We start from the raw sequence: 113697 nt of genomic DNA on the forward strand, positions 1-113697 counted from the left end.
TGTTCCAGCACCGTGGTGGTGGCGCGCTGTCCCCACTCGGTGATCTCGGTGATGGTCCGGGCGCCGGAGACGACTGCGCAAGCGCAGATCAGCAGCAAACCGACCAGGGGATACCACCGCCCGCGACGCGAACGCGGGTCGGGAACGCGCCGGAGGTGGGCGCGCAGGCGGCCGGTGTCGTGCTGGTGGAGGGGGCCCAGTTTCGCCAGGACGGCAGGGATCGGGGAGGATGGAGCGGCAGGCACGGGACCTCGATGTGATCAGCTGGCGTAGACATCCTGATGATCACCGGTCTCGTGCCTGTGCTGTTGCCACGTCAACTCCCGCCGGGCACGGACGATCTACGCGATCCCGGAACTTGCAACCGCCCTGGCGTTGCATGCCAAGGGGAACTTTGGTCATTCGTGTCTGCGAGGTCAGCGCAATGCTAACATCGAAGAATGACACTGGAATCTGAGCTCGCAGTCTATCGGCAGAGGATTACCACCGATTCTTACCCGATGTCGATCAGCGAAATCGCCAACCTCTACAAGGATGGCGAGATTGATATCCATCCGGAGTTTCAGAGGATTTTTCGATGGTCCGATCTCCAGCGCACTCAGCTAATCGAAAGCATCCTTTTGGGGATTCCACTTCCTAGTGTATTTGTGGCCCAGAGTGAGAATGGGATCTGGGATGTGGTTGATGGCGTGCAGCGGCTCTCCACCATCTTCCAATTCATGGGAATCCTTCGAGACGAAGAAGACAATCTCGTGCCAGCGCTCGTATGCGGATCTGCTCCCTTTTTGTCCAGCCTGGAGGGGGTGACGTATGAGCCGACGGAAGGGGCTAAAGGGGCGTTGACCCGCCCGCAACAGCTTGATTTCAAGCGCTCACGCATTGACATTAAAATCATCAAGCGGGAGAGTGATAAACGCGCGAAGTACGACTTGTTTCAACGTTTGAACTCGTTGGGTAGCGTTGCGACGCCGCAGGAGCTACGCAACTGTTTGCTGGTGAGCCTGAGTAGAACCCATTTCGATTGGCTTCAGGACATCGCATCCTCTGACGCTTTCCAGCGAGTGTTGAATCTTCCCGACAGGCTGATTGACGAGCAGTACCATCTTGAATTGGCTCTCAGGTTCGTCACGCTGCGAAAGCTCCCTGAGCGTCGAATCTCATCTATTGGAAATATTGGCGACTTCCTCTCGGGAGAGATTCTTCCTTTCACTGAGAAGTCTTATTCTGAACTCCGCGGTGAACAAGAGGCATTTGAGTCTTGTTTCACCTTGCTAAACGCTGCACTGGGGTCGGATGCGATGCGTAAGTGGAACCCTGACCGTGGCCGTACCGAAGGCGCCTTCTCCTCTACGGCTTTCGAGGTTCTGGCTCTCGGGCTCGGCTACTACTTGCCGCAAGGTGATTTCACGGTTGACCAGGTACGTGATGCTCGCCAAAGTTTGTGGAGTGACGCTAAGTTCTCTCCAGGTTTCGCCACGGGTATGAGGGCTGATCAGCGAATGAAGAAGACAATTCCTTATGGGCGTCAACTCTTCTCTGTGTGAGTGGGGCGGTCGCCTTGGATTCGTCAAAATTCGTCGAAGCAATCGATCGACAGTTGGCTCACAGGAAAGTGGAGCTGTCGAACCTGCTCCTCATGGTCAGAGAGGAGAATCCCGACCCTACTCGGCTTAGCTGCTTTGCTCGGTCCGCTATCGTGCTCACCTATGCCCACTGGGAGGGATTTGTTAAGCAGGGCAGTGGCGCGTACGTCAAGTACATCAATGGCGCCAAAATAAAGGTCTCCGACTTGAAGTTCCCATTCCAGGCTGCCTATGTCTCTTCCGCCTTCAAGCGTGCTACCCAAAGCGACAAGTCCCGCTATCTTGGTGAACTCTTGGAGGAGATCGATCGACGGCGAGGAGAAATCTTCTTCGTATCTCCCGATAAATGCGTGGACACGGAGAGTAATCTCTCATCCAAGGTGTTCATGGAGATCGTTCAAGGGGTCGGCCTGGACGTACTTCCACTGTACGAAATGCGCAGCGCCTTTATTGATCAACGGCTCGTTTACGCTCGAAATCAAGTGGCTCACGGGGAACTCGTAAGTTTTGACGCCTTGGATGTCGAGGATCGGGTCAAGGGTGCTCTTAAGCTTATCGATGCCTATGCGGATCAGTTGAAGACCGCTGTGGTAGACGACGCATTCATGCAGTAGCCCTTTTACCGTTTCGGTCCCGCAAATTAGGGATCGTAGTGCGGGTCAAAGGTCGGGGGCTCCACTGCTATCTCCTCGCCCTCACGTCAGGCCAAGGGGCGGCGTGCAGTCGTTGTGCGGCGCCGTCCGGAGCGTGCGTCGGAGCGGGGCGAAGACAGGAGCGGCGGCGCGCGGGCCGGACGAGCGCCGCGCGCCGCGCTTGCGCGGCGCCTTGAAGGCGTAGAGAAAGTTGTTACTCACCCTGGTCGCTGTCGCTGTTGTGTGCCCTGTTGCGGTTGTGGGCGACGCGTTGGCGGTGGCGTTCGATCTCGTAGGCAACGGTCTCTGCTGCCTGGACGACGAGGTGCAGACGGTTGAGCACGTCCTTGCGGGCCTTGTCGATGAGGTCGCGGTGTGTGGGTGCCATGGGGTCGCTGGTGCCTGCGGGTGCCCAGTTGTTGAGGCTGCTGTGGCGGTGGACGACGTCCTGGCAGGCGCGGATGACGCTGTTCATGGCGGTGGTGATCTCGTAGCGGTACAGGATCTCGTTCTCGTCGGCCGGTTCGGTGGGCTGGTTCATGGTCGGTGTCCTTGGGGGTGTGCGGGGCCGGCGGTGAGGAGGTAGCGGGTGGTGTCGTCGAACGCGGTGAACGTGTAGCTGCCGCCCCGGGTGAGGACGGCCAACGCGTGCTCGTGCTCTGCGTGGTCGTGGAGCCAGTGCCGAACGGGCCCGGCCTCCCACGGGTCGAGCTGGTCTGCGATGTGTGCAGCACGGTGGCGTAACCAGTGCAGAGCAAGGCGGGGTGTGGTGGCCTGCCGTGCTCCCAGGGGGATGGTGCGATGTTCCGCGGGGAGGTACGCCAAGGCTTCGGCCCAGCAACTCGGCGCAAGCCGCAGCGGTGGGGCGGTCAGCATGCGGCGGCCTTGTCGTTCACCTGCTGCGGCTGGCGCTCGGCGAGGTGGGCGGTGACGGTGTGGCCGTGAGCGTGGTGGGTGACGGCCAGTTCGGTGGTGAGTAGGGCGACGATGGCCAGTCCGCGGCCGTGGGTGTCGTCGGGTGCCGGCTGGGTGAGGTGGGGGCCGCTGGGGCTGGTGCCTCGGTCGGTGACGGTGAGGGTGACGCCGTGGTCGGTGCGGTGGATGGTGACGCGGAAGTCGGGGCTGGTGGTGTGGGTGACGGCGTTGGCGCCCAGCTCGGTGACGATCAGCGCGGCGTCGTCGGCGCAGGGGCAGTCGGTGAGGATGTCGCGGGTCCAGCGGCGGGCGCGGGCCACCTCTTCGGGGATTCCTGGGCAGAGGAGTTCCCAGACCCGCACCCTGCTCGTATACTCATCCATACAAGTTCTCCCGTGCTGGTGGCCGCAGTGGACAGTGGGTTGGTGCTAGACGAGTTTCACGCCGTCGTGCGCGCGGACGGCCGGCGGCGAAGCGGCGTCCAGGGCGTCGAGTACGCGGATCGCGTACGCCTCGTTTGCCAGCTCGCCGACTTGGTCGCGGGTGACCCAGCGCAGGGCCTTGGTCTCGTCGCCGGTGGTGGGCTGGCCGTCGATGGCCTGGCAGCGGAAGACGAGGGAGACGATCAGGCCCGTCATGTTCTTGTAGACGCCGGTCAGGGTCGCCGGAAGGGCGATCTTGATCCCGGTCTCCTCCAGGACTTCGCGCTGGAGGGCGTCGGGAAGGGTCTCGCCGGGCTCGACCACGCCACCGGGCGGCTCCCAGTGCCCGTTGTCGCGTCGCTTGATCAGCAGGGCGCGACCGTGGTCGTCCACGATCACCCCGGCGACGCTCACGGAGTGCGGGCGCTCGGCTGTGGTCACGTCTGGGCTTCCTTGATCCGTTCGGCTGGCTAGGCTCTCCACCGTAGCAACCACACATAGCCTCTCGTCTAGATATCTAAAGGAGTACCCATGGCCGCTCTTCCTTCGGGCACGCTCGGCTCACTGGACCCGACCAGTGACCGGGCCGTGTTCCGGCAGATCGCCGACCAACTGCGGGAGGCCATCGACAAGGGGCGCTTCGCCGAAGGGGCGAAACTGCCCTCGGAATCGGAGTTGGTCGAGCACTTCGGCGTCTCCCGCATGACCGTGCGCAATGCGCTGTCGATGCTCCAGAGTGAGGGCCTGGTCTCCTCCGAACACGGCAAGGGCGTCTTCGTCCGGCCCCGCCCACCGGTCCGGCGGCTGGCATCGGACCGGTTCGCCCGGCGCCACCGCGAGCAGGGCAAGTCGGCCTTCACCGTGGAGGCCGAAGCCGCCGGCAGCCGCCCCGAGGTCGACAACCTGGAGGTCAAGGAAGAGCGACCGACCCCGGATATCTCCGCCCGGCTCGGCGCCCCGCGGCGCGTACTCGCCCGACGCCGCCGCTACCTGCTCGACGGACGCCCGGTCGAGTTCGCCACCTCCTACCTTCCGCTCGACCTGGCCCGTGACACCCCGATCGCCCAACCCAACCCGGGCCCCGGCGGCATCTACGCCCGACTCGAAGAACTCGGCCACAAGCTCGACCACTTCGACGAGGAGATCCGCGCCCGCATGCCCTCACCGCTGGAGATCAAGACGCTTCGTCTGGCTTCCGGCGTGCCCGTCATCCACCTCATCCGCACTGCCTTCGACACCAAGGGCCGCGCGGTCGAGGTCTGCGACACGGTGATGGCCGCAGACGCCTACGTCCTGAACTACCACCTCCCCGCCACCTGACAGACGCCGGTGGACGGGATGTTGACGGTACGTCGGGGGCGGCTGGTTCGCTCAACTCGTACACACCGACAGGCATACTCGTATAGACGAGTGGGCAAGATGTGTGGCACAGTGGTTCGCGTTCCACTCGACCTCGCTTCTCCGCTGCAACTTGTCTAGACGACTAGATGCAGAGGGGTGGGCTGATCCCTGAGGAGACACATTCCGTGCGTTCCATCCGAGTTGAGACCTCCACCGCAACGATCCTGCTGACCGAAGCCCCCGAGCCGAAGGTGCGCGACCGGCAGACCGGTGAGATCGCCAAGGACACCGTGAGCGGTGAGGCGCTGATGAAGGTCGGCGTCGTTTTCATCGACGAAGGAGAGTCCTCGCTGATTCACGTCACCGTTCCGGAAAGCGGCGTCACCGTCGGCCTGGCGCTCGGGGCGCCGGTCTCGCTGCCGGGCCTGGTCGCCCGGCCGTGGGAGTCGGTGTTCAACGGGCAGCAGCGTCACGGCATCGCCTACCGGGCTGCCGCTGTCACCGCCGGAGCCATCCCCGCCATGGCCGACGCGGGGGCCTGACGTGTCCGATTTGCTGACGCTGCTGGAACTGGGTGGCCCCCTCGTCGCACTTGGCGGCGGGGCCGCCTGGGCCCGCACCCGACACCCGGCCCTGTACTGGAACACCCTCGGCCTGCCGCTGTCGCTCCTGCGGCTGCTGACCTCCTACGGCTCGGTCATGGACTCCTGCGGCCTCACCGTCACCCCCTCCCGCCTCCGAGTCCTGGCCACCTACGCCACCACCCGCCGCGAGATACGCCCCGTTCCACCCCGCCGGGGGCTGATCCGGCCGACCGCCACCGGCATGCGGTTACGGCTCCGGCTCGCCCCGGGGCAGGAACCGGCCGACGTCGCCGCCTCCGCGGAGCGGCTGCGCCACGCCTGGGGCGTCCACGCCGTGCACGTCACGCCGGTCAAACCGGGCGTGGTGGAACTGCGCCTGGTCGGCTACGACGTACTGGCCCGGGTCCGGATGCCCAAGCCGACCGCACCCGACTCCCTGCGCGTGCCGGTCGCGCTCCGGGAAGACGCGCTGCCCTTCGTCCGCGACTACCTGACGATCCCGCACCAACTCACCCTCGGCGCAACCCTGTCGGGCAAGTCCATGTACCTGCGCAACCTCATAACCGGCCTCGCCCGGCAACCGGTCGCCCTGGCCGGTATCGACTGCAAGCGCGGGGTCGAACTCGCCCCCTTCGCACCACGCCTGTCCGCCCTGGCCACCGACCCCGACGAAGCAGCCGAACTCCTGCCCGTGCTCGTCACCGAGATGGAGAACCGCTACGACCTGATCAAGCAGCGGCAGGACATCGCGCCCAGCACTCCGGACGAAGACATCACGTCCGACATATGGGGGCTCCCGGAGAGCCAACGCCCGGTGCCGATCGTGCTGTTTGTCGACGAGGTGGCGGAACTGTTCCTCACCGCCACCAGGAAGGACGAGGAACGACGGGACGAGATGGTCACCCAACTGATCCGCCTCGCCCAGCTCGGCCGGGCCGCCGGCATCTACCTGGAGGTCTGCGGCCAGCGCTTCGGCGCGGAACTCGGCAAAGGCGCCACGATGCTGCGCGCCCAGCTCTCCGGCCGGGTCTGCCACCGGGTCAACGACGAAGCCTCGGCCAAGATGGCGCTCGGCGACATCGCCCCGGAAGCCGTCGACGCCGCCTGCTCCATCGCCCCCGAACGCCCCGGCCTCGCCGTCGCCGGTGACACCTCCGGCGGCTGGACCCGCATCCGCACCCCGTACCTCTCCCTCGCTGACGCCGCCGCCGTCTGCCAGGACACCGCCGACCTGGTGCCCCACGTCCCCGCGCTGGCCCCCTTCCGGCCCGACGTACCCGCGCACCCGGCACGACCGGCCGTGCCCCTGACCAAGCCGCACCCCGCCACCGGCTGACCCACACCCCCAACAGACCCCGGCGCTCCACGCGCCAAGTCCCTACCCCCGCCATGCCACAAACCGAAAGGAGGTCCCGCGATGCGCCGCCACCTCGCCCGGATCGACGCCGTGCTGATCCAAGCGGTGATCGCCGGTGCCCTGTCCTTCGCCCACCTGCACGACCTGGCCGAAGCCGCCGGACAACACGGCTGGAAAGCCTGGGCCTACCCCGTCTCCGTTGACCTGCTGCTCGTCGCTGCCTGGCGGCGCCTGCGCTCCGGCCACGCCACCGCCTCGGGCTGGTGCTGGTTCCTCACCGCGCTGATCGCCTCGCTCGGCGCCAACATCGCCACCGCCGGACTCCTCGACCTCGACGACGTACCCGCCTGGCTCCGCATCCTCGTCGCCGGCTGGCCCGCCATCGCCTTTCTCGGCGGAACTCTGCTCGCCCACACCCCGCCCCTCGACGAACCACCGGCTACCGACCAAGCACCGCAGACGCCCAACCACACGGCTGCCGCACCGCCACCGACTACACCCGAGGCGGCCACGCCTCCCGCCCTAGAAGCGGCCCCCGCGAACGCGAGTGCGCCCGTTCCCGCCGCCCTGGTCGAGCACGCCCGGAAGGTCGCCACCGCACACCGGGACCGGACCGGCCAGCCCATCGACACCGACACCCTGCGCGCCCGACTCGGCGTGCCGCCGGAACTCGCCCGGCAGATCGCCACCCACCTCACCTGACCCCGGCAAGGAAGGACACCGCATGTTCGCGAACCGACGCTTCCGCCGCGTGACCCGCATCGGACCCGTCCAGGTCGGTACCGCCTACGACCAGCGGGGCCGCGAGAAGCACACCGCCGCCTGCACCGCACCGCGCTGCGGCTTCTCCGCCGACTACGACTCGCGCGCCGCCGCCGAACTCGCCGCCCGCACCCACCGCTGCCCCGTTCGCTGACAGGAGATCCCGACCGTGACCGTCTCCCTGCCGCTCGTCCTCGTCCTGGGCGTCATTGCCTGGGCCGCGATCAAGTTCCTCGGCGTCCGCCTGTGGGTCGTCGCCGTCATCGCCCTCTTCGGCTTCTACCTCAACCAGACCTTCCTGGCCCCCGCCATCGACTCCGGCACCCGCACCGGCGTCGAGATCGTCAACGGCACCGACCCGGACTGAAAGGACACCCCGCCATGCTGCTCCGCCCCCAGCTCCCGCCCAACACCATGACCAATCACCTGCCCACCGGAGTTACGGGTTCAAGTCCCGCTACTCACCCGGCCGCGCTGCCGTGCTCCTGCCAGCACCCGGCAGCGCCCGTCCAGCGCTCGCTCCCCGCCCCCAGCACGCAGGCGGTCGCCGTCGTCCTCCTGGGCGGCGTCGTACTCACCGCGCTGCTCGCCGCCGTCGCCGTCACGGCGATCTCCGTGGCCGTCGCCGCCGTCGTCCTGCGCTCCCTGCTCACCTCCCAGCGGCAGCACCGCTGAGCGGCCCACCGGGGCGGCCTCGATACCGCCAAGCATCCACCGCCCCGGCAGGCCCAACCCCTCACCCGACAACCAAGCCGGACAAGGAGAAGCACCATCATCACCCGCGACCTGGCACCTCCACGCACCGAACTACGCCGACTCGCCGCCCACGGACAACTGCCTGGCCTCCTGCGGCAGCTCTCCAGCCTCGGCGGCTGCTCCCGCCCCATCCGCCTCGCCGGACACCGCACGGAACACGCCCTCGACACCACCACCGGCGAGATCGGCCCCGTCCTGCACCACCTCGAATCCACCGCCCTGCCCGCCGGGCAACTCCTCGTGCGCTGCAACAACCGCCGCACCACCCGCTGTGCCACCTGCGCCGAGACCTACCGCCGCGACACCTACCACCTGATCACCGCCGGACTGCGCGGCGGCAAGGGCACCCCCGAACACGTCGCCGCACACCCCCGCGTCTTCGCCACCTTCACCGCACCCGGCTTCGGCCCCGTCCACAACCGGCCCACCGGCCGCCCGGCCTGCCGCTGCGGCACCGCCCACCACGACGACGACCCCGCCCTCGGCACACCCCTCAACCCCGACACCTACGACTACGAAACCGCAGTCCTCTGGAACGCACACGCCGGAGCACTGTGGCGGCGCTTCACCATCTACCTGCGCCGAGAGATCGCCAAGCGCGCCGGACTCAGCCAACGCACCCTCCGCCACCACGCCCGCGTCTCCTTCGCCAAAGTCGCCGAATACCAGCGACGCGGCGCCGTCCACTTCCACGCCGTCATCCGCCTCGACGGACCCGACGGCGGCACCACACCACCCCCGCCCTGGGCCACCGCCGAACTGCTCACCGACGCCATCCGCGCCGCCGCACACACCGCCCGCGTCTCCGGCCCGACCCTCAACGGCCGCGAACACGCCTTCACCTTCGGCACCCAGCTCGACATCCGCGTCATCCGCTCCGCCGACTTCACCGGCGGCGCCGAACTCACCGACCGCGCCGTTGCCGGCTACATCGCCAAGTACGCCACCAAGGGAGCCGAAACCGCCACCGGGGCCCTGGACCACCGCATCCGGTTACTCGCCGAGATCGCCCACACCGACCTCACCGACCACGCACGCCGCATGATCCGCACCTGCTGGGAACTGGGCGCCCGGCGCGACCTCGAACACCTCCGCCTACGCGCCTGGGCCCACATGCTCGGCTTCCGCGGCCACTTCTCCACCAAGACCCGCCGCTACTCCACCACCCTCGGCACCCTCCGCCAGGCACGCGCCGAATGGCGCCGCCTCCAAGCCGCCATTGCCCGCGGCGACGATGCCCACGCCCCCGCGCCCGCCACGCTCGTGCTCGCCCACTGGGCCTACGCCGGAACCGGCCTCACCAAGGGCGAACGCTGGCTCACCGACGTCCTGCACACCGACCGCACGGAAGGAGACCCCACTCATGGCTGACCGCTACCTGACCGTGTCGCAGGTGGCCAAGATCCTCGGCACCTCGGAACGCTTCCCGCGTCGACTGATCGCTGAGCGAAGGATCGTGTTCGTCAAGGTCGGTCGGCACGTCCGCATCCCGGAGAGTGCGCTCAAAACCTTCATCGGCGCCAACACGGTGGAGCCGATCGGCCACCGAGGTGGCTCCCTGCGGAGGGCCGCCTGATGGCCAACAAGAGGGGGAGGCGACGAAGCTTTGGTTCGGTCCGTCAGCTTCCGTCCGGCCGTTGGCAGGTCCGATACCGGGACCCGGACACGGGGCAACTGCGTCCAGCGGAGAACACGTGCGCGACCAAGACTGATGCTCAAGTAGCGCTGACGCACATCGAGTCAGACGTAGCGCGGGGGCAGTGGTCGAACCCGGACGCCGGTGCGGTGGGCTTCAAGGAGTACGCCACCGAGTGGCTGCGGGACCGGAAGCTCGCCGACCGCACGCGTGAGCGGAACGAGTCGGTGATGCGGCTGCACATTCTGCCCACCTTCGGAGCCGGGAGTGTGGCCGACGTGACGACGGCCCGGGTGCGTAGCTGGCGCGGCAAGCTCCTCGCGGCAGGCGTCGGAGAGCCGACGGTGGTCAAGGCGTACCAACTGCTTCGTGCCCTGATGAACACTGCCGTGGACGACGAACTGATCCGGCGCAATCCCTGCCGGGTCAAGGGCGCTGACCGCTACGAGGTGCCCGAGCGGCCCGTCCTCACGGTGGCGGAGGTCTTCGCCCTCGCCGACTCGATCGCGTCGCGCTACCGGCTGCTCGTGCTGCTGGCGGCCTTCACCACCCTGCGGTTCGGTGAGCTGGCGGCCCTTCGACGCCGGGACGTGGACCTGGAAGGACTGGCGGTCACCGTCCGCCGCGCTCAGGCCGAGCTGCAAGACGGCCGGCTCTTCGACAAGGCACCGAAGTCTGCGGCCGGGGTGCGCTCAGTCTCCTTCCCTGCCGAACTGCTCGACGCGGTCACGCAGCACCTGGAGCACTTCGCTGCTCCTGGCCGTGAGGGGCACATTTTTGTCGGGCCGCAGGGTGGGCAGTTGCGGCGGAGCAACTTCCGGGACGACTGGGTCAAAGCCCGGAAAGCGGCAGGCGTCACGACCGAGCTGCACTTTCACGACCTGCGGCACACGGGCAACACGCTGGCCTCGACGGCCGGGGCCAGCACGCGGGAGCTGATGACGCGGATGGGGCACAGCAGCTCCCGGGCCGCGCTGATCTATCAGCACATGACCAGCGACCGGGACCGGGCCATCGCCGACCGGCTCGGGGCCATGATCCGGGGCGGTGGGGGAGGGGTCTCCGGCTCTACCGGAGGGGACGCCGAGCGGACGTAGTGGCACGGGTGTGGCACGACCCCCGACACGACGAAGGGCCAGCCCGGGAGGAAACCCCTCCTGAGCTGGCCCTTCGGTCTGTGCCCCCGGCAGGATTCGAACCTGCGACACCCGCTTTAGGAGAGCGGTGCTCTATCCCCTGAGCTACGGAGGCGGGGCTCCACCGGAGACCCGTGTGCGACCCGGCCGAGCGCGGTCGGATGCGCGAGGGACGGCTCCCGACAGCGCTGCAGCGGCGCGGCCGGGGAAGGCTGCGCCACCGCGGACAGTGTAGCGGGTGGCACTGGGGCGGCAGCCGGATGCAGGGGGCGGGGCGGCGACGGGTGGCTCGGAAGGTTTCGCTGCCGTCTCCGCCCTGCACCGCCCTGCCCCGCCCGTCACGAGCTGGGCGGGTCGCCCGAGGGCCGGTCGCCCGAGGGGGAGTGGCGCCGGCGGCTCATCCCAGCCACTCGCCTCCGCGCATGAGGGTGCGGCCGGCAAGTTCCGGGACCTCGCGCCACGCCTGGACGAGCTCCGGACGGATCGTGAAGTAGTCGTACCGGGTCTGCAGACGACGGGGGTCGAAGGCGGTCTTCTCGGCGAGGGCGTCGGCGGTTGCCTGGTCCACGTCCTCGGCCGGTCTGCCGGTGGCGCTGCCGCGTACCAGCACGACGTCACGTGTGTGTCCGAAGGAGAGCCGGACGCGGCCGTTCGCCCGGAGGTTTCGGGCCGTCGGCGCATCGTGGGGGGTGGAGACGGTGAACACCGAACCGTCCCACAGGAAGGAGAGCGGAACGAGGTGGGGGACGCCGTTCGCGTCCGCTGTGGCGACCCAGGTGTCCACCTCCGAAGCGAGGAGTCGGCGGGTGTCGCTCAGTCGTTGCGCGAGCGCGCGCGGGGCTTCCTGTGCCATTGCTGCTTCCCGTTCGTGTGCGCGGTGGCCGGTTCCGTGGCCTGTGCATAGCCGGTCGTGAGGAGTTCGTCGAGGTGAGAGTGCTCTGCGTGAACATCGGGTGTCTACCCGTCGGGCCGGTCACAGATGAGTGCGGTCCGCGGTCAGCTGCACGCGGCTGACCGCCGTGTGCAGGCAGGAGAGGAAGAAGGCCCTGCCCAGGCCGACGCCCGCGCTGCTGAGGAGCCCCGCCTCGACCCCGGCCGCCTCGTTCTGCCACCGCGCCTCGAACGGGCCGACGGAGGAGTCCGCGTACCCCAGGTGGACGGGATACCCGTCCGCTTCCAGCGTCTCGACGTGGCACGGGTGCTTCTCGCGCTGCGGTGGGAAGGCGAGTCGCCCTTCGCCGAGCCGCTGAATGATCAGCCGTAGTTCGCTGCCGCCCGCGAGGTCGGACCGGTAGCAGACCTCCCACTCTGCTCGCTGCGCGGCGTCCCGCATGACAGCCGCGCTGTCTGCGTCGAACGGGCCGATGGCCGGGGGGATGCCCTGCTGCGCGAGCGTGGCGGCGAGCGCGTCCGCGGGCAGCCAGTCGCCCCCGTGTGCGTCTCCGCCCCGGTGGAAAGCGAAGAAGCCCGTCGGAACCCTCACCATGTCGACTGGATGGCGCGCCCAGTAGCTGCGGTACGAGAAGGGAGTACGGACGACGGGCTCGACCACCGACGCGTCGGCCGGCTCCAGGGATGCGTAGAGCGCCACGAGTTCACGGTCCTCGAACGCGCCTTCCAGTACCGAGAGCTCCACCGTGGTGCCCGCCATCCTCGCGCTGGCGGCCCGGTTGCCGAGGTAGTCGGTGCCCAGCCAGACGACCCGGTCGCTGCCGATCCCGGCGTGTGCGACCTCGTTGCCCCACAGGCAGGGGTGGTCGGCTGCCGGGAACGCCCAGTCGTACAGGAACTGCTTGACGCGCAGCCGTCGCCCGGGACCGGCGATCTCGGTCCGGTAGGCAGCGGGGTTGGCCTCACTCCACGGGGCGCGGCCGGCGGTGTCACCGGTCCGCCCGGGAGGCGTCTCCTTGCGCAGGGTGCCGCGGACGAGCCCGCACCCGTCGGGCAGTTCCCCGGTGTGCCAGAGCACGAAGCCGCACCACTGCTAGGCCTCCGCCGGAGGGAGCTCGACGGGCGCGGTGTCGAGATCGGCGGCGTCCTGTGCGACCTTCCACTGCCAGTACGGTACGGACGGCATGTGCTCTCTCTCCTCTACGGGAACAACGGGCCGAGGACTGCTGGTCCGGGCGTCTCCGCCCGTCGGCTGCGGTGGCGGACGTGTGCCGCCCGCCACCGCTGGAGGGCGGGCCGGCCTGGCACGAGGTCTCCGGCCGCCCCTGAAGGGTGCCGACCGGCATCAGCGGTTCAACTCCGGCTCGCGGAAGGGCTCGCGGAAGGGCTCGCGGAAGGGCTCGCGGAAGGGCTGGCGGAAGAGCTCACGGAAGGGCTGGCGGAAGAGCTCACGGAAGGGCTGGCGGAAGAGCTCACGGTAGGTGCGCATGGACGGAGTCTGGACAGCCGGGTGGCGGGGACGCCGATGTTTCGCGCGAGGCGAAACATCGGGCTGGTGGCGGGTCGATGCGGACACACTCGCGGGCAGCCGGTTCGTCGTGCCCCCACCGGCCGAGACGACCGCGAGCCCGCTGAGCCTGGAGCGGGGGCGCTCGCGCACCCGGGGGAGCGCTCCGTCCTCTACTACCGGACGGCGCTCGGAGTGGCCCTCCTGCTGGGCCGGCGGGACGGCACCTGAGCGCGGGTGCCGCGCGGCCGTGGGGGAGACGCTCCGCCGGAGCCCACCACGGTCGCGGCCCCGGCCGGGCCGTGTCCGGCGTCCTGCCGGGCCGGCCGCCGGGCGCGACGCGGCCCGGGGACCGCCTGCGGGCGGGGAGCCCCGACGAGTGGCTGGGGCGCGCGCCGCTCGTACCGGCCGCCGCGGACCCCGGGAGCCGGGTTCGCCCGTCCTCGCCGGGGTACTTGTCGCGCATGGTCGGAGTGGGGTGCGCATGAGCACGGTGGGCGTCGAGGAGGAGTACCTGCTGCTCGACCCGGAATCGTGCGTCCCGGTGCCGCTGGCGGAGGAGGTGCGCGAGGCGGCGGGGCTGGACTCGGCCGCGGAGCGGCGCGAGGTGCAGTCCGAGCTGCTGCAGGCCCAGGTGGAGGTGGCCACCCCGGTGTGCGGGGAGCTGGAGGAGGTGGGCGGCCACCTGCTGCGGTTGCGGCACGCGGTGGGCGCCGCGGCCGAGGAGCACGGGTGCCGGCTGGGGGTGTGCGGAACGGCGCCGATGAAGGGGATGGAGCCGGTTCCGGTGACCAGGACGTCCCGGTACCTGGCCATCCGCTCGCACGCACCGCAGCTGGTCGCCGAGCAGCTCGTCAACGGTATGCACGTCCACGTGGAGGTGCCGGATCCGGAGACGGGGGTGGCCGTGCTCAACCGGATCCGGGTCTGGCTGCCGCTGCTGGTGGCGGTGTCGGCCAACTCGCCGTTGTGGGAGGGGCACGACACCGGGTTCGCGAGCTGGCGCACGGTGATCTTCACTCGCTGGCCGGTGAGCGGGCCGCCGCCTGTCTTCGTGGACCTGGCCGACTACCGGAAGCGGGTGGACGACCTGGTGGCCCGCGGCGTGCTTGGGGACACGGGGCAGGTGTACTGGCAGGCCAGGCTCTCGGAGCGGTATCCCACCGTCGAGGTGCGGTGCATGGACGTCCAGCTCCGGGCGGACGACGCGGTGATGCTGGCCGGCATCGTCCGGGCCCTGGTGCTGACGGCTGCCGACGAGGCACGGGCGGGCCGGCCCGTGCCGGTGTGCCTTCCGGAGATGCTGCAGGCCGCGAACTGGGACGCCGCGCGGTACGGGCTGGCCGGATCGTTGGTGACGCCCGGCGGCGAGAGCCTGCGGGCGGGGGAGGCCGTACGGCTGCTGATGGACCACATCGGTCCCGCGCTGGAGGCCTCCGGCGACGCCCGGGGGGTGCAGTCGCTCGTGCACCGGCTGCTGCGCCTGGGCACTCCGGCGGACAGCCAGCGCAGGGCGCTGGCCGAGGGCGGCCCCCGCGTCCTGGCGGAGCTGCTCACGGCGGAGGGCACCGCGCCGTAGCCCCGGCAGGAGGCGGTCGTCCGGCTGCCCCGGCTCCGGGCCGCCGCCCGCCGGGGCGGCGCGAGCGCGAGCGTGTCCGCGGACGGCGGCTCAGGGAGTGGTGGGGGCGGCGGGGCCCGGAGGGGCCGGGCGCTCGGGTACGAGGGGGCGGCCGTTCTCCAGTATGGCCGGGCCCCGGCCGTCGAGCTTGGCGCGGTGGGCGGCACGCAAACACCTGCTGTACGGGGGGATCATGCGCGCTGCGGCCTCCTCGACGGGGACGAACGCGTGGTCGCTCAGCTCCGTCATGTCGAGCCGGATGCGGGCGATGTCCGCGTCCGCGAGCAGGCCGCCGTCGAAGACGGTGAACTGGCAGCCGGGGAAGGGCATGTCGGCCGGCACGTCCTCGGTGTCGGGAGTGCACCAGTCGACGGCGAGCACTTGGGTGACCGGGCGGTGCAGCCCGATCTCCTCCCGAGTCTCGCGCTCGGCGGCCTGCCGCGGTGTCTCCCCGGGTTCCGCGCCGCCGCCGGGCAGCAGCCAGCGGTCGGTGTGGTAGGTGGGATCGACGATCAGCACGTGGCCCCGTGTGTCGTGGAAGAGGGTGGCGGCGCTGAGCCAGACGGCGTGCCGGGACCGCGCGTAGGCGGCGTTGGACATCAACGGGGTGCCCGACGGGGCGTGCGGACGGCGGGCGGGTGCTTCCATCAGGGTGATTCCTGCTTCCTGGTCGTGCCGTGTGCGGGTGTTCCGGTGCTGCCGGCATCCGTTCCTCGCGGTCCGGGTGTGTTCGCGTGCTGCCCGTCCCGGTGCGCGCGCTGCGCGGTCCCGGGCAGGCCTCCGGGCGGTCGTGCCGGACGGGGGCTGCGGGCGGGTGATCCGTACCCGGCGGACGTCCCGGTCATCCGCCCGGAAGCGGACCCCGAGGGGGCGGGTCGGGGCCCCGGCGGGGCGGGGTGGGCGCCGGAGCGCCGGGCCTTCGGAGCAGCGTGACGCACGCCACCCGAAGGAGTGAAATAGCGGGCATGTGTTCCCCGGTTGTCGCTCGTATGCAGCAACCGGGGAAGTCCTCTCCGGTTGACCGCGAGTCGAGGGAGAGGCCGTCATGGCCATGCGTGCGGACGCCACGCGCAACCGGGAGCGGATCGTCGACGCCGCGCGGGAGGCGTTCGTCGAGCAGGGCGGCGACGCGCCGCTGGACGAGATCGCCCGGCGCGCCGGGGTCGGCAACGCCACGCTCTACCGGCACTTCACCGATCGTGAGGCACTGGTGCGGGGTGTTGTGCTCTCGGTGACCGACCGGGTCGCGGAGCAGGCTCTGGACGCGCTGGACGAGACGTCCGACCCGTACGAGTCGCTACGGCGGTTCGTGCTCGCTGCTATGACGGAGCGGATCGGCGCCCTGTGCCCGATGCTCTTCCCCCGGTTCGCCTCCCAGGTGCCCGAACTGAACGAGGCCAGGACCCGGTTGGAGTCGCTCACCGGTGGGCTTCTCGGCCGGGCGCAGCGGGCCGGCCAGGTGCGCCCGGACGTCGCCGTGGGGGACCTGATGGTCGCCCTGGGCCAGCTGACCCGTCCGCTGCCCGGGACGGGCTGCCGCCAACTGGAACGCTTCACCGCACGCCGTGTGCAGCTCTTCCTGGACGGGATGCGTGCCCCGGCCAGGTCCGAACTGCCCGGCGTCCCGGCGACCCTGGAGGCACTGCGACCGAGCGCCTGATCTCCGCCGACCGGCCGGGTCCCGCGCCCCGGCCACCGTCCCGGCCGGCCGCTCGGCACCCTGCCCCGGACGCATCGACGCCGCTGTGTACCGCCCATCCTGCCGCGGACCGGGGGCGCCCGTCCCACCGGTGAACGCCTCGGTGCCCCCCCGCCCGTTCGCATCCGCTCTTCGTCAGCCGATCATTTGCCAAGAGGTGGCTCCACATGCCCGAAACACCCTCCCGCCCCGACGGGGCCGATCCCGCTGCCGAACGGGCAGCCACGGCCTCGGCGTCTGCCGGCGCCCCGGCCTCCGCGGCGACCGCACCGGCCACCGCCGCACCGGCGCCCGCCGATTCCGCACCGGCGCCCGCCGATTCCGCACCGGCGCCCGCCGATTCCGCGCCGGCGCTCGCCGACCCCAAGCGCTGGACGGCGCTGGTCTTCATCGCCACCGCGCAACTGATGGTCGTCCTGGACGCCACCATCGTGAACATCGCGCTGCCCTCCGCCCAGGCCGACCTGGGCATATCCGACGGCAACCGCCAGTGGGTGATCACCGCCTACGCACTGGCCTTCGGCGGGCTGCTGCTGTTCGGCGGGCGGATCGCCGACCTCTGGGGCCGGCGCCGCACCTTCCTCACCGGCCTGATCGGGTTCGCCGCCGCGTCCGCGCTCGGTGGCGCGGCCGTCAACCAGGGCATGCTGCTCGGTGCCCGCGGTCTCCAGGGCGTCTTCGGCGCGCTGCTCGCCCCGGCGGCGCTCTCGTTGCTCTCGGTGATGTTCACCGACGGTAAGGAGCGGGCCAAGGCCTTCGGGATCTACGGTGCCATCGCCGGTGGTGGCGGTGCGATCGGCCTGATCCTGGGCGGCGTGCTCACCGAGTTCCTCGACTGGCGCTGGACCTTCTACGTCAACATCCCGTTCGCACTGTTCGCCGCGGGCGGCGCCCTGCTGGCCATCCGCGAGCCCGCCGGCTCGCGCAACCGTTCCGGGCTGGACGTCCCCGGCGTGCTGCTCTCCACCCTCGGGCTGGTCTCGCTGGTCTACGGCTTCACCCGCGCCGAGGAGTACGGCTGGTCGGACGGCGGGACCGTGGGGATGTTCGTCGCCTCCGCGCTGCTGCTCGCCGCCTTCGTCCTCGTCGAGTCGCGTGCCGCCTCGCCTCTGCTGCCCCTGCGGGTGCTGCTCGACCGCAACCGGGGCGGGATCTACCTCTCGCTCGGCCTGGCGATCATCGCGATGTTCGGCCTCTTCCTCTTCCTCACCTACTACCTCCAGATCGTGCAGGGCTACTCGCCGGTCAAGACCGGTTTCGCCTTCCTGCCGATGATCGTGGGCATGATCACGGGTTCCACCCAGATCGGCGCCCGGCTGATGACGCGCGTGCGGCCGCGACTGCTGATGGGCCCCGGCTTCGCGGTGGCCGCGCTGGGCATGCTGGTCCTCACCCGGATGGAGGTCGACAGCGCGTACACGTCCGTGATCCTGCCCGGTCAGCTCCTGCTCGGACTCGGCATGGGCACGGCGTTCATGCCGGCCATGTCCCTGGCCACGCACGGTGTGCGGCCGCAGGACGCGGGTGTCGCCTCGGCGATGGTCAACACCTCCCAGCAGGTGGGCGGCGCCGTCGGTACGGCGCTGCTCAACACCATCGCCGCGAGCGCCACCGCGTCCTGGCTGACGGCCAACGCGGTGCCCGCCTCGGCATCGGAGTCCGTGCAGCGGACGGCGGTGCTGGAGTCGATGGTGCACGGCTACACGACGGCCATCTGGTGGGGGGTCGGCATCCTGCTGACGGCCGCGACCATGGCCGCCGTGCTGGTCAGCGCCCGCGTCCAGACCGACACCGTCGCGGCCGGCGAGGGCTCGGACGACACCCCGGCGCCGGAACCGGTACCGGTGATGGCGCACTGACGCAGGGAAGGGCGCGCTGGTCCCGCGCCCGCCCCGCTTCCGGACCCGGGAGCGGGCCCCGTACGACCGGGAGGCGGCCCCGCCGGCACGGACACGAGCCGGCGGGGCCGCCTCTGTGCTGGGCGGCGCGCAGCATCCGCGGCGTGAGGGTGGTGAAGGGCGGCCGAGCGGGTACGCGGTCTTCGACGGCCGTCGCCGTCCCGAGCAACCACGGGACGGCGTGGGACGTCCTCCGGGAGGGAGGGCCGCCAACGACGTCGCTCTTCCCGGGGCCGGTTCGGCCCCGGCCTCCGAAGGGCGCTCCGGGGGCGTCGGGTGCGACTCCTGACGGGTGGCGATCCGACCCGCGGACACCCGGCGCGATCCGGGCCCGACGGGTACGACCCGCCGGGCCCGGGCCCACGGGGCCGGTCGCACCGCCGTACCGACCGGGGCGGAGACACGCGGCCGGCCGGGTTCCGTCATGCGCGGCCCGACAGGGTACTGCATGATCACGGGATTCGTTGAACGAGTTGGGAATTCTGTCCGGATTCCAGTCGTTGAATCCGGTGGAAGAGGGAACCCGGGCGCCACAGAGTTTCAGGGTCCGAACCGACCAGCAACTGATCACTTGCAAGGGAGCACGCATGGCAACCCGTGCCGTCGCCCGTCGCCAGCCCGCCTCCGCAGGAGGGGCAGGGGCCGACAGGGCAAGCAGTGCGCGCGCAGGCGGCGATGTCGCCGACCGCGATCTGGTCGGCATGTACCTCGACGAGATCGCCAGGACACCGCTGCTCGACGCCGCCAAGGAAGTGGAACTCTCACTGGCTGTCGAATCCGGCGTCTACGCGCGCCGGATACTCGACGGAGAGCCCAGCCCCGCGCCCGACTCGCCCAGCGCGAGGGCGAGCCGCGAGGAGCTGGAGGCGATAGTCGACGAGGGTGAGCGAGCCAAGGACGTCTTCATCCGGTCCAATCTGCGACTGGTGGTGGCCGTCGCCCGTCGCTATCCCCGCAGTGGGCTGCCGCTGCTGGACCTCATCCAGGAAGGCAACGCCGGTCTGGTGCGCGCGGTCGAGAAGTTCGACTACGCGAAGGGCTTCAAGTTCTCCACCTACGCCACCTGGTGGATCCGGCAGGCCATCACCCGTTCGATCGCCGACCAGTCCCGCACCATCCGCCTCCCCGTCCACCTCGTCGAGGAGCTGGGGCGCATCCGCCGGGTGCAGCGCGAGTTCAACCGCGAGCACGGCCGGGACGCGGAGCCCGCCGAGCTGGCAGCCGAACTGAACTCCACCCCGGAACGGGTCACCGACGTGCTCGACTGGGCCCGCGATCCGGTCAGCCTCAACATGTCGGTGGACGACGAGGGCGAGACCCAGTTCGGCGACCTCCTGGAGGACACCTCCGCCGTTTCCCCGGAGCAGTCGGTGCTGTCGCTGCTGCGCAGCGAGGAGCTCGAGAGCCTGATCAGCAGGCTCGACCACCGCACCGCCTCGATCATCAAGGCGCGCTACGGCATCACGGACGGCCGCGAGCGCACCTTGACCGAGGTCGGCAAGCAGCACGGCCTCACCCGTGAGCGAATCCGTCAGATAGAGAAGCACGCGCTGCTGGAACTCAAGCGCATGGCGCACGACACCGGCTTCGACGCCGCTGCCTGATCCGCGGCCGACCGGTGGCAGCACCGGCCGGCAGGCCGCCGCACCACGGAACCGCCCCGGGGGCGGGGAGCGCACCGCGCGCTCCCCGCCCCCGGGGCGGTTCCGCTGCGTGCGCAGCCGCCGGCGGGTGGCGCGTGGGCAGCCGGTGACGCGCGTCCGAGGCCCCGGCGCGCCCCGGCCGCGGCCCGTCCCGTCCTCGGGCATCGCGGTCTCCGACCCCAGCGAAGGCGCCCTGAACATGATGGCTGCCGTGATGGCGGCTGGTATGGTCCCGCCTCTCGCGATGGCACTCGCCACGACGGTCCGCAGCAGGCTCTTCACCAGGAACGAGCGGGACAACGGCAAGGCGGCGTGGGTGCTGGACGCGTCCTTCATCACCGAGGGCGCAATCCCGTTCGCCGCCGCCGACCCGCCGCGGGTCATCCCCTCCGCCATGGCGGAGGGCGCGGTGACCGGTGCGCTGAGCATGGCCTTCGGCTCCACCCTGCGGGCCCCGCACGGCGGTGTCTTCGTGGTGCCGCTCATCGGCAGCCCGCTGCTGTACCTGGTCGCCATCGTGGTCGGTACGGCGGTCAGCACCGCGCTCGTCGTCCTGCTGAAGGGCACCCGCAAGGTCGGCGGCGCCGGCGGCCGGGCAGCGGTCCGCCGCCGCGGTCGCCGCCTGACCCCGAGCCGCACCAACGGCCGGGCCCACCCCGCCGCTCCCGCATCATGCCGCCTGCCGACGACGCCGCCGCCGGCAGGCGGCATGATGGCGGGCACCAAGCAGGCGCAGGCAGGGAGTAGCAGAGTGAGCGACAGAGAACAGCCCGCGGTCGACCCCGGCGTTGCCCACAACGCGCGGGTCTGGAACTACTGGCTCGGCGGCAAGGACAACTACGAGGTGGACCGCCGGGCCGGCGACCACGTCAAGGAGATGTTCCCCGGCATCGTCGACGTGGCCCGCGCCGACCGGGAGTTCCTCAACCGGGCCGTCCGCCACCTGGCCGGTGAGGCGGGCGTCCGGCAGTTCCTCGACATAGGCACCGGCCTGCCCACCCACGACAACACCCACGAGGTCGCTCAGCGCTTGGCCCCCGAGTCCCGGATCGTCTACGTGGACAACGATCCGCTCGTCCTCACCCACGCCCGTGCGCTGCTGACCAGCACACCGGAGGGCAGCACCGCCTACCTGGACGCCGACGCGCACGACCCGGAGGCGATCCTCTCCACCGCCAGGACGACGCTGGACTTCGACCGGCCGATCGCCGTCATGCTGCTGGGCATCATGAACTTCGTGCTGGACACCGAGAAGGCACGGGCGATCGTGACGGAGCTGATGGCGGCGGTGCCCTCGGGCAGCTACCTCGTGCTCACCCACCCCACCACCGAATCCGCGCTCGGTGGTGACGCGCAGCACGCGGCGATGGCCTTCTGGAACGAGAACGCGACACCGCCGATCACCGCGCGCAGCGCCGAGGAGGTCAACCGCTTCTTCGACGGGCTGGAACTGCTCGACCCGGGCCTGGTCTCCTGCGTCCGCTGGCGGTACGAGACCGCCGACGCGTCGCGGGAGCAGGAGGGTCGTCCGGGCGAAGTCGGCGCGGAGCCCGAGGTGGTGGCCCAGTACGGCGCGGTGGCGCGCAAGCCCTGAGCCCTCCGGCTGCCTCAGTACGGTCGCCGTGACCCGACGGTCGCGGCCGACCGTGGCGGGGCACGGTGAGCGACCGGTGAGCGACCCGCGAACGGCCGGAGTCATCGCCGCCCGTACAGGTCCCGGTAGGAGAGCAGGGTCCCGCCACCCGGAAGCGTCACCGTCTCCGCCGCCAGTACCGCCCTGACCACCGCCCGGGTCAGCACGTCCGCGGCTGCGGCCAGTAGGGTGTTCAGCTCGACCAGTTCCTGCTGCCCCGTCGTCCCGAAGGGGTCGACGCCACCGGCGTCGCCGCTGTTCCCGCGGTCCCCGGCCGCGCCGTCCCGGGGGCCTCCATCGCCTTCCTCCGGACGAGGGCCGGACGCTCCGGTCAGCGGGCGCGCGCCGGTTGCCATGACGAAGACGGTGTCGCCGTCATGCATCAGGTGCACGGGCCGGACGGCGCGGGCGAGTCCGTCGTGCGCGGTGCCGGCCATCTTCTGCGCCTGCGCCTTGGAGATCCGGGCATCGGTCGCGATGACCGCGAGCGTGGTGTTCAGCGGTGGGGCCGCGGCGGCCTTCCGCGCCCGGGCGAGGCGGTGCTGCGCTTCCGCGTGCCGGGCGGGCTCGGGGGCCGGCCGCGAGCCCCCGCCCCGTGCGGTGTCGAACAGCTCCCCGTAGAGCCCGCCGGTGGCCGGGTCGAGGACCGAACCCGCGGCGTTCACAGCCACCAGTGCTCCGATCGTCGTCCCGGACGGCAGACGGATGGAGGCGGAGCCGACGCCGCCCTTGAGCTCGCCGGCCACGGCGCCGGTGCCGGCGCCGACGTTTCCCTCCTCCACCGTGCGGTTGGCGGCCAGGGCCGCCTCCCTGCCCAGCGCCGCGTCCGGCCGCGCCCGCCAGTCGCCGCCCCTGCCGAGGTCGAAGAGGCAGGTGGCGGGGACCACCGGCACCACCTGGGCGGGGTCCGGTCCGACCCGGACGCCGCGTCCCTGCTCCTCCAACCAGGCGGTCACGCCGCCGGCGGCGTCCAGCCCGAAGGCACTTCCGCCGGTCAGGACCACCGCGTCGATCCGCTCCACCAGATTGCGCGGGTCGAGCGCGTCCGTCTCCCGGGTGCCGGGGCCCCCACCGCGCACGTCCACGGCGGCCACCGCGCCGCCGGGAGGCGCGAGCACCACGGTCGTGCCGGTCAGCGCCCCCGCACCCCGACGCTGCGCGTGCCCCACCGTGATGCCGGGGACCGCCGTGATCCCCGGATCGGCGGTGGTGTCCGCCTGCGCCGGGGTGTCCGCGCACACCGTGGTGTCCCGCTCCGCCGTGACGGCGTCCGTCCGCTGTTCCCGAGCGCGCTCGGGTGTCTGGTCAGCCACCGCTCATGCGTATCAGCTCTCGTCCGGGAAATCCCGCCGTACCCGATCAGGGGCGATGCCGGGTGTCGGATGGGGCGGCGTCCAGCGATCGTTGATCGGATGTTCATCGGTGATCGCCAGGCTGTGCCCATGTCCGCCGATCAACAGCGCCCCTCCGGTCCGCCGGCCGTGGTCCCCGTGGCCCCCGCGGCCGACGCGACCGGGCCTCGGCCGCAGCCCGCCGCGGAGTTCATCCACCTGGCGGACCGCGGCTTCCCGACGAAGGCGACGCTGGACCGGGCGCTCGCCGGCTGCCCCTCGGTGCGTTCCGTCCTGGTGGTCCACCGGACCGGTCGACCGGTGTCCTGGGTGCCGGGGCGGGACCACTGGTGGCACGAGGCGCTCGGGGAGGCTGTCCGGCTCGGTACGCTGGACACATGACACCTGCCGCCGACCACGCCCGCCCCGAGGAGCCCCTGCGGAACGCCGCGGCGGCCCTCGACTTCAGCGACCCCCTGAGCCGGCAGTCCTCGGACGACACCGACGCGGGCTGGGGCGAGCGGCCGGACAGCGCGGCGGCCGACCTGGCCCGTTTCCTGAACGAGAAGCCACCGCACCACCTGTGACCGGGCCGGCCGTGCCGCCGAGCCGTGCCGCCGGCTACTTCCCCGTACCCGGCTGGGCCTCGGATGAGGTCCGCTGGCCCGCCACCGCGGCGTCGCCCGGCAGTACGGAATCCGTCCGCTGGGCGATGAGCTGGTCGCGGATCTCCGTGAGCAGCTCGACCTCCGTCGGGGCGGCCGGGGCGTTGTCCACCGGCTTCGTGGCGTCCATCCGGGCCTTGTAGCGGTTTATGGGGACGACCATCAGGAAGTACACGACGGCTGCGGTGATCAGGAAGGTGATTGAGGCGCTCAGCACCGTGCCCCACTGGAGCGGGATGCCCTCCATCTCGCCGGCCTCGTTCAACTGGCAGGGTGCCTTGAGGCAGGCTTGGTAGCTCTCCAGATCCCGGGGCCCGAGGGCACCTACCACCGGGTTGATGAACCCCTCCACGACCGCGTTCACGATCTTGGTGAAGGCCGCGCCGATGACGACGGCCACCGCCAGTTCCACCACATTGCCCCGCATCAGGAATTCCTTGAACCCCGCCAGGACCCCCTGCTTGTGTTCGCTCACCGCACTGCCTCTCTGAACTGCTCGGACGGATTCGACCACCGGCACGCTGCACGAGTGGAACCCGGCCTGTCCAATCCGATGACTCCCTACGGTCGGTCGATGGCGCACCAGTACGGTTCAGCACAGCGTCACCGTCAGCCGGGCCGCGCCGGCCGCGCCCGCGATCCGCGCCGCCTCGGCGCGGGTCGTCTCGAACACCACGAGGCCGCCTTCCCCGGCAACCGCCACCTCATCCGCTTCCGGCGCCCGCCCGCCCCCGGCCGCCCGCTCCGGGACCTCCGCCACCGGGACGCAGTGGGCGACGATCCGGGCTCGCGGCGGAGGCGCTCCTTCCTGCGGGCGGCTCGTCAGCACGTCGACGCGGTCTCCCGCTGCCAGCAGCCGCGCGGTGCCGGCATCGGTGAGGCGCACCGGAGTGCGTACGAGCCTGGGGGTGGGGCCGGACGGCCCGGGGTCCCGGGCAGCGCCCTGGGCGGACGATGCGCCGCCCGCCTCCGTGCTGCCGGAGGCGGCGGGCGAGGCCGCGGGCGGTGGGCGGCCGCCGGGGGACCGGGCATCAGCACCGGCGGGGGCTGCGGGACGCGCGCCGACAGGCGCCCGCCCCTCCGCGGTCGGGGCCGTGGACGGCTCCGGGGACGGGCGGGGGGCGCCGGAGGCCGCCGCCCCGGCCAGGGACGCGGCCACGGCAAGCACGGCCAGCAGCAGGACCACCATCGGGCGTCCGAGGTGGAGCGCCGTGCGGAGGCGGTACCGGCGGGTGCGGCCGGGCCGCAGCGGAGGAAAGGCGGGTACGGAGGTCGAGGGCGGGCAGGAGGGGAGTTCCAGGGGGAGGGGCATGACGGCCGCCTTCGCGGGTGAGCGCGACGAGCGCGGTACGGGGAGGCGCCACCGGCGGGACACCGGAGGGCCTGACCGCCACCCTGTCCCGCACGGCCTGATCCCGCTTCGGGCTGTGGACAACCGTCCGGTTGTGCACAGCCCGCTCACCCGCGGCACGCCGTGCCCGCCCGCGACCCTGCTTCTACCGACCTGCGGCCCTGCTCCCTCCCACCCGCGAGGCGCGCGTGCCGGGCATCGACCGGGCGGCAGCGACCGCTCGGCATCGGCCGGTCGGCCGCGGTCAGGGCAGCCGGATACCCGTGTCCACTCCGGCCAGCGCGTCCGCACAGCCGCACTCGCGCACGGCGGGGAGGCCCGCCACCGCGTCGAAGAGGACCGTCCGCAGACGGCCGACGTTCTCGCCGAACACCTTCAAAACCTCCTCGTGGGAGACCCCCTCGCCGGACTCCGCTCCGGCGTCCAGGTCGGTGACGAGGGCCAGCGAGCTGTAGCAGAGGGCGAGTTCGCGGGCGAGTACTGCCTCGGGGTGGCCGGTCATACCGACGACCGACCAGCCCTGCGCCGCGTGCCAGCGCGATTCGGCGCGGGTCGAGAAGCGCGGGCCCTCGATGACGACCATGGTGCCGCCGTCCACGGGCTCCCACCGGTGGCCGCGGGCAGCGGTGAGCGAGGCCCGCCGCCCTGCCTCGCAGTAGGGGTCGGCGAAGCTCACGTGGGCGACGTTCGGCCGTGAGCCGTCCGGAAGTGACGCACCGTCGTAGAAGGTCTGGACGCGCTGCTTGGTGCGGTCCACGAGCTGGTCGGGCACCAGCAGGGTGCCGGGACCGTGCTCCGGCCGCAGCCCGCCCACCGCGCAGGGGGCCAGGATCTGCCGCACACCGACCGAGCGCAGCGCCCAGAGGTTGGCCCGGTAGTTGATCCGGTTCGGCGGGAGGTGGTGGGTGCGTCCGTGCCGGGGCAGGAACGCGACCCGGCGGCCGGCGAGTTCGCCCAGGAAGACGGAGTCGCTGGGCGCGCCGTACGGGGTGTCGACCGGGACCTCGACGACGTCCTCCAGGAAGGAGTAGAACCCGGATCCGCCGATGACGCCGATCTCCGCCGACCCGCTCTGTGCACCTTGTCCGCTCATGCACGCCACCCTATAAGGCGCGGCGAGGGGCTCAGGCGGCGCGGCGGGCGCTCCGGCGGCCCGGAGCCGTCCCAGTCGGTGCGCCCGCGTCCCGCGCGGGCGAGAGTGCCCGGTCGTGCACCTCGTCGGTGCACGACCGGGCACTCTCGCCCGTCGGCGTTCACGGCCCGGGGGTCGTGAACCCCCGGCGGGGGAAGGCTGCGGAACGGAGCAGGACGGGCGCCTAGGCGGCGGGCTTGCTCGCGGCGGAACCCGAGGAGCCACCGGATGAACCGGAGGAACCCGATCCGCTCTTGACCCCCGAGGAATCCGAGCCGCTCGACCCCGAGGACGCGCCGTCGCTCTTGGCGCCGGACGAGGAGCTCTCGCTCTTGCCCTCGCCCTTCTTGGCTCCCGCCGAGGCGTTCGAGGAGGACGACGAGCCGCGGCTGTCGTTCCGGTAGAAACCGGATCCCTTGAAGACGATGCCGACCGCCGAGAACACCTTTTTCAGGCGTCCTTCGCAGCTCGGGCACTCGGTGAGCGCCTCGTCGGTGAACTTCTGCACCGCTTCGAGGCCCTCGCCGCATTGGGTGCACTGATACTGATAGGTCGGCACTTGCTCCTCCTGGCACTCTTCCCTGTGGAGTGCTAACGACGCTCCATGGTGCAGTATTCCGGCCGCTTAGTCCACTGCGACCCCTCCGCGGTGACCGGCGCCACGTGCCGGACCGCCTGCCTCGCGTCCGGTGGCGGTCTCCGCGAGGACCGCGCCGCGGGGCTCGGGGCGGGGATGCCGGCCGGGTCCGGCCGCGACCGGACGGCGGGCCGTGCCGGAGTCCGGGAGGGGCGTCAGCCGTCGGCGCAGCGCGACGACGATGAGCAGTGCCGGGGCGGTGCCCAGCAGCGGGACCAGGAAGCCGGCGGCCGGCCCGAGGGCGTCCGCGAACTGGCCGGCGGACGCGGCTCCGACCGCCTGGCCGAGGGCGACGGCGCCGGTCAGCCAGGTGAACGCCTCGGTCCGCGCGGTACTGGGCACCAGCCGTTCCACCAGGGTGAACCCGGTGATCAGCGCGGGTGCGACGGCGAGTCCGACGAAGAGCCCGGCGGCGCCGACGAACGGCAGCGCGCCGGTAGAGGCGGCGAACCACAGCGGGACGGTGAGCAGAGCGAGCGCCCCGTAGGCGTACGGCAGGCGGCGATGCGGGGCGGACCGCAGGGCGAGGACGCCGCAGAGGACGCCGGCGAGCATGTTGCCGCCTGCGAAGACCCCGTAGAGCAGACCGTTGGCGCCGGGCTGCCCGAGCGACTGGGTGAGGGCGCTGAGTGAGACCTGCATGCCGCCGAAGACGGAGCCGATCCCCAGGAAGGCCGCGACCAGCACCCCCACCCCCGGCACCGAGAGCGCCGAGGCGCGCGGGGCGTCGCCGGGCCGGACCCGGTGGGCGGGCGGTGCCGTGCGGATGCGGGTCGCGAAGAGCACGCCGCCCGCCACGGTCAGGGCCGCCTCCGCCGCCAGTCCGGCCGCCGGGTGGATGCCGGTGCACAGTGCGGTGGTCAGTACGGGGCCGACGACGAAGGTGAACTCGTCGGTCACCGACTCGAAGGCGGCGGCGGTCGGCATCAGCCGGGTACCGCCGAGCCGGTGCGCCCACCGGGCACGGACCATCGGGCCGACCTGCGGCACGGTCGCGCCGGTGGGCACGGCGGTGAGCACCAGCGCCCACAGCGGAGCGCCGGACAGGGCGAGCGCGGTCAGCGCTCCGACGGCGAGCGCGTGCAGCAGTGCGCCGGGCAGCAGGACGGCGCGTTGCCCGTAGCGGTCGGTGAGCCTGCCGGCCTGCGGCGCGAGCAGCGCCATGGCGACCCCGGCCGCGGCCGAGACGGTGCCGGCGGCGGCGAACGAGTCCTCCGTGTGCTGGACGAGCAGCACGATGCCGATGGTCAGCATCGCGAAGGGCTGCCGGGCCAGGAAGCCGGGGATCAGGAACGAGAAGGCGCCAGGGGTGCGCAGCAGCTCGCGGTAGCCGGGCTTGGGCGCCACGGCCGGGCCTTTCTGCCGCCTGGTAGCACCGCACGCCCCGGGCGGGGCGTGCGGTGCCGAGAGCTGTCCTCTCGCGCAGCGCCGCGGTCGGGGGAACACGACCGGGCGGCGGGCGCCAGCTCTGCGTCAGGCAGGGGTGGAGACGGATGGTGCGGTGCGGCGAAGGCCGACGAGCCCCGGGGCGGGTGCCGTTGCCGACCGCCCGTCGTGGCGGTGGCCCGATGTCCGGCCCCTCGGGAGGCACGGTCGGCGCCTCTTCGCTTCCAGTGTACCGGCTACCCGCTTCCTGGCAATCGAAGGCCCTGTGGCGCTCCCGGCCCCGCCGCCCAAGGTCTCAACCCGGCATGCGGCCCTCTGCCGCCACCGGCAGGGGCGCGCTGCGCGACGGGTGTCAGAGGTTGCGCTCGGCCTTGCGGGGGCGGTCCTCGCCTCCGGCGAGCCAGTCGGCCAGCTTGCCGCCGCGGCCGACGGCCAGTAGCCGCCGCTCGGTGGCGTCCCGGACCGGGTCGGTGGTGACCACGAGCAGTTCGTCGCCGCGGGCCAGGACCGTGGTGGGCAGCGGGACGAAGCTCCGGCCCGCCCGGACGACGAGGGTGACCGCGGCGCCCGGCGGCAGCCGCAGCTCGTTGATCTCGACTCCGTGCATCCGGGAGGCGTCCGGGATGGAGACGGAGAGCAGGTGGCCGCGAAGCCGCTCCAGCGGAGCGGACTCGATGTCCACGTCGGTGGTGGTGTCCCCGGCGAGGCGCAGGACGCGAGCCAGCCAGGGCAGGGTGGGCCCCTGCACCACGGTGAAGACGACGACCAGCACGAAGACGATGTTGAAGATCCGGTCGCTCGCCTCCACCCCGGAGACCATCGGGATGGTGGCGAGGACGATGGGCACGGCGCCGCGCAGGCCGGCCCAGGAGAGCAGGGCCTGGTCGCGCCAGGGCTGCCGGAAGGGCAGCAGGCAGACGATCACCGACAGCGGCCGGGCGACCAGGGTCAGGGCCAGCCCGACGAGGATGGCCGGCCAGAAGTCGGCCACCAGGTCGGCGGGGGTCACCAGCAGCCCGAGCAGGACGAACAGGCCGATCTGGGAGATCCAGGCCAGGCCGTCGGCGAAACCGCGGACCGCAGGCCGGTGCGGCAGCTTCGCGTTGCCCAGGATCAGCGCGGCGACGTAGACGGCGAGGAATCCGCTGCCCTGGGCGATCGCACCGCCGGCGTACGCGAGCACGCACAGGGCGAGCACCGCGATCGGGTAGAGGCCGGAGGCGGGGAGCGCCACCTGGCGCAGACCGGTCTCGCCGATCTTGCCCACCGCGAGTCCGACGCCCAGGCCGATGGCGAGTTGCAGGGCGATCTTGGCGAGGAGCAGGTACCAGGGGGCGGGCTCCTGCTCCAGCGCGGAGAAGGCCACCACGAGGATGACCACCGGGGCGTCGTTGAAGCCCGACTCGGCCTCCAGCATGCCGCTCAGCCGTTTCGGCAGCGGCACGGTGCGCAGCACCGAGAACACGGCCGCCGCGTCGGTGGAGGAGACGACCGCGCCCAGGATGAGCGCGGGCGGCCAGTCGAGTCCCACGAGGTAGTGCGCCGCCGCCGCGGTCACGACGACGCTGACCCCCACGCCCAATGTGGACAGCACGGCGGCGGCGGGGACGGCGGGCCGGATGTCCCGCCACTTCGTGGCCAGACCGCCCTCGGCCAGGATCATCACCAGCGCCGCGTACCCCAGGACCTGGGTGAGTTCGGCGTCGTCGAAGCTCAGGCCGAGCCCGTCCTGGCCCATGATGACGCCGATGCCGAGGTAGATGAGCAGGCTCGGCAGCCCCGTCCGCGACGAGAGCCGTACGGCGCCGACCGCCACGATGAGCACCAGGCCGGAGATGAGCATGAGTTGGTTGAGGCGGTCGACAGTCAGGGGCCGTTCCTTCCACTCGCAGCAACGCTCAGGCAGGGCACCGCGGGTGCGGGGGCGCTAAGAACGCGTAAAGATTCGTTGCCTAGACTAACAATTGCCCGCCGGGGCGTGCGCGCCGAGGGGCTGACGGGCGCTCGGAGCCACGGGTGGCGTACGACGGGCAACCGGGGCGGCCTAGAGTTGCTTCCGCACGGACCCGCGGACCGAGTTGGTCCCCACCTGCCCTAGGACAGCGATGCCCGCCAAGAAACGGCCCCGACGCGCCCGCCTGCTCGTGATCACAGTCGTGCTGCTTCTCGTGGCCGGGATCGGCGGCGGCACCTACTGGACCCTCAGCACCGTTCGCGATTCGTTCCCGCAGACGACCGGCTCGGTGAAGCTCGACGGCCTGAAGGGCACGGTCAACGTCGAACGCGACGGGAACGGGATCCCGCAGATCTACGCGGGCGACGCCGAGGACCTGTTCATGGCCCAGGGGTACGTGCAGGCCCAGGACCGCTTCTGGGAGATGGACGTGCGGCGCCACACCACCTCGGGCCGGCTGTCCGAGATGTTCGGCGAGAGCCAGGTGGAGACGGACGCCTTCCTGCGCACCCTGGGCTGGCACGAGGTCGCCGAGGAGGAGTACGAGAACGAACTCTCCGAGGAGACCAGGAGCTACCTCCAGGCATACGCGGCCGGTGTGAACTCCTACCTGGAGAACCACGAGGGCTCCGGAGCCTCCGTGGAGTACGCGGCGCTCGGGCTGGTGAACGGCGACTACGAGCCGGAGCCCTGGACGCCCGTCGACTCGGTGGCCTGGCTCAAGGCGATGGCCTGGGACCTGCGGGGCAACCTGCGCGACGAGATCGACCGGTCGCTGATGTCGAGCCGGCTCACCGAGGAGCAGGTCGAGGACCTCTACCCGGGCTACCCCTACGACCGGAACCGGCCGATCGTGGACAGCGGCGCGGTGGTCCCGGGCACGGAGACCTTCGACCCGGACGCCGAACCCGTGGAGGAGGGCGAGGAGCCGGCCGGCCAGGGAGTCGAGGGCGTGCAGACCCAACTCGCCGGTCTCGCCGAGTCGCTGGACGCCCTGCCCGCTCTCCTCGGTCCCAACGGCAGCGGTATCGGCTCCAACTCCTGGGTGGTCGGCGGACAGCACACCACCAGCGGAAAGCCCCTGCTGGCCAACGACCCGCACCTGGCGCCGCAACTGCCCTCCGTCTGGTACCAGATGGGCCTGCACTGCACCCAGGTCAGCCAGAAGTGTCCCTTCGACGTCTCCGGGTTCACCTTCTCCGGGATGCCGGGCGTGGTGATCGGGCACAACCAGGACATCTCCTGGGGCCTGACCAACCTGGGCGCCGACGTGACCGACCTCTACCTGGAGAAGATCCAGGACGGGAAGTACCTCTCCGGCGGGGAGTTCGTCCCCTACGAGACCCGCAAGGAGACCATCGAGGTCGCCGGCGGCCGGAACCGCGAGTTCACCGTCCGTTCCACCGGCAACGGGCCGGTCGTCTCCGACCGCAGCACCGAACTCGGCAGAGTCGGGGACAGTGCGCCCGTGCAGGGCTCGGCACCGGATCGCGGCAACGGCTACGCGGTGTCCCTGCGCTGGACGGCCCTTCAGGCGGGCCGCACCATGGAGGCGGTCTTCGACCTGAACCAGGCGTCCGACTTCGAGGAGTTCCAGGCCGCGGCCGGCAAGTTCGAGGTGCCCTCGCAGAACCTCGTCTACGCCGACACCGAGGGCAACATCGGCTACCAGGCGCCGGGCCGCATCCCGGTCCGGGGCAAGGGCGACGGCCGCTACCCGGCCCCCGGTTGGGACCCGGAGTACCGCTGGACGGGCTGGGTCCCGGAGTCGGCGCTGCCGAACGAGTACAACCCGGAACGCGGCTACATCGTCACCGCCAACCAGGCCGTCGTCGACCAGCGGACCTACCCGTACCTGCTGACCGAGGACTGGAGCTACGGCACCCGCAGCCAGCGGATCAACGACCTGATCCAGTCGAAGATCAAGGACGGCGGGAAGATCTCGATGGACGACACGCAGACGATGCAGACCGACAGCAGCAGTGAGATCGCCAAGGTGCTGGTGCCGTACCTGCTGAAGATCGACATCGACGACCCGTACGTCCGCGAGGCGCAGCAGCTCCTGGAGGGCTGGGACTACTCGCAGTCCGCCGACTCCGCTGCGGCGGCCTACTTCAACGGTGTCTGGAGCAACCTGCTCCAACTCGCCTTCGGCAACAAGCTGCCCAAGGAACTCCGGGTCGAGGGGCAGTGCCTGCGGGTCCGGCCCGCTGACGACTCCGGTCCGCTGGAGGACCTCGACGGTACGGCCCGCACGGTCCGCGAGTGCGGCGTGCGCAGCCGCGACACGGCGCAGCCGGACGGTGGCGACCGCTGGGCCGAGGTGGTGCGCGGTCTGCTGGAGGAGCCGGAGAGCGAGTGGTGGCAGGCGCGCGGCGACCGGGAGAACCCGAACGCGGACACCCGGGACGAGTTGCTGGCCAGGGCGATGAAGGAAGCGCGCTGGGAGCTGACCACCAAGCTCGGCAAGAACATCGACACCTGGAGCTGGGGGCGGCTGCACCGGTTGATGCTGAACAACCAGACGCTCGGCGAGTCGGGCCCGGGTCTGGTGCAGCGGATGCTCAACCGTGGTCCGTGGGAGCTGGCCGGCGGCAAGGACGCGGTGAACGCCACTGGCTGGAACGCGGCCGGCGGCTACGGGGTGACCTGGGTACCGTCGATGCGGATGGTGGTCAACATGGACGACCTGGACGAGTCCCGATGGATCAACCTGACCGGCGCCTCCGGTCACGCCTTCAACGAGCACTACACCGACCAGACCGCGCTGTGGGCGAAGGGCGAGTTGCTGCCCTGGGCGTTCAGCCGGGAGGCGGTCGAGGAGAGCACCGAGCACACGATGGCCCTGACGCCCTGAGGGGGCGTGCGAACTCCGCACCCCGGGCGGGGTGGCGGGAGCCCGGCGTGCGGAACCTTCCGTACGCCGGGCTCCCCGGCGTACGGTCCGTGTACGCGGGCCGGGGGAGTGCGCACCCGGGGAGCAGCGTCGCCCCGTCGCCCGCCGGTCCGCGAGGGTCACCCCTCCGGCGTCGTGGCGCGGCCCGGGGTCGGTGGGGCCGTCGCAGCGAAGCGGGTGACGCCCTCCGGGGTGACGGCCGCGTCCACTCGCCGGTCGTGCGACTCGGCCGGCACCCGGGGCAGCATCTCCCCGCTGTGCAGCAGCACGACCAGCGCCGGCCGGGCCCCCTCCCGCGCCAGCCGGGCCAGCACCCGGTCGTAACTGCCGCCGCCGCGGCCCAGCCGCAGGCCCGTCGGATCCACCGCCAGCCCCGGCAGCAGCACCGCCTCCGCGGTGAGCACCGCCTCAGGGCCGAGCGGGCGGCCGGCCGGTTCCCGCAGCCCGCGTCCCGCCGGACGCAACCGCTCCGGACCCTCGTACTCCGCCCAGTCCAGGTCGTCGTCGGGCAGCAGCACCGGCAGCAGTACCCGGGCGCCCCGGGCCCGCAGGGCGTCCAGCAGCGCCCCGGTGCCGGGCTCCGCGCCGACCGAGACGTAGCCGGCGACCGTACGGGCCCGCGCGAGATCCGGGAGGGACAGCGCCCGCTGGGCCAGGACGGGACCCGCGGCGGCGAGCCGCTCGGCAGGCATCGCGGACCTCGCCCGCAGCAGGCTCCGGCGCAGCGCTGACTTGCTCTCGGGGCCGCTCACTGTGCGTGTCCTCTCTGCTGTGTCCGCATACCGCAACAGACCAGTAGGATCATTGTCTTCCGGGCGAAGTCAGCGGTTATGGTGCGCTCATGACTCGCTCGCACACTCGGATCCTCAAGGCTGTCATCCCCGCTGCCGGCCTGGGCACACGTTTCCTGCCCGCCACGAAGGCCACGCCGAAGGAGATGCTGCCGGTCGTCGACAAGCCCGCCATCCAGTATGTGGTGGAGGAGGCGGTGGACGCGGGCCTTTCCGACGTGCTCATGATCACCGGTCGTAACAAGCGCCCGCTGGAGGACCACTTCGACCGGAACTACGAACTGGAACAGGTGCTGCGGAGCAAGGGCGACGACACCAAGCTGCGCAAGGCGCAGGAGTCCAGCGACCTCGCCACCATGCACTACGTCCGCCAGGGGGACCCCCGTGGACTGGGTCACGCCGTGCTGTGCGCCGCCCCGCACGTCGGCGACCAGCCCTTCGCCGTCCTCCTCGGCGACGACCTGATCGACCCCCGCGACCCGCTGCTCCAGCGCATGATCGAGGTGCAGCAGGAGTTCGGCGGCAGCGTGATCGCGCTGATGGAGGTCGACCCGGACACCATCCACCTCTACGGCTGCGCCGCCGCCCGCGCCACCGGGCAGGACGACGTCGTGGAGGTCTCCGACCTGGTGGAGAAGCCGGACGCGGCGGTCGCGCCCAGCAACCTCGCCATCATCGGCCGCTACGTCCTGGACCCGTCCGTCTTCGAGGTGCTCGCGAAGACCGCGCCGGGCCGCGGCGACGAGATCCAGCTCACCGACGCGCTCCAGACCCTCGCCGCCGACCCCTCCCTCGGAGGGCCGGTGCACGGCGTCGTCTTCCGCGGCCGCCGCTACGACACCGGCGACCGCTCCGACTACCTGCGTGCCATCGTCAGGCTGGCATGCGAGCGTGAGGACCTGGGCCCGGACTTCCGGACCTGGCTGCGCGGATACGTGAACGAGGAGCTGTGAGGCGTTGAGCGAGACCTGGTCGGTCGACGAGCACCTGGCCGACATCCTGGCGGCGGTGCGCCCGCTGGAGCCGATCGAACTGCCGCTCCTGGACGCGCAGGGCTGCGTCCTCGTCGGGGACGTCACCGTGCCGGCCGCGCTCCCGCCCTTCGACAACAGCTCGATGGACGGATACGCCGTCCGGGTCGTCGACACGGCCGGCGCGGGCGAGGAGTTCCCGGCGGTGCTCACCGTCGTCGGGGACGTCGCCGCGGGCGCCGCCGGGGAGCTCGCCGTCGGACCCGGCCAGGCCGCCCGCATCATGACCGGCGCGCCGCTGCCGCCCGGCGCCGAGGCCGTCGTCCCCGTCGAGTGGACGGACAGCGGGACCGGCTCCGGCCGCGCGACGAGCATGGCCGCGCACCGCGACGACCCCTCCGGCGCGAGCGGCGAGGTCCGCGTCCACCGGCCGGTCGAGGCCGGACGGCACGTGCGCGCCCGGGGGAGCGACGTCCCCGCCGGCAGCCTGGCGCTGCGCGGCGGCACCGTCCTGGGACCGCCGCAGATCGGCCTGCTCGCCGCGATCGGCTGCGGGACGGTCCTCGTCCGGCCCCGGCCGCGGGTCGTGGTGCTCTCCACCGGCAGCGAACTCGTCGCGCCCGGCCAGCCGCTGGGCCCCGGGCAGATCCACGACTCCAACAGCTACGTCCTGACGGCCGCGGCCCGTGCGGCGGGCGCACTCGCCTACCGGGTGGGTGCGGTGGCCGACGACGCCGAGACCCTGCGCGCCACCGTGGAGGACCAGCTCATCCGCGCCGACGTGCTCGTCACCAGCGGCGGAGTCAGCGTCGGCGCCTACGACGTGGTGAAGGAGGCGCTGGGCGCCGACGCCTCGTTCCGGTCCGCCGGCGGCGGCGACACCCCGGAGGGGCCGGGGGACGTCATCCGGTCCGGCGGGGTGGACTTCCGCCGCGTCGCCATGCAGCCCGGCAAGCCGCAGGGTTTCGGCGTCATCGGGGAGGAGCGCACCCCGCTGCTCGCCCTGCCCGGCAACCCGGTCAGTTCCTACGTCTCCTTCGAGCTGTTCGTGCGCCCGGTGATCCGTACCCTCATGGGCTGCGACCCCGTCCACCGCCCGCACGTCCGCGCCCGCCTCGCGGCGGACGAGCCGCTCACCTCGCCGTCCGGGCGCCGCCAGTACCTCCGCGGCAGCTACCTCCCGCCGGCTGACGGTGAGACGACGGGCACCGTCCGGCCCGTCGGGGGCGCGGGTTCGCACCTGGTCGCGGCACTGGCACGGGCGGACGCGCTGCTCGTCGTCCCGGAGGACACCACCGAGGTCGCCCCCGGGACCGTGCTCGACGTCGTCCCGCTGGGCTGAACCCGCCGCGCGCCGGTGGCTGTCCCGCCACGGGGCCGCCACCGGCCGTCCGCCACCGTGGCCCGGTACGGTGTCGGGTCATGAACAGTCGGCACCTCACCCATATCGACGAAACCGGCGCCGCCCGGATGGTCGACGTCTCGGCCAAGAACGTCACCGCGCGCACCGCCACGGCCACCGGACGCGTGCTGGTCGCCCCGCGGGTCGTCGAACTGCTCCGCGGCGAGGCCGACGAGCAGCTCCCCAAGGGGGACGCCCTGGCCGTCGCCCGGGTCGCCGGGATCATGGGAGCGAAGAAGACCCCGGAACTCGTCCCCCTCTGTCACCCGCTGGCGCTGTCCGGCGTCGAGCTTGACCTCGCCGTCGCCGACGACGCCGTGCTGATCACCGCCACCGTCCGCACCACCGACCGGACCGGGGTGGAGATGGAGGCGCTCACCGCGGTCACCGTGGCGGCCCTGACCGTGGTCGACATGGTGAAGGCGGTGGACAAGGGCGCGGTGATCACCGACGTGCGGGTCGAGGAGAAGACCGGCGGCCGCTCCGGCGTCTGGAACCGGGCGTGACCGCCGGACCCGGACCGGGCGCGGAGGACGGCGCACACGCGGGCTCCGCGCCGAGTGCGGGGCGGGCGCTCGCGGTCACGGTCTCCAACCGCGCCGCGGCGGGCGTCTACGCCGACACCGGCGGACCGCTGCTGGTCGCGGGGCTGCGCGCGATGGGTTTCGAGACCGACGGCCCCGTCGTGGTGCCCGACGGCGAGTCGGTCGCGCAGGCGCTCCGCGAGGCGGTGGGGGCCGGTTACGACGCGGTGCTGACGACCGGTGGCACCGGTGTGTCCCCGATGGATCTGACGCCGGAGATGACCCGCCGGGTGCTGGACCTGGAGATCCCCGGCATCCCCGAGGCGATCCGGGCCGCGGGGCTGCGCAAGGTGGCCACCGCGGCGCTCTCCCGAGGGCTCGCGGGGGTCGCCGGACGTACCCTGGTGGTGAACCTGCCCGGTTCCAGCGGTGGGGTGAAGGACGGTCTGGAGGTCCTTGGCGAGCTGCTCCCGCACGCCGTCGACCAACTGCGCGGCGGCGACCACGCCCGCACGGACGTTCTCGCGCCGGACGTGTCCGCGCCGGGGGACCCCTCACCGGGTGCTCCCGCACCGGGGGACCCCGCGTCGGACACCCCCGGAAGGGACACGCACTGAACGCCGTATGGCCGGTCGAGCTGACGGACCGTGACACGACCCTCCGCCCGATAAGGCTGCGCGACCACCGGGTCTGGCGGGAGGTCAACCAGCGCAACCGGGAGTGGCTGCGCCCCTGGGAGGCCACCATCCCCCCGGCACCACCCGGCCACCTCCCGCCGCAGCGCCCCACCTACCGGCAGATGGTCCGGCACCTGCGGACCGAGGCGCAGGCCGGCCGGATGCTCCCGTTCGTCATCGTGCACCAGGGACGCCTGGTCGGTCAGCTCACCGTCGCCGGGATCACCTGGGGCTCCATGTGCTCCGCCCACCTCGGCTACTGGATCGACCGCGCGGTGGCGGGCCGGGGCGTCACCCCTACGGCGGTCGCGCTCGCCGTGGACCACTGCTTCCGGGCGGTCGGCCTCCACCGGATCGAGGTCTGCGTCCGCCCGGAGAACGGCCCGAGCCGGCGGGTGGTGGAGAAGCTCGGATTCCGCGAGGAGGGCATGCGGCCTGGCTATCTGCACATTGACGGGGCCTGGCGGGACCACCTGGTTTTCGCCCTGACCGCGGAGGAAGTACCGCAGGGCCTGCTCGCCGGATGGCGGCGGACCAGTCCGGGAACCTCCTTCGAATAGGAAATGTGTTCGAATTAGCTCTCTCCGCCGGTTCCTGGCGTTCATCGAATGAGTACATGAGCGCTTCGGTGACTCGGCAGTCACAAAAAAGTCCGGGAAATCAGTCGGATCGTGCGACACGCCGACTCAATTGGCGGATGCGTTCGCCAAAACCCCTCTACCGTGTGAGACGTGAGCAGCAGCGGCCTCATCTATGCAGTCATCGTCGGGGCCTGGGCCGCCTACCTGGTACCAATGTGGCTCCGTCGGCAGGACGAGCTGAACGACTCCCGTCCGACGGAGCGCTTCAGTACCGCCATCCGGTTGCTTTCCGGCCGGGCGGCGATGGAACGGCGCCATGCCAAGGAGCGGGAGGCGCGGGAGGGAACTCCCGGACCCACCGCCGACGATGACGCAGCCGGTGACCCGGACGCCGCGGCCGAGGAGGCCGCCGCCCGGGATTCCGGCGATCCCGCACCCGTCCCGTCCGGCGCCGGACGTCCGGCCCCGGCCGTGGACCCGGCCGCGCCCACCGAGGTGCAGCAGCACTCCCGGGCCGCAGCGACGTCCGAGCGCGGCAAGCGCGCCAAGGTCCTTGCCCGTCGGCGCCGCACCACGACGGTGCTCTTCCTCGCCTTCACGTTCGGCGCGGTCATCGCGGGCGTCGGCGGTGTCCGCTTCCTGTGGGCGCCCGGGATCCCGGCGGTGCTGCTGAGCGGCTACATCGTCTACCTCCGGGCGCAGGAGCGCCGCAGGTTCGCCGTGCGCCTGGACCGCGGCGGGGCGGAGGCCGCCGCCCGGCGGCTGCACGAGCGCCGCCGCCCGGAGCGGAAGGCACCCGCCGCCGCCGACCCGGCCCCCCCCGACCGCGGCACGCCCGGACACGGCACGCCGGCCGAGGACCGCCGGGCGCTCGTCGAGCAGACCGACCACGCCGAGTGGATCGACCAGCAGCGTGAACGCGGGCGTGACCCGCAGGGTGACGGCTGGGACCCCGTCCCGGTGCCGCTGCCGACCTACGTCAACGCCCCGGTCGCGGCCCGCACCGCGTCGGGTGTGGACCTGGACGCCTCGGACATCTGGAGCTCGGCCCGTTCCACCGCCTCGGACCCGGCCACCGGCCGCAACCGCGTTGATCCCCAGCCGCAGCCCCAGCTGCGCTCCGGAGGCCCCCCCGAGGCCGTCCCGGACGCCGTCGCACCCACCCCGCACGCCGGTCGCCGCGGTCGGCGCCGCGCGCCCACCCCACTCTTCGACCAGTACGCCGAGCAGGAGCGGCGCCGTGCCGCGAACGAATGAACCGGCCCCCGTGAGCAGCACGGCAACGGATTTTCGTGCACCGCGACCGGGGTGCTAGAGTTTCACTCGTTCCAAGGGCCTGTGGCGCAGTTGGTAGCGCACCTCGTTCGCAACGAGGGGGTCAGGGGTTCGAATCCCCTCAGGTCCACCCCGCGCACAAGGCTCGAACCCTTGCCAACAGAATCGTTGGCTGGGGTTCGGGCCTTGTCGGCGTTCTGAGCCCAGTTGAGAGCGTTGGCGTTGACCTCGGAGTCGAGCAGCATCTCGAGGGGTCGGTTGTTCTCGACGCGTAGCTCGTCTTCGTCGATGTAGACCTTGGTGAAGAAGGCCTGGTTGCACAACCGCCGGTTGGCGTCGTCACACCGGCTGTAGATGTCGGCGCAATCGGTGAGCAGGTTCAGCGCATCATCGAGGTGGGTGCGGGCGTCGGCATAGTCGCCGTGATGGGCGCCTATGCGCCGGTTGACGCTGTCGAGTTCGCCGAGGATGCGGTCCTGTTCCCGTCTCAGTACCGGCAGCGGGATCGCGTCGGCGTAGTGGGCTTGCATGAGCCGGTCTTGTTCGTGTTCGAGCCGGTCGCGGTGCTTGGTGAGGCGTTCGAGTTCGTCGGTCTCGGCGGCCATGAGCCGGTCGAACTCGTGATGCAGCATCCCCGACAGAGCATCGCGCTGGGCGGGGCTGATCTGCACGCGCGTGTAGTAGTCCTCGATCAGGTTCTCCACGTCTTCGATGAGCATCGCTTGGCGGGTGCAGTCGGTGCGTTTGGAGTGCCTGCCCGAGCACACGAAGTAGCAGTAGACCTTCCCGTGGCGGTTCTTGGCGTTGGACACGATGAGTCGGGACCCGCGTTGGCCGCAGTGGATGGTGCCTTTGAGGTAGTGGTCGTGGACCTGGGTGGCCTCGGCGGCGGTCTTGTGGGCGGTAGCACGGACTGGACCGGGTACCAGACCTCGGGTGGGACGAGGGCGGTGTGGGTGCCCTTGTAGCGGCTGCCGCGGTAGACGACATCGCCTTTGTAGTAGGGGTTGGTCAGCAGCCGGTGCACCGCGGACACCGCCAGCGCCTTGGCGGGCCGCTTCGGAGTGGGGACGCTGACCAGTCCGCGGGAGGTCAGCTCGTCGTGGAGCTGGCTGACGGTCCAGTTGCCGGAGGCGTAGGCCTTGAACGCCCACTCGATCAGCGGTGCGCGTTCGGGGTCGAGTTCGACGGTGCGGACCTCACGGCCTTGGTCGTCTCGGGTGCGGACGTTGAGGTAGCCGATGGGGGCCTTGCCGAGGGTGCCGCCGCCGATGGCTTTCTGGGTCATGCCTTTGGTGACCTCGGTGGCCAGGTTGCGGGAGTAGAACTCCGCGATGGTCGACATGATCCCGTGCAGCAGCATCCCCGAGGGAGTCTCGTCGATGTTCTCCGTGGCCGAGACCAGCAGCACGCCGGCCTGTTGGAGGGCGAGGTGGATGGTCACGTCGTCGGCGCGGGTGCGGGCGAGGCGGTCGACTTTGTGGACGATGCAGTACGCGACCTTGTTGACCTTGACGTATTGGATCATCCGCATCAGCTCGGGCCGGTCGGCGGACTTGGCCGAGGCTCCGGCGTCGACGAACTCCTCCACGATCGCTGCGCCGAGCTGGTCGGCCTTGCGTTGCACCGCCTCACGCTGGGCGGGAATGGAGAAGCCTTCGTCGGTCCCGCCCTTGGAGGCCTGCTCGCGAGTGGAGACCCGCAGGTAGGAGATCGCGACGGCCGTGCTGATCGGTGGCTCGATCAGACTGGCCGCCGGATCGGAAGCAGTAGTGGTGGTCATCGGGTCCTTCACTCTCACGCGGTTCGACCCTCGCGCTCCCAAGAACTGGGACGGGATGCTGATCGTGAGAGCAGCCATCAACGTGGCTGTAAGGCGAGACCCGACGGGGTCACCCTCCCTGACATCGTTGGGTGAGACGTTCCGGCGTGATCAGTTAGCCTGGGTGGACAGAACGAGCAGGAGATCACCCGTATGACCAGCACCAGCGGTCCCGGTGCCGATCCGGCGCCGACTTTGACTGGCTTTTCGCCGAACTCGCTGAGGAGGAGGGCTGAGCCGTGGCGGATGAAGATCAGCTTCACGCAGTCGTACGCGATGGGCATGTGATCGTTGTGCTGCGGGCAACGATCGGCCGGTAGCCGCGCGATGCCGCCGGGAGCGCTACGTGCTGGTCGCGCGTGCCCGGCGGCATGAGAGTTGTGGTGAGGTCAGATGCCGCGCTTCATGGCGCGGGTGGAGAACACCAGGCCTACGGCGGCGATCGCTGCGGCGGCGATGGTGCCGTAGAGGACCGTGGTGCTCAGGAAGTCGCCGATGAACAGGGACCGGGCGGCGTTGACGATGTAGGTGATGGGGTTGACTGTGGCGATCGCGCTGAGCCAGCCGGGTCCGGCGTCGACGGGGAGCAGGATGCCTGAGAGCAGCATGATCGGGAAGAGGAGCATCTGGGTGACGATCCAGAACAGGCTTCCGCTGGGCATCGAGGCGATGGCCAGGACGTAGGACAGGGCGGACAGTCCGGTGGCCATGATGATCAGCAGTGCCATGGTCACCAGGGCGCCGGGCAGGTGCAGGCTCATCCCCAACGGGATGGCGATGGCGGTGAGCAGGATCGCTTGGGCGAACAAGGTGACGGTGTCTTTGCCGGTGCGGCCGAGGATGATCGAGGTGCGGCTGATGGGGGTGGCGAGGAAGCGTTCCATTTGCCCGCCGTTGAGTTCGCTGAGCATGCTGTGACCAGCGGACAGCGGCCCCATGAGGCACATCATCACGAGGATGCCGGGCACGAACCACTGCCAGACGTCGCCGCCTCCTGCGCCCAGGTTGGCTCCGGTGCCGACGAGCATCGAGCCGAACAGGACCAGGAACAGCAGGGGCTGCCCCATGGCGAAGATGATGCTGATGGGTGAGCGGACCTCCGGCGTCATCTCGCGGGAGAACACGGTGGTGGTGTCGCGGATGAGCTTAGGCATGGGTGGCTCCGATCGGCTCGTCGGTGGTGGTGTCGCTGGCGTCGCCTGATTCTTCGAGCCGGCGTCCGGTGAGGTTCAGAAACACGTCGTCGAGGGAGGGGCGTCCGAGGGCGGCTCGGGTGACGGTGATGGATGCCTGGTCCAGGAGCCTGAGGAAGGCGGGCAGCGCGGTCTCGGCGTCGGCGATCCGTACTCGCACGTCCGCACCATCCGCGGTGACCTCGGAGGCACCGGGTATCTGACCGGCCATCCTTGTGGCGGCGCGAGCGGTATCGGCGTTCGGGGTCGTGACGCGCATCCAGTCACCGGCCAGGTCGGCTTTGAGGGCGTCTGCGGTGCCGTTGGCGATCACCTCGCCGTGGTCGACGATGACGATCCGCTCGGCCATGTGATCGGCCTCGTCGAGGTAGTGGGTGGTCAGCAGGATGGTGATGCCGTGCTCTCGGCGGAGGAGCTGTATCTGCTCCCACAGACCGGCACGGCTCTTCGGGTCCAGGCCGGTGGAGGGCTCGTCGAGGAAGAGCACTCTGGGGTTGTTGATCAGGCCCAGGGCGATGTCCACACGGCGTCGCTGACCGCCCGAGAGCGTGCCGGGCTGGCGGGTAGCCAGGTCGCTGATGCCCAGGACTTCCAGCACCTCATCGGTCCGGCCTCGGGCGCTGCGGGTCGCCAGTCCGTAGCAGCGGCCCTGGGTGATGAGTTCGTCGCGGATGCGGTGGTTCTCGCCAGAGGCGTTCTTCTGGCCGACATACCCGATCGACTCGCGCACCCGACCTGGGTACCGGGCCGCGTCGTGACCGGCGATGTGCACGCTCCCCGCCGTGGGCGGCAGGAGCGTCGTCAGCATCCGCAGCGTGGTCGACTTGCCAGCGCCGTTCGGCCCCAGCAGGGCCACCAGCTCCCCGGCAGCGACATCGAAGCTCACGTCGCGCACCGCCTCGATCGTCTCCTTGCCCGCCTTAAAGGTCTTGCGCAGCCCCTCGGCCCGGATCATCTGCTTTGCACTCATACTGCGGACTCTAGAACATCCAGAGTGGAACTACAAACCTCCATACCGGAGAGCTCGGACTCGTATGTGGATGTTGTTGATACCATGAAGAGATGAGCGCGAAGAACCGAACCGAACAAGCCATCGTCGCCGCTGCGGTGCGCACCTGGGCGAGTGAGCGGGGCGCGACCCTGCCGCAAATCGCGGAGGCGGCAGAGGTCGGTCGTACGACGCTGCATCGCTACTTCCCCGAACGGGACGGGCTGGTCCGCGCCGCCGTGGAGCACGCCCTGGAGGTCATCGGAGCCGCGATCGCCGAAGCCCAGCCCGAGACCGGTCGGTCGCTGGAGGCGATGCGCCGCGTGGTCACGGCCCTGGCTTCGGTCAGCGAGGCGATCATGTTCGTCTTCGGCGACCAGGCCCTGATGCGCGATGTCGTCCCCACTGCCGAGCCCGAGCTGCCCACCCCGCATGACCCGGTGATCGACCTCATCCGTCGCGGACAGGCCGAGGGAGTCTTCGACGACCAGCTCACCGCCGAGTGGATACAACAGGTTCTATGGGGCGTGGCCTATACCGCGTTCGAGCAGCTCGCCCAAGGAGCCCTGGCGAAGTTCGACGTCGCCGCCACCGTCACCCGCACCCTGGAACAGGGCATCACCGCTCACACGGACAAGACGACATGAGCGCCGCAATGGTCGCGGCCCCCGAGGGCGTCGGCACGGGGTGGGCGGTGGACTTCTGGCTCGACCCCGCCTGCCCCCTCACTCGCCACACCGCCCGCTGGATCACCCAGGTCGCCGATCACGTGCCGCTGGAGGTGCGGTGGAGGGTCATGAGTCTGTCGGTGCTCAACGAACACCGCGAAGACGACCCCGAAGACGATCCCCACGGCTACCTCTGGATACCCGCCCGCGTCGCGGCCGCCGTCCAGACCGAACACGGACACGACGCGCTCGGCACCTTCTACGACGTCCTCTGGACCGACCCCGACGGCACCGAACGCGAATGGAACGGCGACATCACCGAAGCCCTCCAACGTGCCGGCCTGCCCACTGAACTCGCCAACACCGGCACATCTACCGACTACGACACCGAGCTACGCGCCTCCCACCACGACGGCATAGACCGCATCGACGCCGAGATCGGCACCCCCGTCCTCGCAATCACCAACCCAGACGGAGCGCAGCACGCACTCTTCGGCCCCGTCCTCAGCGCCCTCCCGACCGCCGAGGATGCAATCCGCCTCTGGGAGGCGACGCTCCTGCTGACCAGCATCCCGACCTTCCGCGAGGTCAAACGCTGAGCGATGGGAGCCGGGCACTCGGCGAACCTGTTCAACCCTTCGGCGGATAGGGGTCCTTCTTGCCCACCGTGTCTGTGTTGCGCATCTGGTTGTTGTCCTTGCGGTGGTCGCGGACCTCGCCGCCTCCGCTTCGTTCGGCGAAACCGCGCGCAGCGTCGTGAGCCTCAGCCTGGATCCACAGGCATCAGGCCGGTGGATCCAGGCTCAGCTTCGCTGACCCCGGCGGCGGCCTCGGTGTCCAGGTGGATTTCCAGTTCCTCTTGGAAGGCAGACGCTCGTTTTCATTTCATCACGAACGTGGGGTACCACCCGCCACCTGTTCCCTCGCGCTCGTCCGAGCCACCGGAACGGGCGGGGGCGGAGTGAGCGAAACGTCCTCCTCGCGCCGGCGGCGGCAGGGGAAGGTACCCGCCTGACCGCATGCCGGACCCGCTCTTGAAGCGCCCCGTCCCTCGGTGCCTCCGGGTTCCGCCCCGGGCGCGCTTCCGTGCTCCGGGCGTCGGCGCGCTGGGCGGGTCGAAAAGGGGTGCGGGGGCGGGGGCCGACGCGGCGGCTTGCCATCGAGTGCGCTCCAGTTCCTAGGCTCGGTGCATGACTACTCCACAGCAGAGCATCGGTTCGGGATTCGGCGCGGAGACCGCGGCCGCGGAGGTCCTGCACGGCGTCGACCTCTCGGGGAAGCTGGCCGTCGTCACGGGCGGCTACTCCGGGCTGGGACTGGAGACCACTCGCGCACTCGCCTCTGCCGGGGCGTTCGTCGTGGTGCCGGCGCGGCGCCCCGACGCGGCGCGGGAAGCGATCCGGGGCCTGGACGGGGTGGAGGCCGCCGAGTTGGACCTCGCCGACCTGGAGGGCGTGCGCGGGTTCGCCGAGCGGTTCGTCGCCTCCGGCCGCCGGGTCGACATCCTGATCAACAGCGCGGGGGTCATGGCGTGTCCCGAGACGCGCGTCGGGCCGGGCTGGGAGGCGCAGTTCGCCACCAACCACCTGGGCCACTTCGCGCTCGTCAACCGGCTCCGCCCGGCCTTCGCGCCACAGGTGCGGGTGGTGTCGGTGTCGTCCCGGGGGCACTGGAACTCCGGTATCCGCTGGGACGACCCGCACTTCGAGCAGGGCTACGACAAGTGGCAGGCCTACGGACAGGCGAAGACGGCCAACGCGCTGTTCGCCGTGCGGCTGGACGCGCTCGGACGGGAGGACGGGGTGCGGGCGTTCTCGCTGCACCCGGGCGGCATCCTCACGCCGCTCCAGCGCCACCTACCGAAGGAGGAGATGGTCGCCGCGGGGTGGATCGACGAGGCCGGCAACCAGATCAACCCCCAATTCAAGACGCCCGAGCAGGGCGCGGCCACCCAGGTGTGGGCGGCCACTTCGCCGCAGTTGGCCGATCTGGGCGGGGTGTACTGCGAGGACTGCGAGATCGCCCCGATCGCCTGCGACGAGGACCCGGCCGCCGGCGGCGTCCGCCCGTACGCCGCCGACCCGGAGCAGGCGGCGCGGCTGTGGGCCCTCTCGGCCCGGCTGACCGGGGTGGACGCCTTCTCCACCGTCGGCTGACCGGCGGTACCGGCGTCGTCCGCCGCTCCCCGTGTCTGCGGGGGCGCGGGGGCGGCGCCCGCTTGTGGTGCGCACGTTGAGGATGTGGTGACCACCTCGGGGAGATAGCCGGGAGATGTCCATCACGGGCTGGAAGTGATCGGCAGTTCACTTGTAGTGTCGTCGGATGATCGGGATTCCGGGTTCTCGGGCCCCGCACCGGCTCCACCGCCCATCCGTCCGTGAGGACAGCGATTGATGACAGCGCAGACCCTGACCGCGCGCCGACGGGCGGAGCAGTTCTCACCGCGACCGGCCCTGCGGGCTCTGCTGGTCTCGGTACTCGTCACGGGTTCGGCCTGCCTGGTGGCGGTCCTGACGGCGCCGGAGGCCGTGCGCGTCCCGCTCGCCTGGGGCGCGGGGGCCGCGGCCGTGCTGCTCTGCGCAGCCGCGGTGGCCCTCGCCCTCCAGCAGGAGCGCAACCGGCTGCTGCGGTCCCGGATCGCGGACATGGAGCACGACTCGGCATGGCTCGCCGAGGACACCGTGCCCGCGCTGGTCCGGCTGCTGCGGGACGGCGCGTCGCCGGAGTCGGCGCTCGCCGCTGCGCCCGTGCCCGCGGCCGAGTCGCACCGGCAGGTCCTGCGGACGTTCGCCGAGGAGCTGGGCCGCAGCGAGGGCGGACGGGCGGCGGCCCTGTCGGCCTGCGCCAGCGCGGCCGGACGCATGCAGGCGCTGGCCACCGGGATGCTCGCCGACCTGCGGGAGATGGAGCACCGGCACAGCGACGAGGCGGTGCTCGGCGACCTGCTCCACCTTGACCACCGGACCGCACAGTCGGGACGGCTGGCGGACAGCGTCGCCGTGCTGACGGGTGCCCGTTCCGGCCGCCGCTGGGCCAAGCCGATCGTGATGGAGAGCATCCTCCGCGGCGCGATGGGCCGGATCGCCGCCTACCAGCGGGTCCGTACGCACTCCACGAACGGACTGGCGGTCGCCGGGCACGCAGCCGAGGGCGTGATGCACGCACTCGCCGAGATCCTCGACAACGCCGCCAACTTCTCACCGCCCACGGCCGAGGTCCACGTGTATGTGGAGGAGGTGCCGAGCGGGGTGGTCATCACGGTGGAGGACAGCGGCCTGGTGATGAGCGACTTCGCCCTGCGCCGCGCCGAACGCGCTGTCTCCGGTGAACCGCTGGACCTCGCCACCCTCTCCGGTACCCGTCTGGGGCTGGCGGTCGTGGGCTGCCTGGCCCGCAAACACGGCCTGACGGTCTCCTTCCGCCCCTCGGCCCGCGGCGGAACCGGCGTGCTGGTGCGCATCCCGCAGGAGCTGATCACCCAGCCGCGCCCCGCCGGTGACGTGCCGCGCCGCGGCGCGGGGACGGCGGTTGCCGGGGCCTCCGGGCCCGCCGCTCCGGCACCGGACGCGGCGGACGCGCCGTCCGGCGGCACGCGGCGCGGCGCGGCGCTCCCCCGCGCCCTCGCGGGCCGGGGGGCGCCGAGCGACAAGAACCCCGACAACGGCACGCCGCGCAACGGGACCGCGCGCGGCGACGCCGCCGCGGCTGCCGCCGCTCCCGGCGTGCCGGGCGGGGACCCCGGCGCCACCGCAGCCGGTACGCCCGGCCCCGAGGGGACGCGGGCGGCGCGGCTGCCGAGGCGCGACCGGCCGGGCGACGAGGAAGCGGCGCACGGACGGGGAAACGCCGGAGGCACCGAGTCGCCCGCGGAGTTCGGTGAGAGCGGACTGCCCAGGCGCCGCCGGGGACGGACGCTGGCGGCCGCCCGGGCCGCGGAGAGGCGCCCCGGGGCGTCCTCCGCTGCGCCCCGGGTGCGGTCGGCGGCCGAGTCCGCGGCGCGCTTCGGTGTGTTCCGCCGGGCACTCCAGGGGAAGGGAGAGGACACCGGCTCGTTCCCGCTGCCCGCCCCGGTTGCCGCGACGGAGAGCCCGGCCGGCATCCCGTCCGATGGCCCGGAGCCGCCCCCCGCGGAGGTCCCGGACACGGCCCCCGCCGACGGCGGAGTGTCCGCCGCACGCTCGGGGCCGCCCGCCCCCGCGGCGGAACACCCCGCCGAACGACCCGCCGCGGACCACGCGTCCGAGATGTCCGCAGAACCCGCCGCCCCTACGGGACCGGCGACTTCACAACCGGAGGACGACACCCGATGACTGCACCATCCCCGAGGGCATCGCAGGACCTGCCCGGCGCGGGTTCGGCCGGAGAGCTCGACTGGCTTCTGGAGAGCCTGCTGAAGCGGACCGCTGGAGCCCGGCACGCCCTGGTGCTGTCGCGTGACGGACTGAAGCTCTGCCAGACCCCCGAGCTCACCACGGACCGGGCCGACCAGCTCGCCGCGATCGCCGCCGGAATCCAGAGCCTCTCGCAGGGCGCCTCCATCGAGTTCGGCGACGGCACCGGCGGCGTCCGGCAGGCCATGACCGAGTTCTACGGCGGCATCCTGTTCATCGTGGAGGCCGGCGAGGGCGCGCACCTCGCCGTCGTGGCGGAGGAGAACGCCGACGTCGGTCTCATCGGCCACAACATGAACGAGCTCGTGGAGCAGTTGGGCGAGCACCTGAGCACACCGCCCCGGTCCTCGGGCGAACGCAGCGGGGCGGTGTGAGCAGGCCGGGCCGGGACGACAGCCCGGACCGGCTCTACACCGTCACCGGCGGGCGCAGCCGGGCCGACTCGGAGGCGTTCGACCTCGTCACCCTGGTGGTCAGCGAATGCGAGCCGACGGCCGGGATGCAGTCCGAGCACGCCGCGATCCTCGCCCTCTGCCGTGACCCGACGGCCGTGGTCGAGCTCGCGGCGGACCTGGCGCTGCCGGTGGGCATCGTACGGATCCTGCTCTCCGACCTGCTGGCCACTGGCCGGATCACCGCGCGGCACCCCCGCACGGTCCGCGGCCAGGCACATCTACCCGACCCCACCCTCCTGGAGCAGGTGCTCGTTGGACTCCGCAACCTCTGAACACGCCGTGCGCGCCCCTCTGCTGAGAACCGCCGACAACGGGCTGAAGATCGTCGTGGTCGGCGGGTTCGGCGTGGGCAAGACGACGCTGGTCCGCTCGGTGAGCGAGATACGCCCGCTGAACACCGAGGAGACGATGACCCTCGCCGGACAGGGCGTGGACGACCTGAGCGACGTGCGGGACAAGCGGGCCACCACGGTGGCCTTCGACTTCGGCCGCATCAGCCTCGATGACCGCACGGTCCTCTACCTGTTCGGCGCCCCCGGGCAGGAGCGGTTCTGGTTCCTGTGGGACCGGCTCTTCAGCGGCACCCTGGGCGCGGTGGTGCTGGTCGACACCCGGCGGCTCGCCGACTCCTGGTACGCGATCGACCGTCTGGAGGCCTTCGGCACGCCGTTCATCGTGGCCCGCAACGACTTCGGCGGGCCGCCGCATACCCCGGAGCAGGTCCGGGAGGCGCTGGACCTCTCGCCGGACGTGCCGCTCGTGGACTGCGACGCCCGCTCCCGGGCGTCGAGCAAGGAGGTCCTGCTCACGCTGGTCGAGCACCTGCACGCGCTGTCAACCGCCCGGGAGACCGCCCCGTGACCACCCCGCACCCTTCCGACACCCCGCCACCGGCCGCAGCGCCCGACCCGGCGTCCGCGTCCGCGCCCGAACCGGCGTCCGGGCCGCCGGCGGGCTGCCCGGCCCACTCCGGCGCGGTGCCGATGTCCGGGCCCCGCTTCCTGACCGAACCGGCGCGGCTCTACCGGGAGATGCGCCGGGAGCACGGCGGTGTGGTGCCGATCGAACTGCTCGGGGGCTTCCCCGCCTGGCTGGTCATCGGCTACCGCGAGCTGCACCGGGTCACCGGCGACCCGGAGTTGTTCAGCCGCGACTCCGAACTGTGGAACCAGTGGCCGTACATCCCGGAGGACTGGCCGATGCTCCCGATGATCGGGCACCGGCAGCCGTCCATCCTCTACACCGTCGGCGAGGCGCACCGGCGCCGGCACGCGATGGTGAGCGAGGCGCTGGCCGGAACCGACCACATCGAGCTGCGCCGCCGCTGCGAGCGGTGGGCCGACCGCCTCGTCGACGACTTCTGCGGCGCGGGCGGGGCCGAACTCGTCGGCGACTACGCCACGCTGCTGCCGGTGCTGGTGCTGACCGTGCTGTTCGGCTTCCCCGAGGAGGAGGGGCCGGCGCTCGCCACCGCGCTGAACGACCTGGTCGACGGCGGCGAGCACGCGCTCCGCGGCCAGCAGTACGTGCTGGCCGCCATGCAGCGGCTCGTCGCGCAGAAGAAGCGGGCGCCCGGTGCGGACACGGTCTCCCGGATGCTGGCCCGCCCGTCGGGCTTCTCCGAGGAGGAACTCGTCGAGGACCTCATGGTGATGGTGACCGCCGGCCATCAGCCGACGGCCGACTGGATCGGCAACTCGCTCCGGCTCATGCTGACGGACGACCGGTTCGCGGCGTCGCTGTCCGGCGGCCGGCACAGCGTGGCCGAGGCGATGAACGAGGTGCTGTGGGAGGACACCCCCAGCCAGAACGTCGCCGGGCGCTGGGCCGCCCGGGACACCCGCCTGGGCGACCGGCACATCCGGCAGGGTGATCTGCTGGTCCTCGGGGTGGCCGGGGCGAACGCCGACCCCCAGGTGCACAACGACCGCATCGCCACAGGCGGCTTCACCGGCGGGAACAGCGCCTTCTTCTCGTTCGGCCACGGGGAGCACCGCTGCCCGTTCCCCGCACAGGAGATCGCCGAGGTGATCGCCCGGACCGGCATCGAAGTGCTGCTCGACCGGCTGCCGGACATCGACCTCGCCGTCCCCGAGCAGGAGCTGTCCAGGCGCCCCTCCCCGTGGCTGCGGGGCATGGCGGCCCTGCCCGTCCACTTCACCCCGACTCCCACCGCAGGAGGAACCCGATGAGCTGCCCCGCCGGACCGGCCGACAGCATCGTGCTCGACCCGCTGGTGCGCGACCTGGCGGGTGAGGGGGAGCGGTTGCGGGCCGCGGGCCCGCTCGCCCGGGTGGAGCTTCCCGGTGGGGTCGGAGTGTGGGCGGTCACCCGGCACGCGGAGGCACGCCGGCTGATGACGGACCCGCGGCTGGTGAAGGACCTCGGGGCGTGGGGGGCCTGGCAGCGCGGGGAGATCACCCCCGAGTGGCCGCTGATCGGGCTGGCGGCCCCGGGGCGCAGCATGCTGACGGTGGACGGTGCCGAGCACCGCAGGCTGCGGGCCAAGGTCGGTCAGGCGCTCACGCCGCGCCGGGTGGGGCGTCTCGCACCGGGCATCGAGACGATCTCCTCCCGGCTGCTCGACGCGATGGAGGAGCAGGTCCGGGTCCAGGGACCGGACACCCCCGTCGATGTGAAGGCCACCTTCGCCTACCCGCTGCCGATGGGGGTGATCAGCGAGCTGATGGGCATCGGCTCCTCGCTGCTGCCCCGCCTCCGGACGCTTTTCGACAGCTTCTTCGACATCCGTACCCCTCCGGAGGAGCGGGGAGCGGTCCTCGGGGAGCTGAGCGAGCTGTTCGGCGCGGTGGTCGCCGAGCGGAAGCGGAACCCCGGTGATGATCTGACGAGCGGTCTCCTCCTGGCCGACGAGGGCGGTGAGCCGCTCACCGACGAGGAGGTCGTCAACACCCTCCAGCTCATGGTGACCGCCGGGCACGAGACGACGATCAGCCTGATCGTCAACGCGGTGCGCGCCCTGCTGAACCATCCCGCCCAGTTGCGCCTGGTCCTCGACGGCGAGGTGTCCTGGGACGCGGTGGTGGAGGAGACCCTGCGCTGGGACAGCCCGACCTCGCACGTGCTCATCCGGTTCGCCACCGAGGACGTCGAGGTGGGTGACGCCGTCCTGCCGAGGGGCGACGCGCTGATCACCTCGTACGTGGCGATCGGCCGCGATGAGCGGCAGCACGGCGCGGACGCCGGCGCCTTCGATGTCACCCGCGCCGAGAAGCGCCACATGTCGTTCGGGCACGGCCCGCACGTCTGCCCCGGGGCACCGCTCTCCCGGCTGGAGGCCGGTATCGCCCTGCCCGCGCTCTTCGCCCGCTTCCCCGGGCTGTCGCCCGCCGTGCCGGACAGCGCGCTGCGCAACAAGCCGGTCCTGACGCAGAACGACCTCTACGAGCTCCCCGTCCTGCTCACCGGCGGATTCGGCTCGGGCGACAGGCGGGACGGGACCGGCCCGGTCGCCGGGGCCTGACGCCTCCTGCCGGGTGCCGGGCGGCGCCCGGGACCTCGCAGGGCTCTACACCTGGAGCGGCTTGGCGAAGCAGCGGCTCTCCTCGGTGTGCCGGTAGACGCCGAACTTCGCGCACGGCAGGTAGCCGCTGGAGCTGTAGAGCGCGAGGGCCTCGGGCTGGGCGATGCCCGTCTCCAGCACCATCCTGGTCCGCCCGGCCGCCCTGGCGTCCTCCTCCAGCGCGGCGAGGATGCGCCGGGCGAGCCCGCGGCCCCGCGCGTCCTCGACCACGTACATCCGCTTTATCTCGGCGTCGCCGTCCCGGTAGAGCTCCTCGCCGCTGTCCTGCGAGCGCCAGCCGCCGGTGGCCACCGGGCGCCCCTCCCTGTCGTACGCCAGCAGGAACCGGCCGTTCGGCGGCTCGAACATCTCCGGGCTCAGCGGAGTGACGTCGCCGTCGCTCCCGTACCGGGCGGCGTACTCCAGTTGCACCTCGGCGTCCAGTTTCCGGGCGTCGGGGTGGTCACGGGGAAGGGTCACGATCTGCATGAGTGCATCGTATGTATCGTGCAGGGATGCTCAAGGTGACCTCGGTGAACGTGAACGGGCTGCGGGCCGCGTCCAGGAAGGGCTACCTGCCCTGGCTGGCGGAGGGGGACGCGGACGTGGTGTGCCTCCAGGAGGTGCGCGCCGAGGGGGGCCAGCTCACCGCCGAGGTGCGGGAACCCGCAGGGTGGCACGCCTTCTACGCGCCGTCCTCGGCCAAGGGCCGGGCCGGTGTGGCGCTGCTCGCTCGGCGCGAGCCTGACGCGGTGCGTACCGGGTTCGGGGCGGCGGAGTTCGACGGCTCCGGCCGTTATCTGGAGGCGGACCTGCCGGGCCTGACGGTCGCCAGCCTCTACCTGCCCTCGGGCGAGGTCGGCACCGAGCGGCAGGACGAGAAGGAGCGCTTCATGGCCGCCTTCCTGCCCTACCTCAAGGAGCTGCGCGAGCGCGCCGCCGCCGACGGGCGCGAGGTGCTGGTCTGCGGCGACTGGAACATCGCGCACCAGGAGGCGGACCTGAAGAACTGGAGGGCGAACCGGCGGAACGCCGGGTTCCTGCCCGAGGAACGCGCCTGGCTCTCCCGGGTGCTCGACCGGGGCGACGGCGGCTACGTGGACGTGGTGCGGCGGCTGCACCCGGACCAGGCGGGCCCGTACTCCTGGTGGTCCTACCGGGGCCGCGCGTTCGACAACGACTCCGGGTGGCGCATCGACCTGCTCGCGGCCACGGCCGGGCTGGCCGACCGCTGCGTCAAGGCGTACGTGGAGCGGGCCGCCACGCACGAGGAGCGCTGGAGCGACCACGCCCCGGTGACGGCCGTCTTCGACCGCTGACCCGCAGGCCGCGGGGCCGCCGGGGTGCCGCGGCGGCCCCGCGGCGGCCCGGTGGGGTCAGCCGGCGACGAAGCTGGGGCGCGGGCGGAAGCCGGCCGCCCGGTAGCAGTCGTCGATCAGGGTCATGGTCCGCACCGCGTCCTCCGGGTCCAGCGGCAGTGCCGTGCCCTCCCGCAACCGGGCCGCGAAGGCGTCGAGCTGGTACGCGTAGGTGCTGCGCCGACCCAGTTCCTCGGTCCGGGTGCCGGCCGCGGTCGTGATCTCCACCCGGTCGTCCAGGTCGGGCTGGATCCAGTTCAGTGCCCGTGCCTCGCCCGCGGAACCGGTGATCCGCAACTCCCAGCGGACGGCGTCGCCCGCCATGTTGCAGCGCGCGGAGGCGGTGGCGCCGCCGGGGAACTCCAGCTCCGCGTCGAGCCACTCGTCCACCCCGGGGCAGTCGGCCCGCTCGCCGCCGCTGGCCGCGACCAGCTTCGGGGCGCCGCCGCCCCAGGGGGCGAGCCGGCGGACCGCGTGCAGGCTGTAGCAGCCGATGTCCATGACGGCGCCGCCGGCCAGCTCCAGCGACCAGCGCGGGTCGCCTTCGGCGGGCGCCGGCATCGCCATCGACACCTCGACGTGGCGCAGTCCGCCCAGTTCGCCGGTATCCAGCAGCTCGTGCAGACGCCGGGTGACGGGGTGGAACAGGTAGTGGAACCCCTCCATCACCACCACCCCGGCGGCCTCCGCGGCGTCCCGCACGTCGGCGGCCTCGGCCGCGTTGCTGGCCGAGGGCTTCTCGGTCAGCACGTGCTTGCCCGCCCGGACCGCCGCGAGGTTCCACGGCCCGTGCAGGGCGTTGGCGAGCGGGTTGTACACGGCCTCCACCTCGGGGTCGGCCAGCAGGTCGGTGTAGGACTCCAGCACCCGCTCCACGCCGTGCTTCGCGGCGAACGCCTCCGCACGGCCGCGGTCGCGCGCGGCCACCGCCACGAGCCGGTGGCCGGTGAGCCGGGCGGGGGCGACGAGCGCCTTCTCGGCGATCCGGGACGCGCCGAGGACGCCGATGCGCAGGGGTTCCATCCGAGCTGCTCCCTCATGGGTTCCGTCGCTGTCGCGGCGACCGGGCGCGGTGCCCCGACCGGGCCCATGGTAGATCAGGCGTTCCCGGGCGGATCGGCCTCGGCCGCTGCCCGCGGGCTGCGGCCCTCCTGGCCGCGCAGCCAGTCGTCCACCGCGGTGCGGACCCTGCGGTCGAGCGCCATGGCCAGTTCCGCGTCCACGACCTGCTTGGCGTACGGGCGGAGCTGCTGTACGGAGGCGGCGACGGCCTCCGGCTCGCGTCCGGTCTCCAGCAGCCGGGTGCGGATCAGCTCGGCGAAGACGGTGGCGATGGCCTCCACGTGGGTGCGCACGTCCCGGCCCACGTCCAGCACCGCGGACAGCGGGACGCCCTCGTGGACCAGGGCCGAGGAGGCCTCCAGGAGACGGCGGCTGACATGGACGAGGTGGTCGCCCTCGACGGCGAGGTAACCGAGGTCCAGGGAAGCGGAGAGGTTCTGCGTCGAGTCGTCGCCGGGGAACCAGCCGGCCAGCTCCTCCGGGGTGAGGCGCACCGGCGTCTCCTCGGAGAAGGAGGGGGTCAGGGTGTCGCCGAGGCCGAGGAGTTCGGCCGCGCTGCGGGAGTCGCGCCCCTTCTCGAAGGCGGCCAGCAGTTCGGCGATCCCGCCGAGGGTGTGGCCGCGGGCCAGCAGGGCGCCGATGGTGCGCAGCCGGGCCAGGTGGTGCGCGTCGTACCAGGCGATCCGGCCGTCGCGGCGGGGCGGCGGCAGCAGTCTCCGCTCCCGGTAGAAGCGGAGTGTCCGGGGGGTGATGCCGGCTGCCTCGGCCAGTTCGGCCGCCCGGTACTCGCGTCCCGCGGGCTCCTCGCGCTGCGCGGCCGCTGCCGTGCCGGGGGAGGACCGGTCGCCTCTCGCGGGCCGGTGATCGCTGTTCTGTTCGGTATCGCCCACCCGGCCAGCCTACGGGCTGCCCCACGCTTCCCGGCGGGCGTACGGGTTCCGGGAGGGAGGTGCAACCGGTGGTAACTTTTCGCCCCCGCCCCCTCCCCGTCGGTAGAGAGCTGTCCTACGCTGCAACCGTGCCAGTGATTACTGGCGCGTTTGGGCGACCTCGGGAGGCGGCGTGACCGAGTACGAGCGCGAGCACGTGCGGGTGGCGGTGATCGGCAGCGGCTTCGGCGGCCTGGGCGCGGCGGTCCGGCTCCGCAGGACCGGTGTGACGGACTTCGTGGTGCTGGAGCGCAGAGAGGCGGTCGGCGGCACCTGGCACGACAATACCTATCCGGGCTGCGCCTGCGACGTGCCCTCGCACCTCTACTCGTTCTCCTTCGCCCTCAACCCGCGGTGGCCGCGCAGCTTCTCCGGGCAGGAGCACATCAGGGCCTACCTGGAGCACGTCACCGACCGGTTCGGGCTGCGCCCGCACCTGCGCTTCGGCTGCGAGGTCCAGCAGGCCGCCTGGGACGGCGAGGAGCTGCGCTGGGTGGTGGAGACCAGCCGCGGCACCCTGACCGCGGACGTGCTGGTCTCCGCGACCGGTCCGCTCTCCGACCCCAGCATTCCGGCCATCCCCGGTCTGGAGGGGTTTGAGGGCAAGGTGTTCCACTCGGCCCAGTGGGACCACGACTACGACCTGCGCGGCAAGCGGGTCGCGGTGATCGGGACCGGGGCCTCCGCCATCCAGATCGTCCCGGCGATCCAGCCGCTGGTGGAGCGGCTCACCCTCTTCCAGCGCACCCCGGCCTGGATCATGCCGCGGGTGGACCGCCGGATCACCGCGCCCGAGCAGTGGGTCCACGCCCGCTTCCCGGCGACCCGCAGGCTCCGCCGCAGGCTGCTGTGGACGGTGCGGGAACTCCAGGTCGGGGCGTTCACCCAGCGCACCGGGCTGCTGCGGGCCGTGGAGCGGCTGGCGAGGAGGCATCTCGAACGGGCGGTGGACGATGCCGGCCTGCGTCGCCGCCTCACCCCCGACTACCGCATCGGTTGCAAGCGCATCCTGCTGTCCAACGGCTTCTATCCGGCGCTTATCCGGGAGAACACCGAACTGGTCGCCTCCGGCCTCCGCGAGGTCAGGGGCAGCACCCTGGTCGCCGCCGACGGGACCGAGGCCGAGGTGGACGCGATCGTCTTCGGTACCGGGTTCCATGTCACGGACATGCCCATCGCCGAGCGGGTGAGGGGCGCCGACGGCCGAACGCTCGCCGAGGCGTGGTCGGGCGGCATGGAGGCACTGCGCGGCACCGGCGCCGCCGGATTTCCCAACTTCCTGACGATCATCGGACCGAACACCGGGCTGGGCAACAGCTCGATGATCCTGATGATCGAGGCACAGCTCGCCTACCTCGGGGACTTCCTGGGCAAGCTGGACCGACTGGGCGGCCGGGCCGCCCTCGACCCCCTGCCCGAGGCGGTGACGGCCTGGAACGACTTCGTCCAGCAGCGGATGCGCCGCACGGTGTGGAAGACCGGCGGGTGCGAGAGCTGGTACCTGGACGCGAACGGCCGGAACAGCACCATCTGGCCCGGCACCACCGCCGAGTTCCGCAGGGCCACCGCGGAGGCACGGCTCACGGAGCACCGGGTGCTGCGCCCGCCCGCCCCCGGTGCGGCGACCGTCCCCCGCAATGCGGCCGCCCCCGGCACGGCGCCCGCACGCACCGGCACCGGCGACGGCACCGGCAAGGAGACCGCGGCATGACCAGACACCCGCACGTCCTCACCGGCCCGTTCGCACCACCCGCACCGGCCTCCGAGCTCACCGTCCGCTCCGCGGACGGAACCTCGCTGCACGTCGAGGTGCACGGGCCGTCCGAGGGTCCGACGGTGGTGCTCGTCCACGGCTGGACCTGCTCCACCGCCTTCTGGTCCCCGGTGGTCCGGCGGCTGACCGGCACCGGCCACCGGGTCGTCCTCTACGACCAGCGCGGCCACGGACGCTCCCCGGCCGGCTCCGGCGAGCGGGCCGCCGTGTGCAGCACCTACGCACTCGAGGACGACCTCTGCGCGGTCCTGGACGCCACCCTCTCCGAGCGCGAGCGGGCCGTGCTCGGGGGGCACTCGATGGGCGGCATGACGCTCATGGCCGCGGCCGGACGGCCGCAGCTGCGCGAGCACGCCGCCGCGCTCCTGCTGTGCAGCACCGGCGCCCGCCGGCTGCTCGCCGAGTCCCGGGTGCTGCCGCTCCGCTCGGCGCGCGGCAGGACCCGCGCCCACCGGCTGGTGCTCGGCTCCCCGATGCCGCTCGGACCGGTCACCGCCCTGTCCCGGCGCCTGCTGCGGTACGCCACCATGGGCCCGGGCGCCACCGCAGAGCAGATCGAGGCCTGCGCCCGGATCGTCCACGCGTGCCCGAGCCGGGTCCGGCGCGCCTGGAGCGCGGTGCTCGGCGCCCTCGACCTGGCGGCGAAGGTCCCCGGGCTGACGGTGCCGACGGCGGTGGTCGTCGGCAGCCGGGACCGGCTCACCCCGCCGATGCACGCCCGCGAACTGGCCACGGCGCTCCCGCACTGCACCGCCCTGCACGAACTGCCCGGCGCCGGGCACATGACCCCGATCGAGGAGCCGGACGCGGTCGCGGACGTGCTGCTCGGCCTCACGAAAGCCCACCTGGGCCGGTCCGGCCGCGTACGGCCGCTCACCCGCCCGTCGAAGGAGACCTCGTGACCCGGTGGGACTGCACAGGACAGGTCGTCGTGGTGACAGGCGCGGCCCGTGGGGTCGGGGCGCTGCTGGCCGAGCGGCTGGCGGCCCGCGGCGCGCGGATCGCGCTGCTCGGCCTCGAACCGCAGGAGCTGCGGCGGGTCGCCGCGTCGCTCGACCGGGCACACGGCGACGGGACCGCCGCACCGTGGCACGTCGATGTCACCGACCACGTAACGATGGAGCGGGTCGCGGCCGAGGTCGCGACCCACTTCGGCCGGGTGGACACCGTGGTCGCCAACGCGGGAGTGGCGCTCGGGGGGCCCTTCGCCGACTCCGACCCCGCCGCCTGGCGCCGGGTGATCGAGGTCAACCTGGTCGGCGGGGCGGTCACCTGCCGGGCGTTCCTGCCGGCGCTCGCGGAGTCGCGCGGCTACTTTCTCCAGATCGCCTCGCTGGCGGCCGTCACCCCAGCCCCGATGATGACGGCCTACTGCGCGTCGAAGTCCGGAGCGGAGGCCTTCGCGCACAGTCTGCGGGCCGAGGTCGGCCACCGCGGGGTCCGGGTCGGCGTGGGCTACCTGAGCTGGACCGACACCGACATGGTGCGCGGCGCGGATCAGGACGACGTCCTGCGGGACGTGCGCGGCAGCCTGCCGTGGCCGACGAACCGGACGTACCCGCTGGGCCCGGCCGTCGACCGGATCGTCGCCGGCCTCGAACGGCGCGCACCGCATGTATACGCCCAGTGGTGGCTGCGCGGCATGCAGGCGGTCCGCGGTGGCCTGCCGTCGGTCGTCGGGGTGCTGGGCCGGCGGGAGATGGCGAGGATCGCCCCACGGCTGGCGGCGGCCGGCGGAGTGCGCCGCGGGCTGGTCGGTGCGGGTGGCGCGGCGGACGAGCAGGAGTGCGGCGGCAGCCGGCCCGGGCGCGACGGCAGTCACTGACCGCGCCTGAGGGGCGCGCCTCCCGCGGGAGGCGCGCCCCTCAGGCGCGCGGGAGCCGACCGGCGGACGGCGCGGCGGTGACTGCGCCCACCGCCCGGGGCGGCCCCGGGCGGTGGGCTCAGCGCTCGTCCCACTTGTCGCGCATGTCGTCCATCCGGTCCTCGGCCTCCGGGCGCTGGTCCTCGACCTTGTCCTTCATGCCGGAGTCGGACTTCTTGCCGCCGCGGTCCTTCATGGCGGCCTTCGCCTTGTCGGCCGCCTCCTGCGCCTTGTCCCTGAACTGGTCTGCCATGCCCATGGGGGTCACTCCCTGGTCTGCGAGGGTCTGCGGATCGGACTCCGACCAGGGTGACACGGTATGGCAAACGCCGCATTTCGGGTGCAGAGGCTCGGGGTGCCGTGCCTCCCGCTCACTCGTCGGCCCCGTCGGACGGCGAGCGGGGCGGGAGCGCGGGGCGACGGCGGTCCGGCACCGTGCGGTAGTCCGGAGGTGTCCGGGGCGGGTGGCGCTCCAGCAGGTCGAGCGCGGTGCGCACGGCGGTGCTCAGCACCCGGTAACGTCCCTCGGCCCAGTCCAGCGGAGTGCGCTCCGCCTCGATGTCCGGGTCCACGCCGTGGTTCTCCACGTCCCAGCCGTATTCCTCGAACCAGGCCGCGTTCATCGGGACGGTGAGGACCGTCCCGTCGCCGAGACGGTGCCGGCCGGTCGTCCCGACCACTCCGCCCCAGGTGCGGGTGCCCACCACCGGTCCGAGCCCGAGCAGCCGGAACGCGGCGGTGATCATGTCCCCGTCCGAAGAGGTGGCCTCGTCGGCGAGCGCCACCACCGGTCCGCGCGGCGCGTCCCCGGCGTACGAGACGGGCTGGGCGTTACGGGTGAGGTCCCAACCGAGGATCGTCCGGGTGAGCTTCTCGATCACCAACTCGCTGATGTGCCCCCCGGCGTTGCCCCGGACGTCCACGATCAGCGCAGGCCTGGAAACCTCCATCCGCAGGTCGCGGTTGAACTGGGCCCACCCGGAGCCGCCCATGTCGGGGATGTGCAGATAACCGCACCGGCCGCCGCTCAGCTCCCGCACCACCCGGCGGCGGCTGGCCACCCAGTCCTGGTAGCGCAGCGGCCGTTCGTCGATCAGCGGGACGACCGCGATCCGGCGCGGAGGGCCGCGGCCCTCCGCGGTGCGGAAGGTCAGCTCCACGGTGGTGCCGCCGGCGGCGGCCAGCAGCGGACCGGGGCCGGCCACCGGGTCCACCGGGCGGCCGTCGACCTGGAGCAGGGCGGCTCCCTCCCGGATGCCCGATCCGGCCAGCGGCGACCGGGCCCGGGAGTCGGACGAGTCGCCGGGCAGGATGCGGGCCACCTGCCAGTGGCCGTCCCTGGCGCGGGTGAAGTCGGCGCCCAGCATCCCGATCGGGCGCTGGTGGTGGGGCGGGCCCTCGTTGCGCCGGGCGGGCGCGACGTAGGCGTGCGAGGTGCCGAGCTCGCCGAGCAGCTCGCGCAGCAGGTCGGCGAACTCGTCCGGTGAGGCGACCCGCTCCACCAGCGGCCGGTACTGGTCCAGGACGGCGTCCCAGTCGATGCCGCACATCGAGGGCTCCCAGAAGTAGGCCCGGGTGATCCGACCGGCCTCCGCGAAGGCCCCCCGCCACTCCGCCGCGGGGTCCGTCTCGTGCAAAATGCGGCGCAGGTCGAGGTGGACCGTCGAGTCGCCGTCGGCCGGTTCGTTCGCGGGGACCGCGCCGAGATCGCCGCCGTCATTGACCACCAGCCGGGTGCCGTCCCCGCTTACTGCGAACCAGTCCACGTCGCTGGTGAGCTCGGTGCGCTTGGCGCGCACCAGGTCGAAGTGCTCCAGGGTGGGGCGGCCGGAGGTATCGGCCGGGTTGGCGAAGGTCTCGCCCAGCGCTCCCGAGATCGGGTAGCGCAGCCAGAGCAGGCCGCCGCCCGCCACCGGGCGTAGCGCGGAGTACTTCGACGCCGTGACCGGGAACGGCGTCACCCTGCTGGCCAGGCCCTCCGCCTCGACCGTGACGGTGCCCTCCGCGTTCGCCGGCGCGGACGCGGGCACGGGGTCCAGGCCGCCGGCCGCGGGACGGCCCTCGGGGGAGAGCGCGAACGGCGAGGGGGTCGCCGAGGACAGCGGCACCAGGTAAGGGCGGCAGCCGAGCGGGAAGGAGAGGTCGCCGGTGTGCACGTCGTACACCGGGTCGAAGCCGCGCCAGGACAGGAAGGCCAGGTAGCGCCCGTCCCGGGTGAAGACCGGCTGCTCGTCCTCGAAACGGCCGTCGGTGACGTCCAGGATCCGCTGGTCCGAGATCCGGGCGATCCGGATCTGCCGCAGCGAGCGGCCGATCCCCGGGTGGGCCCAGGCCAGCCACCGCGAGTCCGGCGAGAACGCCAAGTCGTGCACCGGCCCGTTGACGGAGGTGATCAGCTCGACGACGTCCTCGGAGTCCTCGGTGCTCGCGGTGTGCTCCGCGTCCCCGGTGCGGGCCTCGGCCGTCCCGTCCGGCTCCCCGGCCTCGGCCGTCCCGTCCGGGTCGGCTGACCCGGCCGTCTCCGCGGGGACCGGGACGAGCAGCAGCCGCCCGTCGTGGGTGGCCACCGCCATCGTCCGTCCGTCCGGTGCCGCGACCAGCTCGTGCACCCGGCCCAGTCGTCCGGCGGCCAGCCGCCGGGGTGCTTCGCACCCGGTGGCCCGGGGGAGCCGGGCGACCTCCAGCGCGTCCCGACCGGCCGCGTCGGTGACGTAGGCGATCCGGCCGCTGTCGCCGAGTATCTCCGGGTACCGGACCCGGACGCCGGGGGTGTCGGTGATGGTGCGCGCGGGGCCGTCGCGGTGCGTCAGCCAGTACAGGCTGCCGCGCACGCACACCGCGCTCGCCCGGCCGGTGGTGTCGACGGCGAGCGAGTCCAGGTGGGCCGCCGCGGGCACCTGGTAGCGGCGCCGCCCGGTGCGCGGTCCGCCCAGCCGCACGTCGAGACGGCGCGACCGAGCTCCGGGGGAGAGGTCGTCCACCAGCCACAGCTCTCCGGCGCACTGGTAGACGATGCGCCGGCCGTCGCAGGAGGCGTTCCGCGCGTAGAAGTCGTCGTGGTCGGTGTGCCGCCGCAATCCGGTGCCGTCCTCCCGGCTGGAGTAGAGATTGCCGACGCCCTCGTGGTCGGACAGGAAGGCGATCCGCAGCTCGGAGCCGTGCCGCACGGGCATCGGGGAGTCCAGGTGGCCGGCCAGGCCGGGGAGCAGCCGGACCCCGTGCCACCAGAGCCGACCCCGGGCGCCGCCGCGGTAGCGCTTCCACGCGGCGGGTTCATGCGGCGGTTTCCCGGTCAGCAGCAAGGTCCTGCGCTCGCCGCGGTGCTCCGCGACGGCGATGTCCGCGCAGGGACCCCAGGGCAGCCGTCCGCCGGGGCTCCCGTCGGTGGGGAGCCGGTACGCCCAGGTGAAGTACGAGAAGGGCTGGCCGTGCGAGGCGACGGCCAGGACGTCGCTGCGGCCCTCGCGGTCAGGGGGCGTCCACCCGCACACCCGGGTGTCCGGGGCGCCCCAGTGGGTCAGTTGCCGCGCGGGGCCGCCCTCGACGGGGACGAGGTGGACCTCCGGGTCGAGGCTCCGCCAACTGGTGAAGGCGATCTGGCTGCCGTCCGGGGAGAAGCGCGGGGGTCCGGTCCGGGTCCGGTCGGCGGTCAGCCGCCAGGCCCTGCACGGTGCTGTGCCCGGTTCGGGGAGTGGGGCCACCCAGAGGTCGTCCTCGGAGGTGAAGCAGAGCAGGTCGTCGTGGAGGTGCGGGTACCGGAGATATGCGCCATCGCTCACCCGTCCCATGGTTCGGGTGCCGGATGTGCGGGGCAAGTCGTGATCGTGCTGTTCGCGCCGGGCGCGCGGCCGGATACGGCGGCTGCGCCGGGGCCGCGCCGGGGGGCTTGGCACGGCGGTCGGTGCGCGGTGCGCGCATCGCTACGGGGGCGTGCGGTGGAGCGTGTGCGCGGGAGAGCAATCGTGGCGGGCGTCCGGTCGGGGGCCGGTGTCAGACCTCGCGGAGCAGTTCGGCGAGGAGTCTGTCGATGCCCCGGTCGCCGTCCTCCTCGCCGAGGGGCACCAGGTCGTAGCTGCGCAGCAGGAAGCGGCGCAGTTCGGCGCTGTCGAACTCGATCACGGCCATGCCCGCGTCGGCGTGCAGCTCCACGACCGTGGCGCCGCGACCGTCCGGGCGGATCCGCACGTCACCGGGTCCGGCCGGTCCGGCCAGGCCCTCCTCCAGCAGGTCGCGGCCGAAGAACCAGACCGTCTCCTCGCCGTTCAGTGCACCCTCGCCCGGGAAGACGAGCTGGACGGCGATCGGGTCCCCGGTGTCGTAGCGCAAGCGCACCACCATCGTGCGCCCGCTGGGCGCGCTGATCAGCCGCGCCTCCACGGGCTGTTCCAGGTCTGCCGGCATCGCTCCTCCTTCGCTGGAATTCCTTCTCTTCCTTACGACCCGTAGGACGCCGCTTTCATTGCAGTTCTCACCACGATCGGGGTGTGAACTACCTCACATTCGCGCGGGTGCGGTGTCGATAAGCCGTAGGAAGGGGCGAAGGGTGCGAAGGGGAGCAAGGGCGTATTCGCGCGCATCGGGGCGCCGCGCTCCGGGTGCCGCCGGGGGCGTGGACGCGGCGCCCCGGCGCCGCGACACCCGGTGCGACTCGGGCGCTGCTCCGTGTGATGCGCTCTTGCACATGACTTGCAGGTGGTGCCTATCATCCTCCGATCGTATTTTCGCGCCCGGAGAGGCCAGTCACCCATGCATGTACCCGACGGATTCTTCAACGCCCCCGTCTCGGTTGCGACCGGGGTGGTCGCCGCGACGGCAGTCGCGGTCTCGCTGCGCGGCGCCCGTCGTGAACTGGACGAGAGGGTCAGCCCGCTGGCCGGCCTGGTGGCGGCCTTCGTCTTCGCCGTCCAGATGCTCAACTTCCCCGTCGGGGCGGGCACCAGCGGCCATCTGATGGGGGGAGCGCTGGCCGCGATCCTGGTCGGGCCCTACACCGGAGTCCTGTGCCTCACCGTGGTGCTGCTGATGCAGGCCCTGCTCTTTGCCGACGGCGGCCTGACGGCCCTCGGTACGAACGTCACCCTGCTCGGTGTGGTGGCCGTCGGCGTCGGCTACCCGCTGTTCCGGCTGCTCGCCCGGGTCCTGCCGCGCGGCCGGCGCTCGTTCACGGCGGCCTCCTTCGTCGCCGCTCTCGTCTCGGTGCCGGTGGCGGCCGTGGTCTTCACGGTGCTGTTCGCTCTCGGCGGCACGGCCGACGTCTCACTCGGCACGGTCTTCGCGGCGATGGTCGGAGTGCACACCGCCATCGGTATCGGTGAGGCCGTGATCACCGCGCTGACCGTCGGGGCGGTGCTCGCCGTCCGGCCCGACCTGGTGTACGGCGCCCGCGGGCTGCTGCACACCCCGCTGGTGCTGCGTACCGCTTCCGGCGGGACCGTCCCCGCCCCGACGGCGGAACTGGCCGGGTCGGAACCGGCCGCTCCCGGGAGCGCGGCCGGGGACACGGGGCGGGCCGGGCGCCGGAGCATCCGGCCGCTCTGGCTGGGCGGGCTGGCCGCCGCCCTGGTCTGCGCGGGCGTGGTGAGCTTCTACGCCTCCCAGGAGCTGGACGGGTTGGAGCGGGTCTCGACCGACAACGGATTCATCGACCGGGCCGAGGACCACGGGCTCGCCGACTCCCCGCTGGCCGACTACGGCATCCGCGACATGGCGAACGAGCGGCTCTCCGGTGGCCTGGCCGGCGTCATCGGCGTCGGGGCCACGCTCGCCGTCGGCACCGGGATCGCCGTGGCGGTCCGCCGCCGCAACGCGGGCGGGACGGACGCGGACCGCGGCGCCGTCGGCGCCGGGACGGACGGGGACGCCGGTGCCCCGCCCAGCGGCCGGGGCGGGTCGGCGGAGTCCGCCGACCGGACCTGAGATGGGCGGCGGAGGCGGACACGCCCACAAGCTGTACCGGCACGGGACCTCACCGGTGCACCGGCTCCCGGCGCACTGCAAGCTCGTCGGTGTCCTCGGCTTCGTGCTGTGCGTGGTGGCGACCCCGCGGGAGGCGGTGTGGGCCTTCGGCGGCTACGCCCTGCTTCTGGCCCTGGTCGCCGCGGCGGCGCGGGTGCCGCCCGGTTTCCTGCTCTCCCGGATGCTCATCGAGGTGCCCTTCGTCACCTTCGCGGTGCTGCTGCCGTTCGTGGCGGACGGCCCGCAGGTGGAGTGGTTCGGCGTCCCGCTCAGCGAGTCGGGCCTGTGGGGGGCTTGGAACATCCTGGCCAAGGGCACGCTCGGGGTGGCGTCCTCGGTGTTGCTGGCCGCCACCACCGACGTCCGCGCCCTGTTGCTGGGGCTGCAACGCCTCCGGCTGCCGCCGCTGCTCGTCGAGATCGCCTCCTTCATGATCCGGTACGGCGACGTCGTGACCGGTGAGTTGCGCCGGATGCGGATCGCCCGGCACTCCCGCGGGTTCACCGCCCGCGGCCCGCGCAACTGGGCGGTCCTGGCGAAGACGGCGGGAGCGCTGTTCATCCGTTCCTACGAACGTGGGGAGCGGGTGCACCTGGCCATGGTGAGCCGCGGCTACCGCGGCAGCATGCCGGTGCCGGACGCCGTACCCGCCTCCGGCCGCCAGTGGGGCACCGCGGTCTCGCTGCCGTTGGGAGCTCTCGCGGTGTGCGTGGTGGGATGGCTGACGTGACCCCGCACCGTGATCCCGCGCCCCCGCCCGACTCCGCGTCTGCTTCCGGCGCCGCGCCCGGTCCTGTGGCGGCCGCCGGGCCGCCTGCCTCCCTGGCGGTGGCCGGGCTCGCCTACGCCTACCCCGACGGTCACCAGGCGCTCTTCGGGGTCGACCTGACCGTGCGGCGCGGGGAGCGGGTGGCCCTCCTCGGGCCCAACGGCGCCGGCAAGACGACGCTGGTGCTGCATCTCAACGGCATCCTGACCGCCGGCGCCGGGACGGTCGCCGTGGCCGGGCTGCCGGTGGCCAAGGTCCACCTGGCCGAGATCCGGCGCCGGGTGGGCATCGTCTTCCAGGACCCCGACGACCAGCTCTTCATGCCCACCGTCCGGGAGGACGTGGCCTTCGGGCCCGCCGCCGCCGGGATGCGCGGACCGGAGCTGGACGCCCGGGTGCGGGAGGCACTGGAGAGGGTCGGGATGGCCGACGCCGCCGACCGTCCCCCGCACCACCTCTCCTACGGCCAGCGTCGACGTGTCGCGGTGGCGACGGTGCTGGCGATGCGCCCGGAGATCCTCGTCCTGGACGAACCCTCCTCGAACCTCGACCCGGCCTCCCGCCGCGAACTCGCCGACGTGCTGCGGTCGCTGGACGTCACCGTGCTCATGGTCACCCACGACCTGCCCTACGCGCTGGAACTCTGCCCGCGCTCGGTCGTGCTCAGCGACGGGGTGATCGCCGCGGACGGCACCACCCGCGAACTGCTCGAGGACACCGCACTGCTGCGCGCCCACCGGTTGGAACTCCCCTTCGGCTTCGACCCGACGGCCCTCCCGCTGCCCGGCCGCTGAGCGGGCCGGCGCCGAACGGGCCGGCGCCGCCGGGGCGTTCGTCCGGCGGGCGGTACGCGCCGCGCCGCGCCCGGACCCGGTACACCGCTCCGGTGCCGGACGTAGGACGATGGGCGGAGCAATACCAGCACTCGTCGTCGAGCAGGAGCGGAAGCACAGTGGCAAACGTCCAGGGCACGGTGGCGGACGGTTTCGAACCGGTCCGGGACGCATTCCGGCGCAACCTCACCGAGCGCGGCGACCGGGGCGCCGCGCTCTCCGTCTACCGGGACGGCCGACCGGTCGTCGATCTCTGGGGCGGCCTCGCCGATGCGGAGGCGGGCACGCCCTGGCAGGCGGACACCGTGCAGGTCATGCGCTCGGCCACCAAGGGCCCGGCCGCCGCCGTCCTGCACCTGCTGCACCAGCGCGGCCTGCTCGACCCGGACGCACCCGTCGGCACCTACTGGCCGGAGTTCAAGGCCGCGGGAAAGGAACGGGTACTCGTTCGCCAACTGCTCTCGCACCGCGCCGGCCTGCCGGTGCTCGACCAGCCGCTCAGCCCGGCCGAGGCGATCGACGGGGTCAGCGGCCCCCGCGCCGTCGCCGCCCAGGCGCCGGCCTGGGAGCCGGGCACCGCGCACGGCTACCACCCGCACACCTACGGCTGGTTGCTCGGCGAACTCGTGCTGCGGGTTACCAGCGTCCCGCTCGGCCGCTGGTTCGCCGAGCAGGTGGCCCGCCCGCTCGACCTCGACCTCTGGCTGGGCCTGCCCGACGCGGAGGCCCACCGGATCGGCCGGCTCAGCGAGGTGCCGGCCCCGCAGGCGCCGGCGGGCCAGGGCCTGCGGGTGCGTCCCAAGCGTACGGTGGCCGAGGCGTGGGAGGACCCAAAGTCGCTGACCCGGCGCGCCTTCGGCGCCGTCGAGCCGCGGTTCGACGAGAACGAGACGCACTACCGGGCGGCCGGACTCGCCGCCTCCGGCGGCGTCGGAACCGCCCGCTCCCTCGCCCGCTTCTACGCCGCGCTCATCGGACCCGTCGCCGGCCGCCGGCTGTACACCCCCGCGACCGTCACCGCCGCCCGCACCGAGGAGTCCGTCGGACCCGACCGGGTGCTGGTCGTCGCCACCCGTTTCGGCCTCGGCTACATGCTGCACAGTGCCGCCTCGCCGCTGCTCTCCGACGGGTCCTTCGGCCACCCCGGCCGGGGCGGCTCCCTCGGCTTCGCCGACCCGGACCACGGGATCGCTTTCGGCTATCTCACCGGGTCGATGCAGAAGTCCGTCACCTCCGACCCCCGGGCCCAGGCGCTCGTCCGCGCCCTGCGGGACTGCCTCCCCCGGAGCTGAGCCCTGCCCGCGACGGGCCGAGCCCCCCGCAGTCGCTCCGCCGGGGCGCCCCCGCCGGGCACCCCGGCGGAGCGCGTCAGGCCCCGGAGGGCGCGAGGAGAGCGGCGCCGGGGGCGGGTCCCGAGGCGGTACGGACGGTGCGGCAGGTGCCCGACGTCTCCAGCGTTGCGGCCACCTCGGCTGCCGTCCCGGCGTCCGCGGCCAGGAAGGCGCAGGTCGGACCAGATCCGGAGACCAGCCCGGCCGACGCCCCGGCGGCCTTCCCCGCCGCCAGCGTCGCCGCCAGCGACGGCCGCAGCGAGAGTGCGGCCGACTGGAGGTCGTTGCTCAGCACGGCCGCGAGCCGGTGGACGTCCCCGTCCCTCAGCGCGTCCAGCAGGGCGGGGGAGGGCTCCGGGTCGGGCACCGGCCGCTCGGCGGCAAGCCGGTCGAACTCCCGGTACACCGCGGGGGTGGAGAGGCCGCCGTCGGCGACCGCGAACACCCAGTGGAACTCCCCGGCGACCGGCAGCGGCGTGAGCAGGTCGCCGCGACCGCGGCCCAGGGCCGCCCCGCCGACCAGGGAGAACGGCACGTCCGAACCCAGCTCGGCGCACATCTCCAGCAGCTCGTCCCGGGAGGCGCCGGTGTCCCAGAGCGCGTCGCACGCCAGCAGCGCCCCGGCCGCGTCCGCGCTGCCCCCGGCCATGCCCCCGGCGACCGGGATGTCCTTGGCGATGTGCAGCGAGACGTCCGGCCGGAATCCGTACCGCGTGGCCAGCAGGTCCGCCGCCCGGGCCGCGAGGTTGCTGCCGTCCAGTGGCACCTGCGCGGCGTCCGGCCCGGAGCACGTCACCCGGACGCCGCCCGGGTCCCGTGCGGCGGAGGTGGCGGTCACCTCGTCGTACAGGCCGACGGCGAGGAACACGTTCGCCAGGCCGTGGAAGCCGTCCGGGCGGGCGGACCCCACCCCGAGCTGCACATTGACCTTGGCGGGCACCCGTGCGGTACGGCTCGTCATCCGGCTGCTCCCCGGTTCGGCGGTACGGCGCCCGGTGCGTCCGGCGCGCCTGTTGCGGCCCCCGCGGCCCCCGCGGCCCCCGCGGCCCCCGCGGCCCCCGCGGCCCCGGCGGTGCCCGGTGCCGCCGCGCCGCGGGCGGTGCCGGCCCGGCGGCGGCCGCCACGGGTCGGCGGGGCGTCCGCCCGGTCGGGACGGTGCTCGGCGACGGCCGCGAACTCCGCCACCGTCAGCTCCTCCCCGCGGGCCCGCGGGGACACCCCGGCGGCGAGCAGCGCCCCCTCGGCGGCGGCCGCCGAACCGGCCCAGCCGGCCAGCGCCGCCCGCAGCGTCTTGCGCCGCTGGGCGAAGGCCGCGTCCACCAGCGCGAACACCTCCTCACGGGAGGCGGCGGTGCGCGGCGGTTCGCGGCGCGCCAGGAAGACCAGCCCGGAGTCCACGTTCGGCGCCGGCCAGAAGACCTTCCGGCCGATGGACCCCGCCCGGCTGACCTCCGCGTACCAGCCGGCCTTCACCGACGGCACCCCGTACACCTTGGACCCGGGTGCGGCGGCCAGCCGGTCGGCCACCTCGGCCTGCACCATCACCAGCGTCCGCTCGATGCTCGGGAACGCCGCGAGCATGTGCAGCAGGACCGGCACGGCCACGTTGTAGGGCAGGTTGGCCACCAGCGTGGTGGGCGGCCGGCCGGGCAGCGCGTCGACGCGCATCGCGTCGCCGTGCACCAGCGCGAACCGGTCGGCGCGCTGTGGAAGCCGGGCCGCGACGGTGGCCGGCAGCGCCGCCGCCAGCACCTCGTCGATCTCCACCGCGACGACCCGCTCCGAGGACTCCAGCAGCGCCAGTGTCAGCGATCCCAGTCCCGGGCCGACCTCCACCACGGTGTCGTCCGGCCGGACCCCGGCGGTCCGGACGATCCGCCGGACGGTGTTGGGGTCGATGACGAAGTTCTGACCGCGCTGCTTCGTCGGCCGCACGTCCAGCGCGGCGGCCAGCTCGCGGACGTCGGCGGGACCGAGCAGCGGGCCCGGTTCCTCGGGCGCGGTGTCGGGGGCGGTGCTCACCCGTGCAGTTTACGGCCGCACACCGGCCACGGACTCGCCCCCCGGCGCACGTACAGTTTCTTGGCCCGGAACGTCTGCTCGGCGGCCGGGGCGTCCTGCGGCAGACCGCTGCCGCCCAGGCTCTGCCAGGTCCGCACGTCGAACTGGTAGAGGCCGCCGTAGGTGCCCGAGGCGTCCACGGCGTCCGCGCGCCCGCCGGACTCGCAGGCCGCCAGCGCCTCCCAGTCCAGGTGGTCGGCGTCCCGCACCGAGTCCGGGCGCGGTGCGGTGCCGATCCGGACGATCCGCGGACGCGGCTCGCGCACCAGCTCCGTGCTCAGCCGCCGCGGTTCCTGCCGGATCCCGTCGACCGTCCGCAGCCGGTAGGTGACCCGGCGCACGCCGACCTCGCCGGTCTGCTCGACGACCTCGGTACCGCGGAACAGCTCCGGATCGCGGCGGCGCTCGGTGCGGAACGGGACGGTCTCCTCATGGACCTCCTCGTCCGCGGTGATCCGCCGGACGGTGATCCGCCGGCCGTCGTGCGGGAAGGACTCCAGGTCCGCCGAGACGGTGTCCTCGCCGCGCAGCCGGACGCCCGCCTCGGCCAGCGCCTCCCGGACGGTCGCCGCGTTCGTCCGGATACGGTGCACCTCCCCGTCGGCGAGGACGACCGCACTGCGCTCGGTCAGGACGTCGATCGCCAGACCGTCCCGGCCGATCGGCCGGTTGTGGGAGACCGAGAGCACCGCGCCCTCCGCCCGCACGCCGAGCGCCCGCAGCGCGCCCCGCACGGTGCGGGCGGTGGTCCACACCCGCTGTCGTCGGCCGTCCAGCACCAGCGACACCGGTCTGCCGTACCGGACGGTCACGAGGTCGCCGTCCTCCACTTCCGCCCAGGGCCCCGGCACCACCATGTCGTGCGGGCCGGTCGCCACGTCCCACTCGGCCAGCACCTGCGCCACACTGCCGGCGAAGGTGCGCAACCGGGTCCGCTCACCGTCGACCCTCAGCTCGACGGTCTTGTCGTGCGCCACGAAGGCCGTGGTGCCGCCCGCCAGCATCGCCACCACGAGTACCTGCGGCAATAGCGTCCGCAGCAGCTCCGAAGCCGTGCCACGCGTCGCACGCCGGGCCGTGCGCCGGGCGGCGCGACCGTCCCGGGAGGCCGGTGCGGCGCCCGCCGACGGGCGCGCCAGCGGCGTCGCCGCCCCGATCCGGCGGGTGCCGCGCGCTCCGCGGCGGTTCCCCTGCGAATGGCTCACGCCGCACTCCCGGTGGTCCGACCCATGCGGGGCGGGACCCTAGCGGAGGCGCGGTCACTCTCCCCGTTCGTGCGAGTGCGGTGAGTAGTGGCGGGGTGTCGGGAACGGCGGCCGTTCTGCGCTGCTCAGTAGCCGAACGCCCGGGCGGTGTTGGCGGCCACCTGCGCGGCCAGCGTGTCCGCGTCCGTTCCGCGCACGCCCGCCATGGCCCGCAGCGTGACCGGAACGAGGTACGGCGCGTTGGGCCGTCCGCGGTACGGTGTCGGGGTCAGGAACGGTGCGTCGGTCTCGACGAGCAGGAGCTCGGCCGGGGCGACGGCGAGGGCGTCCCGGAGCGGCTGCGCGTTCTTGAACGTGACGTTCCCGGCGAAGGACAGGTAGTAGCCGCGGGCCGCGCAGGTCTCGGCCATCGCGGCGTCACCGGAGAAGCAGTGGAACACCGTCCGCTCGGGCGCGCCCTCCTCCTCCAGGATGCGCAGCACGTCCTCGTGCGCCTCCCGGTCGTGGATGACCAGTGCCTTGCCGGTCTCCTTGGCGAGCGCGATGTGCCGGCGGAACGACTCCTGCTGCACCGCCACGCCCTCCGGGCCGGTGCGGAAGTAGTCCAGACCCGTCTCGCCGACGGCCAGCACCTGCGGCAGTCCGGCCAGTTCTGCGATCCCTTCCCAGGCGTCCTCCAGCGCCTGCCGCCCCTCCTCGGCGGCCAGCCGGGGGGCCTCGTTCGGGTGCAGCGCGACCGCCGCCCGGACCTGCGGGTGGCGCGCGGCCGTCTCCGCCGCCCAGCGGGCGCGTTCCAGCGAGCAGCCGATCTGCACCACGGTGGTCACGCCGACCGCCGCGGCCTTCCGCAGTGCCTCCCCGACGCCGTCCTGCTGCATGTCGAGATGGGTGTGCGAGTCGGCCACCGCCGTCCCCAGCGGCTCCGGGAGGGGCGGGGCGGGCTGCGTCTGGCGTTCGTCATTCCGCATGCCGCCGAGCCTAAGGGCTGGCCCGCGCTCCCTGCCGGGCGCCCGCTCCCCGCCGGGCGCCGCCCGGCGCGGCCCGTCAGGGGGCGGCCGGGTCGGTGCCCAGGGCGGCCCGGACGGCCGAGGCGCGGCCGGCCCGCACGACGCGGACCGTGTGCTGGTCGCAGTTGAGGCAGGTCAGCCGGGCCAGCGGGGACGGCACGCGCCGACCGTCGCTGTAGTAGAGCATCAGCGGCCGGTCCTCGCGGTCCAGATGGTGCTCGATCTCGAATACCTGTTCCCAGGCATGCCCGCATCGGAGGCAGGCGAAGCCGTAGGCCTCCCGTACCGACCGGAGAAAGCGGTGCGGAGTTCCGGGGAATTCCGTCATGGCAGCAGCTCCTCTCTCTCCCCGACAGTGGACTCCGTCCGGGCGGGAAGAGCAGCGGCCCTTGTACAACTGTCGAACGGGATTTGGGCCGGGGAGCGGAAAAGGCGCGGAATCGGTCCACTTTCAGTGCCGAAGCTCTGCCTTCGAGCGTAACCCTTTACCGGTCGGTACGTTTGACGGGCGCCGCGCCGTCGTCCCTCGCGTTCTTCGAGGCCACCACCGCGTCGAACACCTCCCGCTTGGGGACTCCGGCACCCTTCGCGACGGCGGCGATCGCCTCCTTGCGGCGCTCGCCCGCCTCCTCGCGGACCGCGACCCGGCGGACCAGCTCCTCCGCGTCGAGCAGCTGCGCCCCGGCAGTCGACGCGCCCTCGACCACGACGGTGATCTCGCCGCGCACGCGGTCGGCCGCCCACGCGGCCAGCTCCTCCAGCGGGCCGCGCCGGACCTCCTCGTAGGTCTTCGTCAGCTCCCGGCAGACCGCCGCGCGCCGCTCCCCGCCGAACACCCCGGCCATGGCGCCCAGGGTGGCCGCCAACCGGTGCGGCGCCTCGAAGTACACGAGAGTCCGCCGCTCCCCGGCGGCCTCGGTCAGCCGGGCCAGCCGCTCCCCGGTCTTGCGCGGCAAGAAGCCCTCGAAGCAGAACCGGTCGACCGGCAGGCCGGAGAGCGCGAGTGCCGTCAGCACCGCGGACGGCCCCGGTACCGCGGTGACCGCGATGCCCCGCTCGACGGCGGCCACCACCAGCCGGTACCCGGGGTCCGAGACCGAGGGCATCCCGGCGTCGGTAACCAGCAGCACCCGGGCGCCCCCGGCCAGCGCGTCGGCCAGCTCGGGGGTGCGGGCGGCCTCGTTGCCCTCGAAGTACGAGACGACCCGGCCGGCCGGGCGGACGTCCAGCGCCTGCGTCAGCCGGCGCAGTCGCCGGGTGTCCTCGGCGGCGACAACGTCCGCCGCAGCCAGCTCCGCGGCGAGCCGCGGCGGCGCGTCCGCGAAGTCGCCGATGGGTGTTCCTGCCAGTACCAGCGTTCCCGTCACGTCGCCATCCTGTCACCGATCCCCCGCTCCCCGGCCCCTGCCCCGCCCCCTCCAGGCCCCCGCCCCGGCCCCTGCCCCGTCGCCCGGCGGTCCGGCCGGCCGCGCCGTCCGGGACCGGGGGTCCGGCGGTTGCCTACGATGGCCCGCGTGAGCAGTGACACCGTGCCTACGGCACCGCCGGCCCGGCAGGGGCTGCCCCCGGAGAATCCGCACCCCGCGTGGCAGGCCCGGCTGCGCCGCTTCGGCTACTCCGGCAGACCGGGCGGCACGGACGGGCCCGGACCCCGGGCCCGTCTGGTGCCGCCCTGGCCGGACGCGGGCCGCAGCCTGCTGCCCACCCTGGGACTGGGACCGCGCTGGGCCGGCTGGGGCGGACCGCTGCTCGTCGCCCTCCTCGCCGGAGTGCTCCGCTTCTGGCAGCTCGGCACCCCGCACGCGGTGATATTCGACGAGACGTACTACGCCAAGGACGCCTGGGCCCTGCTGCAGCAGGGCTACGAGGGCTCCTGGCCGGACAACGCCGACGAACTGATCCTCGACGACCCGGCGTCCGCCCCGCTCGGGGAGGCCGCCTCCTACGTGGTGCACCCGCCGGTCGGGAAATGGGTCATCGCCCTCGGCGAGCAGCTCTTCGGGCTCACCCCCTTCGGCTGGCGCTCCATGCTCGCCGTCCTCGGCACGCTCTCGGTGCTCATGGTGTGCCGCATCGGCCGCCGGATGTTCCGCTCGGCCGCGCTCGGCTGTGTGGCCGGGCTGCTGCTCGCGGTCGACGGGCTGCACCTCGTGATGAGCCGTACCGCGCTGCTCGACCTGGTGCTGATGTTCTTCGTCCTGGCCGCCTTCGGCTGCCTGCTGATCGACCGGGACGCGGCCCGGGCCAGGCTCGCCGCGGCCCTCCCGGAGGACCGGCCGCTCGCCGAGGTGGGTGGGCGGCTGCCGCTCGGGCTCCGGCCCTGGCGGCTCGCCGCCGGCCTCTGCCTGGGCGCGGCCTTCGCCACCAAGTGGAACGGCCTCTACGTCCTGGCCGCCTTCGGCATCCTGACGGTGCTGTGGGACGTCGGGGCCCGCCGCACCGCCGGGGCGCGGCGGCCGGGAGCCGCCATGTTGCGGAGGGACGCCGTCCCCGCCTTCCTGTCCCTGGTCCCGGTCGCCGTCGTCACCTACGTCGTGAGCTGGGCGGGTTGGTTCGCCACCAGCGGCGGCTACTTCAGGGACTGGGCGGAGAAGGACGGGGCAGGTGGCGCCTGGGGCTGGCTCCCCGGGCCGCTGCGCAGCCTGTGGCACTACGAGGCCGAGGTCTACGACTTCCACGTCGGCCTCACCTCGCACCACGACTACCAGTCGAATCCGTGGAGCTGGCTGGCGAACGCCAGGCCGGTCTCCTACTTCTACGAGTCGCGCGACATGGGCGAGAGCGGCTGCCTGGAACCCTCCGGGTGCTCCCGCGAGGTGTTGGCGCTGGGCACCCCGTTGCTGTGGTGGCTGGGCTGCGCCGCGGTGGTCTACGCGCTCTACCGCTGGGCGATGCGCCGGGACTGGCGCTCCGGCGCGGTGCTGTGCGCGATCGCGGCGGGCTACCTGCCCTGGTTCCTCTACCAGGAACGCACCATCTTCTACTTCTACGCGGTCGTGTTCGTGCCGTTCCTGTGCCTCGCGGTTGCGATGCTGCTCGGGGCGATCGCCGGACCACCGGGTTCCTCCGAGCGAAGGCGCACCGTCGGCCTGGTGGTGTCCGGAGTGCTGGTGCTGCTGGTCGTCTGGAATTTCATCTATTTCTGGCCGATCTACACCGCGGGGGAACTGTCCACCGACCAATGGCGTGCACGTATGTGGTTCGACACCTGGATCTGAGTCCGATCCGGGGGCTGCCGATGATTCGTGTCGTATGCGTGCTCTAGGGTGCCTCGGAGAGGCTTCCGGCGTGCTGTCGGGGCGGGGTGGAGAGTCAGGAAACTTATGCGTGACGGTCGGAAAATGGCGGTGATCGGTGTTGTCTGTGCTGCCGCGGTAGGTGTTGCCGGTGTCGGGGCCTACACCCTGGTGGGGGGTGGCGAGGGCAGCGAGAGCACCGCGCTGTCCGGCAGCGGAACGGACGACAAGCCGGAGTCGGTGCCCACGGGCCCGCCGAGCGCGGAGGAGGTCCGCGGCACCGCTGAGGAGTTCCTCACCGCCTGGGAGTCCGGCGACACCGCCGCGGCGGCCGCGCTGACGGACGACGAGACGCCGGCGGCCGCGGCGCTGAAGGGCTTCGCCGAGGACACCGGCGCGAAGGGCCTGGAACTCACTGGTACGGCGCCCAAGGGCGCGGAGGTGCCGTTCACCCTCGCCGCGGAGTTCTCCCACGAGGACGTCTCCGCCGACTGGGACTACGAGTCCGCGCTGACCGTCGTGCGCGAGAAGCAGACCGGCGAGCCCCGTGTGGAGTGGAAGCCGTCGGTGCTCCACCCCGACCTGGAGAAGGGCGGGACGATCGTCACCGACGCGGCGGGGGACCCGCCCATCGAGGCGGTGGACCGCAACGGCGAGGTCCTCACCAAGGAGGAGTTCCCGGAACTGGCGGGAGTCCTGGCCGACCTGCGCAAGCGGTACGCCGACAAGACCGAGGGCACCCCCGGGGTCGAGGTCCGCCTCGTCTCTGCCGGCAAGGGCGACGCGGAGGAGAGCACCACGCTGCACACCCTCGCGGAGGGGACCCCCGGCGAGTTGGTCACCACTCTCGACTCGGGCATCCAGAAGGCCGCGGCGAAGTCGCTCGAAGGCAAGTCCAAGGGCTCCGCGGTGGCGGTCAAGCCGAGCACCGGCGAGATCCTCGCCATCGCCAACACCCCGGCCACCGGCTTCAACACCGCGCTCCGCGGCTCGCTCGCGCCCGGCTCCACCTGGAAGGTGGTCAGCGCTTCGATGCTCATAGAGAAGGGGCTCGCCAAGAGCAGCGAGCAGCACCCCTGCCCCAAGTACTTCACCCACGGCGGCTGGAAGTTCCAGAACCTCGACAAGTTCGAGATAGAGGGCGGCACCTTCGCGCAGAGCTTCGCCGCCTCCTGCAACACCGCCTTCATCAGCCAGGCACCCGAGCTGAAGGACGACGACCTCACCAAGCAGGCCAAGGACGTGTTCGGCATCGGCCTCACCTGGGAGGTGGGCGTCGCCACCTTCGACGGCGCGGTGCCGGTGCAGTCCGACGCCCAGATGGCCGCCTCGCTGATCGGCCAGGGTGCCGTCCGGGCGAACCCGCTGAACATGGCCTCGGTCGCGGCGACGGTGAAGGCCGGGGCCTTCCACCAGCCCTACCTCGTCTCGCCCGAGGTGGACGGCCGCACCCTCGCCACGGCCTCGCGGGCCCTCGACCCGGCGGTCTCCGCCGAACTGCGCGCCCTGATGAAGACGACCGCCACCAGCGGCACCGCGGCCGAGGCCATGGTCTCGGTGGGCGGCGACAAGGGCGGCAAGACCGGCTCCGCCGAGGTCGACAGCCAGAAGAAGCCGAACGCCTGGTTCATCGGCTACAGCGACGACCTCGCCGCCGCCGCGGTGATCCCCGACTCCGGCCACGGCGGCACCAACGCCGGTCCGGTGGTCGCCGACATCCTCAACGCCGGCTGACCCGCACTCACCCACGCACCCGCACGCCGCCGCCCCCGGTCCACTCCCGGGGGCGCAGGCAAGCGCGCAGCCGGGCGCGCGGGGGCCGGGTGCGGAAGCACAACTTCCCGGCTGGCCGCGGCGCTTGTCGCACAACGCCCCGGTGACGTCCCCGCCCCTCCGGCCCGTTCCGCCTCCTCCGCACCGGCCGACCGGCCGGTAGCCTGCTGCTCATGGGTGAGTCGGGGGACACAGTCGGTATCCGGGCGCTGACGTCGATGCTGCGCGAACTGATCGACCGCCCGCCGTTCCCCGTGCGGCCGCCGGGCGAGGACGTCCGAGGGGAGCATCCGCTGCCGCTGATCTGCCTGCTGGGCGAGCAGGGCCGGGACGAGACGCTCGCTGTGCTCTCCGCGTGGCTGGATGCTCCCGGGGTCCCGCACGCCCGGGTGGACACCGAGGCCGTCCACCGGCGGGGCGCCCCCGCCGGCGGTGCTCCGGCCGCCGTCGGGCACACGGACCCCGCCGCGCCCGACGGGGGTCCGACCGGCGCGGCGGAGCCGCCGCTGCTCCCGCTGCTGAACGAGGTGTCGAGGGCTCTGTCCGGCGACCGGTTCGGCAAGGGGTACTCGATCCCGTTTCCCTACTTCTCGTTCGCCGACTGGCTCACCCTGCAGCGGGTCCTTCCTCCGCGGGGGCGCCGGCACCGTCCGATGGTCGAGCTGCTGAAGCAGTGGAAGGGCCGCAACCCCCACTCCCCGTCCCCGCACTCCCTCGCCGACGCGCTCGGCGACCTGGCCCTGGGAGCGTTCCGGCCGCTGCTCTACCTCCTGGCGGAGGTCGGCCGCCGGATCGGTCTGCGGTGGCTGGAGAACCACGCCCTGGGTATGCGGCGCGAGGCCCGCTGGTTCATGCGGCGGCAGCCGTTCGTGGTGCCCCAGCACTCCGGCAGTCTCCTCGGCTTCGCCGAGCGGCTCACCGCCGGAGGGCGGGAGTGGGAGAACCCGGAGCACGTCAGGAAGCTGCTCGTGCACGCCCTGCTGGAGGACCTGCGCAGCGCCTACCGCCGAAGGCGGTTCGGCGTCGCCCCGCACCGTTCCGGTTGGCGGCGCACCGCCTACACGGTTGTCTTCCTCGACAACGTCTCCGAGGAGAACGGCGGTTGGGAACTGCTGCGACTGATCAACGAGGTCCGCAACGAGACCGGGACGCCCGACCCGCTGCTGGTCGTCGCCGCGGCCGAGCACCGGCCCGCCGAACTCGCCGACGACGACGAGGCGGCGCGGCCGAACGACTTGCGGGACGCGGACACCGCCCTGCGGAAGTGGCTGGACAACCTCCCCCGGAAGCGGCAGCGCATGGTGCCCGGCGCCCGGTACCTGTGGTTCCGGACACGGTCGGCGGTGTCCGGGACCACGGGCGCCGGGGCGGGCTCCGCCGAGCCGCCGGCGGACCACGGAGCGGAGCCGTTCCGGGCGCGCCGTGCGCCGTGGGCCGCCCGCCGGGGTCTGGGCGAGGTGCTGCTGGCCGCCGCTCTGGTGCTCGCCCTGCTCCCCGTCGCCGGGGACCTGCACCGCTCCTGGGCCGCGGACTGCTCGTACGTCCGCGCCGCCTTCGAGGGCGGGGTGTCGGTGCGGGTGGCCGAGTTCGGCCGGGACGACCGCCAGTGCATCGGGTACAGCGACAGCGGCGCTCAGGTGTTCGGCGCCAACGAGCGCCTGCGCGAGGCACAGCGGGCGATCTTCGCGCAGAACGCCACCGCGGAGCGCCTGCACCGGCAGTCGCCCGGACGCCCGTACCTCACCCTCGTCCACCTCGTGGGGCTGACGCACCGGGCGGCCTCGCCCGACACGGACCACGCCGCGGCGGAGGAGCTGGAGGGGCTCCTGCTGCGGCAGCGGTCGCAGAACGTCAAGTCGCGTTCCGAGACGCTGCTGCGCATCGTCGTGGCCAACGCCGGCGACGGCATGCGGAAGGCGCCGGAGGTGGTGCGCGAGATGCTCGGCCCGCTGTTCGCGTCCGATCCCTCGGTGCTGGGCGTGGTGGGGCTGGACCGCACGGTGGTGGAGACCCGGGAGGCGATCGCCGAACTCGGCCTGGCCGGGGTACCCGCGGTCGGCACCACGCTCACCGGCTCCGGCCTGGGCGACCTCTCCCCGCTGTACTTCCAGATGGTGCCGGACAACCGGCAGCAGGCCCGGCTGATCGCGGAGTACGCCGACCACCGCCGGTTCCGGTCCGTCACGCTGCACCATCCACCCACGGGGACCGGCGACAGCTACGTGGACACGCTGGTGGCCGCCGCGCGCCAGGAGCTGGACGAGACCGGAGTGGCCGTGGAGTCAGTGCCGTGGGGGCGTTCGGCGGGCACCGTCGACTCCTTCTGCGGGGAGGAGGACCGCAGCGACGAACTCGTCTACTACGTCGGCCGCGAGACCGACTTCGGCGACTTCCTGCGGTCCGCCACGTTCGGCTGCACCAAGCCCGGGCAGTTGCCGGAGATCGTCGCCTCCGACTCCGTGTCGCGCTTCGTGGCGCAGCAGGACAACCGGGGGCACAGCGCGCTCGCCGGGCAGTCGATGTCCTACGTCGGGATGGGCAGCCTGGTCACCCTCGCCGGAGCGTCGTGCCTGGAAGGCGTGCCTGAGCCGGTGGTCGGCTCCGGCACGCCGCTGAACGCCTTCTGCGCGGGGTACGCCAAGCTGCACGAGGAACTCGCCGGCAAGCTGTCCGGGGACGAGCGGCCGTCGATGCCGTGGCCCGCCGAACGCACCGGCATCGCGTATGACGTGGCTGGACTCTTCGTGGCCGTCACGGACCGCTTGTACGAGCGGCTGGGCACCGAGGGGGAGGAGAAACCGCGGCCGCCGCACCGGGCCGCCGTGGCGCAGCAGCTCCGGGAGGAGCCCTTCCAGGGGACCAGCGGAGAGGTGGACTTCCGGAACTCGCGGATCGGGAACGACCGCAACCTCGCCGTACTGGAACTGGCCGACATCCGCGATCCGGACGCCCAGCCCGAGTGCGCCTTCCTGCGGGGGGAGCTGTTCGACGTCGAGCACCCGCGGGACCCGGCCACCGGCTGCCCCCTGCCACCGCCCGCGGGCTGACCCCGCGCCGGGGGCCAGCTCCCGTGGGTGCCGACCCAAGCGGGCGGGCCCCCAGGGGCGGCGGCGCAGCCCTTAGGCTGGGCCGCTGACCATCCCTCGCTAGGAGCCGGAGCCCCATGGCCGTCAACCTCGTCAATCTGGAAACCGTCAGCAAGGCCTATGCCCTGCGCGCGCTGCTGGAGAGCGTCTCCCTCGGGGTGAACGACGGCGACCGGATCGGTGTCGTCGGCCGCAACGGTGACGGCAAGACCACCCTGATCCGGATCCTCGCCCAGCTGGAACCGGCCGACAGCGGGCGCGTGACGCACAACAGCGGCCTCCGGCTCGGCGTCCTCACCCAGCACGACTCGCTCGACCCGGCCGCCACCGTCCGCGACGAGGTGCTCGGTGACCTCGCCGAGCACGAGTGGGCGGGCAACGCCCGGGTGCGCGACGTCCTCACCGGCCTCTTCGGCGGCCTGGACCTGCCCGGCTTCCCGCAGGGCGTGGACACCGTCATCGGTCCGCTCTCCGGCGGCGAGCGGCGCCGGATCGCGCTGGCCAAGCTGCTGATCGACGAGCAGGACCTGATCGTCCTGGACGAGCCCACCAACCACCTCGACGTCGAGGGCATTGCCTGGCTGGCGGGCCATCTGCGCAACCGGCGCTCCGCGCTCGTCTGCGTCACCCACGACCGGTGGTTCCTGGACCAGGTCTGCACCCGGATGTGGGACGTGCAGCGCGGCGCGGTGCACGAGTACGAGGGCGGCTACAGCGACTACGTCTTCGCTCGCGCCGAGCGGGAGCGGATCGCGGCCACCGAGGAGAGCAAGCGGCAGAACCTGATGCGCAAGGAGCTGGCGTGGCTGCGGCGCGGGGCCCCGGCCCGCACCAGCAAGCCGCGGTTCCGGATCGAGGCGGCGAACGAGCTGATCGCGAGCGAGCCGCCGCCGCGCGACACCGCGGAGCTGACCCGCTTCGCCAACTCCCGCCTCGGGAAAACCGTGTTCGAGCTGGAGGACGTCACGGTGCAGGCGGGCCCGAAGGTACTGCTCAAGCACGTGACCTGGCAGCTCGGGCCCGGCGACCGGGTGGCCCTCGTCGGGGTGAACGGTGCGGGAAAGACCTCGTTCCTGCGGGCCCTCGCCGAGGCTGCCCGCAGCGAGGGGGACGTGCAGCCGGCCGGCGGCCGGATCAAGGTGGGCCGCACCGTGCGGCTCGCCTACCTCTCCCAGGAGGTCGCCGAGCTCGACCCGCGCAGCCGCGTACTGGAGGCGGTGGAGCAGGTGCGCTCCCGGGTGGATCTGGGCAAGGGCCGAGAGATGACGGCCTCCCAGCTGTGCGAGCGGTTCGGTTTCGTCAAGGACAAGCAGTGGACGCAGGTCGGCGACCTGTCCGGCGGAGAGCGCCGCAGGCTGCAGATCCTGCGGCTGCTGATGGACGAGCCCAACGTGCTCTTCCTGGACGAGCCGACGAACGACCTGGACATCGAGACCCTGACCCAGCTGGAGGACCTGCTCGACGGCTGGCCCGGCTCCCTGGTCGTCATCAGCCACGACCGGTACTTCCTGGAGCGCACGACCGACCGGGTCCAGGCGCTGCTGGGCGACGGGACCCTGCGGATGCTGCCGCGCGGGGTCGACGAGTACCTGGAGCGGCGGGCCCGGGCGCGGGAGTCCGCCGCGGCGGCCGCCGCCCCCGCCTCCCCGGGACCGGCCGCCAAGCCGGCCGCGGTGTCCCGGGCCGCGCAGAAGGAGCTTCAGCGCATCGAGCGGCAACTGGAGCGGATCGGCGGGAAGCGGGCGGAACTGCACGCGGAAATGGCCGAGCACGCCACCGACTTCGAGCGGGTTGCGGAGCTGGAGGCCACCCGGCGGGAGCTGGCCGAGCAGCAGGACGAACTGGAGTCGCGCTGGCTGGAACTGGCCGAGAACGAGTGAGGTCCGGCCCCGGCGGCGACAGCGGCGGGACCGGGTGAGCGCTCTCCGGCGGGAACCGGTCAGGGGGTCGTGGGTGTCCGGTGATAGAAAGGGCTGGACTCAATCACCAGTGGGTTGTCCTCGATTATGGCGGGCCAGATGTCCGATTCGCTCTTCCTTACGGGGGAATGAGAGGCAGGGCAGTCGGTCCGCGCGTGCAGAAGGAATCGCCATGCCGCAGCCGCCGCAACCGCCGGACCAGCCGGAGGGCTCCCGGGAGCCGAAGCCGCCGCACGGGCCGGATGAGCAGGAGCAGCCCCGGGGCTCTGGCGAGTCCGCCCGCCCGATAGACCTGAACAAGCCATCCGCGTCCGGATCGCCGGACCCCGCCGAGGAGCCACGCGCGTCCGGGGAAGCGCAGGGGGCCGACCGGACGGACACCCCGGACCCGGAGGGCGCCGCAGCTCCGGACGACGGCTCCGCCGAGCCGTCCGGAGCGCCGCCCGCCGGCTTCGGCGCGCCGCCGTCCGCCGGCTACGGATACCCGCAGGTGCCCCAGGACGGGCAGCCCACGTCCCCGCAGCCGCCCGGCTACGGCTACCCGGGTCCGCCCGGGCAGCACGCCGGTCCGTACGGCCAGCCTGCCCCCTACGGCCAGCAGGCGGGCCCCTACAGCCAGCAGCCGGGTCCGTACGGCCAACCCGGCCCGTACGGTCAGCAGCCGACGTACCCGATGCCCGCGGCCGGGTCGAAGTCCGGCGGGGTCAACACCAGGCTGGTGGTCGTGCTGGCCTCGGTCGTCGCCGTGGCACTGATCGCGGTGGGCGGCGTCTTCTTCCTGGGCGGCGGCAGCGAGGAGGAGGCCACGGGCGACACCCGGGGCAGCAGCGCGGGCGGCGACGGCGGCAGCGGTGACGGCGAGGGCGGCGGTGACGGTGGCGACGACGGCAAGGGCGCCGCGCCGCAGGACGGCGCGGCCGAACTCCTGTGGGAGAAGGAGGCGCCGCCGGTCGTGGAGGAGCGCATCGCCTACACCCCCGGCACCTGGTTCACCGAGGACACGCTGGTCAAGTACTCCGTCGAGTCGGTCATCGGTTACGACCGCGCGAGCGGTGACGAGTCCTGGGAGATCAAGGCCCCCCGCGCCCGGCACTGCGCCGCCTCGCCCGGTTCCACCGGCGACAGGGCGTTCATCGTCTGGGGCCGCAAGTGCGAGAAGGTCATGCTCATCGACCTCGCCAAGGGCGAGGAGCTGTGGCAGAAGGACCTGCCCGCCAGGGACGGCGAGGACTCCGCCGACGTCAGCTACCCCTATCCCGCCGTGAGTGAGGACATCGCCGGTGTCGCCTGGATCGGCGGATCGGCCGCCTACCGGATCAGCGACGGCACGCAGCTGTGGAGCAGCACCAGCTACGAGACCTGCAACGACCGGGCCTACGTCAGCGGGGGCAAGGAGTTCCTCACCCTGATGCAGTGCGGTTTCGACAACGACTACCGCATCCAGTCGCTGACGGCGAGCGGCGACACCGCCTGGGAGTGGAAGGCGCCCGAGGGAGTGCGGGTCACCCGCATCCTGTCCACCGACCCGCTGGTCGTCGGCGTCGCCGCGGGCGGCGGCTCCAGCTACCAGATCAACGAGATCATGGTGCTCTCGGTGGACGGCAAGGAGGCCGAGGTGGAGCAGAAGTTCGACGTCGACGAGGAGGAGCGCTTCCAGCTCAACTGCACCAACATCGGCCCCTCCAGCTGCTACAACGCGGTCGCCGACAAGGACAGCGACACCCTCTACATGGCGACCAGGCCGCACAGCGGCGGTGAGGACGGCGGCCGGATCAACGAGGTCGTCGCGTTCAACCTCTCCACCGGCGAGAACCGCTGGGTCTCCGAGGCCGCGAACGGCAGCGACACCTCGCCGCTGGCGATGCAGGACGGCAAGCTGCTCACCTACGAGAAGGGCGGTTACGACGGGGCGGGCGCTCTGATGCAGCTCGACCCGAAGACGGGCGAGGCGAGCGACTACCTGAAGCTGCCGAAGGAGGAGAAGGAGCTGTCCGGGATCGCCTCGGTCTCCGGCGGCCGCCCCTACTGGGACAGCGGCGCCTTCGTCCTGGTGGCGGAGACCGTCTACCAGGAGGCGGAGCTCAACAAGGGAGAGATCGCCTACTTCGAGTAACCGGCCCGCCCGGGCACCCCCCCCGCGCTGTGCCCCACCACGCAGCCCACCGCCGTACCGGCGGTGGGCTGCCGGCGTATGTGCGCCGGTGGCGGATCGTGCGGAGTTTTCGCACTTCCGGTCCCGGAACGGGGCGGAACCGGTCGGGAGCGGGTATTCCACCGGTACCGGGCGCGGCGTGTCGAACAAGCGTGTAGCTTCCCAGGGCGGAGAGCAGGCTCTGAGCGGGGCCGGGGGAAACGGGCCGGGGAGCCGGGGAGAGGACAGGGGGCTGGATGAGCGTACGGCTCATGGTCGTGGACGAGCACCGACTGCTCGCGGAGGCGCTGGCCTCGGCACTGAAGCTGCGTGGCCACCGGGTGGTCGCCTCGGCGGCGCCGGCCGTGGGCGCCGCCGAGCTCGTGGTCGGCCGGGCGCCGGAGGTCTGCCTGTGGGGGACCGCCGCCCCCGCCGCGAGCGGCGCCTTCGAACCGGTGGAGCGGATCAAGCGCGAGCGGCCGCAGGTGGCGGTCGTGGTGCTCGGGCCGGTCCCGAGTCCGCGCGGCATCGCCGCGGCCTTCGCCGCCGGAGCGTCCGGCTACGTGCGCCACGACGAACGGATCGAGAACGTCGAGCGGGCCATGGTCAAGGCCCGGGCCGGGGAGGCCGCGGTCGCTCCGCGGCTGCTCCGGGAGGCGTTCGGCCAGTTGCTCAACCCGGCCCCCGAGCCCGACGACGAGGGGGGCAGGCTCTTCCAGCTGCTCACCCCGCGGGAGATCGAGGTGCTGGTCCGCGTGGCGGAGGGCGAGGACACCCGGCTGATCGCGGTCGGCATGGGCATCGCGCCCAGCACCGCGCGCACCCATGTCCAGCGGGTGCTGGTCAAACTGGGGGTCGGCTCCCGGCTGGAGGCCGCCGCGCTCGCCGCCCGGACGGGCCTGCTGGATCGGGCCGGGCGCCCCGTCCCGCCGCCCGTCCGCTGAGGGGGCCACCGGCGCGGGGACGTCCGGTGTGCGCGGGCGCGCGTGAGCCGTGCGCGGCGCGCGGATGCACTCGGCTCCCGCAGGGAGGGCTGCCCCTGCCGGGGCATGCGGCGCCCGGCCCCGGCGGCCAGTTTCGCCAAAGGCCTTCCCTCAGGGGGCCCCGCCTCTACGCTGAAGGGCAGCACTGGTGGGGGCCGGTGTCGATCAGGGGGCCGGACAGCCGGGTGCGACGCCCGCGGCGGGAGCGGAACGCGACACGGCGGCGGCCGTGCCGGGACCGACGCTCCGGCCGGGTGCCGCGGCCGTGCCCGCCCCCGTCCCTTGGGGGTGCGCGTGCAACGAATCCGGGTCCTGGTGGTCGACGACCACCGCATCTTCGCCGAGTCGCTCGCGGCGGCGCTCGCCGCCGAGCCGGACGTCGACGTGGTCGCGGCCGGCAGCGGCCCGGCCGCGCTGCGCTGCCTGGAACGGGCCGGCGCCGACGGCCGCCGCTTCGACGTCGCGTTGATCGACGCCGACCTCGGCGGGGCGCTGGCCCCGGAGCCGAACGGGGACGGCGAACCGGCGCCGCCCCTGATCGCCCTCGTGCGCAGCGTCCACCAGGGCTTGCGCACCGTCGTGCTGGCGGAGCGGGACGATCCACGCCGGGCGGCCCTCGCCCTCCAGGCCGGCGCCTCCGGCTGGGTGGCCAAGGACTGCTCGCTCTCCCGGCTCCTCCAGGTCGTCCGCGGGGTGCTGCGCGAGGAGACACATCTGCCGCCGGCCCTGCTCACCGGAGTCCTGCGGGAGTTGACGGCGCACCGCAAGCACCGTTCGGAGAGCGAGCGACTGGTCGCCTCGCTCACCCCGCGCGAGCACGAGGTGCTGCGGTGCATGGTGGCCGGACTCGGACGCAAGGCGGTGGCGGAGCGCCTCTTCCTCTCCCCGCACACCGTCCGCACCCACATGCAGAACGTGCTGGGGAAGCTGGGTGTCCACTCCACCCTGGCCGCCGTCGCGCTGGCCCGACGGGCGGGCGTCGGCCCGGTGGACCTGGAGCGGGCCGCGGGTTGAGCGGGGAGTCGCTCAGTCCGGCAGGTTGTCGAAGGGCGCGGTCAGCTGCCGCAGCAGGGCGGCCAGCTCCCAGCGCTGACCGGAGGAGAGCCGGACGAGGATCGCGCGCTCCTGGTCCAGCAGCCCGGCCAGCGCCCGGTCCGCGCGGTCGCGCCCCTCGGCGGTCAGCCGCACGAGCACGCCCCTGCGGTCGCTGGGGTCCGGAAGCCGCTCCACCAGTCCGCGTTTGGCCAGCCGGTCGATGCGGTTCGTCATCGTGCCGCTGGTCACCAGGGTCTGGGTGAGCAACTGCCCGGGGGAGAGCTGGTAGGGGTCGCCGACCCGGCGCAGCGAGGTCAGCACATCGAACTCCCACGGCTCCAGGCGGTGTTCCGCGAAAGCGATGCGGCGGGCCCGGTCGAGGTGGCGGGCGAGGCGACTCACCCGGCTGAGAACTTCCAGCGGCTCCACATCGAGATCGGGGCGTTCCCGGCGCCATGCTGCGACCAGTCGATCGACCTCGTCCTCCATGGAGGTCAGTGTAATAGTTCTGTCGGCATGAAGTTTCTTGATGTCGAGACAAAAATCGGGGGATGCCGGGCCCCCGCGGGTGGAAGGATCCGATCTCGGAGCCGTCGCACAGGCACCGGCAGCCCGATGTCCATCCAGGAGGCCCGTCCATGTCCACCGCCCCCGTGTGGGACCCCGAGCAGTACCTCAGGCACACCGACCGGCGCGTGCGCCCGTTCCACGACCTGCTCGCCCGCATACCCGAGCCGGGCGCCCCCGGCCGTCCGCACCGGATAGCGGACCTCGGCTGCGGGCCCGGCAACGTCACGGCCCTGCTCGCCGAACGCTGGCCCGACGCCCGGATCACCGGCTTCGACAGCTCGCCGGAGATGCTGCGCAGCGCCGAGCGGCACGCCGGGCCGACCTCCGGGGGCGGCAGCCTCGACTTCGCCCGCGCCGACATCGCGGACTGGGACCCGGCGGGCCCCTACGACCTCATCGTCTCCAACGCCGCGCTCCAGTGGGTGAGCGGTCATGCCGACTCCTTCAAGTCCTGGCTCGACGCCCTCTTCCCGGGCGGGGTCCTCGCCTTCCAGGTACCGGGGAACTTCGTGTCCCCGAGTCACGCGCTGCTCGGGGAACTGTGCGACACCCCGCGCTGGCGCGCCCGGCTGGGCCCGCACGGCCGGTCCTACGTGCACATCCTGGAACCCTGCGAGTACCTCCAGCGGCTCACCGACCTCGGCTGCGAGGTGGACGCCTGGGAGACCACCTACGTCCAGCTCCTGCCGGGGGAGGATCCCGTCCTCGACTGGGTGAAGGGCACCGCGCTGCGGCCCGTCCTCACCGCCCTCGCCGACGACGCACCGGCCCGCGAGGCGTTCGTGGCCGAGTACCGGGACCGGCTGCGCGAGGCCTACCCGCCCGGCCCGCACGGCACCGCCTTCCCGTTCCGCCGGATCTTCGCCGTCGCCCGGAAGGCGGCAGCCCGGTGACCCCGCCCCGGCCCGGCGGCCCCGTCCTCACCGCCCGTCGCGCGGGACGCCTCCACGCCCGCCGATCCGTGACGAACCGGCGGGCGGACGGTGAGAGTTCCCGGATCACCGCAAAACCGGACAAGCGTCAAGCCCAGGTTGACCAGCGGCCCGGGATGGCCAAGTATCTCGGCCATGCCGACCAGTACCGCCAAGGGCAGCCGCATCCGACGCGCCGGGGAGAGCGCCTTCGGACTGCTGCTGCTGGCCAAGAACCTGCTCATGGTGCTGGTGGCCCTGCTGCTGCTCGCCGCCGGAGTCTGGGAGTCGTGGGGCACCGCCCAGCACAACATGCTCAAGGCAGGACGCGAGCAGGGCACCATGGTGGTGGAGAGCTGCGGGGAGGAGCGCTGCACCGGCCCCTTCACTCCCACCGACGGCACCGGCGGCGCCCGGCCGGAGGTCCGCATCGACGAGTCCGTGACCCGCGGCACCGGTGAGCAGCTCGGCGTGGCCGTGCGGCCCGGCACGGACGAGGTCGTCCGAACCGGGCCGGCCGGCATCCTGCACGCCTGGGTGCCGCTCGCTGGAGCGATGCTGCTGGCCGCCCTGGTGATCGGCGGCGGCCTGCGGATGCGCCGCACCGCGTGGACCTGCGCCCTGCTCGGTGCGGCTCTGATGGGCGCCACCTTCGCGCTCCTGTGACCGGCGCGTTCCCGGTGGCCGGTGTACTCCGGCCACCGGGAACGCCGGGAACGCCGGGGCCGGAGCGCCGCCGCGGCCCCGGTGTTCCGCTCGCCTGCGGTCAGCCGGTGTTGCGCAGTCCGGCCGCGACCCCGTTGACGGTCAGCAGCAGCGCACGCGACAGTACCTGGTCCGGCTCCTCGCCGCGCTCCGCGCCCTGCCGCTGCCGGTGCAGCAGCGCGACCTGGAGGTAGGAGATGGGGTCGAGGTAGGCGTCCCGGATCTTCAGCGTCTGCCGCAGCACCGGGTTGGCCTCCAGCAGCTCCTGCTCCCCGGTGATCCGCAGCACCTCCTGCACCGTCAGCGCGTGCTCCGCCTCGATCGTCTCGAAGACGTGCCGCAGATCCTGCGGCACCAGCGTCTCGACGTAGTGCCGCGCGATCCGCAGGTCCGTCTTGGCCAGTGTCATCTCCACGTTGGACAGGAAGTTCTGGAAGAAGTGCCAGTGCCCGTAGGCCTCGCCCAGCACCGTGTCCAGCCCGGCCTCCCGGGCGGCCTTCAGCCCGGTCCCCACGCCGTACCAGCCGGGCACGATCTGCCGCGACTGCGTCCAGCCGAACACCCACGGGATGGCCCGCAGCCCGTCCAGGCCCGCACCGCTGTCCGGACGCCGGGAGGGCCGCGAGCCGAGGTGCAGCTCCGCCAGCTGGTCCACCGGGGTGGCGGCGAAGAAGTACGCCGGCAGGTCCGGATCCTCCACCAGCCGCCGGTACGCGCCGTGCGCCGCGTCCGAGACGGTGTCCATCGCCGCGTCCCACCGGGCCAGCGCCTCGTCGGACTGCCGCGGCGCGGTGTGCAGAGCCGACGCCTGGAGCGTCGCCGACACCGTCAGCTCCAGGTTCTCCCGGGCCAGCGAGGGCACCAGGTACTTGTCGGAGATGACCTCGCCCTGCTCGGTCACCTTGATCTCGCCGTCGAGCGTGCCGTACGGCTGCGCAAGGATCGCGTCGTGCGTCGGACCACCGCCCCGGCCGACCGTGCCGCCGCGGCCGTGGAACAGCCGCAACCGCACCCCGTGCCGGTGCGCGACGTCGCGCAGCCGCCGCTGGGCCCGGTGGATCTCCCACTGCGAGGTGGTGATGCCGCCGAACTTCGACGAGTCGGAGTAGCCGAGCATGACCTCCTGGAGGTCGCCGCGCAGCGCCACCAGCTTGCGGTACGAGGGGTCGGAAAGCATGGCGTCCAGCAGCTCGTCCGCGATCCGCAGCTCGTCGGTCGTCTCCAGCAGCGGCACGATGCCGATCCGCGCCCAGCCGCCGTGCAGGTCGATCAGGCCGGCCTCCCGGGCCAGCACCGCCGCCGCGAACACGTCGTCCGCGCCCTGGCACATCGAGATGATGTAGGACTCCACGACCTCGGACCCGAAGGTGTCCAGCGCCTTGCGGACCGTCTCGAACACGCCCAGCGTCTTCGCCCCCGCCGCATCGAGCGGCGCGGGAGCCGGCGCCAGCGGCCGACGCGAGCGCAGCTCCTTCGCGAGCAGCTTGTGCCGGTAGGTGCGCGGCATGTCCTCGTACCGCCAGGACTCCTCGCCGAGGCGGTCGAAGAGCTGCCCGAGCGCGTGGTGGTGGGCGTCGGCGTGCTCCCGGACGTCCATCGTGGCCAGTTGCAGGCCGAACGCGGCGAGGGTGCGCAGCACCCGTTCCAGCCGGCCGTCCGCGATCAGCCCGCCGCGGTGCTCGCGCAGCGACCGCTGCACCACACCCAGGTCGTCCAGCAGCTCGCCCGTGCCGAGGTAGTCCCGGCCCTCGACGTGTGCCGAGCTCTGGGCAAGCCGCTCGCGGGTGTTGAGCAGCTTCTGCCGGACGCAGGTGACCTTCAGTCGGTACGGCTCCTCGGAGTTGAGCCGCTTGTAGCGGGGGGTGATCTCCGGCAGCCGGTCCAGGTCCTGCTGGAGCGAGTCCAGCAGCTCCTGCGTCGCGCCGCAGTTGCGGATCGAGTTGGACAGCGCGCCCCGCAGCTCGTCCACGTGCTCCAGGGCCTGGCCGATGCCGTGCTCGTGCTGGAGCAGCAGCACGTCCCAGGTCACTTGCGGGGTGACGTTCGGGTTGCCGTCCCGGTCGCCGCCGATCCAGGTGCCGAAGGTCAGCGGGCGGCTGTCCGCCGCCAGCGGGGCACCGGCCCGTTCCAGCTCGGCCGCGAGGTCCTCCAGCAGGTCGCCGACGGCCCCGCGGTGCAGCTCGTCCAGGTAGTAGACGGCGTTCCGGGCCTCGTCAGCCGGCTCCGGGCGCGCCACCCGCAGCTCGTCGGTCTGCCAGATCAGGTCGATGTTCTCCGCCAGCCGCAGGTCGGTGCGGCGCCGCTCGGTGTCCTCGGTGCTGTCCAGCAGCTCGGCGATCTTGCGGAGCTTCGTCAGCACCGAGCGGCGGGCGGCCTCCGTCGGGTGGGCGGTGAAGACCGGCCGCACCCCGAGGTTCTTCGCCGTCTGGGCCAGATGCGCCGGGTCGGCGTCCTTGAGCATGTCGGCCGTCCGCGCCAGACTGCCGCCCTCGGTGGAGCGCCGCACCCGCAGCTCCCGCCCGCGGTGCACCTGCTCGGTGACGTTGGCCAGATGGAAGTAGGTGGAGAAGGCGCGCACCAGCTTGACGGCCGTCGCGAGGTCCGTCTCGCCGAGCAGCGCGGCGGCCGCCTCCCCGTCGCTGCGGGTCAGCGCGCGGACACGCTCGACGAGTTCCAGCGTCTCGGGGCCCTCCTGGCGGACGAGGGTTTCGCCCAGCAGGTCGCCGAGGCGGCGAATGTCGGCCCGGAGGGCGCTGCTGGTGTCCCCGGGGGCCGGAGCTTCCCTTGCTTCCGGTGCGGCGCTTGCTCCCGCGGTGCGGGACAGCTCCGGATGGGCGTCGGCACTGCTCATGAGGGGCGGCTCCTTGCAGCAATCTCGGCAGGTTGTTCGCTTCTGGCAGGTCACGGACCGCGCTGTCCGACGGACCCAGGATAGGTGCCCCCGCGTTCTGTGGCGGCGGCTGTCCACGCTGCGGTCCGCCGACGACCTCCCGCGACGTGCTCCGCAGCCGGTGGATCCCCCCGCCCCGAGTACCTGCCCACCGTCTCCCGGACCACGCACACCGGAGTGCGGACACGGGGACCGATACCCCTTCCCGCCGCGAACCGGACACCGCCGAGGCGGCATGATGGTCCCGTGGCGACCGACGACAGCACCTCCGAGACCCCCCGCGACAAGGCCCCCGCTGCGCGGCGGGCCTCCCGCCGACGGATGACCGGCAAGGAACGACGGGAGCAACTCCTCGACATCGGCCGGGCACTCTTCGCCGAGCGCGGTTTCGAGGCGACGTCGGTGGAGGAGATCGCGGCCAAGGCCGGGGTGTCCAAACCGGTCGTCTACGAGCACTTCGGCGGCAAGGAGGGGCTGTACGCCGTCGTCGTGGACCGGGAGATGCGCCAGTTGCTCGACATGGTGACCGACGGCCTGACCGCCGGCCACCCGCGCGAACTGCTGGAGCAGGCCGCGTTCGCGCTGCTCGACTACATCGACCAGTACACCGACGGCTTCCGCATTCTGGTGCGGGACTCGCCCGTCGCCCAATCCACCGGCACGTTCGCCTCCCTGATCAGCGACATCGCCACCCAGGTGGAGGACATCCTCGGCCTGGAGTTCAAGGCCCGCGGCTTCGACGCCAAACTGGCCCCGCTCTACGCCCAGGCCCTGGTCGGGATGGTCGCGCTGACCGGGCAGTGGTGGGTCAACGTACGGCGGCCCCAGAAGGCGGAGGTCGCCGCGCACCTGGTGAACCTCGCCTGGCACGGGCTGAACGGCCTGGAGCAAAAGCCCCGCCTGATCGGCCACCGCCGGGCCTGACCCGCGGATCGGCACCGGCGGGCGTTCCGCTCCCGTCTCCGCCGCTTCCGGCGAGCGGCCCGGCGCCGGCGGGCCCCGGCCGGCTGGGGCCCGCCGGGCCGGTCAGCGGTTGTAGCTGCTCTGCGCCCGTTCCAGGCCGTCCGTGAGCAGCGACTCGACCGCGTCGGCGGCCCGGTCGACGAGGAAGTCCAGTTCCTTGCGCTCGGCGGCGGAGAAGTCCCGGAGCACGTAGTCGGCGACCTGCATCCGGCCGGGCGGACGGCCCACGCCGAATCGCACCCGGTAGTAGTCGGGGCACAGGGACTTGGTGAGCGACCTGAGCCCGTTGTGCCCATTGTCGCCGCCGCCGCGCTTCAGCCGCAGCATGCCGTAGTCGATGTCCAACTCGTCGTGCACCACGACGAGTTGCTCCGGCGGGATCTTGTAGAAGTCGCGCAGTGCGGTGACCGGGCCGCCGGACAGGTTCATGAACGACATCGGCTTGACGAGCACCACCCGGTGCCCGGGGGGGCCCGGCGGGCCGATCCGGCCCTCCACCACCTGGGCACGGGCCCTGTGCGCCTTGAATGTGCCGCCCATCCGGTCGGCGAGCAGGTCGGCGACCATGAAACCGACGTTGTGCCGGTTGGCCGCGTACCCCGGGCCCGGGTTGCCGAGGCCGGCGACGAGCCAGGGCTCGGTGGACGTGTCGCTCATCGCTGCTCTCCCGCAGGGCGTCGTCGGAGGGACTCTTGCCGCTGTGCCGCTGTGCCGCTGTGCCGCTGTGCCGCTGTGCCGCGGCGGTCCGGCACGCTCCCGCGCGTGTCCGGGCCCGCTGCCGCGACGGCAGCGGGCCCGGACCGCGGCGGACCGCCGGTGGTTACGCGCCGCCCTCGGTGCCTTCCTCACCCTCCGCCGCGGGCTCCTCGGCCTGCGCGGCCAGCACCTGGAGGACGACGGTGTCGTCCTCCACGGTGAGGGTGGTGCCCTTGGGGAGCGGGACGTCCTTGGCCAGGACGTGGTCGCCCGCGACCAGGCCCTCCACCGAGACGGTGAAGGACTCCGGGATGTGGGTGGCCTCGGCCTCGACCGGGAGCGAGTTCAGCGCGTACTCCAGGATGTGCTGGCCGGGGCCCAGGTCGCCCTCGACGTGCACCGGCACGTCGACGTGGACCTTCTCGCCCTTCTTCACCGTCAGCAGGTCCACGTGGACCAGGAAGCCGCGGATCGCCTCGCGCTGCACGGCCTTCGGGATGACCAGTTCCTTCTTGCCCTCGACGTCCAGGGTGATCAGGACGTTCGAGTTCTTCAGGGCCATCATCATGTCGTAGCTGGGCAGCGCGACGTGGACCGGCTCGGCGCCGTGGCCGTAGATGACCGCGGGGATCTTCTCCTCGCGGCGGAGCCGGCGGGCCGCGCCCTTGCCGAACTCGTTGCGGACCTCGGCGGAAATCTTGACGTCTGCCATGACGGACGCTCCTCGCTGTGTGGACGGATCTGTGTGCACCGTCACCCGGCCCGTACGACAGGCCTGCTACGAAGAGCGCGTCGATAACGGACAGCCGCACCCGCAGGTACGGCCTCCCTCGCCGAGCAACATCCGTGATGCTACCCGGCGGGGAGGCCGCAACGTAAATCGATCAACCGCGCCCCTCCGCGTCCGGCCGCCCGGCCGCTCACCGCGGGTCGGGCGGGGGTCCGGCGGGCGAGGGATCAGTTCTGCTCCTCGAAGAGGCTGGTGACCGAGCCGTCCTCGAACACCTCGCGCACCGCGCGCGCGATCGTCGGCGCCATCGACAGCACGGTGATCTTGTCCAGGTCGATCTCGGCCGGGGTGGGCAGCGTGTTGGTGAACACGAACTCGCTCACCCGGGAGTTCTTCAGCCGGTCCGGCGCCGGGTGCGACAGGATGCCGTGCGTGGCGGTCACGATGACGTCCTCGGCACCGTTGGCGTACAGCGCGTCCGCCGCGGCCACGATCGTGCCCCCGGTGTCCACCATGTCGTCGACCAGCACGCACACCCGGCCCTCGACGTCGCCCACCACCTCGTGCACCGTCACCTGGTTCGCCACGTCCGGGTCGCGGCGCTTGTGCACGATGGCCAGCGGCGCGCCCAGCCGGTCCGCCCAGCGGTCGGCCACGCGCACCCGGCCCGCGTCCGGCGAGACCACCGTCAGCTTGTCGCGGTCCACCCGGTCGCTGATGTACCTGGTGAGGATCGGCAGCGCGAACAGGTGGTCCACCGGCCCGTCGAAGTAGCCCTGCACCTGGTCGGCGTGCAGGTCGACGCTGAGCACCCGGTGGGCGCCCGCGGTCTTCAGCAGGTCGGCCATCAGCCGCGCCGAGATCGGCTCCCGGCCCTGGTGCTTCTTGTCCTGGCGGGCGTAGCCGTAGAACGGGATGACCACGGAGATGCTCCGCGCCGACGCCCGCTTCAGCGCGTCGATCATGATCAGCTGTTCCATGATCCACTTGTTGATGGGCGCGGTGTGGCTCTGGATCAGGAAGCAGTCCGCACCGCGCACCGACTCCTTGAAGCGGACGTAGATCTCGCCGTTGGCGAAGTCGATCGCCTTCGTCGGAACCAGGTCCACGCCCAGCTCACTGGCCACCTCCTCCGCCAGCTTCGGATGGGCGCGCCCGGAGAAGAGCATCAACTTCTTCTCGCTGGTCGACTTGATCCCGGTCACTGCACCGACTCCTTGGGTTACTGCGGATGTGCGATTCTCACCGTACGCTCTGCCCGGGACGCGCCCGCGTGGCGCAGCCCGGCCGAGAGCCGGTCACTCGCCGCCGTCCTGCGGCGGCTCCCCGGCCTCCCGCGCGGCACGCGCGGCGGCACTGCCGGGACGCCTTCGGGCCACCCAGCCCTCGATGTTGCGCTGTTGGCCGCGTGCCACCGCCAGCGAACCGGGCGGCACGTCCCTGGTGATCACCGAACCGGCGGCGGTGTAGACGCCGTCCCCGACGGTGACCGGCGCCACGATCATGTTGTCCGCCCCGGTACGGCAGTGCGAGCCGATCGTGGTGTGGTGCTTGGCCTGGCCGTCGTAGTTCACGAAGACGCTCGCCGCGCCGATGTTGGTGTACTCGCCGATCGTGGCGTCCCCCACGTACGAGAGATGCGGCACCTTGCTGCCCTCGCCGACCACCGCGTTCTTCATCTCCACGTAAGCGCCCGCCTTGGACCGCGTGCCGAGTTCGGTACCCGGCCGCAGGTACGCGTACGGGCCCACCTGGGCCTCCGCGCCGATCACCGCGGACTCCGCCACCGTGTTGCTCACCCGCGCACCCTCACCGACCCGGGTGTCCGTCAGCCGGCTGTTGGGTCCCACCTCGCACCCGGAGGACAGGTGGGTGCGCCCCACCAGCTGCGTACCCGGGTGCACCAGCACGTCCGGCTCGACCGTCACCGAGACGTCCAGCCAGGTCGACGCCGGGTCGACGACCGTCGCCCCCTCCAGCATCGCCCGCTCCACCAGCCGCCCGTTCAGCAGCCGGCGGGCCTCCGCGAGCTGCACCCGGTTGTTGATCCCCAGGATCTCCCGGTGGTCCGCGGCCACTGCGGCACCGACCCGGTGCCCCGCCTCGCGCAGGATCCCCAGCACGTCGGTGAGGTACTCCTCGCCCTGGCTGTTGTCGGTGCGCACCTTGCCCAGCGCCTCGCCCAGCAGCGTGCCGTCGAAGGCGAACACCCCGGAGTTGATCTCCCGGATCGCGCGCTGCGGGCCGTCGGCGTCCTTGTGCTCCACGATCGCGGTCACCGCGCCGTCCGCACCCCGGACGATCCGGCCGTACCCCGTCGCGTCCGGGACCTCGGCCGTCAGGACGGTGACCGCGTTTCCGTCCGCGGCGTGCGTCCCGACGAGCGCCTCCAGCGTCGAGGCGGTCAGCAGCGGAGTGTCGCCGCAGGTCACCACCACCGTGCCGGCGAGCGAGGCGTCCGACGCGCGGAGCGCCTCCAGGCCCATCCGGACCGCGTGGCCGGTGCCGTTCTGCTCGTGCTGCACTGCGGTGAGTACCCCGGCGTCCACCTCGGCCAGGTGCGCGGTGACCCGCTCGCGGGCGTGCCCGACGACGATCACCAGATGCTCCGGATCCAGGGCGCGGGAGGCGTCGACCACATGGCCGACCAGCGACCTTCCGCAGAGGTCGTGCAGGACCTTCGGTGTCGCCGACTTCATGCGGGTGCCCTCACCCGCTGCGAGAACGACGACGGCTGCCGGGCGGTTGGCGCTCACGGGTGTGCCCTTCGGCTTCGGGTGAATGTCATCCGCAGGATACCGGGCAGCCGCGGTCAGTCCGCTGGTCCCCCTGCCGCCCGCCGCGCCCGGGCAGCAGGAGCGCCGGCCGCCGCCGCGGTCTCCGGCCCGGTCGCGGGCTCCGAGGCGGGCGCGGGGGCCGACGGGGGCCGCGGTACCGCGGGGGACGCGGGCTCCGCTGAGGAGGCGGACCCGGAGGGGGACGCGGGGGGCTGCTCCGCATCCGGATCGACTGCGGGCTCCCGACCGGTGAGGGCCGCGAGGCTGGAGCGCACGTGGTCCATGTGGTCGCGCAGCTCCTCCTGGCGCTCGCCGTGCTCGCGCAGCAGCCGCTCGGTCTCCCGCTCGATCCGCTCCACCCGCACCCCGGCCTGGGCGATGATCTCCTCCGCCTGCGCGTCCGCGTCCTCCTGCCGGTGCCGCGCCGCCTCCTCGGCCCGTGTCCTCGCCCGCTCGGCCGCCGCCCGCGCCGCGTTGCCCGCGTCCTCCAGTTCGGCCTCCCTGGTGCTCGCCGCCGACTCCTGGCCGGCCAGCTCGCGTGCCAGCGCGTCCCACGAGGCGGTGTGCTCCTTCTCCTGCTCTGCCAGCAGTGCCTCGCACCGCCGACTCACGTCCCGCAGGGTGTGCTCGGCCTCGCTCCTGGCCTGCTCGGCCTCCGCCCTGGCCGCCGTCCGCAGGTCCTCGGCGCGTGCCTGGGCCGCGTCCACCGTGCCCTCGGACGCCGACCGCGCGGCGGTCCGCGTCCGGTCCGACGCGGTCCTGGCAGCCTCCGCGGCGGTCTCCGCGTGGGCTTCGGCCGCCTCCCGCATCTGGAGGGCCGCCGACTCCGCGTCCCGGCGCGACTGCGCCGACTCCGCCTGGACCTCGGCGAGGATGAGCTGCGCCCGTTCCCCGAGCGACTCGTAGGTGGGGGGCGGCAGCGACGCCACGACAGTCCGCAGCCGCTCCGTCTCCTCGGTCAGCTCCCTGGCGAGGACCGTCAGCCGGGAGGCCCGTTCCTGCGAGTCGTCGCGTTCCCGCAGCAGGGCGGCGACCCGGCGGTCCACCTGGGAGGGCCGGTATCCGCGACCCCGGCCGGTGGAGAAACCGTGCTGCGGATCCATCGGCCCCGACGATTCCTTCGAAGGCATGGCGAGCCCCTTACCTCTGCGCATTTCGCCCATGGCGTGCCACTTTGGCTGTTCTGGCCCTCAAGGATGCGTCATCGGGCGCCGCGGCCCGTAATCGGCGCAGACCGGAAATAACCGATATGCGAGACGTCGTGGCGTGCCCGCACGGCCGACCGCGCACCCCACACCAGCACATACCCCTCGGAGCGGCCCCGCTACTCCCGCCACGATCACCGGAACGAGCGTCGGCCCGCGACAGGTTGACGCACAGTGAACCTCTCCCGCCGCACAGGGGCGGGGGCGGGAGGGTGCTGCCCCGACAGGCTGCGGACGGACGACGCGGCCCTGCTCCTGTCCCGGGTGAAGGGGCAGGGGTAGGGGCAGGGGCGTGGGCGAGCACGGAGGCGCCGGACGGTGCGGGACGTCTGGCAGCGCCGCCGGACGGTGCGGTTCACGCCCGCCGGCCTTCGGGGGCGGAACGGCCGGTGCCCCCACGAGAGGGGCCGCCGGCGAAGGACTCAGCGGGTGGGGCTCAGAGGAGCCCGTCCCACATCTGCTCCAGTAGTACCGACCACCAGTTCTCCGGGCCTGCCAGCGCCGCCGCGTCCAGGGAGAGCAACTGGTTCTGGAAGTCGACCGTCCAGCGTCCCGCCTGCTCCGGGGTCAACCCGAACCGCAGCCGCCACATTCGTCCCAGAAGCCCCAGGCAGCGGCTGAACTCCGGCAGGCCGGTGTTCACGAACTGCGGAGCCGCCGGCGGTCCGCCCGGCCCCGCCTCCAGAGGCACCGCCACGATGTGCGCGGTGCCGTACTGCACACACAACTGCCGACCGAAGTCGCTGCCCATCACCAAGTACGTCCCGGCGTCCGGCGCCGGGTGCACCCCGCGCTCCTGCGCCAGCTCCGCCAGCGTCGGGACCGGCCGCCCCGGCTGCGCCTGCGCCCAGAAGAACGGCCCGAAGTCCACCGGCAGGCCGGCGCGCACGAGTGTCTGCGCCACCACCTCCGGCACGCCCTGACGGGCCACCGCCCGCTGGTCGAACCGGAACACCGCCTGCGGCCCGAAGGCCTGGGCCAGCTCGTACCCGACGGCGTCCGGCGGGACCGGCGCCGCGGGCGATACCTGAGGCAACGGCGCGCGCACCGGGGCCGGTCGCGCCGGACCGTCCGCCACCTGGTGCAACTCGCCCTGGTGCTCCAGCAGATGACGCATTCCCTGCTGCCGCGAGGCGTGGTCGCGGCCGTAGGCGGCGGTGTGGCTGATCCGCACCTGCGGCCAGGTCTCCCGGATCATCCGGGCGCAGTAGCCGGCCGGCAGGTCGCAGCACTCCAGCTCGGTGTGCAGCTCCAGCACCTGCTGCGGCGGCACGTTCATCGCCCGCAGCTCGTACATGATCTGCCACTCCGGATGCGGCGTGCCCGGGGCCGACCGGCGGATGAGCTGCTGCTCGGACCCGTCCGGAGCCCGGTAGCGCAGCACCGCCATGTAGCCCGGTCCCACCGTCGGCAGCCCGCTCTGCTGCGGTGGGTACCCGTACGCGCCCGGCGCTCCCGGCACGACCGGGCCCGGGGGCTGCGGCGCGTGCGGTGCCGCGGGGTGCTGCGGGCCACCGGGCCCGGACAGCATCGTCGCGGCCTGGTGCACGCCGCCATCTGGCGGCGGGGTGCCCGGCGCGGGCGGTGGCGGGGTGCCCGGCGCGGGCGGTGGCCCTCCTCCCGGCGCACCCGGGGCACCCGGCGGGCTCGGGGCCGCAGGCGGGCCACCGGAACCCGCGGCAGGCCCGGACAGCATCGTCGCGGCCTGGTGCACCCCGCCGGAGGGCGGAGTGCCGCCCTCCGGGCCGGGTCCGGACGAGGGATCCGCACCCGCCTGGGCCGCCAGCTCCTGCGACGAGACCAACTGCGTCGGAACGTACCCGCCCGCCGGCTCCGCCTCCGGGGGCCGCGCGCCCGGCGCGCCCGGCGGCGGCGGCACCGACGGTCCACCGCCGCGCCCTGGCCGGTCCTCACGCGGGGCCCGGCTCGTCGCCGCGTCGGCGATGTCCGAGGCACCGGGGGCCGGGCCGTCGGACGGACCGGCGGGACGCCCGGACGGCTCGCCCTCCGCCGGATCACCGAGCGCCGGCGAGAACTGCGTACGGGGCAGCGAACTGCCGTCCGGCATCAGCGCCGTCGGCACCTCGCCCCCACCACCGGGCGACGCCGGCCGGTCCTCGTCGTCACTGCCGCTGAGCGACGGTGCGAAGACGGTGTCCGGCAGCTCGATCGACTCGCCCGACCCCGAACCCGAGGTGTCGGCCCAGGAACCCCCGCCCGCCCCCGCGGCGGGCGCACCCGCCGCGGGCGTCGGCCACCCGCCCGGGGACGCGCCCGGCGCGGAACCGTCCCCGGAGTCACCCGCCGCTCCGCCCCCGGACGCCTCCGGCCGAGCCGGCAGGCCCATCCGGTCCGCGGCCTCCTGCAGCCACTCCGGCGGCGTCAGCAGGAACGACGTCGCCTCCAGATCCACCCGCTGCGCCGCCGCCGGCGCGTCCACGACCGGCGCGGCACCGTACGCCTCCTCGAAGCGCCGGATCACCTCACCCACCGGCAACCCCGGCCACAGCGTCGACTCGCCGCTGTCCCTGGCCACCACCAGCCGCACCCGGCCGCCGTCCGAGGTCGGACCGTCCGGCCGGTCCTCGGCCCATGCCACGAAGCCCAGCTCGAACTCCCGGATTCGCACCTCGCGGTGCTGGTAGGCGGGCAGCCCGCCGTTCACCCAGCGCTCCGCGCGCTCCTGCGCCTGCGCAAGCGTCACCACAACCGCTCACCCCTCCACCGGGACCGCGCGCGCGAAGCCGCCGTCCACCATCAGATCGGCCACGGTCTCCAGCTCCGGCGGACTGCCCACGAGCCGCAGCAGAAAATCGTCGAAGTCCTCACCGCACGGCAGCAGCAGCTCCGCCATCCGCTCCCGCACGTCCATCCCGTCGCGGTCCCGCGGGTCGTCGAACGCGCAGAACCACACCGAGCCCGTCCCCTGCCCGCGCACCTTCACCGCGACCAGACCGCCCTGCACGAAACCGACGCCGAGGAAGTCCTTCGTCAGATGGTCCCGCAGGCACTTGTTCGCGTAGACGAGGTCGTTGACCGCGGGCTCGTCCCGCACCGTCAGGAACGGCTGGTCCACCAGCAGTCCCAGCTCCGCGTCGAGCGCCACGCCCACCGGCGCGCACCCCCCCGCCGCCTTCAGGAAGGACCGGTACGCGCCCGGCAGCCGGTACCCCAGGCCCTCCTCGACGTGCTCGACCTGCTCCTCGGGGACGGACACCCCCTGCGGCACGGCGAAGTGCGCCGGACCGGTCTCCTGCAACGGCCTCGTGCCGCGCTTGTCCCGGTCCACCCCGGTCGTCGCCAGCCCGCCGTGGTGCCGCAGCAGCGCCTTCACCTCCATCGGGACCAGCTCCAGCCGCCGCCCGCCGACCACGTGGTGCCACGTCCAGCCGTGCGGTGTCGCCACCGGCGGCAGACTCGCCCACAACTCGTGCCCCGACGCGTGCAGCGCCGCGTTCGCCGACACGTAGTCGGTCAGGCGCAGCTCGTCCGCACCGAAACCCTCCGGCGGCTCCGCGATCTCCGCGGCCGCCCGCGCGTACGCCGAGAACACCGGAAAGCCGGCCTCGTCCACCCGCACGCCCTGCGGGTATCGCGCGGCCCGAACCGGATCCGGGAAGTGCACGACCTGCCCGGCGTAGGCCCCGTTCGGCGGCGCGGCCTGCTGCCCCAGCCGACCTGTCGTCATGGCGGTGCTCCCCTGGGTGCTGCTGACTGTTCCGCACAGCCTAAAGGCTCTCCCCGGACGGGAACGGGCGCAGGGCACCGGACGAGGCGGGCTCCGCCGCCGGCGAGCACCGCAGCCCTTCGCTCCGTACCCGCAGAAGGGATCCCGCCCGGCCCGCGCCCGCCCCACTGAGGGAACGGGACATGCCTCACGTACCACCGGACTTCCACAACGGACGGAATCTTTGGCAAAGTCAGCTCTCGGACTCGGGGGATGTACGGAGGAAGCACCACCATGCACACGGCACAGCACTCCGCGGACCCGCGCATCGACGGGGGCGCAGCAGGCGGACCCGCCGACGGCAGCGTCCCCCTGCTGCGGCGCCGGCGCGACGGTATCCTGCCCACCGTCGCCGCGGCCCTCTCCGTCCGGGGCGCCACCCTCACCTGCACCGCCGGCAAGGCCGCACAGCCACCCACCCTGCACCCTCTCGTCCGGGACTACCTCGACACCCTCACCACCGACCGCCGCGAACGCCACACCGGACGCTGCCCCGAAGCGGTGCTCCTCTCCCGCTTCCTCACCTCAGTCGAGGCCGGCCGCTCCAGACGCGCGTCCCGCAAACCCTTCACCGGCGGCGACGCACGCCGGGCCCTCAAGCACGCCCGACTCACCGCCCGCCGCATCCGCGAGGACGGCGACCCCGCACACGGCACCTACGCGCCCCCGTGCCGCTCCTGCACCGCGCTCCTCACCCACTTCGGCGTTCGCGCCGTCGACCCGGACGCCGCCCGGTGAGCATCCGCTTCCCCGTCGCCGTCGACGCCGCCCTGCGCACCGCCGGGTGGCGCCCGGGCCGCTGGGACATCCGGCAGGCCGAGATCTGGGCCGACCGGCTCCGCGCCCACGTATCGCCCGCGGGCCACCGGCACGCCGTCTTCCCCGCAGCCGTCGAGGCCTGGGCCGAGTTCGGCCTCCTCCATATCGCCGGTAGCGGATCAGGCCTGCACGTCGCCCCCACCGCCCTGCACGTCGACCCCGAGGCCGGACTGCACTGGGCCCGCACCCTCAACGACCTCGGCCGCGCCCTCGGCACCGAGGTCGCCCCGCTCGGCGAGGAGAACGGCGGAGCCGCGCTGCTCGCCATCGACGCCCAGGGCCGCGTCTACAGTCTCGACCACAGCGGCGACTGGTACCTCGGACCGCACTTCGACGCCGCCCTCGCCGCCCTCGTCACCGGCACCGGGCCCACCCGGCTCAGCTACGCCAGCGAGTGACCGGAGGCGCCGGCGGGACGCCGGGCACTGCCGAACGCCGCCGCGGCCTGCGGGGCGGCGTCCCCGGGACGCCCGCCGCTTCGGGAAGCACCCCGCGTCCCGGGAAGCACCCCGCGTCGCTCCGCGGGCGTCCTGCGGGCGGCTCCGAGGCGCCCGCACCGCTCCGGGGCGTCAACCCCCGGGAATGACCGCGGACACCCGGAACCCGCCCCCGCTCGTCGGCCCCGACACGAACCCGCCACCCAGCGCGGACACCCGCTCACGCATCCCGACCAGCCCGTTCCCGCCGCTCGGCAGTCGCGCACCGGCCACCCCCTCCGCGGCGGGCGCGTTCTCCACCAACACCGCCACCTCCCGCTCCCGGTGCGCCAACCGCACCCGGGTGGGCGCGCCCGCGGCGTGCTTGTGCACGTTCGTCAGCGCCTCCTGCACCACCCGGAACGCCGTCTGCTCCACCGCCTCCGGATACCGGCGGGCCTCGCCCTCCACCGACAGCTCCACCGTCACCCCCGCGGCACGCGACTCGTCCAGCAACCGCTCCAACTCGGCCAACCCCGGCCCCCCGGCCGACTCCCGCTGCGCCGCGGCCTCCGCGCACCGGGCGACCCGCGCCAGCGGCTGCCCGTCCGCCTCCCCGCCGCGCCGCGCGCCCGCGCCGGCCCCGGTGCCCGGCGCGGCCTCCGGCACCGCACCGACGGCGGTCGGCGAGGTCTCGTGTGCACGCAGCACCCCGAGCATCGTCCGCAGCTCCGTCAGCGCCTGCCGGCCCATGTCGCCGACGAGCGCGGCGTTCTTCACCGCCTTCTCCGGATCCTTCAGAGCCACCGCCTGCAAGGCCGCCGCGTGCACCACCATCAGGCTCACCCGGTGCGCCACCACGTCGTGCATCTCCCGGGCGATGCGGGTGCGCTCCTCGCTCCGCGCCCACTCGGCGCGCTCCTCCGCCCGGTCGGCCAGCAGCGTCAGCTCGCGCTCCAGCCCGTCCGCACGCTCCCGCAGGGCGTCCACCAGGCGGCGCCGCGCACCCGCGTACATCCCCAGCAGCACCGGCGGTACCGTCGCGATCAGCGCGAGTAGCGCGGCGAACAGCAGCACGTACCCCATCGGGGCGATGAACCCGTCCGGCCCGTCCCGCATCGCGATGGTGGCGATCACGAAGATACCGGCGATCTCCATGCCCGCCAGCAGGGCGATGATCCGGCGCGGCACTTCCGACGCCGCCAGGGTGTAGAAGCCGACCGTGCCCAGGAGGTAGCCCATCTGCGCCGGGATCACCGCGATGGCCACCAGCACGACGGCGATCGGGAACCTGCGGCGCAGCACGAGGGACGCGCCCACCGCGGTCCCCAGCGCGATGCCCGACGCCACCGGGATACCGGCCTCCCGGGCGAACGTGACCCCCTGCAGTGCGCAGTCCGCTGCGGAGACGACGGCGAGCGTCACGTCCAGCACGGCACTGCGGCGCCTGGGCCACCAGAGCGGCCCCCGGGGCGCCGGCCCCCGGGCGCGGGCAACTTCCCCCGTCTCGGTCATACCGACCAGACTACGACCGGCCGCCACCCGATTTCCCGGGGGCGCCCGGACGTGCCTGCCTGCGATTTCGCGCGCCGGTGGAATGGAAGAGGAGCGAAATCCTCCGTTCCTCCTTCGATCCGGTGAATCGCAGGCATTTTCGAATCCTGGAGTGCCCAGCGGGCCCATGCTGAGCTCATGGAACCCACCCGGCGCGTCGCCACCGCACAGCCCCGCTCCCTCGCTCCCCTCCTCCGCCCCCCGGTCCGCCCTCCACCCCCGGCTCCGCCGCCTCGCTGCGGCAGCGGGCCGTCGACCTTCGCCGCGCGGGTCACAGCCGGTCCGTCATCCGGGAGCAGCTCGGCATCGTCGGCGACAGCACCCTCAACCACCTGCTGCGCCCCACGGCCCTGGACCCGCCGCCCGCGAGTGAAGGAGGCGCTCCGCTCCCGAGTCCACTCGCTCCGCCGCGCCCGGCAGGGCCTGCGCGGAGGTCGCCGCCGAGTCGGGGGTGTCGAAGAGTCCCGTCTCGCTCTGAGTCCGCGACCTCCCCCTCCGGAGCGGCAGGACCTCCTGCGGGCGGAGGCCTCGGAACGGGCCAGTCGGGGATGGCGGCCGGAGGTCCGCCGCCGTGCCGCGGAGTGGCAGCGCCACTGGGCCGCGCTGGTCGGCGCCGAGGTCGCCGACTTCGGAGCCACGGCACCCAAGAAGCACAACCCGAGGACGGTCCGCCGGAACGTCGGAGCGGACTACTGCGGCTGTCTCGTCGTCCGTCTTCTGGACGGCGCCGATCTCTGCCGTCGCATCGAGGGGTGGTGGTACGGCATAGTGGGGGGCGTCAACGCGGGTGCACGGCAAGGTGTCCGGTGTCTGTTTTGGCACGCACTGCTATCCGCTGTGGTGTAATCGGCAGCACTGCTGGTTTTGGTCCAGTCAGTCCGGGTTCGAGTCCTGGCAGCGGAGCTCGCTTCCGTTCGCGAGCGGTGTCCCGAGGTTGAGGGTGCGCTCCTCGCCGATGCGCCAGGCCCCTCCTTCCGCACGAGGGAACTGCCGACGTCCCGGGCATCCCCCCGATGCCCCCGTCCTCCGGTGCGGGCTCCTCCCGCGGCCCCGTTTCCGGCAGCGCCCCTCGGCGCCCGTTCCCCTCCCGCGTGAACGCCCTGAGCCCCGGCCGCCGTTGGGTCGGTCCGGCCGCCGCCGTCCGGTGCCTCCTGCACCCGCAACTGCTCCGGCCGCCTGTCACGCCGCCTCCGCCCCGGTCGGCACGGGGGCGGCGCGGCGCGCACCCGGCAGCCACCCCTAGGCAAGTAGTTCCGAACGCTGGTGATGCTTCCCAGGATGCAGAGAGGGCGTCCAAGATCGTTTTGTGACGAACGAAGACTTGGACGCCCTCATCACCGGACTGTACGTGAAGATCGACGACGAGATCGGAGGGACTCGATGGCTGGGCAGGCCACCGAAGTTGAGCGACTCCGAGCTGGTCTGCCTGGCCGTCGCGCAGGCCCTGCCGGGTTTCACCTCGGAGGCGCGTTGGCTGCGGTTCGCCCGCGGCAACCTGGGCGCGATGTTCCCGTGCCTGCCCGAGCGGCCCGGATACAACAAGCGGCTGCGGGCCGCGCTGCCGCTGGTCAAGAACGCGATACGCCTTCTTGTGACGGATACGGACTTCTGGTTCGACAACCACTGGATCATCGACTCCACGCCGGTGCCGTGCGGCATGTCGCGGCCGACGGTGAAGCGGTCGGACATGGCCGGCTGGGCCGGATACGGGTACTGCGCTTCGCACTCGCGGTTCTACTGGGGCCTGCGGCTGTTCCTGGTCTGCACCCCGACGGGCATACCGATCACGTGGGCACTGGCGAACCCGAAGATCGACGAGCGGGAGGTGCTGGCCGCCATGCTGGACCGCGAGCCCGACCTGGCGGCCGAGAGGCCCGGCCTGCTGCTGATCGCCGACAAGGGCTTCGCCTCCAAGGAGTTCGAGGCCGATCTGGCCTTCCAGGGCGCGGAGTTGCTCCGTCCGTCGTTCAAGCGGGAGAAGCGTCGCAAGGGCGAGTCGCTGCTGAAGTCGGTGCGGCAGCTGATCGAGTCGGTCAACGACACGTTGAAGGGCCAGCTCGACCTGGAACAGCACGGCGGCCGGACCTTCGAGGGCGTCGCCGTCCGCATCGCCCAGCGCATCCTCGCGATGACCTCGGCCATCTGGCACAACCACAAGACCGGCGCACCGGTCCTGCGGTCGCTGACCGCATTCGATCACTGAACACATCGGAACTACTCGTCCAGGGGGGCGCCACGGGGATGCCCCGGTGCCCGGTTCGTTCCGGCGCAGGACGAGATCCGCGCGTCCGATGCCTAGCGTGGGAAGCGGGTCGGGGCCGCCGCAGCACGGGGGTGGGGAAAGCCTCCGCCCGCAGAGGCCGAGGAGCACCACCGTGTGCCGCCGGCCGGCTCAGCAGGCTGTCGTGAGGCTGCCGCCGGGTCGGACCGTGGTCCGCGGGGGGCGCCTCGCAACAGTCCTTCCAGGCGTATTGAGGAGACATTCGTGAGGTCGGCTGTGGTGAATCCCAGGACCGGGGACAGCGGAGGAAGTACGGTCGTGGCCGCGCGGGGGCGTCAGGTCGTGAAGGCGTACGGCGCGGGCGAGACGAGGGTGGTGGCCCTTGACCGGGTGGACGTGGAGATCGCCGGGGGCGGGTTCACGGCGATCATGGGGCCGTCCGGCTCCGGCAAGTCCACCCTGATGCACTGCCTGGCCGGTCTGGACTCGGTGACCTCGGGTCAGGTGTGGGTCGGCGGTACCGAGATCTCGGGGATGAAGGACAAGAAGCTGACCCGCTTGCGCCGGGACCACATCGGCTTCATCTTCCAGGCCTTCAACCTGCTGCCGACGCTGACCGCGACGGAGACATCACGCTGCCGTTGGACATCGCCGGACGCAAGCCGGAGCTGGAGTGGCTGGACCGGGTGATCGAGACGGTCGGTCTGCGGGGGCGGCTGAAGCACCGTCCGAGCGAGCTGCCCGGCGGGCAGCAGCAGCGGGTGGCGGTGGCCAGGGCGCTGGCGGCTCGCCCGTCGATCATCTTCGGCGACGAGCCGACGGGGAACCTGGACTCCCGGGCCGGTGCGGAGGTGCTGGACTTCCTGCGACGCTCGGTGGACGAGCTGGGCCAGACGATCGTGATGGTGACGCACGACCCGGTCTCGGCCTCGTTCGCCGACCGGGTGCTGTACTTGGCGGACGGCCGGATCGTCGACGAGATGCGGCGGCCGACCGCGGAGTCGGTGCTGGACCGGATGAAGGCGTTCGACACCCTGGGGCGGGTGTCATGACAGTACTGAGAACCTCGTTGTGCAACCCCTTCGCGCACAAGGGGCGGGTGACGCTCTCCGGGTTGGCCGTGGCGCTGTCGGTGGCATTCGTCTGCGGGACGCTGGTCTTCACCGACACGATGGATTCCACCTTCGACCGGCTGTTCGCGACCACGGCGGCGAACGTCACCGTCTCGCCGGCCCGCGAGGACGCCGGTGACGGGCCGTTCGGCGACCGTGCCCGCCGCGCTGGTGGACCGGGTCGCCGGGGGCGGAGGGCGTCGAGAAGGCCTTCGGTCTCGTGGCCAGCACCACGGTGACGGTGGTCGACTCGTCGGGCGAGAGCATCGGCCCGACGACGGGCGCGCCGACGGTCGCGTCGAACTGGACCGATCTGGACCGGCTGTCGATGGATGTCACGGCGGGGTGCCCGCCGCGGGGTCCGACCGACGTGATGGTCGACGCGGACACGGCCGACAAGCACGGTCTCGAACTGGGCGACGAACTGCGGACCATCACGGCGGACGGTGAGTTCCTCACCCGGGTCTCGGGGATCTCGACGTTCCGGGTGACGAATCCGGGTGCTGCGGTGCCGAACTTCCACGAGGAGACGGCGCAGTGGGAGCTGCTGGGGTCGACACAGGCGTACACGCAGGTGGCGGTGGTCTCCGCCGAGGGGACGACGGACGAGTTGCTGCGCCGCAACGTGCGGTCCGTGCTCGGTGAGGACGCCGTGGCGGGTTCGGGGAGCGGGGGGTCCCCGGGGGACGGAGACGGGGAAGCCGCAGCCGCTGCGGAAGCCGGTCGGGCGGGTCCTGACGGCGGGTACGAGGTGCGGACGCAGGAGGAGGTCGCCGCCGAGAGCAAGAGCGAGATGGGTGGGTTCCTGGACGTCCTCAAGTACGCGCTGCTGGGTTTCGCGGGGATCGCGGTGCTGGTGGGCGGCTTCCTGATCGTGAACACGTCCTCGATGCTCGTGGCGCAGCGGACCCGGGAGATCGGGCTGATGCGGGCGATCGGTGCGGGGCGGTCGCAGATGAACCGCTCGGTGCTGTTCGAGGCGCTGCTGCTGGGGGTGTTCGGTTCGGTTCTGGGTGTGTGCGCGGGGATCGGTCTCGCGGTGGGCCTGATGGAGCTGATGGGCCTGCTGGGCATGAGCCTGAGCACACAGGACCTGACGGTGGGCTGGTCGACGCCGGTGGTCGGGTTGGGTCTCGGTGTGCTGGTGACGGTGCTGGCGGCGTATCTGCCGGCGCGGCGGGCGGGCCGGGTGTCGCCGATGGCGGCGCTGCGGGATTCCGGGCTGCCGGCGGAGGGCGCTTCGGTGCGTTTCCGCAGGGTGGCGGGGCTGCTGGTGACGGCGGTCGGCGGTGCGGCGCTGGTGGTGGCGGCCGGGGTGTCCTCGGCGAGCGGGGGTTCGCTGTTCCTGGCGTCCGGTGTGGTGCTGACGCTGCTGGGGTTGGTGCTGGTGGGGCCGTTGCTGGCCTCGCTGGTGGTGCGGGTGCTGAGCGTGCTGGTGGTGCGGGTGTTCGGCCCGACGGGGCGGCTCGCGGAGCGGAACGCGTTGCGCGATCCCCGGCGGACGGGGGCGACGGGCGCGGCGCTGATGATCGGGCTGGCGCTGGTCGCGGGTCTGTCGGTGGTGGGGTCCTCGCTGGTGGCCTCGGCGTCCGACGAGCTGGATCGTTCGGTCGGTGCGGACTTCATCGTGTCGGGCGACACCGGGCAGCCGATCGGCTGGCAGGCCGCTGAGGCGCTCCGGGGGGCTCCGGGGCTGGAGCGCTTCTCGGAGCGCCGGGCGATCGAGGGTGTGGAGCTGACGGTGCCGGGCGGCGCGAAGGTGGAGCCGTCCTGGCTGGTCGCGGCGTCGCCGACGTACACGCAGGACGTGCGGACGGAGACGGTCGAGGGGGAGCTGCGGGACGCCTACCGGCCGGACCGTTTCTCGGTCGACGAGGAGTTCGCCGCCGAGCACGGCTTGGCGGTCGGCGACGAGGTCGCCACCGTGTTCCCGGGGGCGGACGGCTCGGTGACGCTGACGCTGGGGGCGGTGACCTCGTCGGACACGACGCTGGACCCGGGTGCGATGTTCATGGGTCTGGACACCGCGGCCCGTCATCTGCCGGCGGATCGGATGCCGCTGAACATGATGATGTTCGGGACGGCGGTGGAGGGCCAGGAGGCCGCGGCGTACGAGGCGCTGAAGGCGGAGGTGAAGCCGTTCCCGCAGTACACGGTGCGGGATCAGGCTGATGACAAGAAGATGCCGGAGGGTCAGGTCAGCGGGTTGCTGAACATGGTCTACGGCCTGCTGGCGCTGGCCATCGTGGTGGCGGTGCTCGGAGTGGTGAACACCTCGGCGCTGTCGGTGGTGGAGCGGACGCGGGAGATCGGGCTGATGCGGGCGATCGGTTTGTCGCGGCGGCAGTTGCGCCGGACGATCCGGCTGGAGTCGGTGGTGATCGCGCTGTTCGGCGCGCTGCTGGGATTGGGCCTGGGAGTGGCGTGGGGGATCGCCGGTCAGCGGTTGCTGGCGCTGGAGGGTTTCACGACGCTGGAGATCCCGTGGCCGACGATCGGGGCGGTCTTCTTCGGTTCGGCGCTGGTGGGTCTGGTCGCGGCGCTGGTGCCGGCTTTCCGGGCGGGGCGGACGAACGTGCTGAACGCCATCGCGACCGAGTGACTCGTTCGTTCGTGTGGTGCGGTGCCCGGTCGGCGGGGTGGTCTCCCGGCCGGACACCGCGGTGCGCCGCCGCCCACGGTCCGGGCCGGGGCGGCGTATCGCTGCTGCCCGGCCCGTCCGGCGCCGGTGGGGCTGCCCGTCCGGTTTCTGCGCCGGTCCGGGTCGGTCGGTGGCGGGGCGCGGTGGTGTCGGTGGTGAAGGGGTGGTGCGGGGGCCGCGGCCGACGGGTGCGGGGGCTGCGGACGGCGTACGCTGGGCATCCCCGGCCGGCTTGCCTGTCGGGCCCTTCGTGTTGTCCAGCCTTCTTCGGGGACGGAACGCTCCATGACTCTGACCGGTCTGCTCGACGCTGTCGTGAAGGACCCTGCGCTCGCCGAGGCCGTCCGGGCCGCCTCTGACGGCAACCGCCACCACGTCGACCTGGTGGGCCCGCCGGCGGCCCGGCCGTTCGCGGTGGCCGCGCTGGCCAGGGACGCGCAACGTCCGGTTCTGGCGGTGACGGCGACCGGACGGGAGGCGGAGGACCTGGCGGCGGCGCTGCGTTCGCTGCTTCCGGAGGACTCGGTGGCGGAGTACCCGTCGTGGGAGACGCTTCCGCACGAGCGGTTGTCCCCGCGCGGCGACACGGTGGGCCGTCGGCTGGCGGTGCTGCGCAGGCTGACGCACCCGCGTGCGGACGATCCGGCGTCGGGCCCGGTGAGTGTGGTGGTGGCGCCGGTGCGGTCGGTGCTGCAACCGCAGGTGAAGGGCCTGGGGGAGCTGGAGCCGGTGAGTCTGCGGGCGGGGGAGTCGGCGGATCTCCAGGAGGTGGTCGCCGGCCTGGCGGCTGCCGCCTACGCCCGGGTGGAGCTGGTGGAGAAGCGCGGTGACTTCGCCGTCCGGGGCGGGGTCCTGGACGTGTTCCCGCCGACCGAGGAGCATCCGTTGCGGGCGGAGTTCTGGGGCGACGAGGTGGAGGAGATCCGCTACTTCAAGGTGGCGGACCAGCGCTCGCTGGAGGTGGCGCAGCACGGGCTGTGGGCGCCGCCGTGCCGGGAGCTGCTGCTCACCGAGGAGGTGCGGGCCCGGGCGGCACGGCTCGCGCAGGAGCATCCGGAGCTGGAGGAGCTGCTGGGCCGGATCGCGGAGGGCATCGCGGTCGAGGGGATGGAGTCGCTGGCTCCGGTGCTGGTGGACGAGATGGAGTTGCTGCTGGACGTGCTGCCCGCGGGCAGTATGGCGGTGGTGTGCGATCCGGAGCGGGTGCGCACGCGGGCCTCGGATCTGGTGGCGACGAGCCAGGAGTTCCTGCAGGCGTCGTGGGCGGCGACGGCCGGTGGTGGCGCGGCGCCGATCGATGTGGGTGCCGCGTCGCTGTGGGGGATCGCGGACGTGCGGGAGCACGCGCGGGAGCGGGGCATGCTGTGGTGGTCGGTGAGTCCGTTCGCCGCGGACGAGGAGGTGGACGGGGACACCCTGACGCTGGGGATGCGGGCGCCGGAGTCGTATCGCGGGGACACGGCGCGGGCTCTGGCGGACACCAAGGACTGGTTGTCGCGGGGTTGGCGGTGCGTCTATCTGACCGAGGGGCACGGTCCGGCGGAGCGCACGGTGGAGGTGCTGGGCGCGGAGGGCATCGCGGCCCGGAAGGACACCGAGCCGGCGCGGCTGCCGCCGCCGTCGGTGGTGCAGGTCTCGTGCGGGTCGTTGGACAAAGGGTTCGTGGCGCCGGGGCTGGAGCTGGCGGTGCTGACGGAGACGGACCTGACGGGGCAGAAGGCGGCGGGCCGGGAGGCGGCGCGGATGCCGGCGCGGCGGCGCCGGGCGATCGATCCGCTGACGCTGGCGCCCGGGGACTTCATCGTGCACGAGCAGCACGGTGTGGGCCGGTACGTGGAGATGGTGCAGCGGACGGTCCAGGGCGCGACGCGTGAGTACCTGCTGGTGGAGTACGCCCCGGCGAAGCGGGGGCAGCCGGGTGACCGGCTGTTCGTGCCGACGGAGCAGTTGGAGCAGATCACCAAGTACGTGGGGGGTGAGCAGCCGTCGCTGCACCGGCTGGGCGGTGCGGACTGGACGAAGACGAAGGCGCGGGCGAAGAAGGCGGTCAAGGAGATCGCCGCGGACCTGATCAAGCTGTACTCGGCGCGGATGGCGGCGCCGGGGTACGCCTTCGGGACGGATACACCGTGGCAGCGGGAGCTGGAGGACGCGTTCCCCTATGTGGAGACGCCCGACCAGTTGACGACGATCGGCGAGGTCAAGGAGGACATGGAGAAGTCCGTGCCGATGGACCGCCTGGTGTGCGGGGACGTCGGGTACGGCAAGACGGAGATCGCGGTCAGGGCGGCGTTCAAGGCGGTCCAGGACGGCAAGCAGGTGGCGGTGCTGGTGCCGACGACGCTGCTGGTGCAGCAGCACTTCGGGACGTTCACTGAGCGGTACGGGCAGTTCCCGGTGCGGGTGCGGGCGCTGTCGCGGTTCCAGAGCGAGACGGAGTCGACCGCGGTGCTGGAGGGGCTGCGGGACGGTTCGGTGGACGTGGTGATCGGTACGCACCGCTTGTTCTCCTCGCAGACGAAGTTCAAGGACCTCGGTCTGGTGATCGTCGACGAGGAGCAGCGCTTCGGTGTGGAGCACAAGGAGCAGCTCAAAAAGCTCCGGGCGAACGTGGACGTGCTGACGATGTCGGCGACGCCGATTCCGCGGACGCTGGAGATGGCGGTCACCGGTATCCGGGAGATGTCGACGATCACGACGCCGCCGGAGGAGCGGCACCCGGTGCTGACGTTCGTCGGTCCGTACGAGGAGCGGCAGATCGGTGCGGCGGTGCGCCGGGAGCTGCTGCGGGAGGGCCAGGTCTTCTACATCCACAACCGGGTG

At 72.6% G+C, this 113697-nt stretch carries 101 protein-coding genes, 3 tRNA genes and 4 pseudogenes (1 of these 108 only partly in view); 62 read left to right on the top strand and 46 right to left on the bottom strand.

Annotation, left to right across the window (positions count from 1 at the left end; all coding sequences use genetic code 11):
• The coding region (locus H300_RS0109150) for a transposase family protein (RefSeq protein ID WP_199779158.1) at positions 1–245 on the bottom strand (245 nt) is incomplete at its 3' end.
• Positions 246–440: 195 nt separating this feature from the next.
• On the opposite strand from H300_RS0109150, the gene H300_RS29955 reads away from it, so the two are divergent.
• Positions 441–1544 carry a DUF262 domain-containing protein gene (locus H300_RS29955; RefSeq protein ID WP_037979691.1) on the top strand — a complete coding sequence of 368 codons (1104 nt, stop codon included), beginning with the start codon at positions 441–443 and terminating at the stop codon, positions 1542–1544.
• Positions 1541–2197 carry an MAE_28990/MAE_18760 family HEPN-like nuclease gene (locus tag H300_RS0109155; RefSeq protein WP_158678340.1) on the top strand — a complete coding sequence of 219 codons (657 nt, stop codon included), beginning with the start codon at positions 1541–1543 and terminating at the stop codon, positions 2195–2197. Before H300_RS29955 ends, H300_RS0109155 begins: the two co-directional genes overlap by 4 nt.
• A gap of 81 nt (positions 2198–2278) precedes the next feature.
• Here the strand turns inward: H300_RS0109155 and H300_RS31440 are convergent, their stop codons facing one another.
• Genes H300_RS31440 through H300_RS0109175 form a run of 5 tightly spaced genes read right to left on the bottom strand, consistent with a single transcriptional unit; the run spans position 2279 to position 3966 of the window.
• The gene (locus tag H300_RS31440; protein WP_158678341.1) at positions 2279–2437 is read right to left on the bottom strand and encodes a hypothetical protein; all 159 of its coding nucleotides are present in this window, start codon (positions 2435–2437) and stop codon (positions 2279–2281) included.
• A complete protein-coding gene (locus H300_RS25895; RefSeq protein WP_051269823.1) occupies positions 2430–2756 on the bottom strand; it encodes a hypothetical protein in 327 nt (108 codons plus the stop codon). Before H300_RS25895 ends, H300_RS31440 begins: the two co-directional genes overlap by 8 nt.
• Positions 2753–3091 (bottom strand): hypothetical protein, encoded by a 339-nt coding sequence (locus tag H300_RS25900; RefSeq protein ID WP_037979692.1) that lies wholly within the window; start codon positions 3089–3091, stop codon positions 2753–2755. The genes H300_RS25895 and H300_RS25900 overlap by 4 nt, the downstream gene beginning before the upstream one ends.
• The gene (locus H300_RS0109170; protein ID WP_028427197.1) at positions 3085–3513 is read right to left on the bottom strand and encodes an ATP-binding protein; all 429 of its coding nucleotides are present in this window, start codon (positions 3511–3513) and stop codon (positions 3085–3087) included. Before H300_RS0109170 ends, H300_RS25900 begins: the two co-directional genes overlap by 7 nt.
• Before the next feature lie 45 nt (positions 3514–3558).
• Positions 3559–3966 carry an NUDIX domain-containing protein gene (locus tag H300_RS0109175; RefSeq protein WP_028427198.1) on the bottom strand — a complete coding sequence of 136 codons (408 nt, stop codon included), beginning with the start codon at positions 3964–3966 and terminating at the stop codon, positions 3559–3561.
• A gap of 117 nt (positions 3967–4083) precedes the next feature.
• On the opposite strand from H300_RS0109175, the gene H300_RS0109180 reads away from it, so the two are divergent.
• From H300_RS0109180 to H300_RS0109230, 10 genes are all read left to right on the top strand, one after another.
• The gene (locus H300_RS0109180; protein ID WP_028427199.1) at positions 4084–4872 is read left to right on the top strand and encodes a GntR family transcriptional regulator; all 789 of its coding nucleotides are present in this window, start codon (positions 4084–4086) and stop codon (positions 4870–4872) included.
• Positions 4873–5078: 206 nt separating this feature from the next.
• A complete protein-coding gene (locus tag H300_RS0109185; RefSeq protein WP_028427200.1) occupies positions 5079–5435 on the top strand; it encodes an SCO3933 family regulatory protein in 357 nt (118 codons plus the stop codon).
• Position 5436: 1 nt separating this feature from the next.
• A complete protein-coding gene (locus tag H300_RS0109190; RefSeq protein WP_028427201.1) occupies positions 5437–6813 on the top strand; it encodes an FtsK/SpoIIIE domain-containing protein in 1377 nt (458 codons plus the stop codon).
• Between the two features lie 81 nt (positions 6814–6894).
• Complete coding sequence (locus H300_RS0109195; protein ID WP_028427202.1) at positions 6895–7536, top strand: DUF2637 domain-containing protein; 642 nt, start codon at positions 6895–6897, stop codon at positions 7534–7536.
• Between the two features lie 22 nt (positions 7537–7558).
• On the top strand, positions 7559–7750 hold the full coding sequence (locus H300_RS0109200; protein WP_028427203.1) for a mobile element transfer protein: 192 nt from the start codon (positions 7559–7561) through the stop codon (positions 7748–7750).
• A 15-nt stretch (positions 7751–7765) separates the two neighbouring features.
• Positions 7766–7963: a hypothetical protein gene (locus H300_RS0109205; RefSeq protein ID WP_028427204.1), complete on the top strand. Its 198-nt coding sequence runs from the start codon at positions 7766–7768 to the stop codon at positions 7961–7963.
• Positions 7964–7977: 14 nt separating this feature from the next.
• Positions 7978–8271: a hypothetical protein gene (locus H300_RS0109210; RefSeq protein ID WP_028427205.1), complete on the top strand. Its 294-nt coding sequence runs from the start codon at positions 7978–7980 to the stop codon at positions 8269–8271.
• A 111-nt stretch (positions 8272–8382) separates the two neighbouring features.
• Entirely contained in the window at positions 8383–9723 is a 1341-nt protein-coding gene (locus tag H300_RS0109220) for a replication initiator (protein WP_078515838.1), read from the top strand.
• Positions 9716–9928 (top strand): excisionase family DNA-binding protein, encoded by a 213-nt coding sequence (locus tag H300_RS0109225; protein ID WP_028427207.1) that lies wholly within the window; start codon positions 9716–9718, stop codon positions 9926–9928. Before H300_RS0109220 ends, H300_RS0109225 begins: the two co-directional genes overlap by 8 nt.
• Positions 9928–11085: a site-specific integrase gene (locus H300_RS0109230; protein ID WP_028427208.1), complete on the top strand. Its 1158-nt coding sequence runs from the start codon at positions 9928–9930 to the stop codon at positions 11083–11085. The genes H300_RS0109225 and H300_RS0109230 overlap by 1 nt, the downstream gene beginning before the upstream one ends.
• An 81-nt stretch (positions 11086–11166) precedes the next feature.
• Here H300_RS0109230 and H300_RS0109235 read toward each other — a convergent pair.
• The 4 genes from H300_RS0109235 to H300_RS31445 form a co-directional block, all read right to left on the bottom strand.
• A tRNA-Arg gene (locus H300_RS0109235) sits at positions 11167–11239 on the bottom strand.
• Between the two features lie 282 nt (positions 11240–11521).
• On the bottom strand, positions 11522–11977 hold the full coding sequence (locus H300_RS0109240) for a pyridoxamine 5'-phosphate oxidase family protein (RefSeq protein ID WP_028427209.1): 456 nt from the start codon (positions 11975–11977) through the stop codon (positions 11522–11524).
• Positions 11978–12097: 120 nt separating this feature from the next.
• Positions 12098–13093, bottom strand: coding sequence for a hypothetical protein (locus tag H300_RS0109245; protein WP_028427210.1), 996 nt, complete (start codon positions 13091–13093; stop codon positions 12098–12100).
• Between the two features lie 267 nt (positions 13094–13360).
• Positions 13361–13504 carry a hypothetical protein gene (locus tag H300_RS31445; RefSeq protein WP_158678342.1) on the bottom strand — a complete coding sequence of 48 codons (144 nt, stop codon included), beginning with the start codon at positions 13502–13504 and terminating at the stop codon, positions 13361–13363.
• Positions 13505–14006: 502 nt separating this feature from the next.
• Here H300_RS31445 and H300_RS0109260 point away from each other — a divergent pair.
• The gene (locus tag H300_RS0109260; protein WP_028427211.1) at positions 14007–15101 is read left to right on the top strand and encodes a glutamate--cysteine ligase; all 1095 of its coding nucleotides are present in this window, start codon (positions 14007–14009) and stop codon (positions 15099–15101) included.
• A gap of 90 nt (positions 15102–15191) precedes the next feature.
• Here the strand turns inward: H300_RS0109260 and H300_RS30995 are convergent, their stop codons facing one another.
• On the bottom strand, positions 15192–15788 hold the full coding sequence (locus H300_RS30995; protein ID WP_051269824.1) for an NUDIX hydrolase: 597 nt from the start codon (positions 15786–15788) through the stop codon (positions 15192–15194).
• A 397-nt stretch (positions 15789–16185) separates the two neighbouring features.
• On the opposite strand from H300_RS30995, the gene H300_RS0109270 reads away from it, so the two are divergent.
• The 4 genes from H300_RS0109270 (at position 16186) to H300_RS25915 (ending at position 21974) form a co-directional block, all read left to right on the top strand.
• The gene (locus H300_RS0109270) at positions 16186–16800 is read left to right on the top strand and encodes a TetR/AcrR family transcriptional regulator (protein ID WP_028427212.1); all 615 of its coding nucleotides are present in this window, start codon (positions 16186–16188) and stop codon (positions 16798–16800) included.
• Between the two features lie 206 nt (positions 16801–17006).
• The gene (locus tag H300_RS25910; RefSeq protein ID WP_078515841.1) at positions 17007–18698 is read left to right on the top strand and encodes a DHA2 family efflux MFS transporter permease subunit; all 1692 of its coding nucleotides are present in this window, start codon (positions 17007–17009) and stop codon (positions 18696–18698) included.
• Between the two features lie 626 nt (positions 18699–19324).
• Entirely contained in the window at positions 19325–20341 is a 1017-nt protein-coding gene (locus H300_RS0109280; RefSeq protein ID WP_028427213.1) for a sigma-70 family RNA polymerase sigma factor, read from the top strand.
• Positions 20342–21089: 748 nt separating this feature from the next.
• The gene (locus tag H300_RS25915; protein WP_486583684.1) at positions 21090–21974 is read left to right on the top strand and encodes an SAM-dependent methyltransferase; all 885 of its coding nucleotides are present in this window, start codon (positions 21090–21092) and stop codon (positions 21972–21974) included.
• Between the two features lie 101 nt (positions 21975–22075).
• Here the strand turns inward: H300_RS25915 and H300_RS0109290 are convergent, their stop codons facing one another.
• Positions 22076–23254 carry a P1 family peptidase gene (locus H300_RS0109290; protein ID WP_199779162.1) on the bottom strand — a complete coding sequence of 393 codons (1179 nt, stop codon included), beginning with the start codon at positions 23252–23254 and terminating at the stop codon, positions 22076–22078.
• A gap of 201 nt (positions 23255–23455) precedes the next feature.
• On the opposite strand from H300_RS0109290, the gene H300_RS29970 reads away from it, so the two are divergent.
• On the top strand, positions 23456–23746 hold the full coding sequence (locus tag H300_RS29970) for an acyl-CoA synthetase family protein (protein WP_158678343.1): 291 nt from the start codon (positions 23456–23458) through the stop codon (positions 23744–23746).
• Positions 23743–23931 carry a hypothetical protein gene (locus H300_RS0109300; protein WP_028427216.1) on the top strand — a complete coding sequence of 63 codons (189 nt, stop codon included), beginning with the start codon at positions 23743–23745 and terminating at the stop codon, positions 23929–23931. The genes H300_RS29970 and H300_RS0109300 overlap by 4 nt, the downstream gene beginning before the upstream one ends.
• A gap of 34 nt (positions 23932–23965) precedes the next feature.
• Here the strand turns inward: H300_RS0109300 and mscL are convergent, their stop codons facing one another.
• The 6 genes from mscL to H300_RS0109330 all read right to left on the bottom strand — a co-directional run bounded on the left by mscL (position 23966) and on the right by H300_RS0109330 (position 30358).
• Positions 23966–24484, bottom strand: a complete 519-nt coding sequence (gene mscL, locus H300_RS0109305) for a large conductance mechanosensitive channel protein MscL (RefSeq protein WP_028427217.1) — start codon at positions 24482–24484, stop codon at positions 23966–23968.
• A gap of 117 nt (positions 24485–24601) precedes the next feature.
• Complete coding sequence (locus H300_RS29195) at positions 24602–25321, bottom strand: RcpC/CpaB family pilus assembly protein (protein WP_051269826.1); 720 nt, start codon at positions 25319–25321, stop codon at positions 24602–24604.
• A gap of 283 nt (positions 25322–25604) precedes the next feature.
• A complete protein-coding gene (locus H300_RS0109315) occupies positions 25605–26453 on the bottom strand; it encodes an S-methyl-5'-thioadenosine phosphorylase (protein WP_028427218.1) in 849 nt (282 codons plus the stop codon).
• 223 nt (positions 26454–26676) lie between these two features.
• Complete coding sequence (locus H300_RS0109320; RefSeq protein WP_028427219.1) at positions 26677–27051, bottom strand: FmdB family zinc ribbon protein; 375 nt, start codon at positions 27049–27051, stop codon at positions 26677–26679.
• A gap of 66 nt (positions 27052–27117) precedes the next feature.
• Entirely contained in the window at positions 27118–28476 is a 1359-nt protein-coding gene (locus H300_RS0109325; RefSeq protein ID WP_028427220.1) for an MFS transporter, read from the bottom strand.
• 391 nt (positions 28477–28867) lie between these two features.
• On the bottom strand, positions 28868–30358 hold the full coding sequence (locus H300_RS0109330; RefSeq protein ID WP_078515842.1) for a potassium/proton antiporter: 1491 nt from the start codon (positions 30356–30358) through the stop codon (positions 28868–28870).
• A 262-nt stretch (positions 30359–30620) separates the two neighbouring features.
• Here H300_RS0109330 and H300_RS0109335 point away from each other — a divergent pair, with 262 nt between their 5' ends.
• Complete coding sequence (locus tag H300_RS0109335) at positions 30621–33326, top strand: penicillin acylase family protein (RefSeq protein WP_028427222.1); 2706 nt, start codon at positions 30621–30623, stop codon at positions 33324–33326.
• 158 nt (positions 33327–33484) lie between these two features.
• Here the strand turns inward: H300_RS0109335 and H300_RS0109340 are convergent, their stop codons facing one another.
• Positions 33485–34117, bottom strand: coding sequence for a 5-formyltetrahydrofolate cyclo-ligase (locus H300_RS0109340; RefSeq protein WP_028427223.1), 633 nt, complete (start codon positions 34115–34117; stop codon positions 33485–33487).
• A gap of 89 nt (positions 34118–34206) precedes the next feature.
• Between H300_RS0109340 and galU the strand changes: the two genes are divergently transcribed.
• The 7 genes from galU (at position 34207) to H300_RS0109375 (ending at position 39716) form a co-directional block, all read left to right on the top strand.
• A complete protein-coding gene (galU, locus tag H300_RS0109345; protein WP_028427224.1) occupies positions 34207–35109 on the top strand; it encodes a UTP--glucose-1-phosphate uridylyltransferase GalU in 903 nt (300 codons plus the stop codon).
• A gap of 4 nt (positions 35110–35113) precedes the next feature.
• Positions 35114–36469: a molybdotransferase-like divisome protein Glp gene (gene glp / locus H300_RS0109350; protein WP_028427225.1), complete on the top strand. Its 1356-nt coding sequence runs from the start codon at positions 35114–35116 to the stop codon at positions 36467–36469.
• Positions 36470–36549: 80 nt separating this feature from the next.
• On the top strand, positions 36550–37035 hold the full coding sequence (moaC, locus tag H300_RS0109355; protein ID WP_028427226.1) for a cyclic pyranopterin monophosphate synthase MoaC: 486 nt from the start codon (positions 36550–36552) through the stop codon (positions 37033–37035).
• Entirely contained in the window at positions 37032–37670 is a 639-nt protein-coding gene (locus H300_RS25925; RefSeq protein ID WP_051269829.1) for a MogA/MoaB family molybdenum cofactor biosynthesis protein, read from the top strand. The genes moaC and H300_RS25925 overlap by 4 nt, the downstream gene beginning before the upstream one ends.
• Entirely contained in the window at positions 37667–38290 is a 624-nt protein-coding gene (locus H300_RS0109365) for a GNAT family N-acetyltransferase (RefSeq protein ID WP_028427227.1), read from the top strand. The genes H300_RS25925 and H300_RS0109365 overlap by 4 nt, the downstream gene beginning before the upstream one ends.
• A 171-nt stretch (positions 38291–38461) precedes the next feature.
• Entirely contained in the window at positions 38462–39568 is a 1107-nt protein-coding gene (gene sepX / locus H300_RS0109370) for a divisome protein SepX/GlpR (protein WP_028427228.1), read from the top strand.
• 75 nt (positions 39569–39643) lie between these two features.
• Positions 39644–39716 (top strand) — tRNA-Ala (locus tag H300_RS0109375).
• A 610-nt stretch (positions 39717–40326) separates the two neighbouring features.
• Here H300_RS0109375 and H300_RS32305 read toward each other — a convergent pair.
• Together H300_RS32305 and H300_RS0109380 are read right to left on the bottom strand one after the other, a co-directional pair.
• Positions 40327–40398 (bottom strand): annotated as a pseudogene (locus H300_RS32305) (hypothetical protein); the annotation flags it as partial.
• A gap of 107 nt (positions 40399–40505) precedes the next feature.
• Positions 40506–41447 (bottom strand): annotated as a pseudogene (locus tag H300_RS0109380) (recombinase family protein); the annotation flags it as partial.
• Positions 41448–41561: 114 nt separating this feature from the next.
• Here H300_RS0109380 and H300_RS32310 point away from each other — a divergent pair.
• Entirely contained in the window at positions 41562–41696 is a 135-nt protein-coding gene (locus H300_RS32310) for a hypothetical protein (RefSeq protein WP_486583673.1), read from the top strand.
• 101 nt (positions 41697–41797) lie between these two features.
• On the opposite strand, the gene H300_RS0109390 is transcribed toward H300_RS32310, so the two are convergent.
• Positions 41798–42562, bottom strand: coding sequence for an ABC transporter permease (locus tag H300_RS0109390; RefSeq protein WP_028427230.1), 765 nt, complete (start codon positions 42560–42562; stop codon positions 41798–41800).
• Positions 42555–43571, bottom strand: a complete 1017-nt coding sequence (locus tag H300_RS0109395) for an ATP-binding cassette domain-containing protein (protein WP_486583674.1) — start codon at positions 43569–43571, stop codon at positions 42555–42557. Before H300_RS0109395 ends, H300_RS0109390 begins: the two co-directional genes overlap by 8 nt.
• Positions 43572–43663: 92 nt before the next feature.
• Here H300_RS0109395 and H300_RS0109400 point away from each other — a divergent pair, with 92 nt between their 5' ends.
• Together H300_RS0109400 and H300_RS0109405 are read left to right on the top strand one after the other, a co-directional pair.
• Positions 43664–44236, top strand: coding sequence for a TetR/AcrR family transcriptional regulator (locus tag H300_RS0109400; protein WP_028427232.1), 573 nt, complete (start codon positions 43664–43666; stop codon positions 44234–44236).
• A complete protein-coding gene (locus H300_RS0109405; protein WP_486583675.1) occupies positions 44233–44856 on the top strand; it encodes a mycothiol-dependent nitroreductase Rv2466c family protein in 624 nt (207 codons plus the stop codon). Before H300_RS0109400 ends, H300_RS0109405 begins: the two co-directional genes overlap by 4 nt.
• A 31-nt stretch (positions 44857–44887) precedes the next feature.
• On the opposite strand, the gene H300_RS29980 is transcribed toward H300_RS0109405, so the two are convergent.
• Complete coding sequence (locus H300_RS29980; RefSeq protein WP_199779163.1) at positions 44888–45037, bottom strand: DUF2188 domain-containing protein; 150 nt, start codon at positions 45035–45037, stop codon at positions 44888–44890.
• Positions 45038–45447: 410 nt separating this feature from the next.
• On the opposite strand from H300_RS29980, the gene H300_RS0109410 reads away from it, so the two are divergent.
• The 7 genes from H300_RS0109410 (at position 45448) to H300_RS25935 (ending at position 52587) form a co-directional block, all read left to right on the top strand.
• Positions 45448–46413, top strand: a complete 966-nt coding sequence (locus H300_RS0109410) for an SDR family NAD(P)-dependent oxidoreductase (protein ID WP_028427234.1) — start codon at positions 45448–45450, stop codon at positions 46411–46413.
• Between the two features lie 237 nt (positions 46414–46650).
• Complete coding sequence (locus tag H300_RS25930) at positions 46651–48567, top strand: ATP-binding protein (protein WP_078515845.1); 1917 nt, start codon at positions 46651–46653, stop codon at positions 48565–48567.
• Positions 48564–49022 carry a roadblock/LC7 domain-containing protein gene (locus tag H300_RS0109420; protein ID WP_037979712.1) on the top strand — a complete coding sequence of 153 codons (459 nt, stop codon included), beginning with the start codon at positions 48564–48566 and terminating at the stop codon, positions 49020–49022. The genes H300_RS25930 and H300_RS0109420 overlap by 4 nt, the downstream gene beginning before the upstream one ends.
• Positions 49019–49375, top strand: a complete 357-nt coding sequence (locus tag H300_RS0109425; RefSeq protein ID WP_028427236.1) for a DUF742 domain-containing protein — start codon at positions 49019–49021, stop codon at positions 49373–49375. The genes H300_RS0109420 and H300_RS0109425 overlap by 4 nt, the downstream gene beginning before the upstream one ends.
• Positions 49356–49964, top strand: coding sequence for an ATP/GTP-binding protein (locus H300_RS0109430; protein ID WP_028427237.1), 609 nt, complete (start codon positions 49356–49358; stop codon positions 49962–49964). Before H300_RS0109425 ends, H300_RS0109430 begins: the two co-directional genes overlap by 20 nt.
• Before the next feature lie 122 nt (positions 49965–50086).
• Positions 50087–51295, top strand: coding sequence for a cytochrome P450 family protein (locus H300_RS0109435; RefSeq protein ID WP_037979771.1), 1209 nt, complete (start codon positions 50087–50089; stop codon positions 51293–51295).
• Entirely contained in the window at positions 51292–52587 is a 1296-nt protein-coding gene (locus H300_RS25935) for a cytochrome P450 (protein WP_051269832.1), read from the top strand. Before H300_RS0109435 ends, H300_RS25935 begins: the two co-directional genes overlap by 4 nt.
• A 45-nt stretch (positions 52588–52632) precedes the next feature.
• Here the strand turns inward: H300_RS25935 and H300_RS0109445 are convergent, their stop codons facing one another.
• Positions 52633–53115: a GNAT family N-acetyltransferase gene (locus tag H300_RS0109445; RefSeq protein ID WP_028427239.1), complete on the bottom strand. Its 483-nt coding sequence runs from the start codon at positions 53113–53115 to the stop codon at positions 52633–52635.
• Between the two features lie 26 nt (positions 53116–53141).
• Between H300_RS0109445 and H300_RS0109450 the strand changes: the two genes are divergently transcribed.
• Positions 53142–53945: an exodeoxyribonuclease III gene (locus tag H300_RS0109450; RefSeq protein ID WP_028427240.1), complete on the top strand. Its 804-nt coding sequence runs from the start codon at positions 53142–53144 to the stop codon at positions 53943–53945.
• A gap of 57 nt (positions 53946–54002) precedes the next feature.
• On the opposite strand, the gene H300_RS0109455 is transcribed toward H300_RS0109450, so the two are convergent.
• Both H300_RS0109455 and H300_RS0109460 read right to left on the bottom strand, forming a co-directional pair.
• Positions 54003–55007 (bottom strand): Gfo/Idh/MocA family protein, encoded by a 1005-nt coding sequence (locus H300_RS0109455; RefSeq protein WP_028427241.1) that lies wholly within the window; start codon positions 55005–55007, stop codon positions 54003–54005.
• Positions 55008–55081: 74 nt separating this feature from the next.
• Positions 55082–55936 (bottom strand): MerR family transcriptional regulator, encoded by an 855-nt coding sequence (locus H300_RS0109460; protein WP_078515846.1) that lies wholly within the window; start codon positions 55934–55936, stop codon positions 55082–55084.
• A gap of 172 nt (positions 55937–56108) precedes the next feature.
• On the opposite strand from H300_RS0109460, the gene H300_RS25940 reads away from it, so the two are divergent.
• From H300_RS25940 to H300_RS32320, 3 genes are read left to right on the top strand one after another with little or no spacing between them, the layout of a single operon-like run.
• On the top strand, positions 56109–57686 hold the full coding sequence (locus H300_RS25940) for a flavin-containing monooxygenase (RefSeq protein WP_037979714.1): 1578 nt from the start codon (positions 56109–56111) through the stop codon (positions 57684–57686).
• A complete protein-coding gene (locus H300_RS32315; protein WP_028427243.1) occupies positions 57683–58651 on the top strand; it encodes an alpha/beta fold hydrolase in 969 nt (322 codons plus the stop codon). The genes H300_RS25940 and H300_RS32315 overlap by 4 nt, the downstream gene beginning before the upstream one ends.
• Complete coding sequence (locus tag H300_RS32320; RefSeq protein WP_028427244.1) at positions 58648–59574, top strand: SDR family oxidoreductase; 927 nt, start codon at positions 58648–58650, stop codon at positions 59572–59574. Before H300_RS32315 ends, H300_RS32320 begins: the two co-directional genes overlap by 4 nt.
• Positions 59575–59692: 118 nt before the next feature.
• Here the strand turns inward: H300_RS32320 and H300_RS0109480 are convergent, their stop codons facing one another.
• The 3 genes from H300_RS0109480 to H300_RS0109490 all read right to left on the bottom strand — a co-directional run bounded on the left by H300_RS0109480 (position 59693) and on the right by H300_RS0109490 (position 64014).
• A complete protein-coding gene (locus tag H300_RS0109480; RefSeq protein ID WP_028427245.1) occupies positions 59693–59872 on the bottom strand; it encodes a hypothetical protein in 180 nt (59 codons plus the stop codon).
• A 112-nt stretch (positions 59873–59984) separates the two neighbouring features.
• On the bottom strand, positions 59985–63392 hold the full coding sequence (locus H300_RS0109485) for a S41 family peptidase (RefSeq protein WP_028427246.1): 3408 nt from the start codon (positions 63390–63392) through the stop codon (positions 59985–59987).
• Between the two features lie 211 nt (positions 63393–63603).
• The gene (locus H300_RS0109490) at positions 63604–64014 is read right to left on the bottom strand and encodes an SsgA family sporulation/cell division regulator (RefSeq protein WP_028427247.1); all 411 of its coding nucleotides are present in this window, start codon (positions 64012–64014) and stop codon (positions 63604–63606) included.
• A 345-nt stretch (positions 64015–64359) separates the two neighbouring features.
• Between H300_RS0109490 and H300_RS25945 the strand changes: the two genes are divergently transcribed.
• The 4 genes from H300_RS25945 to H300_RS0109510 all read left to right on the top strand — a co-directional run bounded on the left by H300_RS25945 (position 64360) and on the right by H300_RS0109510 (position 68462).
• Complete coding sequence (locus H300_RS25945; RefSeq protein ID WP_051269834.1) at positions 64360–65529, top strand: energy-coupling factor ABC transporter permease; 1170 nt, start codon at positions 64360–64362, stop codon at positions 65527–65529.
• Between the two features lies 1 nt (position 65530).
• Entirely contained in the window at positions 65531–66298 is a 768-nt protein-coding gene (gene cbiQ, locus H300_RS0109500) for a cobalt ECF transporter T component CbiQ (RefSeq protein WP_028427248.1), read from the top strand.
• A complete protein-coding gene (locus H300_RS0109505; protein ID WP_078515847.1) occupies positions 66286–67131 on the top strand; it encodes an ABC transporter ATP-binding protein in 846 nt (281 codons plus the stop codon). Before cbiQ ends, H300_RS0109505 begins: the two co-directional genes overlap by 13 nt.
• A gap of 158 nt (positions 67132–67289) precedes the next feature.
• The gene (locus H300_RS0109510; RefSeq protein WP_028427250.1) at positions 67290–68462 is read left to right on the top strand and encodes a serine hydrolase domain-containing protein; all 1173 of its coding nucleotides are present in this window, start codon (positions 67290–67292) and stop codon (positions 68460–68462) included.
• A 76-nt stretch (positions 68463–68538) separates the two neighbouring features.
• Here the strand turns inward: H300_RS0109510 and H300_RS0109515 are convergent, their stop codons facing one another.
• The 6 genes from H300_RS0109515 to rsmI form a co-directional block, all read right to left on the bottom strand.
• Complete coding sequence (locus tag H300_RS0109515) at positions 68539–69462, bottom strand: 4-(cytidine 5'-diphospho)-2-C-methyl-D-erythritol kinase (protein WP_028427251.1); 924 nt, start codon at positions 69460–69462, stop codon at positions 68539–68541.
• Positions 69459–70523: a 16S rRNA (adenine(1518)-N(6)/adenine(1519)-N(6))-dimethyltransferase RsmA gene (gene rsmA, locus H300_RS25950; protein WP_078515848.1), complete on the bottom strand. Its 1065-nt coding sequence runs from the start codon at positions 70521–70523 to the stop codon at positions 69459–69461. The genes H300_RS0109515 and rsmA overlap by 4 nt, the downstream gene beginning before the upstream one ends.
• Positions 70520–71767 (bottom strand): resuscitation-promoting factor, encoded by a 1248-nt coding sequence (locus H300_RS25955; protein ID WP_051269836.1) that lies wholly within the window; start codon positions 71765–71767, stop codon positions 70520–70522. The genes rsmA and H300_RS25955 overlap by 4 nt, the downstream gene beginning before the upstream one ends.
• A gap of 125 nt (positions 71768–71892) precedes the next feature.
• Positions 71893–72735 (bottom strand): TatD family hydrolase, encoded by an 843-nt coding sequence (locus H300_RS0109530; protein WP_028427252.1) that lies wholly within the window; start codon positions 72733–72735, stop codon positions 71893–71895.
• Positions 72736–72811: 76 nt separating this feature from the next.
• Entirely contained in the window at positions 72812–73102 is a 291-nt protein-coding gene (locus H300_RS25960) for a hypothetical protein (protein ID WP_051269838.1), read from the bottom strand.
• Between the two features lie 157 nt (positions 73103–73259).
• Positions 73260–74141 carry a 16S rRNA (cytidine(1402)-2'-O)-methyltransferase gene (gene rsmI, locus H300_RS0109540; protein ID WP_028427253.1) on the bottom strand — a complete coding sequence of 294 codons (882 nt, stop codon included), beginning with the start codon at positions 74139–74141 and terminating at the stop codon, positions 73260–73262.
• A 138-nt stretch (positions 74142–74279) separates the two neighbouring features.
• On the opposite strand from rsmI, the gene H300_RS0109545 reads away from it, so the two are divergent.
• The 7 genes from H300_RS0109545 (at position 74280) to H300_RS0109575 (ending at position 86916) form a co-directional block, all read left to right on the top strand.
• Positions 74280–75992: a phospholipid carrier-dependent glycosyltransferase gene (locus H300_RS0109545; protein ID WP_028427254.1), complete on the top strand. Its 1713-nt coding sequence runs from the start codon at positions 74280–74282 to the stop codon at positions 75990–75992.
• 123 nt (positions 75993–76115) lie between these two features.
• On the top strand, positions 76116–77744 hold the full coding sequence (locus H300_RS0109550; RefSeq protein WP_037979718.1) for a penicillin-binding transpeptidase domain-containing protein: 1629 nt from the start codon (positions 76116–76118) through the stop codon (positions 77742–77744).
• Between the two features lie 212 nt (positions 77745–77956).
• Positions 77957–80830: a hypothetical protein gene (locus tag H300_RS0109555; RefSeq protein WP_028427256.1), complete on the top strand. Its 2874-nt coding sequence runs from the start codon at positions 77957–77959 to the stop codon at positions 80828–80830.
• Between the two features lie 116 nt (positions 80831–80946).
• Entirely contained in the window at positions 80947–82749 is a 1803-nt protein-coding gene (locus tag H300_RS0109560) for an ABC-F family ATP-binding cassette domain-containing protein (RefSeq protein ID WP_028427257.1), read from the top strand.
• A 211-nt stretch (positions 82750–82960) separates the two neighbouring features.
• On the top strand, positions 82961–84901 hold the full coding sequence (locus tag H300_RS0109565) for an outer membrane protein assembly factor BamB family protein (RefSeq protein WP_028427258.1): 1941 nt from the start codon (positions 82961–82963) through the stop codon (positions 84899–84901).
• A gap of 275 nt (positions 84902–85176) precedes the next feature.
• The gene (locus H300_RS0109570; protein ID WP_028427259.1) at positions 85177–85863 is read left to right on the top strand and encodes a response regulator transcription factor; all 687 of its coding nucleotides are present in this window, start codon (positions 85177–85179) and stop codon (positions 85861–85863) included.
• A gap of 333 nt (positions 85864–86196) precedes the next feature.
• A complete protein-coding gene (locus H300_RS0109575; protein ID WP_028427260.1) occupies positions 86197–86916 on the top strand; it encodes a response regulator transcription factor in 720 nt (239 codons plus the stop codon).
• Positions 86917–86928: 12 nt separating this feature from the next.
• On the opposite strand, the gene H300_RS0109580 is transcribed toward H300_RS0109575, so the two are convergent.
• Positions 86929–87426, bottom strand: a complete 498-nt coding sequence (locus H300_RS0109580) for a MarR family transcriptional regulator (protein ID WP_028427261.1) — start codon at positions 87424–87426, stop codon at positions 86929–86931.
• Positions 87427–87575: 149 nt separating this feature from the next.
• On the opposite strand from H300_RS0109580, the gene H300_RS0109585 reads away from it, so the two are divergent.
• Positions 87576–88400, top strand: coding sequence for a trans-aconitate 2-methyltransferase (locus H300_RS0109585; RefSeq protein WP_028427262.1), 825 nt, complete (start codon positions 87576–87578; stop codon positions 88398–88400).
• 174 nt (positions 88401–88574) lie between these two features.
• Entirely contained in the window at positions 88575–89084 is a 510-nt protein-coding gene (locus tag H300_RS0109590) for a hypothetical protein (protein WP_037979722.1), read from the top strand.
• A gap of 100 nt (positions 89085–89184) precedes the next feature.
• On the opposite strand, the gene ppc is transcribed toward H300_RS0109590, so the two are convergent.
• Positions 89185–91974, bottom strand: coding sequence for a phosphoenolpyruvate carboxylase (gene ppc / locus H300_RS0109595; protein WP_028427264.1), 2790 nt, complete (start codon positions 91972–91974; stop codon positions 89185–89187).
• A gap of 285 nt (positions 91975–92259) precedes the next feature.
• Between ppc and H300_RS0109600 the strand changes: the two genes are divergently transcribed.
• Entirely contained in the window at positions 92260–92937 is a 678-nt protein-coding gene (locus H300_RS0109600) for a TetR/AcrR family transcriptional regulator (RefSeq protein ID WP_028427265.1), read from the top strand.
• Between the two features lie 102 nt (positions 92938–93039).
• On the opposite strand, the gene pth is transcribed toward H300_RS0109600, so the two are convergent.
• The 7 genes from pth to H300_RS0109635 all read right to left on the bottom strand — a co-directional run bounded on the left by pth (position 93040) and on the right by H300_RS0109635 (position 102072).
• Positions 93040–93633 carry an aminoacyl-tRNA hydrolase gene (pth, locus tag H300_RS0109605; protein ID WP_028427266.1) on the bottom strand — a complete coding sequence of 198 codons (594 nt, stop codon included), beginning with the start codon at positions 93631–93633 and terminating at the stop codon, positions 93040–93042.
• A 163-nt stretch (positions 93634–93796) separates the two neighbouring features.
• Complete coding sequence (locus H300_RS0109610) at positions 93797–94384, bottom strand: 50S ribosomal protein L25/general stress protein Ctc (RefSeq protein ID WP_028427267.1); 588 nt, start codon at positions 94382–94384, stop codon at positions 93797–93799.
• A gap of 245 nt (positions 94385–94629) precedes the next feature.
• Positions 94630–95607 carry a ribose-phosphate diphosphokinase gene (locus tag H300_RS0109615; protein WP_028427268.1) on the bottom strand — a complete coding sequence of 326 codons (978 nt, stop codon included), beginning with the start codon at positions 95605–95607 and terminating at the stop codon, positions 94630–94632.
• A gap of 93 nt (positions 95608–95700) precedes the next feature.
• Complete coding sequence (gene glmU, locus H300_RS0109620) at positions 95701–97158, bottom strand: bifunctional UDP-N-acetylglucosamine diphosphorylase/glucosamine-1-phosphate N-acetyltransferase GlmU (RefSeq protein WP_028427269.1); 1458 nt, start codon at positions 97156–97158, stop codon at positions 95701–95703.
• A gap of 56 nt (positions 97159–97214) precedes the next feature.
• Complete coding sequence (locus H300_RS31810; RefSeq protein ID WP_199779159.1) at positions 97215–98309, bottom strand: cellulose-binding protein; 1095 nt, start codon at positions 98307–98309, stop codon at positions 97215–97217.
• 511 nt (positions 98310–98820) lie between these two features.
• Positions 98821–101091, bottom strand: a complete 2271-nt coding sequence (locus H300_RS0109630; RefSeq protein ID WP_028427270.1) for an SUKH-4 family immunity protein — start codon at positions 101089–101091, stop codon at positions 98821–98823.
• Between the two features lie 6 nt (positions 101092–101097).
• Positions 101098–102072, bottom strand: coding sequence for an SMI1/KNR4 family protein (locus tag H300_RS0109635; RefSeq protein ID WP_028427271.1), 975 nt, complete (start codon positions 102070–102072; stop codon positions 101098–101100).
• A 273-nt stretch (positions 102073–102345) separates the two neighbouring features.
• On the opposite strand from H300_RS0109635, the gene H300_RS31815 reads away from it, so the two are divergent.
• Together H300_RS31815 and H300_RS31820 are read left to right on the top strand one after the other, a co-directional pair.
• Positions 102346–102849 (top strand): YwqJ-related putative deaminase, encoded by a 504-nt coding sequence (locus H300_RS31815; RefSeq protein ID WP_028427272.1) that lies wholly within the window; start codon positions 102346–102348, stop codon positions 102847–102849.
• The gene (locus H300_RS31820; protein WP_028427273.1) at positions 102846–103328 is read left to right on the top strand and encodes an SUKH-3 domain-containing protein; all 483 of its coding nucleotides are present in this window, start codon (positions 102846–102848) and stop codon (positions 103326–103328) included. Before H300_RS31815 ends, H300_RS31820 begins: the two co-directional genes overlap by 4 nt.
• Positions 103329–103499: 171 nt before the next feature.
• On the opposite strand, the gene H300_RS0109650 is transcribed toward H300_RS31820, so the two are convergent.
• A complete protein-coding gene (locus H300_RS0109650) occupies positions 103500–104861 on the bottom strand; it encodes a histidine kinase (protein ID WP_028427274.1) in 1362 nt (453 codons plus the stop codon).
• Positions 104862–105731: 870 nt separating this feature from the next.
• On the opposite strand from H300_RS0109650, the gene H300_RS0109655 reads away from it, so the two are divergent.
• The 5 genes and pseudogenes from H300_RS0109655 to mfd all read left to right on the top strand — a co-directional run.
• A tRNA-Gln gene (locus H300_RS0109655) sits at positions 105732–105803 on the top strand.
• Between the two features lie 403 nt (positions 105804–106206).
• A complete protein-coding gene (locus H300_RS0109660) occupies positions 106207–107103 on the top strand; it encodes an IS982 family transposase (protein WP_037979724.1) in 897 nt (298 codons plus the stop codon).
• 282 nt (positions 107104–107385) lie between these two features.
• Positions 107386–108173, top strand: a pseudogene (locus H300_RS25970) (ABC transporter ATP-binding protein).
• Positions 108170–110835 (top strand): annotated as a pseudogene (locus H300_RS25975) (ABC transporter permease). The pseudogenes H300_RS25970 and H300_RS25975 overlap by 4 nt, the downstream one beginning before the upstream one ends.
• Before the next feature lie 324 nt (positions 110836–111159).
• On the top strand, positions 111160–113697 hold the 5' portion of the coding sequence (mfd, locus tag H300_RS0109675; RefSeq protein ID WP_028427276.1) for a transcription-repair coupling factor. It continues 1002 nt past the right edge of the window; the window shows 2538 of its 3540 coding nt (coding positions 1–2538); its start codon is at positions 111160–111162; the stop codon falls past the right edge of the window.

The organism is Streptomyces sp. TAA040 (assembly GCF_000424845.1).

What these genes read in the sequence shown, in the direction of transcription:
- H300_RS0109565 (WP_028427258.1), top strand. Translation starts at nt 82,961, where the DNA reads ATGCCGCAGCCGCCGCAACCGCCGGACCAGCCGGAGGGCTCCCGGGAG.
- H300_RS0109240 (WP_028427209.1), bottom strand. Translation starts at nt 11,977, where the DNA reads ATGGCACAGGAAGCCCCGCGCGCGCTCGCGCAACGACTGAGCGACACC.
- H300_RS0109570 (WP_028427259.1), top strand. Translation starts at nt 85,177, where the DNA reads ATGAGCGTACGGCTCATGGTCGTGGACGAGCACCGACTGCTCGCGGAG.
- H300_RS0109545 (WP_028427254.1), top strand. Translation starts at nt 74,280, where the DNA reads ATGGCCCGCGTGAGCAGTGACACCGTGCCTACGGCACCGCCGGCCCGG.
- H300_RS0109585 (WP_028427262.1), top strand. Translation starts at nt 87,576, where the DNA reads ATGTCCACCGCCCCCGTGTGGGACCCCGAGCAGTACCTCAGGCACACC.
- H300_RS0109590 (WP_037979722.1), top strand. Translation starts at nt 88,575, where the DNA reads ATGCCGACCAGTACCGCCAAGGGCAGCCGCATCCGACGCGCCGGGGAG.
- H300_RS32310 (WP_486583673.1), top strand. Translation starts at nt 41,562, where the DNA reads ATGACCAGCACCAGCGGTCCCGGTGCCGATCCGGCGCCGACTTTGACT.
- H300_RS0109225 (WP_028427207.1), top strand. Translation starts at nt 9,716, where the DNA reads ATGGCTGACCGCTACCTGACCGTGTCGCAGGTGGCCAAGATCCTCGGC.
- H300_RS0109335 (WP_028427222.1), top strand. Translation starts at nt 30,621, where the DNA reads ATGCCCGCCAAGAAACGGCCCCGACGCGCCCGCCTGCTCGTGATCACA.
- H300_RS0109580 (WP_028427261.1), bottom strand. Translation starts at nt 87,426, where the DNA reads ATGGAGGACGAGGTCGATCGACTGGTCGCAGCATGGCGCCGGGAACGC.
- H300_RS0109450 (WP_028427240.1), top strand. Translation starts at nt 53,142, where the DNA reads ATGCTCAAGGTGACCTCGGTGAACGTGAACGGGCTGCGGGCCGCGTCC.
- H300_RS0109610 (WP_028427267.1), bottom strand. Translation starts at nt 94,384, where the DNA reads ATGGCAGACGTCAAGATTTCCGCCGAGGTCCGCAACGAGTTCGGCAAG.
- H300_RS0109200 (WP_028427203.1), top strand. Translation starts at nt 7,559, where the DNA reads ATGTTCGCGAACCGACGCTTCCGCCGCGTGACCCGCATCGGACCCGTC.
- H300_RS0109270 (WP_028427212.1), top strand. Translation starts at nt 16,186, where the DNA reads ATGGCCATGCGTGCGGACGCCACGCGCAACCGGGAGCGGATCGTCGAC.
- H300_RS0109395 (WP_486583674.1), bottom strand. Translation starts at nt 43,571, where the DNA reads ATGAGTGCAAAGCAGATGATCCGGGCCGAGGGGCTGCGCAAGACCTTT.
- H300_RS0109180 (WP_028427199.1), top strand. Translation starts at nt 4,084, where the DNA reads ATGGCCGCTCTTCCTTCGGGCACGCTCGGCTCACTGGACCCGACCAGT.
- H300_RS30995 (WP_051269824.1), bottom strand. Translation starts at nt 15,788, where the DNA reads ATGGAAGCACCCGCCCGCCGTCCGCACGCCCCGTCGGGCACCCCGTTG.
- H300_RS0109550 (WP_037979718.1), top strand. Translation starts at nt 76,116, where the DNA reads ATGGCGGTGATCGGTGTTGTCTGTGCTGCCGCGGTAGGTGTTGCCGGT.
- H300_RS0109280 (WP_028427213.1), top strand. Translation starts at nt 19,325, where the DNA reads ATGGCAACCCGTGCCGTCGCCCGTCGCCAGCCCGCCTCCGCAGGAGGG.
- H300_RS25960 (WP_051269838.1), bottom strand. Translation starts at nt 73,102, where the DNA reads ATGACGGAATTCCCCGGAACTCCGCACCGCTTTCTCCGGTCGGTACGG.
- H300_RS25935 (WP_051269832.1), top strand. Translation starts at nt 51,292, where the DNA reads ATGAGCTGCCCCGCCGGACCGGCCGACAGCATCGTGCTCGACCCGCTG.
- H300_RS0109505 (WP_078515847.1), top strand. Translation starts at nt 66,286, where the DNA reads ATGGCTGACGTGACCCCGCACCGTGATCCCGCGCCCCCGCCCGACTCC.
- H300_RS0109635 (WP_028427271.1), bottom strand. Translation starts at nt 102,072, where the DNA reads ATGACGACAGGTCGGCTGGGGCAGCAGGCCGCGCCGCCGAACGGGGCC.
- H300_RS0109170 (WP_028427197.1), bottom strand. Translation starts at nt 3,513, where the DNA reads ATGGATGAGTATACGAGCAGGGTGCGGGTCTGGGAACTCCTCTGCCCA.
- H300_RS0109210 (WP_028427205.1), top strand. Translation starts at nt 7,978, where the DNA reads ATGCTGCTCCGCCCCCAGCTCCCGCCCAACACCATGACCAATCACCTG.
- H300_RS25910 (WP_078515841.1), top strand. Translation starts at nt 17,007, where the DNA reads ATGCCCGAAACACCCTCCCGCCCCGACGGGGCCGATCCCGCTGCCGAA.
- H300_RS0109230 (WP_028427208.1), top strand. Translation starts at nt 9,928, where the DNA reads ATGGCCAACAAGAGGGGGAGGCGACGAAGCTTTGGTTCGGTCCGTCAG.
- H300_RS0109555 (WP_028427256.1), top strand. Translation starts at nt 77,957, where the DNA reads ATGGGTGAGTCGGGGGACACAGTCGGTATCCGGGCGCTGACGTCGATG.
- H300_RS0109530 (WP_028427252.1), bottom strand. Translation starts at nt 72,735, where the DNA reads ATGCGGAATGACGAACGCCAGACGCAGCCCGCCCCGCCCCTCCCGGAG.
- H300_RS0109490 (WP_028427247.1), bottom strand. Translation starts at nt 64,014, where the DNA reads ATGCCGGCAGACCTGGAACAGCCCGTGGAGGCGCGGCTGATCAGCGCG.
- H300_RS0109405 (WP_486583675.1), top strand. Translation starts at nt 44,233, where the DNA reads ATGAGCGCCGCAATGGTCGCGGCCCCCGAGGGCGTCGGCACGGGGTGG.
- H300_RS29970 (WP_158678343.1), top strand. Translation starts at nt 23,456, where the DNA reads ATGTCCGCCGATCAACAGCGCCCCTCCGGTCCGCCGGCCGTGGTCCCC.
- H300_RS0109195 (WP_028427202.1), top strand. Translation starts at nt 6,895, where the DNA reads ATGCGCCGCCACCTCGCCCGGATCGACGCCGTGCTGATCCAAGCGGTG.
- H300_RS25895 (WP_051269823.1), bottom strand. Translation starts at nt 2,756, where the DNA reads ATGAACCAGCCCACCGAACCGGCCGACGAGAACGAGATCCTGTACCGC.
- moaC (WP_028427226.1), top strand. Translation starts at nt 36,550, where the DNA reads ATGAACAGTCGGCACCTCACCCATATCGACGAAACCGGCGCCGCCCGG.
- H300_RS0109420 (WP_037979712.1), top strand. Translation starts at nt 48,564, where the DNA reads ATGACTGCACCATCCCCGAGGGCATCGCAGGACCTGCCCGGCGCGGGT.
- H300_RS29955 (WP_037979691.1), top strand. Translation starts at nt 441, where the DNA reads ATGACACTGGAATCTGAGCTCGCAGTCTATCGGCAGAGGATTACCACC.
- H300_RS0109435 (WP_037979771.1), top strand. Translation starts at nt 50,087, where the DNA reads ATGTCCGGGCCCCGCTTCCTGACCGAACCGGCGCGGCTCTACCGGGAG.
- H300_RS0109650 (WP_028427274.1), bottom strand. Translation starts at nt 104,861, where the DNA reads ATGACCGAGACGGGGGAAGTTGCCCGCGCCCGGGGGCCGGCGCCCCGG.
- H300_RS0109260 (WP_028427211.1), top strand. Translation starts at nt 14,007, where the DNA reads ATGAGCACGGTGGGCGTCGAGGAGGAGTACCTGCTGCTCGACCCGGAA.
- cbiQ (WP_028427248.1), top strand. Translation starts at nt 65,531, where the DNA reads ATGGGCGGCGGAGGCGGACACGCCCACAAGCTGTACCGGCACGGGACC.
- H300_RS25900 (WP_037979692.1), bottom strand. Translation starts at nt 3,091, where the DNA reads ATGCTGACCGCCCCACCGCTGCGGCTTGCGCCGAGTTGCTGGGCCGAA.
- H300_RS0109445 (WP_028427239.1), bottom strand. Translation starts at nt 53,115, where the DNA reads ATGCAGATCGTGACCCTTCCCCGTGACCACCCCGACGCCCGGAAACTG.
- H300_RS31815 (WP_028427272.1), top strand. Translation starts at nt 102,346, where the DNA reads ATGCACACGGCACAGCACTCCGCGGACCCGCGCATCGACGGGGGCGCA.
- H300_RS0109330 (WP_078515842.1), bottom strand. Translation starts at nt 30,358, where the DNA reads ATGCTCATCTCCGGCCTGGTGCTCATCGTGGCGGTCGGCGCCGTACGG.
- H300_RS0109390 (WP_028427230.1), bottom strand. Translation starts at nt 42,562, where the DNA reads ATGCCTAAGCTCATCCGCGACACCACCACCGTGTTCTCCCGCGAGATG.
- pth (WP_028427266.1), bottom strand. Translation starts at nt 93,633, where the DNA reads ATGAGCGACACGTCCACCGAGCCCTGGCTCGTCGCCGGCCTCGGCAAC.
- H300_RS25930 (WP_078515845.1), top strand. Translation starts at nt 46,651, where the DNA reads ATGACAGCGCAGACCCTGACCGCGCGCCGACGGGCGGAGCAGTTCTCA.
- H300_RS31810 (WP_199779159.1), bottom strand. Translation starts at nt 98,309, where the DNA reads ATGCCTTCGAAGGAATCGTCGGGGCCGATGGATCCGCAGCACGGTTTC.
- H300_RS0109315 (WP_028427218.1), bottom strand. Translation starts at nt 26,453, where the DNA reads ATGAGCGGACAAGGTGCACAGAGCGGGTCGGCGGAGATCGGCGTCATC.
- H300_RS31445 (WP_158678342.1), bottom strand. Translation starts at nt 13,504, where the DNA reads ATGCGCACCTACCGTGAGCTCTTCCGCCAGCCCTTCCGTGAGCTCTTC.
- H300_RS0109515 (WP_028427251.1), bottom strand. Translation starts at nt 69,462, where the DNA reads ATGACGAGCCGTACCGCACGGGTGCCCGCCAAGGTCAATGTGCAGCTC.
- galU (WP_028427224.1), top strand. Translation starts at nt 34,207, where the DNA reads ATGACTCGCTCGCACACTCGGATCCTCAAGGCTGTCATCCCCGCTGCC.
- ppc (WP_028427264.1), bottom strand. Translation starts at nt 91,974, where the DNA reads ATGAGCAGTGCCGACGCCCATCCGGAGCTGTCCCGCACCGCGGGAGCA.
- H300_RS0109410 (WP_028427234.1), top strand. Translation starts at nt 45,448, where the DNA reads ATGACTACTCCACAGCAGAGCATCGGTTCGGGATTCGGCGCGGAGACC.
- H300_RS29195 (WP_051269826.1), bottom strand. Translation starts at nt 25,321, where the DNA reads ATGCCCCTCCCCCTGGAACTCCCCTCCTGCCCGCCCTCGACCTCCGTA.
- H300_RS25915 (WP_486583684.1), top strand. Translation starts at nt 21,090, where the DNA reads ATGATGGCGGGCACCAAGCAGGCGCAGGCAGGGAGTAGCAGAGTGAGC.
- H300_RS0109455 (WP_028427241.1), bottom strand. Translation starts at nt 55,007, where the DNA reads ATGGAACCCCTGCGCATCGGCGTCCTCGGCGCGTCCCGGATCGCCGAG.
- H300_RS32315 (WP_028427243.1), top strand. Translation starts at nt 57,683, where the DNA reads ATGACCAGACACCCGCACGTCCTCACCGGCCCGTTCGCACCACCCGCA.
- H300_RS25945 (WP_051269834.1), top strand. Translation starts at nt 64,360, where the DNA reads ATGCATGTACCCGACGGATTCTTCAACGCCCCCGTCTCGGTTGCGACC.
- H300_RS0109480 (WP_028427245.1), bottom strand. Translation starts at nt 59,872, where the DNA reads ATGGGCATGGCAGACCAGTTCAGGGACAAGGCGCAGGAGGCGGCCGAC.
- H300_RS0109400 (WP_028427232.1), top strand. Translation starts at nt 43,664, where the DNA reads ATGAGCGCGAAGAACCGAACCGAACAAGCCATCGTCGCCGCTGCGGTG.
- H300_RS0109300 (WP_028427216.1), top strand. Translation starts at nt 23,743, where the DNA reads ATGACACCTGCCGCCGACCACGCCCGCCCCGAGGAGCCCCTGCGGAAC.
- H300_RS0109560 (WP_028427257.1), top strand. Translation starts at nt 80,947, where the DNA reads ATGGCCGTCAACCTCGTCAATCTGGAAACCGTCAGCAAGGCCTATGCC.